Raw genomic sequence first — 112563 nt, 5'->3', positions numbered from 1 at the left:
CGGTGGACTTCTACGGCAAGCAGAAGATCTTCGACGTCTTCGCCCGGGCGTCCGCCCACGTGGACACCGGCTTCACCTGGGGCCCCACGATGACGGACACCTACCGCTACATCAGCGACGGCACCGCGGGCGCGGTCGGAGGCAAGGGAACGCTCGCCGATGTGCTGAAGCAGACCCAGTCGCAGAGCGTGGAGTCCCTGCGCAAGCAGTCCCTCGACGTCACCGGCTGAGCTCCGCACCCCGCCCCCGACACCCTCGCCGCCCCGGCGGCGGGGGCACTTCCCCTGCCGAAGGCACCCACGTGACCATCACCTCCGCCCCGGCCCGACCACGCCGCCGACCGGCGCGCCCGGGCCTCACCCCCTACGCCTTCCTCGCCCCGTTCCTGATCCCGTTCGTCCTCTTCACGCTCGTCCCCGTCGGTTACGCCTTCTGGCAGAGCCTGCACAAGACCGAGCGCACGGGCGGCACCTTCGGACACACCCACTCCGTGTTCGCGGGCTTCGAGCAGTACGCGGCCGTCGTCCGGGAGCCGTTCTTCGCCGACAGCGTCGTACGGGTCGCGGTCTTCGCCGTCGTGCAGATCCCCGTGATGCTGCTCCTGGCCCTCCTGCTGGCCCTGCTGCTGGACTCCACCGTGGCACGGCTCAAGCGGTTCTTCCGCCTCGTCTACTTCGTCCCCTACGGCATTCCGGGCGTGGTGGCCGCACTGATGTGGGCCTTCCTCTACGACCCCCGCCTGTCACCCGTCGTCGACCTGATGAAGTCGGCCGGCACGCACGTCGACCTCCTGGGCCACGACATGGTCCTCTTCTCCATCGGCAACGTCGTCACCTGGACGTACACCGGCTACAACATGCTCATCCTCTACTCGGCCCTGCAGGCCCTGCCCGCCGACGTCGAAGAGGCCGCGAGCGTGGACGGTGCCGCCGGGTGGGTCATCGCCACCCGGATCAAGGTCCCGATGATCCGCCCCGCGCTCGTCCTGACCGGAGTCTTCTCCCTCATCGGCACCTTCCAGCTCTTCACCGAGCCGCAGGTCTTCCGGTCCGTGGCCACCAGCGTCACCAGCACCTACACGCCCAACCTGGCCGCCTACTCGCTGGCCTCCGGCGACAACTACAGCGAGGCGGCCGCGCTCGCGGTCCTGCTCGCCGTCGTCACGTTCCTCCTGTCGTTCGCCTTTCTGCGCTTCACCTCCAGGAGGAACGGATGAGCCTTCTCACCCGCACCGAAGGAGCACACGCCCCCCTCCGGCGGCGCTCCGCCCCGGGCAGACACCTGCCCGTGGCCGGCGCCGTCGCCTTCATGACCCTGGCCGCCTGCTACATGCTGCTGCCGGTCTACTGGCTCCTCGTCGCCTCCACCAAGAGCCAGGGGGATCTGGTGTCCACTCCCGGCCTGCTGCCGTCCCACTGGCACCTCGGCGCCAATCTGCGCGCGCTGTTCACCCAACAGGACGGTGTCTACGCGCGCTGGCTGCTCAACAGCCTGTGGTACGCCGGAGCGGGCGCCGCCGTCGCCACGGCGCTGGCGGCCGCGGCCGGTTACGCCCTGGCCAAGTACCGCTTCAAGGGGCGGGAGGCGATCTTCTCCGTGATCCTCGGCGGCGTACTCGTCCCGGCCACCGCACTCGCCCTGCCGCTGTTCCTGCTCTTCGCCCAGGCCGACGCGACCAACACCTTCTGGTCGGTGTTCCTGCCGAGCATCGTCAGCCCCTTCGGCGTCTATCTCGCCCGGATCTTCGCCACCGCCGCCGTGCCCGACGAGGTCGTGGAGGCGGCCCGGATGGACGGATCCGGTGAGCTGAGGATCTTCTGCACCCTGGCGATGCGCATGATGTCGCCGGCCCTGGTGACGGTCTTCCTCTTCCAGTTCGTCGTCATCTGGAACAACTTCCTGCTGCCCCTGATCATGCTCCAGGACGAAGACCTCTACCCGGTCACGCTGGGCCTGTTCACCTGGCAGTCACAGACCAGCCGCCTGCCCGAGCTGCAGACCCTGACCATCGTCGGGGCCGCGGTCTCCGTCGTTCCCATCGTGCTCACCTTCCTCCTGCTCCAGCGCTACTGGCGTGCCGGACTGGCCGCGGGGGCGGTGAAGGCATGACACCGCGACACCTCTCCGCCCGGCCCGTCGACCCCCTGTCGGAGCTCCGCAGGAGGCTCGGCGGCATCGCGTACGGCGGCGACTACAACCCGGAGCAGTGGCCACCCCACGTCTGGCGGGAGGACGCCCGGCTCATGCGCGAAGCGGGCGTCAACCTCGTCACGGTGGGGGTGTTCGCGTGGTCCCGCATCCAACCCCGCCCCGGTGCGCACGACTTCACGTTGCTCGACGAGGTGCTCGACCTGCTGTACGCGCACGGCATCGCCGTCGACCTCGCCACGCCCACCGCCGCCCCGCCCCCCTGGTTCACCCGGCTGCACCCGGACGCCCGGCCGGTGACCGCCTCCGGCACCCGCCTGGCACATGGCAGCCGGCAGGTCTTCTGCCCGAGCCACCCCGCGTACGCCGAGGCCGCCGACGGGGTCGTCGCGGCCCTGGCCGAACGCTACGCGGGGCACCCGGCGCTCGCCCTGTGGCACGTGCACAACGAGTTCGGCAACCACAACGCGCTGTGCTACTGCGAGGTCAGCGCCACCGCGTTCCGCGACTGGCTCCGCGACCGCTACACCACCCTGGACGCCCTCAACGACGCCTGGGGCACCGACTTCTGGAGCCAGCGCTACGGGGACTGGGAGGAGATCGACCCGCCCCGGGAGACCACCGCCTTCAGGAACCCCGGCCAGGACCTCGACTACCGGCGGTTCTCCAGCGACGCTCTGGTCAGCCGGTACCACGCCGAGGCCGCCATCCTCCGTGCCGCCGCACCGGGCATCCCCGTCACCACGAACCTCCTGGGCACCCTGGAGAAGAAGGCCGACGCCCATGCGCTCGCCGCCGCGTGCGACATCGTCTCCCTGGACCACTACCTCCCCGCCCACGACGTGAACGGGCACATCGACCTGGCGCTCAACGCCGACCTGGCCCGGGGAGCGGCCGGCGGACGCCCTTGGCTGCTCATGGAGCACTCGACCTCGGCCGTCAACTGGCAGCCGGTCAACATCGCCAAGCAGCCCCGGGAGATGCGGCGCAACAGCCTCGGCCACCTGGCCCGGGGCGCCGACGCCATCATGTTCTTCCAGTGGCGGCAGTCCCGCGCCGGTGCCGAGAAGTGGCACTCCGCGATGCTTCCGCATGGCGGCACCGACACCCGCGTCTGGCGCGAGGCCGTCGACCTCGGCACCGAACTGCACGCACTCCGCGAGGTCGCCGGCAGCCGCGTCGAAGCGGACGTCGCCCTCCTCCTGGACTGGCACAACTGGTGGGCGCTGGAGGCGGAGGCCCGCCCGTCCGCCCGTATGCGCTATCTCGACCTGGTCCGTGACTGGTACGAAGCGCTGTGGCGCCTCAACATCACCTGCGACGTCGTGCCCCCGGGCACGCAACTCGCCCCCTACAAGGCCGTGCTCGCCCCCAACCTCTACCTCCTGGGCGACGAGGACGCCGAGGCGCTCACCCGGTACGTCCACGCCGGAGGGCACCTCGCGGTGGGCTGTTTCAGCGGGGTCGTGGACGGACAGGACCGGGTGCACCCGGGCCACTACCCCGGTGCGCTGCGTACGGTGCTCGGCCTGCGCGTCGACGAATACCTCCCGCTGCGCGACGGCGTGACGGCCGGACTCAGCGACGCCACCACCGCCACGCACTGGGCCGAACGCGTGGAGCCGAACGGCTGCGAGACCGTCGTCCGGTTCGCGGAGGGCCCCGAAGGCGGACCCGTGCCGGGCGGGCCCGCCGTCACCCGGCACCGCCACGGCTCCGGGACCAGCCACTATGTCGCGACCCGCGCGTCGGCCGCGACGCTGCGGGAGCTGCTGCGCGGGCTCGCCCGGGACGCGGGACTGCGCCCCGTGGCGGAGACTCCCGAGGACGTCGAAGCCGTACGCCGCGCGGGCCCGGACGGCTCCTGGCTCTTCCTGCTGAACCACGGCACCGCACCGGTCGAGTTCCCCACCGGCAGCGGCGGCGTCGTGGCGATCCCGGCGGGCGGGGCCGTCACCCTGCGCGAGACGGACCGGGGCGGCGGCCCCGGCCCGGTGACCCTTACACGCTCTCCAGGAGAAGCTGCGAGCCCGCGGTGATCAGGCCCGGCACCATGAAGCGCAGGGTGACGCGCCGGCTCCCGCCGCCCGGTACGGTCAGCGTCGCCAGTTCGTCCCGGGGCACGGTGGGGCGTACGTACACCGTGCGGATCTCCTCGGCGCCGCCGTCCACCGACAGGGCCATCGCGCCGTTCCAGGTGTTGCCCGGGACGTCGGTCGCGGCCGTGACGTTGGATCCGAAGGTGAGGCGGACCGTCCGGGCCGCCGGAGCGGGGTTGCGGAGCTCCAGGTCCACGGCGTAGCGGAGCCCGTAGTTGCCCCAGCTGCGGGCCGAGGAGTCGCTCAGCGCGGCGGTGGCCGGAGACGTCTGGTCCAGCGCCGCGACCTGGCGGACCGTGGTGTTGACCGCGATGCCGAGGTGGTGCCCGGCACCGGCCACGTCCACCGCGGCTCGCCCGGTGTCCCACCTCGACGCACCGTACACACCCGCTTCGCGCCCGTAGGTGGTGTCCGTCTGCGACACGATGTTGCCGGGCGCCGCCGCACTGTCCGTCTGGGAGAGGTTGACGGCGGTGGTGGTGCTGCCGTCCGTGGTGACGACCGTGTACGTGTACACCCCGGCGCTCGCCGTGATCTCCAGCAGGCCGTCGAGGATGGACCCGGTCATGGGCAGGCGCGCCGCCTCGACCACGCGCCCCGGTGCCACCTGGGCGGGGGAGAGGTACTGCTTCACGTTCCCGGACAGCCAGTCGGCCGAGGTGGCGTAGCAGGGGCCGGTCCCGGCACGGGCCGCCGGGTCCTGGACCAGGGGTTTGTCCGCGTTGGTCCACGCGGCGCCGCGCGCGGAGACGGTGACCGGAGCCGTGCCCGGGTTGGAGACCAGCACGTGCAGCCAGGCCGTCTTGCCGGTGCTGTTCTGGTGGTACAGGTACAGCGGAAAGGTGCCCGACAGGGCGTGTGCCGAGCCGCCGCGGGTGCTCGTCGTCCGGGCGTGCTGCATGAGCCAGCCGGGGCCGGTCACCGTCTCGGGGTTGTTGGAGACGACGAGCTCGGATCCGCCTGCGGAGCCCGGGAGTTGGTGCAGCAGCTCACGGGCGACCGTGGGCCCGGGAGCGGTCGGCGTACCGGCCGTCCAGGCGCTTTCACCGAAGCTCGCGGCCTGGGTGCCGGCGGCGCGGTGCCTCTTCAAGTGGTCCGTATGTCTGCCGTGTCCGGACGGGTGGGCCGCCGCTTCCGTGAGCGGAACGCTCAGTGCCGCAGCGGTCAGCGGCAGCGCCGCGAGGAAGGTGCGCCGGGTGGGGAGGGAGGGCATCGCTGGTCCTCTCTTGAGATGTTGGCGCATATCAACGCACGTAAAACCGTGAGCCGCAAGGGGTTGGCCGCTCCCCGTGAAGGGTGGGCGGGCGCCGGGGAGGTCCGGTCAGAAAGTTGCGGGCCGCCCCTTGACGCCACGGGCGCGGCTGAGCACACTCAACCCTGCAAGTGGTACGGACCACTTGGTCTTCGGCTCCGCGTCGATCCTCTTCTCCCTCCGGCCGTGCCCCCGGAATGCCCCAAGGAGCGTCATGTCCTCGTCCAGAGGTCTCCGCCTCGTCTGCGCCGTCGCCGTGATCGGCGCCCTCACCTCCGCCTGCGGTCTCGGCGGCTCGTCCGACGACGGCAACGAGCCCGCCGGTGCCGCCAAGGGGCCGCTCAAGGGCACGGTCACCTTCGAGACGCTTCAGCTGAAGCCCACCTTCACGAAGTACGTGAACGGTGTGATCGACGCCTTCGAGAAGAAGAACCCCGGCGTGAACGTGAAGTGGGTCGACATCCCCTTCCAGGGCGCCCAGGAGAAGCTGACCGCCGACGCGGCCGCCGGGACGCTGCCCGACGTCGTCAACCTCAACCCCCAGTTCGCGCAGGCGCTGGAGGCCAAGGGCCAGTTCATCGACATGGACACCGCCGCGTCCGACGTCAAGGCCGACTACATCCCCGGCGCCTGGCAGGCGTTCACGGTGCCCGGGCGCAGCGGCTCGTACGGCATCCCCTGGTACCTCACCTCAGAGGTGACCATGTACAACAAGAGCCTCTTCAAGAAGGCCGGCCTCGACCCCGCGAAGCCCCCGGCCTCCTTCGACGAGCTCTTCGCCGACGGAGGGGCCCTCTCCAAGGCGGGCAAGGGCTCCTTCTACGGCGCCCACCCCGCCCTGGAGAACCGGTTCATCACCGACCTCGCCAAGCAGGGGGTCCCCCTGCTGGACAAGGACGGCAGGAAGTGGACCTTCAACACGCCCGAGGCCGCCGCCTACCTCGCCAAGCTGGTCGACGCCTACAAGAAGGGCGTCTACCCCAAGGACTCCCTGACCCAGGACCACAGCAAGGAGACCGAGGCCTACCAGGCGGGCCGGGTCGGACTCTTCCCCTCCGGGCCCAACTTCCTGACCATCATCAAGCAGAACGCGCCGAAGATCGCCGAGCAGACGGCCGTCGGTCCGCAGATCACCGGTGAGTCGGGCGCCACCAACATGTCGGTCATGGGGCTGCTCGTCCCCAAGACGAGCAAGAACCGCAACGCGGCAGTCGCCTTCGCCTCGTACATGGCCGACAGCGAGAACCAGCTGGCCTTCAGCAAGATCGTGACCGTTCTGCCCAGCGTCACCAAGGCCCTCAAGGACCCCTACTTCACGGACGCCGGGGACGGCTCCGTCGAGGCGCAGGCACGCAGGATCTCCGCCCAGCAGATCGCCAAGGGGCAGAACCTGGTCCCCGTCCAGTACGACGCACGCGTCACCCAGGCCGTCGTCGGCAAGGTCCAGCTCGCGCTTCAGGGCAAGCTCACCCCGCAGAAGGCCCTGGACCAGGCCGTCGACGCCGCCAACGCCATCACCGCCGGCTGATCACCCCGCACATCCGCGGCGGGCAGGACGCGCCCCGGCCCGCCCGCCGCTCCCTTCCGCACGGAGGTTCCCGTGACCGGCCGACGCTGGTACGTACCCTGGCTGTTCCTCGCCCCCGCGCTCGCCGTCGCGCTCACCTTCTTCATCGTCCCGTTCGGCAACACCACGATCCTGTCGTTCACCGACGCCAGCACCCTGGGCGGCGGCCACTTCACCGGCGCGGCCAACTACCGACGGCTCATCCACGACGAGCAGTTCTGGCTCAGCCTGCGCAACACCGCGCTCTACGTGGTGATCGTGGTGCCGCTGATGGTGGTCCTGCCGCTCCTGGTCGCCGTCCTCGTCCAGCGGCGCATCGCCGGCATCGGCTTCTTCCGGGCCGTGTTCTACTCCCCGGTCGTCGCCTCCATGGTCGTCGCCGGTCTGATCTGGTCGTGGCTGCTCTCCAGCGACGGACTCGTCAACTCGGCACTGCGCGGCCTGCACGTCGTCACCGAGCCGGTCCCGTTCCTGACCGACTCCCACTGGCTGCTGATCAGCGCGATGGCCATGACCGTGTGGAAGGGCCTCGGCTACTACATGGTCGTGTACCTCGCGGCCCTCGCCAATGTGCCGCGGTCCCTGCTGGAGGCCGCCGAAGTCGACGGCGCCGGTGCGGTACGCCGCTTCTTCAGCGTCACCGTGCCGCTGCTCCGGCCCACCATGATCCTGGTCGCCACCCTCGCCTCGATCGCGTCGGCGAAGGTCTTCGCGGAGGTCTACACCCTCAGCAACGGCAGCGCGGGCCCGGGCGGCGAAGCCCGCACGCTCGTGTACACGATCCGCGAAACCGGCCTCGGGCTCGGCGGCGAGGCCGGGTACGCCTCGGCGATGAGCCTCGCCCTCTTCGTCGCCACCCTCGGCCTCTCGGTCTTCGTCACGAGGCTCAACTCCAAGGAGGAGCAGGCGTGAAGACCGCCCTCACCACCGCACCCGCCCCGGCCGGCCACCAGGCGCCCGCCGCCGCGCCCCGCGAGCGGACGTCCTCCCGACGGCCCGCTTCACGCCGGGCCGTCCTGGGCCTGGTCGTGCGCTACGTACTGCTCGCCGCCGTCCTCGTCCTCACCGTGGGCCCCTTCCTGTGGCAGCTGTCCACCTCCCTCAAGGGCGTCGGCGAGCAGGTCTTCGGCTATCCGCCGCAACTGCTGCCGCACCACCCCACGCTCAGCCACTACGCCGACGCCGCACGCACCGTGCCGGTGTTCCACTACGGCCTCAACTCGCTGCTGGTCTCGGCCGGCAGCGCGGTCACCAACTGCCTCTTCGGCTCACTCGCCGGTTACGCGCTCTCGCGGATGCGGTTCAGGGGGCGCGGGCTGGCCATGGGCATCTTCCTGGCCACGATGATCATTCCGTTCGAGTCCATCATGGTCTCCGAATTCCTCATGATGCGCTCCCTGCGGCTGAACAACACCCTGCTGGGCGTCATGCTCCCGACCGCCGTCACCGGCCTGTCCGTCCTGCTGTTCCGCAACGCCTTCCGGCACCTGCCGCGGGAGGTCGAGGAGGCCGCACTGCTCGACGGAGCGGGCGAATGGCAGCGCTTCGCGCACATCGCCCTGCCCGCCGTGCGCGGCACCATCGCCGTGGTCGCCATCTTCAGCTTCGTCTTCGCCTGGGACGACTTCCTGTGGCCGCTGATCGTCCTGTCCGACCCGGCCCACTACACCCTCACCGTGGGCATCCAGTACCTGTCCGGCACCTTCACCAATGATCAGCGAGTCGTGGCCGCAGGCACGATGATGGCCGTGGTCCCGCTGCTCGTTCTCTTCTTCAGCCTGCAGCGGTACTTCTTCCGTGGAGTGGGCGAGGGGGCGGTCAAGGGATGACACAGCAAGCGCACAAGCCGCAGCGTACGGCGGCGGGCAAGGGAACGACAGGACGGCAGGGCGACCCGGCCGGAGCCGAGGAGCGCGCACCGAAGCACGAGACGCTGCGCACCGAACTGCTCGCCCTCATCGACGACGGCCTCGCCCCGCACGCGCCGCTGCCCAGCGAACGCGAGCTGATGCAGCGCTACGGCGTCAGCCGCATGACCGTGCGCCGTGCCATGGAGCGCCTGACCCAGGAGAACCGGGTCTACCGTGTGCAGGGGGCGGGCACCTTCGTCGCCGACCCCTCCACCATCAGCAAGACGCTGTACCTCACCTCGTTCTCGGAGGACATCCGGAGCCGGCGCATGAAGCCCGCCAGCAGGCTCCTCGTCCTGGAGCGCGCGGAGGCCGATCTCGCTTGCGCCCGCGATCTGTTCCTCGCCCCCGGCAGCCCCGTGGTGCACCTGGAACGCCTGCGCCTGGCCGACGGCGAGCCGATGTGCCTGGAGAACGTGTGGCTGCCCGAGGCGCTCGTCCCCGGCCTGGTCGAGGAGGGCGATCCGCAGTCGCTGTACGGCCGGCTGGAGCGGGCCGGGGCCGCCCCCGAACAGGCCGACCAGATGATCCGGGCCACGGTCCTCGGCCCCCGCGAGGCCGAACTCCTCTCCGTGCCGGCGCAGTTCCCGGCCCTCCACGTCGAGCGCGTCACCCGCGACATCCGGGGCCGCGCCGTGGAGCGCGCGGTGAGCCTCTACCGCGCCGACCGCTACGACTACCGGCTGACCATCACCAGAGAGCCACACCCATGAGACACCCTGCCGACGGGGAACCCAGCCCCCGGCCCGACGACGGCACCGCTCTCCTGGGCATCGACATCGGTGGCACCAAGACGGTCGCGGTGCTCTTCGACGGGGACCGCCACGTGCTGTCCCGGGCGCAGACCGCGACCCCGGCCGCCGAGGGCCCCGACGCCGTGATCGCGGCCGCCGCGCGGGTGGCGGACATCGTGCGCGCGGCGGGCCGGGCCCACGGGCTGCGCGTGGCCGAGGCCGGTGTCGGCACGGCCGGGGTGGTCGCCCCCGACGGGCGCACCATCGCCGCCGCCACCGACGCCCTGCCCGGCTGGGCGGGCACACCGCTCGCGGCCCGGCTGGAAGGCGTGCTCGGCCTGCCCGTCGCCGTGCTGGGCGACGTCCAGGCGTTCCTGGCGGGCGAGCTGTCCGCCGGGGCGGCGGCCGGTGCGCACACGGCCGTGGGCGTCATGGCGGGCACCGGCATAGGCGGCGCCCTCGCCGTCGCAGGCCGGGTCCTCACCGGGGCGCACGGCGCCGCCGGACACCTGGGCCACGTTCCGGTCCCCGGCGCAGCCGGGCTGCCCTGCCCCTGCGGGCGTACCGGACACGTCGAAGCCGTCGCCTCGGGGCCCGCGATGACCCGGCTCCTGGGGGTCGCGACCCCGGAAGGTCAGCGGGCTCCGGACGACCTCCGCGCCGTCGCCGCCGCCGCCGGAGCGGGCGACGAGGAGGCCCGCGCGGTCCTGACGCGCGGCGGCACCGCGCTCGGCACCGCCCTCGCGGGCATCGTCAGCGCCCTCGACCCGGACGTCGTGGTGCTCGCCGGCGGCGTCATCGCATCCGGCCACTGGTACGGGGACGCCCTGCGCCGGGCGGTCGAGGAGCACACCCTGCCCCTCCTGCGCGGTGTGCCCGTCACCACGGCGGCCCTGGGCGCCGACGCCGTCGCCCTCGGCGCCGCCGAGCACGCCCGGGAAACGCTCCGGCCCCGGGACTGAAGCCGCCGCCCCGCCCCCACCACCCGTTGAGGAAAACCCTGTCGTGAGTGACGAACCCCGCCGGCCCGAGGCCGTCGTGGCCCTCCTGCCGCTGGACGAGCGTCCGGCCTGCGCCGGGCTGCCCGCCCAGATCGCCGCCGTCGCCGGCGTCCGGCTCGCCCTGCCCCCGTCGGACCTGCTGCCCGCACTGCGTACCCCCGGAGACCCGCGCGGGCTCAGTGCCTGGCTCGCGGAACGGGCGGGCGACTGCGACGCGGCCGTCGTGAGCCTGGAGATGCTCGGGCACGGCGGCCTGATCGCCTCCCGCACCGGGACCGCGTCCGCGCACGACGTCCTGCGCGACTGGGACGGGCTGGCCGCCTGGGCCGGATCCGGCCGCCCGGTGCACGGCGTCACCCTGGTGACCCGCACCCCGGACTCCGCCGACGCCATGGAGGAGCCGGACTACTGGAACCCGTACGGCCCCGCCCTGCACCGCTATTCCGCGGCGCTGCACCGGGCCGAGGAGCAGGTTGCCGGCCCCGCCGAGCCCAGCGGCGTCCCGGAGGCCGTCCGCGCCGACTTCCTCGGCCGCCGCCTCCGCAACCACACCCTGAACCTCGGCGCCCTGGACCTCGTCGCCCGGGGACGCCTGAACACCCTGGTCGTGGGCGCGGACGACACCGCCCCCTGGGGCCTGGCCACCGCCGAGCTCGCCCAACTGCGGCTCTGGCGCGACCGCCTCGGCCTGGTCAGCCGGGTCGCCGTGCGCCCCGGAGCCGACGAGGCCGTGACCGCGCTGATCGCCCGTACCCTCCGCGACCTCTTCGGCGGGCCGCCCGTGACCGTCGCCGTGGAGGCCGTCGACCCGGCCGGACTGCGTACCGTCGCCCCGTACGAGAACATGCCGGTCGCCGACACCGCAGCGGGGCAGATCGCCGCCTGCGGAGCCGTGCTCACCGGCGACCGGGAAGCCGGTCTGCACCTCCTCGTCCACACCCCGGACGGGTCCGGCGACTGGGCCGTCGCCCCGCCCGGCCACCGCCCCGGGTCCGCCGTCACGACCGCCCGCGCCCTCGCGGCCCGGGCCCGTGAACTCCTCGACGAAGGCCACGAGGTGGCCGTTGCGGACTGCGCCCAGCCCAACGGGGCCGACCCGCTCCTCGTGGAAGCCCTGCACCGGGCGGGCACCGCGGACCGGCTCACCGCATACGCGGGATGGAACACCGCCGGCAACACCCTGGGGACCGCCGTCGCCCACGGTGTGACCGTCGTCCTCGCCCGGCGGGCCGGCACCTTCGACGAGCGGGCCCACCGCCTGCTGCTCGCCCACCGGTTCATCGAGGACTGGGGCTACATGACCCGGGTGCGCGCGGCCGCGCGCACCACGCTGGGCAGTGTGCTCGGCGCCCACGACCACGTACCGCCGGACCACCCCGTCCTCGCCGGGATTGCCGACGGCTTGGCGCGGTGCGCGGCCGAACTGCCGGAACTCGGGCACGCGTTGGTGCCCGCGAGCGTCCGCCTGCCCTGGCACCGCACCTTCGAGGCCGACTTCGCCCTCACCCCCACCCACCCCGAGGAGTCCCGGTGACCCGTACCGCATCCGACCGGACGGCCGACGTGGTGGTCGTCGGCTCCGGACTCGGCGCCGTCGCCGCCGCCCTGGCCGCCGCACGAGCCGGCCGCACCGTCCTGCTGGCCGCCGCCCGCACCCGACTGGGCGGCCAGGCAACCACCCAGCTCGTCCCCGCACTCGACGAGCACCCCCACATCGAGACCGGCGGCGCCTCGTCCTCTTACGCCGCCTTCCGCGCCGCGATCCGCGCCCAGTACGACGGCGTGGACAACCCGGGCGGAGGCTGGGTCAGCCGCCTGTGCTGCGAACCGGCCGCCGCCGAGAAGGCCCTGGAGACGCTGCTGGCCCCGCACATCGCGGCGGGCAGGCTCACCGTCCTGCGCCGGCTCACGCCCGTTGCCGTGCGCAAGGACGGCGACCGGGTGACCGGGATCGACTTCCGGGTCCCCGGGGATGAGCGCGTCACCACGCTGACCGGTGCGGTCTTCTGCGACGCCACCGAGGCCGGCGACCTGCTGCCGATGGCCGGGGCTCCCTGGGTCTGCGGATCCGAAGGCCGGGACGCGTACGGCGAATCCCTGGCCCTGCCGGGTGCGGAGCAGCCCGGCGCGGTGCAGTCCTGCACGGTCGGCTTCGTGGTCGAGACGGCACCCCCGGGTGAGGCCGGGCCGGTGGGAGACGCACCCCCCGGTTACGCCCGATGGCGTGAGGCGCAGCCCTTCACCCTGGAGATCGCGGGCTGGGACGGCAGGACGCACCGCTACCGCATGTTCGAGGACGGCCCCGACGGACACCCGCCGTTCTGGACCTACCGCCGGCTGCGCGAGGGCGCGGTCCTCGGCGGCCGGGACGCCGCCCTCATCAACTGGGCGGGCAACGACTACGCGGACACCTCGGCCCTGGAGGACCCCGCACGCGCGTACGCCGAGGCCAAGAGGCTGTCCGAGGCGTTCCTGCACTGGCTTCGCACCGAGTGCCCCCGCGACGACGGCGGCCTCGGCAACCCCGGACTCCGGCTCGTCCCGGAGATCAGCGGCACCCCGGACGGATATGCGGAGGAGCCCTATCTGCGCGAGTCGCGACGGCTGCGCACGGCCCGCCCCGTCCGGCAGCAGGACCTGGAACCCGTCCCGGGCCGGGCCCGGGCGGCCGCCTTCGCCGACTCCGGGGGCCTGGCGATGTACCACATGGACCTGCACAGCAGGGTGGGCCATCCGCAGAGCGCGTACGCGCCGACCGCGCCCTTCCAGATCCCCCTGTCGGCCCTCGTGGCACCGGCCCCGGTCAATCTCCTCGCCGCCGCGAAGAACCTCGGGGCGACCCAGGTCGCGGCCTCCGCCTACCGGGTGCACCAGGGCGAGTGGGCGGTCGGTGAGGCCGCCGGAGCCCTCGCCGCCCAGGCGTGCCTGCGCTCGCTCCCGCCCGCCCAGGTGGTCGCCGACCGACGCGAACTGACCCTGTTGCAGGCCGCGTTGGCCGACGGCGGAGTCCCCCTGGCCTGGACGCTGGACGTCGGCCCCGGACACCCCCACTTCGTGGCCGTCCAACTCCTCGGCGCGGCAGGCGCCCTCACCGGGCCACGGGCCGCACAGCTCACCGCGGACCCCGACGCACCGCTCACCGCACCCGCGCTCGCGTCGCTCCGGGAAGCCGCCGCCCGCCTGCTCGGCGGCCCGGACCCCGCCCCCGTACCGACGCCGGACCTCACCGGGACGACCTGGTCGGAGGCCGCCGCGGCCCTCTGGTCCGCCGTCGCCCGGGCGCTGCCCACCCGGGCGGAGAACGCATGAACAACGAAAGGCCCCCCGTGCACAGCGCGCAAGACCACCCCACGCCCCGCGAGGAAGCCCTCGGCCTCATCGCCGGCTCCCTCGTCGTCTCCTGCCAGGCGCTGCCCGGAGAACCGCTGTTCGGCGCCGGCATCATGGCCCGGATGGCCGTGGCCGCCCTCCAGGGAGGCGCGAGCGGGGTGCGCGTCAACGGGCCCGAGGACATCGCGGCGGTACGAGCCGCCGTACCCGTGCCCGTGATCGGACTGTGGAAGCAGGGCGACACCGGCGTCTACATCACCCCCACACTCGCCGCCGCGCGCACCGTCGCCGCCGCCGGCGCGGACATCGTCGCGCTCGACGCCACCGCCCGGCCCCGCCCCGACGGCCTCACCCTGATCGAGACGATCACCGCGCTCCACGCCGACGGGGTGCCCGTCATCGCGGACGTCTCCACCGTCGAGGAGGGCTTCGCCGCACGCGCGGCGGGCGCGGACGCCGTCGCCACCACCCTCTCCGGCTACACCACCGACGCCCCCGTGCCTCCCGGGCCCGACTTCGAACTCCTCGCCGCGCTCGCCGCCGGGCTCGACGTCCCCGTCATCGCCGAGGGACGCATCTCGACCCCGCAGGAGGCCGCCCGGGCCCTCGGCCTCGGCGCCCACGCCGTGGTCGTCGGCGGCGCGATCACCCGCCCCGCCTCCATCACCGAACGCTTCGCCACCGCCCTGCGCGGCACCGGCAACCCCCTCGCCGAGGAGACCCCCGCATGACCACGACGCCCAACGCCCCGACAGCCGAGGCACACCAGGCGGACTGCCACGTCGTCACCCACGTCCACTGGGACCGCGAGTGGTACCGCCCCTTCGAAGCCTTCCGCGCCCGCCTCGTCGAGCTCGCCGAACGCGTCTGCACACAGCTGGACGAGGGCCGGATGAGCGCCTTCCACCTCGACGGGCAGACGATCGTCCTCTCCGACGTCGCCGCGCTGCGCCCCGACCTCGCCGACCGGCTGCGCGCCCACGCCGAAGGCGGACGGCTCACCCTCGGCCCCTGGCACGTACTGGCCGACAACCAGCTCGTCTCCGGCGAGAACCTGATCCGCAACCTGCTGACCGCACGCCGCTGGGCCCCCGGCGAGGGCGCCCTCGCCGCGGTCGGCTACTCACCGGACGCGTTCGGCCACCCCGCCGACCTCCCCCGGCTGCTCAACGGCTTCGGGATGGACACCGCACTGGTGTGGCGCGGCGCCCCGGACGGGGTCGCACGCTTCCGCTGGCGCTCGCCGGACGGTTCCGAGGTCTTCGCCGTCAACCAGGGTTACCACGGGGCCGAAGTCCTCTGGGGCGCGGGCGACGGCGACGACGCGGCGGACTCCGCCCGTCTCACCGCCTTCCTCGACGGCGAACGCAAGCGACTCGCCCAGGGGCCCTGGCTGTTGATGAACGGCGGGGACCACCTCGCGCCCTCCGACCCCGGGCGGCGGATCGCGTCCCTGGGTGCCGTGGCCGACGCAGAGGGGGCGCGGCTGCGCCAGAGCACCCTGGAGGAGTTCTTCGCCGCGGCCCGCGACGAGTCCGTCGTCGGCGCACTTCCGCTGGTGGACGGCGAGTTGCGCCACCCGGCCGGGTATCTGACCTTCATCCTGCCCGGCACCCTGTCCGCCAGGACGTACCTCAAGCAGGCCAACACCGCCGCGCAGAACCTGCTGGAGCGCTGGGCGGAGCCCCTGGTCGCCCTGCACGCGCCGCACGACGCCACCCTCGCCGCCGACCTCCGGCACGCCTGGGAACTCCTCCTGCGCAACGCCCCGCACGACTCCCTGTGCGGATGCAGCGTCGACGAGGTGCACCGCGAGAACGCCGTCCGCTACGAACGCGTCACGCAGCTCGGCGAGTTGGTGGTCGAGCGCGCACTGCTGAGCGCCGGCTACGACGTACGGCTCTACGGTGACCGTCCGCACGACGAGGCGCGGCTCGTCGTGGTCAACCCGCACGCCGACACCGCCGGAGGCGTGATCGAGGCCGATGTGCTGACCGCGCCCGGCCGTTACCCCGTCGCACTCCTCGACGCGGACGGGAACGGCATCCCCTTCGAGGCCGAACCGCTGGGCGAGGAGACCGCGTTCGCGGCGGACCTCGACCTCCTGCCGGACTCCCGCCCCTCCTTCCGCCACCGCCTCCGCTTCCGCGCCCCCGAGCTCACCGGCTTCGGCTGCGACGTCGTACGGGTGGTGCTGGGCGACAACCCGCCGGCCGAGGCCGAGTCGGCCCTGGCGGACACGGCCGCTCTGGAGGCCCCGGACGGGGGCACCCTCAGCCCCGCCGCCGACGCCTCGCTCACCTGGCTCCGGCCGGACGGCACCCGCCGGGCGGGCTACGGGCTGCTCACGGACGGCGGCGACCGCGGCGACACGTACAACTACGACCCCCCGGCCGACGACCGCGTCGTCCGCCCGAGGCTGACCGCCTCCCGGGTGCGGACCTCGCCGGTGCGCCAGGTCATGGAGATCGACGCGGTGCTCGACCTCCCGGTGGGCCTGACCGCTACACGCGAGGGACGGGCCGCCCGCACCCGGGAGGTGCCCGTACGCATCGAGGTGTCGCGGTGGCACGGGGATCCGCTGCTGCGCTGGCGCATCGAGCTCGACAACACGGTGACCGACCACCGGCTGCGGCTGCACGTTCCCGGCGGGGGCGGCGACGGCACCTGGACCGGGGACGGCCACTGGAGCCTCGTCGATCGCCCCGTCGCCGTGGACCTGGGCCCCCTGCCCCAGGAGAAGGGGCACGAGGCGGTCTGCGGCTCCGCCCCCGTGCAGAGCCTCGGCGCCATCGGCCGGGGTGAGGACCGCACGGCGCTCATCGCCCCCGGACTGCCCGAGATGCGGGGCCTCGGCGCCGGTGAGACGCCCACCGGCGCCGACGAGGAGATCGTCGTCACCCTGCTCCGCTCGGTGGGCTGGCTCTCCCGCTTCGACCTGCGCAGCCGGACCACCGGCGCCGGACCGGCGCTGCCCACCCCGGAGGCCCAGTGCCAGGGACGGCAGACCTTCGAGGTGGCGGTCGTGACGGGCGCCCCGGTCGCTCGCGACCACGACCTGGTACGGACGGCCGCCCGGTTCCGTACCCCGCCGAGGGCCTGGCAGCTCCGCCCGGGCACCGCCCCGGACGCCTACCGCAGCGCCCTCACCGCGCAGGGGGCACTGCTCGGCGCCCTGAAGACGGCCGAGGACGGCAACGGACTGATCCTCCGCCTCGCCAACCCCGGTGCCGAGCAGCGCGTCGCGCACGTCTCGGCCGCTCCCGGTTCCCTGCTCGCCCCGTCGCGGCTGGACGAGCGGACGGACGGCGAGGCCCCCGTACATGCCGGGGAGGAGGCCGTCGCGTGGCCGCTGGACCCGCACGCGACGCTGACCGTGCGCGTGCTGCCGCCGGGCAGCCCCGAGTGATCCGGTGACGAGGGCCGGGGGTGAGCGCCTTGCTCACCCCCGTGCCGGGGCCTCGTTCAGCCAGAGGGCCGCGGTGACACCGCGCGGGTAGTAGCGGCTGGCCATGACGTCACCGGCGAGCATCTGATCGCTCCGGGCCCAGGCCGCGTTCCCGGGCCGCAGCAGCCAGGGCCTTTCGTTTGGATCATGCTGGGCTCGCGGGGCGTGGCACGCGCGTCTGCCGCGTTGTCGCCCTCCTCCGCCTCGCAGCCACACGCACCACGACCCGCTCATCGTGGCCGACCGGGAGAACAACCGCCTGGTCGCGCTGGACCCGGACGGCGCGCTGACCGGCACGGTCGCGGAGCGGCTGCGCAAACCGAGCAGCGTCGCCCTGCACGAGGGCTGCCTGCTGGTGGGGGAGTTGGAGGCGTCGCTCCTGGGAGGCCGGCACGTGCTGCTGAGGTCGAGGCGGTTGTCCAGCCGGGACAGGTCACGGCCGGTGAGGAGTTCGATGCGCCGGACGCGGTAGTGGACCGTGTTGACGTGGATGTGCAGGGCGTCCGCCGTGCGGGTCCAGGAGCAGTCGTGGGCCAGGAACGCCTGCAAGGTGTCCAGGAGCATGGGGCCCGACTTCGGGCCGGCCGCGAGGAGGGGGCCGAGGACCGTCTCGCGGTAGACCTCCCGTACGTCCGAAGGGACTCCCGCCAACAGCATGGCCAGAGCCGCAGCCGCACCTGCGCCGACTGGTCGACCTGAGCCGGATGGGCTGGGAACCCCTGACGCGCCACCCCGACGGCTCGCTGGAAATCTCCGCCACGTCCACGATCGCCCAGCTCTCCCGCTACGGGCGGCGCTCGCTGCACGCGCCCGCCGCCCCGCTCTTCGAGCAGTGCTGCCGCGCCTTCCTCGCCTCGTTCAAGATCTGGAACATGGCGACCGTCGGCGGGAACCTGTGCAACGGACTGCCGGCCGGGCCGATGATCTCGCTGACGGCCGCGCTCGACGGCAGCTGCCTGCTCCGGGCGCAGGACGGCTCCGTACGCGAGGTGAAGGTGGCCGACTTCATCCGGGGCGCGGGCCTCAAGGACCTCGCGGAGGGCGAACTGCTGCGCTCGGTGACGCTGCCCGCGCGGGCGCTGCGCTGCCGTACCGCCTTCCGGCAGGCATCGCTGTACGGTCTCGGCCGGTCCGGCGCCCTGGTGACCGGCACGCTCGATCCGGTGGACGGCTCGCTCGCCGTGACGGTCACCGCCGCCACGGTCCGGCCCTTCCGGTTCTGGTTCCCGCTGCCGCCGACGGCCGGGCGGCTGCGGTCCGCCATCGACGCGGCGGTGTCCGGCACCGAGTGGTTCGACGACATCCACGGACTGCCCGAGTGGCGCCGCCACATGGCGCTGCGCCTCGCCGAAGAGGTCCGCCGCGAGCTGACCGATCCATCCGGAAGGGACGACCGATGAGCTACGAACTCCACGTCAACGGACGCACGTCCGAGGAGGAGCCGCGTGCCGGCCAGTGCCTGCGGACCTATCTGCGCGAACGCGGCTGGTTCGGCGTGAAGAAGGGCTGCGACGCCGGCGACTGCGGCGCCTGCACCGTCCACGTCGACGGCGAGCCGGTGCACAGCTGCCTCTACCCGGCGGTGCGCGCCGCCGGCCGTACGGTGACGACCGTCGAGGGCCTGGCCGCGTCGGACGGCGAACTCCACCCCGTACAGCGCAAGTTCCTTGACGCGCAGGGCTACCAGTGCGGGTTCTGCACCGTCGGGTTCCTGATGACCACGGCGGCCCTGGACGGCCGGGACGGTCGTCGCGGGCAAGGCGGTGCTCCTCGCCGAGACCTCCCTGGAACAGCGCCTGCGCACCCTGGCCGCCCGCCACACCGGAGTCGCCCGGCACCTGTGCGTGCTCGGCGCGGAGTCCGTCGACTGCGCCGGGCGGCTCGTCACGCTCAAGGAGCTGTACGAGGCGGGGCACACCCTCGGCGCGGCGGACGAACTCGCGGCCGAAGGGCACTGGGGCGGCTCGCCGCGCTCCGTCGCCTTCAACGCCCAGTGGTTCCGGATCGCCGTCGACCCCGGCACCGGCGAGATCCGCATCCTGCGCAGCGTCTACGCAGCCGACGCCGGGAAGGTCATGAACCCGATGCAGTGCCGGGGCCAGGTCGAGGGCGGCGTGGCCCAGGCGCTCGGCGCGACGCTCTTCGAGACCGTCCGGGTCGACGACCGGGGCAGGGTCACCACGGCCGCGTTCCGCCGCTACCGGCTGCCCCAGTACGCCGACGTCCCCCGGACCGAGGTGTACTTCACGGAGACCTCCGACTCGACCGGCCCGCTCGGCGCCAAGTCCATGAGCGAGAGCCCCTTCAACCCCGTCGCGCCCGCGTTCGCCAACGCCCTGCGGGACGCCACGGGCATCCGCTTCACCGAGCTGCCGGTGACCCGTGACCGGGTCTGGCTCGCGCTGCACCGGCGGGCGGAGGGGGTCGGCCGATAGACCAGGGCCGTGCCAGGCCCGTACTCGTACATAGGCTGTCCTGGGCGGAGATCGACGCGGACTTCGGCAACGCGCCGGTCCTGCTCGCCACCCGCATGGACGACCACGACCTGGACGAGGCCGGCACCCAGCTCGTCGTCCCGTCCGACCGGTGCGGCGCGCGCTACGTCAGTGCCGTCACCGGCATCTGGCTCGGCCGCCACCACCGCGAGGAGGGTGTCCCGGAGGCGGTGTGACCGTGCCTCAGGCGCCCCACCTCAGGGCGATCGTGTCGCCCACGCCGATGGACCGGTTGCGGGTGGCCGAACGCGTCGTCCAGTACGCCGACCGCGTACTCCACCTCTCCGGCGACGGCCAGGTCCGCATCGGCGCCCCCGTCGACATCCTGCGCACCTCCGCCATCGCACCCCCATCGTGGAGCTCCGCCGCGCCGCCGGATGGGACCCCCTCCCGCTGTCCATCCGCGACGCCAGGCGCACCGCCCGCGAGCTGCGCACCCGACTGACCGGCCACACCCCGGCACCCGTCCGCCAGGGCCCCGGACCCGACCGGCCCGACCTGCTCACCGCCCGCAAGGTGACCCTCGCCCACAAGGGCGTCCCCGCCGTCCGCGAGGTCGACCTCACCCGCGCTGCGCCCCCTCGGCGCGGGCACGGCGGGCATCGAGACCGTCTTCTTCGTCCTCGTCCTCGCGGGGCGGGTCTTCGGCCCGGGCTTCGGCTTCACCCTCGGCTGCACGTCGCTGTTCGCCTCCGCGCTCATCACGGGGGCGTCGGCCCCTGGATGCCGTACCAGATGTTCGGCTGCGCCTTCGTCGGCATGCTCGCCGGGTTCCTCCCGCGCGCCACCGGCCGTCGCGAAGTCCTTCTGCTCGCCGTCTACGGCTCCCTGTCCGGCTACCTCTTCGGATTCCTCCTCAACCTCTCCTTCCGGCCGTTCTCCCTCGACCCGAACAGCTCCATCGCCTACCTGCCCATCCTGCTCGCCGGCCCCGCCGTGCTCACCACGTTCCGCCGTGCCGCCCGCCGCGCCCGCTGCCGCGCCCCGGCCCGCTTCACCGCGCCTCAGCCGGTGGACCGTCCTGAGGGTCATGAGACGATGGCCGCCGAATCGGGCGACGGGAGCTGAGGAAGCCGGTGTGAATCCGGCGCGGTCCCGCCACTGTGACCGGGCACGACCCGGGAGCCAGACACTCACACCGTCGCCACCTCCACGACGTCCGGGGCGGACCTCCCCGGTGAGAGGCGGACGGCGCCATGCCGGAATCAGCGACCCCTTCGGCCACGGCCTCCGCACCCAGCAGAGTGACGGTGTGCCGGGACTGCTGCTGCGGCACGGTCAAGGTGCCGGGCGACCACAGGGCCCAGACCGCGCGGCTGCGCTCGGCCGTCCCACTGCGCGTCTCCGAGTGCCTGGACGTGTGCGAACAGGCCAACGTCATCGTCGTACAGCCGTCGGCCGAGGCCCGTCGCGCCGGGGCCCGGCCGGTGTGGCTCGGCCTGGTCAACGACCCCGACGCGACCGAGGACGTCATAGCCTGGGTGAACGCCGGAGGCCCGGGCACGGCCCCGATGCCGGAGATCCTCGACCTGTACGCGTTCGACCCGGGCGCGCCCGGCCGGGGGCCGGGACGCGAGTGACGTCCCGGCCCCCGGCAACCCCGTTCAGGAGGAGGGCAGTTCCGCCCGGACGGTACGGGCGGCGGCGACCAGGTTCTCCAGGGAGGCCCGGGTCTCGGCCCAGCCGCGGGTCTTGAGGCCGCAGTCGGGGTTCACCCAGAGCCGTTCGGCGGGGATCGCCTTCAGCCCCGTACGCAGCAGCTCGGCGGCCTCCTCGGCGCTCGGGACACGGGGCGAGTGGATGTCGTAGACCCCCGGTCCCGCCTCACGCGGATAGCCGTGGGCCGCCAGCTCGTGGGCCACCTGCATGTGGGAGCGGGCGGCCTCCAGGCTGATGACGTCGGCGTCCAGGTCGTCGATGGCCTGGACGATGTCACCGAACTCCGCGTAGCACATGTGGGTGTGGATCTGGGTGGCCGGCCGCACCCCGCTGGTCGTGAGCCGGAACGCCTCCGTGGCCCAGGCCAGGTAGTCCGCCCGGTCGGCCGCCCGCAGCGGCAGCGTCTCGCGCAGGGCGGGCTCATCCACCTGGATCACCGAAGTCCCGCTCGCCTCCAAGTCATTGACCTCGTCGCGCAGGGCGAGGGCGACCTGCCGGGCGGTGTCCCCGAGCGGCAGGTCGTCGCGGACGAACGACCAGGCGAGCATGGTGACCGGACCCGTGAGCATGCCCTTGACCGGGCGGTCGCTCAGCGACTGGGCGTAGGAGGTCCAGCGCACGGTCATCGGCTCGGGGCGCGAGATGTCCCCGGCGAGGACCGGCGGACGCACGTACCGGGTGCCGTACGACTGCACCCAGCCGTGCTGGGTGGCGAGGTAGCCCGTCAGCTGCTCGGCGAAGTACTGCACCATGTCGTTGCGTTCGGGTTCGCCGTGCACCAGGACGTCGATGCCCGTCTTCTCCTGGAAGGAGACGACCTCCCGGATCTCCGTCCGGATGCGCTCCTCGTAACCCGCCGTGTCGATGCGCCCGGCGCGCAGGTCGGCGCGGGCCGTCCGCAGCTCGCCGGTCTGCGGGAACGAACCGATGGTTGTCGTCGGCAGCAACGGCAGCCCCAGGTGCGCCCGCTGGGCCGCGGCCCGCTCGGTGTACGGCTGGGAGCGGCGGCCGTCCGCGTCCGTCACGGCCTCGGCCCGGGCGCGCACGGCCGGGTCGCGGGTGAGGGGGGAGCGGGCGCGGGAGGCCAGGGCTGCCCTGTTGGCGGAGAGTTCGCCGGCGATGGTGTCGGTGCCCTGCGCGAGGGCCTTCGCCAGGGTGACGATCTCCGTGGTCTTCTGCCGGGCGAAGGCCAGCCAGTGCACGATCTGCGGGTCGATGTCCCGCTCCGCGGCGGCGTCCAGCGGCACGTGCAGCAGCGAGCAGGAGGCGGCCACGTCGACGCGGTCGGCCAGCCCGAGGAGGGTGCCGAGCGTGGACAGCGACTTCTGGAGGTCGTTGATCCAGATGTTGCGGCCGTTGACGACACCGGCGACCAGGCGCTTGCCCGGCAGTCCGCCCACAGCCGCGAGGGCGTCGAGGTTGGCGGCGGCGGCCTCGGTGAAGTCCAGCGCCAGGCCCTCAACAGGAGCCTTCGCCAGGACCGGAAGCGCCTCGCCCAGCCGGTCGAAGTAGGAGGCGACGAGCAGCTTCGGGCGGTCGGTGAGCGAACCGAGGCCGCGGTAGGTGCGCTCGGCCGCGTTGAGCTCGGCCGGGGTGCGGTCCTGGACGAGCGCGGGCTCGTCCAGCTGCACCCACTCGGCCCCCGCCGCACGCAGATCAGCGAGCACCTCCGCGTACACCGGCAGCAGCCGGTCCAGGAGGGTCAGCGGCTCGAAGTCGGCGGGCACACCGGGGGCCGGCTTGGCCAGCAGGAGATAGGTGACGGGCCCGACCAGCACCGGCCGCGCGGTGAGGCCCTGGGCCAGGGCCTCCTTGAACTCCGCGACCTGCTTGGTGGAGTCCGCGGTGAAGACGGTGCCGGGGCCGAGCTCGGGGACCAGGTAGTGGTAGTTCGTGTCGAACCACTTGGTCATCTCCAGCGGCGCCACGTCCTGGGTGCCGCGCGCCATGGCGAAGTAGCCGTCCACCGCGTCGGCCGCGACGGCCTCGCGGTGGCGTTCGGGGATGGCGCCGACCATGACGGTGGTGTCCAGGACATGGTCGTAGAGCGAGAAGTCGCCGGTGGGCACTTCCCGGATGCCTGCGTCGGCGAGCTGCTGCCGGTTGTCGTGCCGGAGCTGTGCGGCGGTCTGCCGGAGGGCGTCCGCGCTGACGCGGCCCTTCCAGTAGCCCTCGACGGCCTTCTTGAGCTCCCGGTCGGGGCCCTGGCGGGGGTAGCCGTACACGGTGGCGCGTGCTGCCGCTGCTGCGGGCTCGGATGTCACGGAGATCTCCTTCGCGAGATGAATCCCTGAGATCCCGGAGACGGGACGAGAGCGCGAAGGTGACGACGACCCGACGGGTACGACCCCGGCGCAACGCGGCGCGGCACGGTCGTTCCGTCTGGTGTGTACGCCGACCCGCCCTCGAGGTCACCGGAATGTCCGCGTACGGGTGGTCCGTACACGGGCAGTTGGCAGGTCTTCGGACTCGCGGGCACACCCTCCGTACCGGAGGACACCTACTGGCCGTCGCTTCCCAGACCCGTCCCGGGCCCAGTGCGTATGACGGCGGTCGTTCCCGCTCACCGCTGCGGGGCAGTCCCGGATTCCCACCGGGTTCCCTCTTGCGACACCCCGCCTGGCGGACGGGGCGAACCAGCTGCTGCGGTCACCTTACGCGGTGCCACCGGGGGGAGGGACACCCGTCTCACGCCGACCTCGGCCGGTCCTGGGCCGCCCGCCGGTGGGGGAGGAGTCCCTGGAAGACTCGCCGCATGAGCACGGAACAGCGCGCGATCCTCGTCATCGGCATCGGGGCGGGCGACCCCGACCAGCTGACTCTCCAGGCCGTGAAGGCGATCCGGCGCGCCGATGTGTTCTTCGTCGTCGGCAAGGGCCCCCACAAGGCGTCGCTCACCGACCTGCGCCACCGGATGATCGAGGACCACGCGCGGGGCCCGTACCGGGTGGTCGAGGTCGAGGACCCCAGCCGCGACCGGCGCCCGATGGACCGCTCCGGTTATACGGCGGCCGTCCAGGACTGGCGCGAACGGCGCGGCGAGGTCTTCGAGAGGGCGATGTGCGAGGAGATGGCGGCCGGTGAGACGGGCGCCTTCCTCGTCTGGGGCGACCCGTCCCTGTACGACAGCACGCTGGGCATCCTCGGGGACATCGAGGACCGAGGTGCGCTCTCCGTGAGCGTCGAGGTGATCCCCGGCATCACGAGCATCGCCTCCCTGACCGCGCGTCACCGCATCCCGCTCAACCAGGTGGGCCGCCCGGTGCACATCACCCCGGCCCGCCGCCTCGCCGACCTCGGCCGGAACGGCGACGGCGACATCGTCGTCATGCTCGACGCCCACGAGTCGTTCACCCGTCTCGCGGGCGACGACGTGTGGATCTACTGGGGCGCCTACCTCGGCACGCCGGACGAACTCCTCGTCGCCGGACCGCTCCACGAGGTCTCCGACCGGATCCGGCGGCTGCGTGCCGAGGCCCGCGAGCGGCATGGCTGGATCATGGACACCTATCTGCTGCGCTTCACCGCGCCGACGGACGACCGATGAACCAGGGCGGGCCCCCGGTGCCCGCAGACCTCCGCGCACGGATCCTGAACGACTCGAGGAGGGCTGCCCGGAGCACACGACTCGCTGTAGTCTGGGCAGCCAGCCCTTGACCTGTAAGACCACAGGCAGGGAGCCGTCCTCCAGGAGCCCCGCATGCTGCGCACCATGTTCAAGTCGAAGATCCACCGTGCCACCGTGACCCAGGCCGACCTGCACTACGTGGGTTCCGTCACCGTCGACGCCGAGCTCATGGAGGCGGCGGACCTGCTGCCCGGTGAGCTCGTGCACATCGTGGACATCGACAACGGGGCCCGGCTGGAGACGTACGTCATCGAGGGCGAGCGCGGTTCCGGGGTGATCGGGATCAACGGCGCCGCCGCCCATCTGGTGCACCCGGGTGATCTGGTCATCCTCATCAGCTACGCCCAGGTCGAGGATGCCGAGGCCCGTGCCCTCGTCCCGCGTATCGTGCACGTCGACGCGGACAACCGCATCGTCGCACTCGGTGCCGACGCCTCCGCGCCCGTGCCGGGCAGTGACACCGAGCGCAGCCCGCACGCGGTGCCCGCGGCGCGCTGAGGCGGCTCGTCGAACGAGGGGCACACCGCCATGGCAGAGCAGACCGGGCCCGAGATCCATGACGACCGGGTGGCCGGCAAGCTGTCCGCGTACGAGGACGGCGAGGCCGTCGGCGTCATCGCGTACTTCGTGCTGGACGGGGAGCCCGCCGGGCTCGTCGCCGTCCACACGGTCGTCGGGTCCGGGCACGAGGGCAAGGGCATCGGCTCCGCCCTGGTCAGGGAGTTCTATGCCATGGCGGGGCGTGAGGGCGTGCCCGTCGTGCCGCTGTGCCCGTACGCCGCCAAGTGGGCCTCGCGCCACCCCGACGAGGCTCCCGAGGTGCCCGAGGGGCTGGTGGAGCGCGCGAAGACGCAACTCGCCTCGCACCCCGAGCTGTACTGAACCGGAAGGAGCAGGCCGGCCATGACGCTCGCGCTGCTGCACACCTCACCCGTCCACGTCCCGGCCTTCGACGCCCTGCGCGACGCCGACCACCCGGGGACCCCCCTGCGCCACGTCGTCCGGGAGGAGCTGCTGACCACGGCGGCGGCGCTCGGGCCCGAAGCGGTGGCCGACGAGGTGGAGGCGGTGGTCGCGGACCTGGTGGCCGAAGGGGCGGACGCCGTGCTCTGCACCTGCTCGACCATCGGGGCCGTGGCGGAGGCCGCGGGCGTCGCGGCCGGCGTCCCGGTCCTGCGCGTCGACCGGCCCATGGCGGCGGCGGCCGTCCGGGCGGGCCGGATCACCGTCCTCGCCGCCCTCGCCTCCACCCTGGAGCCGACCCGCGCGCTGCTCACCGAGGAGGCGGCCGGCGCCGGGCTGCCGGGGGCGGACGTGCGCACCGTGCTGGTGGACGGTGCCTGGGACCGTTTCACGGCGGGGGACAACGACGGCTTCCTCGACCTGGTCGCGGCCTCGGCCGACGAGGTACGCGACGCGGACGTCATCGTGCTCGCCCAGGGCTCCATGGCCGGCGCGGCCGAGCGTACGACCACCGGGATCCCGGTCCTGTCCAGCCCCCGCCCCGGGCTGGCCGCCGCCGTGGCGGCCGCCGGGCACTGACCCGTCGGGGCCGCCCGCGTCATCCGTACGCAGCACTCTTCCGCGTTCGCACGTATGGCCTCGCCGGGCGCGGGCAGCCGCTCCGGGAGACGGTGGAAGAGGTCCACCCCCGATCGCTCGGAGGCCCGAGATGACTCATCCGTTCCCCGACCCCGTCCCTCCGGCGCCGACCCCGGGTCCGCTGCCGGAGCCGACGCCGCCCGCGCCGACCCCGCCCGCGCCCACACCCCCGGCGCCGACACCCACTCCGCCGGGACCGGCGCCCGACCCGATCCCGCAGCCGCCCTCGCCGAACCCCGACCCGGTGCCGCCGCCCGAGCCCGAGCCGTCACCGGTCTGACCCGGCGAGTCCGGGGCGGCCCACGGGTCAGCCGGCGGCCAGCATCGCGTCGGCCCGGGCGGTGACCTCGGTCAGCACCCGGCCCGCCGCGGCCAGGTCCTCGGCCGGCAGGTCCCCGTAGAGCTCGGCCGCGATGCCGGCGACGCCCGCCTTGTACGACTGGATCAGCGCGTCGCCCGCAGGGGTGAGCGCGAGCAGGTCACCGGGCCGCTCCTCCAGCAGACCGTCGTGCGTCAGCTCGGTGACGGTGGCCTCCGCCGCCGGAACGCCGAGCTTCACCGCCCCGGTCAGGCGCTCGACCAGTGCGCGGCGCCCGACGGCGCCGCCGGCGGCCTCGACGGCGTTGAGCGCCAGGGCCTGGTGGAAGGTGGCGCCCTGGGGCAGCAGCCGTTCGGCGAGCGCGCGCGTGGCGTAGTGGGCCATGCCGATGACCTGGCCGTTCACAGGGGGTGCGGTGCTCATGATGACTCCTCGCGGGAAGGGGTGACGGGAGGGACCGGCACGTCGAGCAGGGCCGTCAGTGCCTCGGTGAACGCCCCGGTGTCCTTGCCGCCGAGACCGCCGAGAGGTGCGAGCAGCCCGTCGACGAGCTCCCGCACCACCGCGACCGCGCGCTCCGTCGTCACACGGCCCTCCTCGGTCAGCGAGAGCCGGACGGCCCTGCTGTCCGAGGGGTCGGTGGTCCGTTCGACCAGACCCGCCGACTCCAGGGCGCGGGCCAGTTTCGAGACGTAGAGCGCTTCGAGTCCGGTGTGATCCGCCAGCGCGCGCTGACTCGGCCGCAGCCCCGCGTGCTCCATGCCCTGCAGGGAGGCGACCAGCGAATACTGCGCGTGCGTCAGGCCGAGCGGGGTCAGCGCCCGGTCGATGGCCACCCGCCACTTCATGGACAGGCGCCAGACCAGAAAACCAGGGGTCGCGCCCTCGATCGCGTTGCTCATGACAGATACCGTACATGGCTAATATGTCCATGGCTGCTAAATTCTGCGAGGCCACGGCAGCGCGTACACCCGTCGGCTCAGTCCCGCAGATTCAGCAGCGCGTCGGCGTGCGCGAGGCCGCTCTCCGCGGAGACCGAGTCCAGCGACTGGGCGTCGCGTACCGGCGCGAACCGCACCACCGGCTCCTCGCGGCCGCTCGCAGCGGCGAGCTCGTACCCGTACACCGCCGGGCGCGGCAGGCTGTTGTACGACCACGGCGTGGAGAAGTAGTACGCGCCCGTGTCGTACAGCACCACGAAGTCGCCCTCCCGCAGCTCGGGCAGCTCGCGGGCGTGCGCGACGACGTCCCCGGCGAAGCAGCACGGGCCCGCGATGTCCTGGACCACCATGGGCCCGCCCTTGGGCCGCCCGTCGGAGTCGAAGGCGCCGACCCGCAGGGGCCAGGCGTCCGGCATGAAGACGGTACGGGTGGCGGTCTGCGCCCCCGCGTGGGTCAGCGCGATACGGCGGCCGCCCGCGTCCTTCGTGTACTCGACCAGCGCACCGATGAAGCCGTTCTTCGCGAGCAGGGACCGCCCGAACTCGGTGACCAGCTCGTATCGCCCGTCGAAGAGCCCCGGCACGGCCGCCCGCAGCGCCGCCGCGTACGCCGCGAAGGTGGGGCGCACCTCGTCGTCGGCGAAGTTGACCGGCAGCCCGCCGCCGATGTCGAGCCCGGTGACCTGCCGGCGGCCCAGGGTCTCGTTGATCTCCTCGGCCAGCCGGTACGTCTCGGCGATCCCGGCCGCGATCAGCTCCAGGGAGCAGCCCTGCGAGCCGACATGGGCGTGCAGCCGGGTCAGCCACGGGTGCGCGGCGAACGCCTTCACGACCTGCTCGCGCGCGCCGGGGTCGCGCAGCGCCACGCCGAACTTCGAGGTGGCCGTGGCCGTGCTCATCGCGCCGATCGAGCCGCCGCCGACCTGCGGGTTGACCCGGAGGCCGATGTCGGACACCGCGTCCGCCGGGCGCAGCGAGGCGATCCGGTCCACCTCGTCCAGGTTGTCCGCGTTGATCGCCACGCCCACGGCCAGGGCCCGGCGGATCTCGTCCCGGGTCTTGGCGGGGGAGTCCAGCACGATCTTCGACGGCGCGAACCCCGCGTCCAGCGCGAGCCGCAGCTCACCCGGGCTGGCGACCTCGCAGCCCATCCCGCACCGCGCGAGCAGCCGCAACACGGGGACCAGTGAGGACGCCTTCGCGGCGAAGGTGTGCAGCACGGCGGGCACCCCGGGGAACGCCTCGTGCAAGGCGTCGACCGAGGCGCGCACGCCGTCCGTGTCGATGAAGCCGGCGACCGGGCTCGCCTCGCCGAGCAGACCGGCTGCCACGGCGTGGCGGACGACGGCCGCGACACGCGCGGACCCCGCCGGGGTCGAGGGGGACGGGACGGAGGAGGGCGAAGGAAGGCTCATGGAGCCAGAGTCGGCGATGAATGCCCCCAGGTCTCTGGACGGGCGGCCAAGAACGGTGCGCTTCCTTGTCCGGTCGGCCAAAAGTGAAGGCCGTGAGGAGCCGCGGCCGTACGAACAGACCGCAACCTACCCGCTGAGCCGGACGGCGAGCGTGACCAGGAGCCGGGTGTCGGGGTCCTCCAGATCCACCCCGAACCGCTCCCGGGCGCGCCGCAGCCGGTAGCGCAGCGTGTTCGGGTGGACGACCAGGTGCTCAGCGGCCCGCGCCACGTCGCCCGAGGCGTTGAGGTAGGCCGCCAGCGACCGGACCAGCTCCCCGCCCGTCGCCAGATCCGCCCGTACGAGGTCGTGCACCGGCCCCCGCCCCGCCTCCCAGACCGGACGGGCGGCGTCCAGGATCCGGGCGACGTCCAGCGAGGGGCCCACGCCCGCCGCGTCGGTCGACCGCTGGGAGCCTCCGGACGCCGCCCGCTCGCGCAGTACCCGCACGACGAGCAGGGCCTCCTCGTACGATTCCCGCACACCGGCCGCCCCGGCCGCCACCGGCCCGGCCCCCGCCAGCACCCCGGCGTCCTGCGCCTGGCCCGCCAGCTCCCGGGCCAGCGCCGCCGCGCCCCGGTCCGGCCCGGCGTCCACGGGCAGCAGCACCAGCAGCCGGTCGCCGTCGCGCAGCACGCGTACGGACGGGCGGTACGTCGCCGCCTGGAGCGCCGCCACATCGAGCGTGCGGTCGCCCGGGGCGGGCGCGGCGGCGAGGGGTTCGGCGACCACGACCGCGCAGGCGGCGTCGGGGGAGAGGCCGAGCGACCAGGCGTGCGTACGGGCGTCCCCGTCCCCGTACAGCAGTCCGCGCAGGGCGAGTTCGCTGCGGCGGGCAGCGCCGCTCTCGCGCAGCCGGTGGCGCACCAGCAGGGGAGCGGCGACCTCGGCGGCCCGGCGCAGCGCGTCCGGCGCGTCCGGGCGCAGCGGGCGTCCGTCGCCGGCCACCCAGATCGAGCCCAGGACCTCCGGGCCGCTGCGGACCGCGATGATCAGGCGCTCCGGCCCCTCGGCGTCGGCCGCCCGGTGGATCACGTCCCGGGACGTCCACAGCGTCCGGAGCATCCCGCTGCGCCGCAGCTCAGCGACGCGCCACTCCGGAACCCGGCCGCCCAGGATGGTGGACCGGCGCAGCACATCGGCTTCGGGCCCGGTGGCGGAGTGCGCCAGGACCCGCAGGCGGGTGTCCTCGATGGTGATCGATCCGCCGGTGTACTCCGCGACGGCCGCCGCGAGCGCGCTCAGGCTCTCCGGGCCACCGGGCCCCATCCGCCCGGTGGCCCCGTCGTCCGCGCCGGCCCGGGCACAGGCCAGTGCGGAGCGCAGCAACGCGGCGGCGTCCGTCCAGTCGGCCCACTCCGCGCGGGTGAGCAGGGCGACCCCCGCCTCCTCGGCGGCGGCGAGCACCTGCGGCGCGGCGGCCACCCCTTCCACGGCGCGCAGCACCACACCGGAGGCGCCCCGGCGCGCGGCCTCGCGGACCGGGGCGGCCGCCTCGGGGGACGAGGCGGCCGCCCCGGTGACCAGGACCAGGCAGCCGTCCAGCGACCGGGCCGGGCCCTCGTCGCCCACGGCCACCCCGCGCACCCCGACGTCACGGCCGGCGGGTGCGAGCAGCAGCCGCAGGCTCCCCCCGTCGTCGAAGGCGAGGACCTCGCGCAGCGCGACGGAGGGCTCCGGGGGGAGGGCGGCACGGCTCGTCATGGCAGCCGAGCATACGAGCACCCCGGCGAGCGGGGCCGGGGCTCACTCGTCGTTGAGATCGCTCCGGTTGCACGCCAGGACCCCGGCAGTGCCCGCGAGGCGTGCCGTCAGTGCGTCGGGGTCGCCCCGCCCCTGCACGCTGAGCGCGATCTCCACGGTCCCCTCGGCGTCCGGCTGCGCGCGCCGCCGCCGGTATCGGCCCGAGCCGGAGAGCGTGGTCAGCTCGGACACCGCGAACCCGATCTCCGTACAGTGGTTGACCAGCTCGCGGAGCGCGCCGACGCCCTCGGTGTACGTGATGCGGTAGCCGATCGACGCGTTGCGCAGGGCGGGGAGCCGGTGGGCGAGGGGGCGTACCCCGTACGACACCAGGAAGTACGCGAGCGTGGCCAGCGTCGCGAGCACGGGCAGCCCGGCACCGGCGGCGCAGCCCACGGCGGCGGTGAGCCAGATGGAGGCCGCCGTGGTCAGGCCCCGTACCGAGCCCCGGTGGACGAAGATGACGCCGCCGCCGATGAAGCCGAGCCCGGAGACGATCTGGGCCGCCACGCGCGAGGGGTCCAGCTCCACCTGGCCGGTCACCACGACGTCCGAGAAGCCGAACTTGCTGACCAGCGTGAAGAGCGCGGCCCCGAGCCCGACGATCGTGTAGGTGCGCAGGCCAGCCGCCTTCTGGCGGACCTCACGCTCGATCCCGATCGCACACGACAGGACGAACGCGATGCCGAACTGCGCCGCGTGCGTCCAGTTCTGACCGAACGGTTCGTTGATGTCGAGTGCCACGCAGCCTCCGTGCCCGTCCGGCGGAACATGATCGGACAGAGTCCACCGTACCCGGCCGATCGGGGCCCGGTGGCAAGCGGCGGGTCGGTCGCGGGTCGGTGCCGCGACAAGAAGGCGGCGGCTCCCGTGTCGCCCGGGAACCGCCGCCGTCCGCGTCAGGGGTTACGGGCTGACGCAGCCGATCGAGCCGACGGGGAAGTCATTGCCCGTCGAAGTCGCCGTGAAGCCGAACGTGACGCTGCCGTCCGCCGGGATCGACCGGTTGTAGTCGGCGTTCCTCACCGTCAGCGTGCCGTCCGACGCGGTGCTCAGCACCCCGCTCCACACGCTGCTGACCTTGGTGCCGGCGCCCGGCATCCACTGCACGGCCCAGCCGTCGAGCGCCGCGGTGTTGTGGTTCATGACCTCGACGGAGCCCTGGAAGCCGCCGCTCCAGGAGTTGGTCACCTCGTAGACGGCCATGCATCCGGTGTGCGGGTCGGTGGGGTCCGTCGGGTCGGGCGTCGGGTCCGGCGTCGGGTCGGGCGTGCCGCCCGAGCCGCGGATACCGGTGACCTCGCCGTGTCCGCCGTCGAAGACGATGTCGGAGCAGGAGAAGAAGTTCTCCTGACTGTCCGAACGCACCCACTGGATGAACATCACCGCGTCACCCGAGCGGCCCGAGGGCAGCGTCAGGTCCCAGTAGTAGTGACCGCCGTCGGTACCGGGCGAGCCCACCTGGGGCGGGTTGGTCACGGTCTGGATCAACTCCAGGTCGTCCCAGCCCAGTTCGGTGGTGGGGGAGTATCCCGGCTTGGAGACGTACACCCGGAACGAACCCGGGTGCGCGGCCCAGTTGCTGTGGTCGACCTCGATCTTGGCGCCCGAGGTGAGGTGCGTACGGGGCCAGTCGCCGCGCGGCGCGTTGTAGCCGGTGAAGTTGTACGGGGAGCGGTCGCCGGCACTGCACAGGGTGCCGTCCGGGACGTATCCCTGACCCCGCCCGCCCGCGTTGGAGTCGAGTACGGCGAACCAGTTGTACAGCGAGCTCGCCCCGCTCTCGGCGAGCGCCGCCTTGCACGCGGGGTTGGTCGGGTCCAGCGAGCCGGTGCTCGTCTTGGCGTCCAGCCAGCAGAGGTAGGTGCGCGAGCCCGGCGACATGGTGACGCCGTGGGCCTGCGCACTGCCCTGGCCCAGCAGCGTGAAGGCGATACCGCCGAGCAGTGTCGCCAGCACCGCCGCCAGGGAGGCGAGTTGTGTTCTGCGTCGTGCCATGGTGTCTCCTTCTGCGGGTGCGGGTGCGGGTGCGGGTGCGGGTGCGGGTGCCGGGTGCGGGTGCGGGTGCGGGTGCGGGTGCGGGGCTGTGGGGGCGGCAGGCCGCGGAGGGGTGTGGGGGCCGCGTACGGGTGGGAGCGCTCCCATGCATTCGTTGGTAGGGGACTGTAGGCGAGCGGTCGTGTCCCTGACAAGGTTGTGGACGGCATCGGCCGAAACGCGCCGCGATGCGCGCACGCGCCTGTCCGTACAACTCAACCGCGCTGTAGATCAACCAGACTGACGTACCATCAGTCGTGTACGCAGAATCACGTGGTGCCAGGCGACCTTCGGCCGGCTCATCTCCTCCAGCAGCAGCCGCACCATCGCTCTGCCGATCTCCTCCATCGGCTGCTGGACCGTGGTCAGCGGTGGATCGGTCTGCTCGGCCAGCTCGAAGTCGTCGAAGCCGACCACCGCCACGTCCTCGGGCACCCGCCGCCCCGCCGCGTGCAGCGCGGCCAGCGCCCCGGCCGCCATGCTGTCCGACGCGGCGAACACCGCGTCCACCTCCGGGTGCCGCTCGATCAGCCGCGCCATCGCGCGCCGCCCGCTGGCCTCGGTGAAGTCGCCCTGGGCGACCAGGGACGGCGGCTCGGCGCAGCCCGCCTCGCGCAGGGCCTCCCGATAACCGCGCAGCCGGCACTGGGCGACGTACATCTCGGGCGGACCGGCGATCGCGGCGATGTTCCGGCGCCCGCCGCGCACCAGGTGGCCGACCGCGTCCCGGGCGCCGCCAACGTTGTCGGCGTCCACATAGGTGACCCGCTCGTCGCCCGAGCGCCGGCCGAGCAGCACGGTGGGCACCCCGGCGTCGGCGAGCATGTCCGGCAGCCGGTCCTCGGCGCTCACCGACATCAGCAGCACCCCGTCGACCCGGCCGCCGCGCACGTACTCCAGGAGTCGCTGTCGTTCGCTGTCCGTGCGGACGAGGGTGAGCAGCAGTTGCACGCCGCGCTCGTCCAGGGCATCCCCGACCGCGCGCACGATCTCCGAGAAGAACGGCTCCCCGAACAGCCGCCAGTCCGTCTTCGTCATCACCAGGGCGACGGCGCCCGCCCGCTGTCCGGCCAGGGAGCGGGCGGCCAGGTTGGGTACGTAACCCAGTTCGTCGATGGCGCGTTGCACGGCGCGGCGGGTGGACTCCCGGACGCCCGCGGCGTTGTTGATCACTCGGGAGACCGTGCCCCGCCCCACCCCGGCGAGCGCCGCCACTTCTTCCAGCGTCGGCGTGCCGGAACCCCTGTTCAGCATGGACCACCCCCAAGAGCCACCGATCCTACGGCCCGGAGGGTGGGCGGCCGAGGGGGTCGGATCAATTGGAGGCCCCTTCATGGTGATTCTCTGGGAGCGCTCCCAGAGTTTATTTGTGCATGACAGCGTCGGATGGGTATCCGTGAGCTTCCGCAACGTGTACGGTCTCGGGCCGATGGGTTCTGGGAGCGCTCCCATCCAGTGGTTCCTCAGTTGTTCCCCTTCGATCGAGGAGAAATGCTGTGAAACGCTTCTTGGCTCTGCTGGCGTCCGGCGCCACGGTCATGGGCCTGACGGTCCTGGCCAGCCCACCGGCGGCGGCCGCCACCGGCTGCAAGGTGGAGTACACGGTCACCAGCCAGTGGGAGGGCGGCTTCCAGGGCGGGGTGAAGGTCACCAACCTGGGTGACGCCGTGAACGGCTGGCAGCTCAAGTTCACCCTGCCGGGCTCCGGGCAGAAGGTCGTCCAGGGCTGGAACGCCACCTGGTCGCAGTCCGGCTCCACGGTCAGTGCCGCCGGCATCGACTGGAACAAGAACCTGGCCACCGGAGGCACGGCGGACCTGGGCTTCGTCGGCTCCTTCTCCGGCGCCAACCCGGCGCCCACGGGCTTCACGCTGAACGGCGTCGCCTGCACGGGGACCGTCGGCGGCGGGGGCGACGACGATGATCCGCCGCCGGCCACGGGGGGCGGCACCCCGGTGGAGACCAACGGCCAGCTCCGTGTGTGCGGCACGAACCTGTGCAACCAGTACAACCGCCCGATCCAGCTGCGCGGCATGAGCACGCACGGCCTCCAGTGGTTCAGCCAGTGCTACACCAACGCGTCGCTGGACGCGCTGGCGAACGACTGGAAGGCGGACCTGCTGCGCACCGCGATGTATGTGCAGGAGGACGGCTACGAGACCGACCCGGCGGGCTTCACCAGCAAGGTCAACAGCCTCGTCGACATGGCCGAGGCCCGTGGCATGTACGCCCTGATCGACTTCCACACCCTCACGCCGGGCGACCCGAACTACAACCTGGAGCGCGCCAAGACCTTCTTCGCGTCCGTCGCCGCCCGTAACGCCTCGAAGAAGAACGTCATCTACGAGATCGCCAACGAGCCCAACGGCGTGAGCTGGGCCGGCATCAAGAACTACGCCGAGCAGGTCATCCCGGTGATCCGGGCCGCCGACCCGGACGCGGTCGTCATCGTCGGAACGCGTGGCTGGTCGTCCCTCGGCGTCTCGGACGGCTCGAACGAGAGCGAGGTCGTCAACAGCCCGGTCAACGCCACCAACATCATGTACGCGTTCCACTTCTACGCCGCCAGTCACAAGGACAACTACCGCGCGACAGTGAGCCGTGCCGCTTCGCAGCTCCCGCTCTTCGTGACGGAGTTCGGCACGGTGAGCGCCACCGGCGGCGGTGCGCTGGACCGGGCGAGCACCACCGCCTGGCTGGACCTGCTCGACCAGTTGAAGATCAGCTACGCCAACTGGACCTACTCGGACGCCAACGAGAGCAGTGCCGCCTTCAAGCCCGGCACCTGCAACGGCGGCGACTACAGCAGCAGCGGTGTGCTCACCGAGTCGGGCGCGCTGCTCAAGTCCCGGATCAGCACCCCGGACAACTTCCCCACCGGCTGATCCGTGAGATGCGGGGCCCCGGCGCGGCCGGGGCCCCCGCATCCGTGTGTCCACCGGCCGAACCTTGACACCTTGTCGACAGCGGCGAGACACTGTGAACGCTGCGGGAGAGCGCTCTCCCGGCGATCCCGGCCACCGTGTCGACCCACTCCCCGCTGTCGGCGCGGTACGGAAGCCCTCGGTGGTCACGGCCAACCGTGACCACCGAGGGCTTCTGTGTATATTCGGCGGAGCGTAAAGCTAAGGGGTCTAGGAAACACGTCGGCAGGGGTGGACATGGTGCGCGCGGGGCTCACGACCGAACGGGTCGTGGCGGCTGCGGCCGATCTGGCGGACTCGGCCGGCTTCGACAAGGTCACCATCTCCGCACTGGCCCGGGGCTTCGGCGTCAAGGACGCGAGCCTGTACTCCCACGTCAAGAACCTGGGCGACCTGCGGACCCGTGTCGCGCTGCTGGCCGCGGAGGAGTTCATCGACCGCATCGAGGCGGCGGTGGCCGGCCGGGCCGGAAAGGACGCGCTGACCGCGTTCGCCGACGCGTACCGCACCTTCGCACTGGAACACCCCGGCCGCTACGCCGCCACCCGCTGCCACGTGGACCCCGCGATCGTCGCCGAGGCCCCCGCGTACCACCGCACCCTGCGCACCACCTCCGCGATGCTCCGCGCCTACGGCCTGACCGACCCGGACCTCACGGACGCGGTACGCCTGCTCCGCAGCACGTTCCACGGCTTCACGGACCTGGAGGCTGAGGGCGGCTTCGAGGCGGCGCGACCCGTGCAGACGTCGTGGGAACGGGCGGTGGAGGGGCTGCATTTCCTGCTGACGAACTGGGCGTCGGCGACGGGCGCGAAGGCGTGACCCGCGGCTGACGCGTCCGCGACTCGCCGGCCGGGACGCCGACTCAGGGCATCCGGCGCAGGCGGGCGAAGGTGGCTGCGGCCTGGACGACGAGGACCACAGGCAGAGCCAGCAGAACGGCCCAGGGCATCGCACCGGCGGCGGCCAGGACGCAGAGGACGGGGAGGGCGAGAAGGGTCGGGACGGCTGAGGCCAGAGCGATACGGATTCGGGTTGGTGGATTCATCACCGGGCTCCTTCGGACGGATGCGGGTCACTCACGGCGGGCGTGCGTCGGCCGGAAATCCGGCGCGCCCGGTCCAGGTACGCGGCCAGCTCCCGCCAGTCCTCGGCGGGCGCCTCGGGTTCCCCCGACATGGCGACCGGGTCGTCGTGCCAGGCGGCCTTCACGCCGGCGGAGATGCCGGCGTCGCCGCCGGTGAACAACGCGCTGAGCTCGTCCATCCGGACCACGATCCGGCGGACCTGTTGGTCGGTGGGGGGAGTTCCGGCCGTGCGGAGCCGGTCCGCCCTGCGGTACAACTCGGGCCACTCGACTTCGAGCAGGTAGTGCCGCGCCGGCCCCAGTGCCGCGGCACGGGTCCACAGAACCCGCATCTGCTCGGAGTCCAGGTGGCGATCGAGGGCGTGCCCGCGCTCCGGGCCGGCGCGGCCGATCGCCCGCAGCGCATCGACCAGAGCCGTGGCCGGCGGAGCGTGCCCCACCGACAGCTCCTCGTCCAGTCGTACGAGCCGGTCGCGCAGGACGCCGAGCGCCTCGATGGACGTCTCTACACCGGCCAGGTGATCGCGGACCAGCCGCGTGGGGTCGACGCCCGCGTCGAGGCAGACGGCGATGGTGTCCAGCGCCAGCCCCAGACTGCGGAGCGCCAGCACCTGATACAGACGTGCGAGGTCGGCCTCGGTGTACTCCCTGTGCCCTCCGGCGGTGCGCTGCGAGGGGCTGAGCAGGCCGATGGTGTCCCAGTGGTGCAGCGTGCGCACGGTCAGTCCGCTGGCCTCCGCGAGGCGGCCCACCCGCCAGGATTCGCTCGTCATGGTTCCACGATGCATCCTCACACCGCGTGAGGTTCAAGTCCGCAGAACTCCTGGGTTCAGGGCGGGCCGTCCGGCCGTGGCACCAGGGTTCTCGCGCAGCCCGAAACCCCCGGCGGCGGCGGTGGTCCGTCGCGGCCGGGGGCTGTCGGTGTGCCCGAACGTCAGGCGGCCTTGCGGGAGCGGGGAGTCGTCGCTTCTCGGACCAGTTCCGCGTAGCGGCGGCCGCTGGTTTTGATCGTGCGGCGTTGCGTCGCGTAGTCCACGTGGACCAGGCCGAACCGCTTGTCGTAGCCGTAGGCCCACTCGAAGTTGTCCAGGAGCGACCAGGCGAAGTAGCCGGCCAGCGGGGCACCCTTGCGGACGGCGCGGGCGCAGGCCGCGAGGTGTTCCTCCAGGTACTGCGTCCGCTCGGGGTCGTGCACGGAGCCGTCGGGGAGTACGACGTCCTGGTAGGCGGAGCCGTTCTCCGTGACGTAGATGCGCTCGACGCCGTACTCCTCCGTCAGGCGCAGGAGCAGCTGCTCCAGGCCCTGGGCGTGGACCTCCCAGTCCATGTGGGTGTGGCGCGAGCCGGGCAGGTAGACCTGCTTGGCGTGCGGGACCGGGCCGGACGGGTCGGCGGTGACGACCTGGCGGAAGTAGTAGTTGACGCCCAGCCAGTCCAGCGGCGCGGAGATCAGCTCCATGTCGCCCTCCTGGACGGGGAGTTCGACTCCGTACAGATCGACCATGTCCTGCGGGTAGCCGCGCCCGAGGATCGGGTCGAGCCACCAGCGGTTGACATGGCCGTCACCGCGCACCGCCGCCGCCCGGTCCGCCTCGCGGTCGGTGGCCGCCTCGACGGGGCTGAGGTTGTTGACGATGCCGACCCGGGCGTCGGGGGAGATGCTCCGGATCGCCCGCACCGCGAGTCCATGGCCCAGGTGCAGGTGGTACGAGGCCCGGACGGCGGCGGTCAGGTCGGTGAGACCCGGTGCCATCGTGCCCTCCAGGTGGCCGATCCACGCGGAGCACAGCGGCTCGTTGAGGGTCGCCCAGTCCTTGACGCGGTCGCCGAGGCGTTCCACGACGACCGAGGTGTACGCGGCGAAGTGCTCCGCGGTCTCCCGTACGGTCCAGCCGCCCCGGTCCTGGAGGGCCTGCGGCAGGTCCCAGTGGTAGAGCGTGGCGAACGGGGTGATCCCGGCCTCCAGGAGCCCGTCCACCAGGCGGTCGTAGAAGTCGAGGCCGGCCGCGTTGACCGTCCCGTCGCCGCCGGGCACGATGCGCGGCCAGGCGAGCGAGAAGCGGTACGCGTTCGCGCCCACCTCCTTGATCAGGCCGATGTCCTCCGGGACCCGGTGGTAGTGGTCGCAGGCCACGTCACCGGTGTCGCCGCCGGCCACCTTGCCCGGGGTGTGCGAGAAGGTGTCCCAGATGGAGGGGGCGCGGCCGTCCTCGGCCACGGCTCCCTCGATCTGGTACGCGGCGGTGGCGACGCCCCACGTGAAGCCGGCCGGCAGGGCGCTGAGGTCGTTCACGGACTTCCTTTCCGGGGCGGTCACTTGACGGCTCCCGCGGTCAGGCCGGCCACCAGGTAGCGCTGGAGGAGCAGGAAGCCGGCGACGATCGGCACGCTGACGACGAGCGAGGCGGCCATGACCTGGTTCCAGTACACGTCGTTCTGGGTGGCGTAGCCCTGGAGGCCGACGGCCAGGGTGCGGGTGGTGTCGTTGGTCATGACGGAGGCGAAGAGGACCTCGCCCCAGGCCGTCATGAACGCGTACACGGCGACGGCCACGATGCCCGGCACGGCGGCCGGCACCACGACCCGGAACAGCGCGCGGATCGGCCCGCAGCCGTCGACGAGCGCTGCCTCGTCCAGATCCCGGGGGATCGAGTCGAAGTAGCCGATGAGCATCCAGATGGAGAACGGCAGCGAGAAGGTCAGATACGTGAGGATCAGACCGCCGCGCGAGCCGTACAGGGCGACGCCCGTGCTGTTGCCGATGTTCACGAAGATCAGGAACAGCGGCAGCAGGAAGAGGATGCCCGGGAACATCTGCGTGGAGAGCACCGTCACGGTGAAGACCCGCTTGCCGCGGAACTTGTAGCGGCTCACCGCGTACGCCGAGAACACCGCGATGATCACCGAGAGGACCGTCGCCGCGCCCGCCACGATCAGCGAGTTCACGAAGTAGCGGGCCAGCGGGACGGTGTCCCAGATGTCGATGTAGGGCTTCACGGTCAGCCCCGACGGGATCCAGTGGAACTTCCCCGACACGTCCTGGAGCGGCTTCAGCGAGCTGCTGATCATCACGTAGACGGGCAGCAGGACGAAGCCGGTCAGGAAGGTCAGGATGGCCCGGCGGATCCACAGGAAGGACTGCGGCGCGGCCATCGGGGAACGGTGGCGCGAGCGCCCCGTCGTCTTGGCGGGCAGCACGGACGGCTGGGCAGGGCTAGGCATCGGCACCCTTCCTTCCGCGTGAGGTGATCAACAGGTAGACGGCCGTCACGACCAGCAGGAACAGCAGCAGCAGCACGGACATCGCGGAGCCGGTGCCGAAGTTCCAGGTGACGAACGAGGACTGGTAGATGTGGATCGAGATCAGGTCCGCGTTCTCCGGTGCGGCCTTCCCGAACAGCACGTACGGGGTGTTGAAGTCGTTGAACGTCCACAGGAAGAGGACGAGTACCAGGACCTGGTTGACCGGGCGCAGCGAGGGCAGCGTGATCTTGCGGATCTGCTGCCAGATGCCGGCGCCGTCGATCGAGGCGGCCTCGTACAGCTCGCGCGGGATGTTCTGGAGCCCGGCCATCACGATCAGGAAGGCGAAGGGCCAGCCCTTCCAGACCGAGACGATGATCAGCGCGTAGATGCTGTTGTCGCCGATCAGCCAGAACGACGGCTGGTCGGTGATCCCGAGCTGGTCGTGGAGCACGTGGTTGACCAGGCCGTTGTCGCGCTGGAACATGAAGGCCCAGGTGATCACGGCCGCGTAGACCGGCAGGGCGTACGGGACGAGGAAGACCGCCCGCAGGAAGCCCCTGCCGCGGAAGTTCTCCTGCAGCATGATCGCCGCCGCGACCCCGAACAGCCACGCCAGGCCGACGGCGAAGAACGTGAAGACGCAGGTGACGAAGAACGAGTGGAGCAGTGCCTCGCCGATCGGGGCGTTGACGTCGACGGCGATCTTGTAGTTGTCGAAGCCACTCCAGGGCGCCCCGCCCCAGTTGTTGATGTAGAACTGCGTGAACTGGCGGAAGCTCATCACGATTCCGATGATCATCGGAATCACATGGACGAGGAGTTCGAGCAGGACGGCCGGCAGGAGCAGGAGATAGGGCAGTCCGCCCTGGCGGATCCGGTCGGGGATGCGCGGCAGTCTCCTGCGCGCACCCCCGCTGCCCCGGCTCGTCACCCTGTCCGACTTTTCCGTCAGGCTGTCGGTGGTCACGGTGGCGGTCATGAAGGGAGCCTTACTGCTGCATCGTCTGCTGGGCCTTTTCCAGGCGCGCCTTGACGGATTCGGTGGTCACGGGGCGGCCGGCCGCTGCGTCGGCCCACAGCTCCTTGACCGCGGTGCCGACGGCGGTCTCGAACTGCGACTCGTTGGGGACCTGCGGCAGCGGGGCCGCGCTCTTGGCCAGCGTGTCGCGCAGGACCGCGAGGTCGGGCGCCGAGAACGCCTCGTCCGCCTGGGCGGTCTTGACCGGCGGGATCGACCCGTAGGTCTTGTTGAGCAGCTTCTGCTCGTCGTCGCTCGTCATGAACTTCACGAACTTCTTGGCGCCGTCGAGGTTCTTGGTGTTCTTGAACACCGCCATGTTGATGCCGGCGACCATGGAGTTGGTGTTCTTGCCCTGGCCGGGGGTGCCCGAGGCGACCGGCACGGGGGCCGCGCCCCAGTCCTCGGGCTTCATGCCCTGCGAGGCGAAGGTGGAGGCGGCGGCCTGCCACAGCACCATCGCGGTCCTGCCCTTGGCGAAGTCCGTCAGGGACTGGTTCTGGGCGTACTCCGCGTTGCCCGGGGCGATGATCTTGTCCTTGGCCATGAAGTCGATGTACTGCTTCACGGCCGCGACCGCGCCGTCCGAGGTGAAGGTCGGCTTGCCGTCGGCGTCGAAGAAGTCGGCGCCGTGCTGCTGGCCCAGGACGAACGTCTGGTGGATGTTGTTGGAGAGGTTGGAGCCTTCGGCGCCCAGCCCCCACTTGCCGTTCTTGGAGAGCTTCTTGCCGTCCGCGACCAGCTCGTCCCAGGTGGCCGGGGGCTTCTCGATGCCGGCGTCGGCGAAGCTCTTCTTGTTGTAGTAGAGGGCGTACGCGAGTGAGTACAGCGGCACCGCGGCGGGGTCCTGACCCTCCGCACCGGCCGAGGCGACCGCCGAGTCGACGAACCGGTCACGGCCGCCGATCGCGTCGAAGTTCTCCTTGCTCCAGGGGAGCAGCGCACCGGTGGCCTGGAGCGAGGCCGACCAGGTGTTGCCGATGTTCAGCACGTCCGGGCCCTGACCGGACGTGGTGGCGGCGAGGATGCGGTTGAGCAGGTCGGCCCACGGCACGACCTCCAGCTTGACCTTGATGCCGGTCTGCTTCTCGAACTTCTTCAGCTCGGGGGTCAGGATCTTCTTGTCGGCCTCGATGCTGGGTCCCTGGTTGGAGGCCCAGTACGTGAGGGTCTTCGGCGCATCGTTGCTGCCGCCGCCCGAGGACGTACCGCCTCCGCAGCCGGTGACACCGGCGGCTATGGAGATCGCGAGGGTGACGGCTGCCGCGGCTCTGATGGTGCGCATACGGGATGGCCCCTTTCCGGGGAGGAAGGCTGTGTTCGAGAACCGAACGACCTTCAGGACTTAATTTATGACGTGATTTAAGAGGTGAGAGAAGGTCGCGTCAAGTCCCGGGGTCGCGGTATGTTTCCGCCAGGGAAGGAGCCACATGGCTGAGCGCAACAGACGGACCGTGCGTGACCTGCGACGCGGCAACCGGTCGCGGGTATTGCAACGGTTGTATTTCGACGGCCCGCTGAGCCGCCAGGAGCTCGGTCCGGCGACCGGGCTGAGTTCGGGTTCCATCAGCAACGTCGTCGCGGAGCTCTCCGCGGAGAACCTCCTGGAGGAGGCCGGGGTCGTGGACTCCGACGGCGGCCGCCCCCGCACCCTGCTGCGCGTCGCCCCCGGCGGCGGCCTCCTCATCGGCATCGACATCGGTGAGACCCGGATCAGGGTGGAGCTCTTCGACCTCTCCCTGACCGAACTCGCCCGCACCGAACGGCTGCTCGCCCAGCACGGCTACGACGTGGACCGCATCGTCGGCCATGTCCGCAGCGGCGTCGCCGACGTGCTGCGGGACGCCGGCGCCGACCCGCACCGGCTGCTCGGCATCGGGATCGGCGTCCCCGGCATCATCGAGCGCCACGCGCCGGACGGCTCCGTCGGCGATGTGGGCTCCGTCGTCCACGGCCAGACGATCGACTGGAGCGCCGTCCCCTTCGAGCGGCTGCTCCGGGACGCCGTGCGGGTGCCGCCCGAGGTGCCGTTCTTCATCGACAACGGCGCCAAGACGCTGGGCCAGGCCGAGATGTGGTTCGGCGGCGGGCGGGGCGCGGGAGCCTCCGCCATCGCCCTCATCGGCTCCGGCGTCGGCGCCTGCGTGAACCACGGCGACCTGCTGGACGAGGACCGCAGCAGCCAGGCCCTGGAGTGGGGCCACAGCACCGTGCAACTGCGCGGCCGGCGGTGCCGCTGCGGCTCGATCGGCTGCCTGGAGGCGTACGCGGGGGCCGAGGCGATGCGCGAGCGCTGGCACGAGGCGGGCGGCCCGCTGCCCGTCGACGCCGACGACGAGACCGCGCTCGCCGCGCTCCTCGGCGCCGCCTACCCGCCCCCCGGCGTCGAACCGGACCCGGTGGCGGTCGCGCTGCTCGACGAGACGGCCGAGTGCCTGGGCGCCGCGCTGGGCGACCTGATCAACCTCTTCCTGCCCGAGCGCATCCTGCTCGGCGGCTGGGCGGGCCTCCTCATCGGCCCGCATCTGCTGCCCGACATCCGGCGGTACGCCCAGGAGTACGCGCTCAAGCACGCCGCGGCCCGGACCACCATCGAGATGGGCCGCCTCGGCCCGGACGCGGTCACGGTCGGCGCGGCGACCCTGCCCCTGGCGGACTTCCTGGCGCGCGGCGGCAGCCGCCCCTCACCGGCGACCCGCCCCGGCCCCACGGCACCGGCAGCGCTCCGGACCGCGGCTGACGCGGTACGCGGCAGGGAGCGGCCCCGGACGGGATGAGCGGGTTCTCCGGCGGACCACCGGGCCCTACGCCGAGTCCCGCACCACCAGGGACGGCTCGAAGATCACGGACGTCGCGGCGCCCTCCGGCTTGCCCAGCCGCTCGATCAGCAGCCGGGCCATCTCGGCGGCCATCGCCTCCACCGGCTGTCGGACGGTGGTCAGCGGCGGGCGGCAGGCCAGGGCCGCGCTGCTGTCGTCGAAGCCGATCACCGCGACGTCCTCCGGGACCCGCTTGCCGCGCTCCCGCAGGACGTGGCAGGCGCCCGTGGCCATCAGGTCGTTCGCCGCGAACACCCCGTCCAGGTCCGGGTGCTCGGCGAGCAGCCGCTCCATCGCGGTCTCGCCGCTCTCCTGCGTGAACCGCCCCTCGGCGATCGCGATGTAGGGGTGGCCGTTCTGCGCCATCGTGTCCCGGAAGCCGGCCAGCCGCTCCTGCACCGCGGGCACGTCGAGCGGGCCGGTGATGGTCGCGATCCGCCGGCAGCCCCGGGCCAGCAGATGCTCGGCGGCCAGCCGCGCGCCGTCCTGGTGGGCGACGTCGACGTAGCTGATCCGGGCGGCCCGTGCCGGTCGCGCGTACAGCACGGCGGGCAGCCCCGCGTCCGTCAGCATGCCCGGCAGCGGGTCCTCCGCGTGCGTCGAGACGACCAGCGCGCCGTCCGCGCTGCCCTGGCGCAGGAACGCCACCACGTCCTCCCGCGCCCGTGACGTCTCGGCGAACATCAGGACCGGGTGCATCCCGCGCGGCCGCAGATAGTTGACCACTCCGGTCACCACCCGGCCGAAGAACGGGTCGGCGAAGACCTGCCCGGTGAACGAGGCCCCCTCGCCCCCGTCCGCCTCGTCCGCCGGCGCGTCCGCGTCCGCCTCCGTCTCCGGCTCGACGCCCGCACCGGACACCACCAGCGCGATGGCGTCGGTGCGCCGGGTCACCAGCGAGCGCGCCGCGCGGTTGGGCGCGTAGCCGGTGGAGGCGACCGCGCGGCGCACCGCCTCCTGGATCACCGGGTCGACATTCCGTACGCCGTTGATCACCCGGGAGACGGTGGCGCGGGAGACACCGGCCGCCCTCGCCACGTCCTCAAGGGTGGGTGTTCCGGCCGGTCGCAGATCATCCGTCATGAGCGCATTTATAGCATCAGCGGAGAGCGCTCTCCATCGTGCTCCGAACCGTTACCGGATCCTTTCCCGGCCGAGTCCGCGCCCGGCTCCGCCACGATCCGCGCGGTGAGCGGCAGATCGCCCGCCGAACGGCCTCCGAGCAGCGTGAACGCGCCCGCCTCCGTCTCCCAGCCGCGCCCCTCCGGCGACCAGTGGGCCAGCGCCCGCCCGTCCACCCGGACCACCGCGACCGCGCTCTCCCCGGGCTCCGCCCCGACCGCCGCGTAGCCGATCAGCTTGCGCACCGGGCGCTCGACGGCGGACCCGCTCCGCGCCAGATAGACCTGCGCCACCTCCCGCCCTCGCCGCCGTCCGGTGTTCCGCACCCGCACCCGTACGTCGAAGGGCTCCCCGGCCCGCACCGCCGCCGGGGCCGTCAGCTCCTCGTACGTCCAGCCGGTGTATCCGAGCCCGTGGCCGAACCAGTACGCCGGAGCGGCCGCCGACCGCAGCCAGGCCCGGTAACCGATGTGCGGGCCCTCCGTGTAGCGCAGCCGCCCCGCCGCGTCGGGTGAGGTCCCGAGCACCGGCACGTCGTCCTGGACGGCGGCCCAGGTGGTCGGCAGCCGGCCGCCCGGCTCGGCCCGCCCGAACAGCACGTCGGCCAGTCCGTCCCCGGCCTCCTGGCCCGGGAACCAGGCGAGCAGCAGCGCCGGCACCCGCTCGTGCCAGGGCAGGGCGACCGGGCCGCCCGCGTTGACCACGACGACGGTGCGCGGGTTGGCCCGCACGACCGCCCGCACCAGCGCGTCCTGGCCCTCCGGCAGCTCCAGGCTCTCCCGGTCGTGGCCCTCGGACTCGCTCTGCTCCGTCGTGCCCACGACGACCACCGCCACGTCGGCGGCGCGTGCGGAGGCGACCGCTCGGGCGAGCGCGGCGTCCGCGTCACCGGCGGGCGGAGCGGCGGCGAGGATCGTCGCGACCCCGGTGTGCGGCGCGAGCGAGCGGACCGCGACCACCTCCACCTCGCGGCCCGCCGTCAGTTCCGCGCGGGCCGTGTGCAGGGGCGGGGCCACGTGCACCCGGGTCGGGTCGTCGCTGTCCAGCGGGAAGGTGCCGGACAGCACCTCCTGGCCGTCGACGGTGAGCGAGATGTCGCCCCAGCCGCCGACCGCCCAGGTCCACGTACCGCTCTCGTGCGGCCGGAACAGGGCCCGGACCTCCACCGCGGCCGCGTCCCCGGCCGGGACGGACGGCTCCACGATCCGCCCGGACAGCCGGTGCTCCGCGTGGAGTTCGGCGCCCCGCGCGTCGAGCAGCCGCACCAGCACCCCGGGTCCGCCGTCGCGCGGATCGCGTGCCCGGTCGAGGCCGAGCGGTTCGGGCCGGCCGGACGGGGGCAGCCCCGGCCGGTACGTCACCGCCGCCACGCCGTCGAGCGCCCGCTCGATCCCGGCCAGCGGGGTCACCACGTGCTCCGGGAACACCTCCGCGCTGCCGCCGCCCTGGATGCGCACGGCGGTGGCGTGCGGCCCGATGACCGCGACGGACCGCAGCGCCGCAGGGTCCAGCGGCAGCAGCGCGCCCTCGTTGCGCAGGAGCACCGCACCGGCCGACACGGCACGGCGCAGCAGGGCGCGCCCGGCCTCCGGGGCCGTCGCGGGGCGGCGCGCCGGCCGATCGGCCCCGAGCGCGCCCACCCGGCGGGCCAGCCGCAGGAGCCTGCGTACCTTCTCGTCCACGGCTCCGGCGGGGACCAGACCCTGTTCGAGTGCCGCGAGCAGACCGGCCGCCCAGGGGCCGTCCGGGCCCGGCATCGCCAGGTCCTGTCCGGAGCGGGCGGAGTCGAGAAGGGTGCGCACGCCGCCCCAGTCGGAGACGACGAGGCCGTCGAAGTCCCAGTCGTCCTTGAGGGGGCGCTCCAGGAGCGGTGACGCGGACATGGTGACGCCGTCGACCTTGTTGTACGCGGACATGACGGCCCAGACCCCGGCCGCGACGGCTTCCTCGAACGGGGCGAGATACACCTCGTGCAGCGTGCGTTCATCCATACGGATGTCGACGGTCAGCCGGTCCGTCTCGGCGTCGTTGCCGACGAAGTGCTTCGCGGTGGCGGCCACGCCGCCCGACTGGATGCCCCGGATGAGCGCCGCGCCGGTGCGGCCGGTGAGCAACGGGTCCTCGGAGAAGCACTCGAAGTGCCGCCCGCCCAGCGGGGAACGGTGCAGGTTGAGGGTGGGGGCCAGGAGCACGTTGACGCCCTTGCGTCTCGCTTCCGAGGCGAGCAGCGCGCCGATGTCCGTCAGCAGCTGTGCGTCCCAGCAGGCGGCGAGCGCGGTGGGGGAGGGGAGGACGAGCGAGGTCTCGCGTTCGTCCCAGGTCTCGCCGCGGACGCCGGACGGGCCGTCGGAGAGAGTGAGCGCGCGCAGCCCGGCGGCCGGCTCGGCGCAGGTGCGCCAGGTGCTGGCGCCGGTGAGCAGACGAACCTTCTGTGCCGCGTCCAGCTTGTCGAGCAGCGGTTCGGTCTCTTCGTCCCTCATAGCGGCCATGCTCCTTCGTGCACCGCGCTCCCACGGATATCGGAGAGCGCTCTCCCAGCTGTCGCGCCCAGAGTCCCCGCTCGCCGCCGACCGTGTCAATGGGGGCCGGGGGCGGTCCGGTTGGAGCGGTCCGGTCCAGGGGCGGGGCCTACGATGCCCCCGGTCCTCGTTCTGGGGGAAACATGAGAGCCATACGCGTCACGGGCGTACTCGCCCTCGTCGTACTCCTGGCCGCGTGCGGCGGCAGCGGTCCCGGCCCGGAGCCGAGCGCGTCCGCCCCGCCACCCGTCTCGGTCGGGCTGGAAACCATCGGCAAGCCGGGGGACACCCGCCTCGGGCTGGCGATGCACCTCTCCAACCAGGGGCGCGCCCGCCCCGGAGTCGTCGTACGGGTGCACATCGGGGCCGCCCGGCCGGGCGAGCCCCTGCCGGACCTGGAGGAGCGGTCGGACGCGGGCTGGAAGGACATCGCGCTCACCGCCGACCGGGACGGACGCGGCTCGGCCGGCGCGTTCCGGACGAACCTGCCGAAGGGCGGCCTCCTCGGCTTCCTCGATGTGACCCCGCACGTCGGGCCCCGGCTCGAGGGCGGCGAACTCCCGGTGGACGTCACCCTGTCCGACGGTTCCCGGACGCTCGCGCGGGCGCACGGGGCCGTGCGCCCGGCCGCTCTGTCGCTCGACCGCGCCACCGCGGACGAGCCCGCCGCGCTGGGTCACGGGCGCTGGACCGAGGTGACGTACACGGCCGTCCACCACTCGCGCAGCGGTTATCCGCAGGCCCGGGTCCAGGCCGAGTTCGGCGCCTGCGAGGCGGGGCCGGACGATCCGCTCGAAGGGACCGGCTGCTCCGGCTCGCGGCGCCACGCCGTGACCACCCGGCTGCACACCCAGTGGTACGACGACGGCCGCTGGAAGGACGTGTCCGCGCCGGACGACGGCACCCTGCCGGCCGAGACGTTCACCCTGCCGCTGGGCGAACTGCCCGCGGACTCCGGGCGGAAGGTCCGGTTCAGGTTCGCCGGGACCGCGGACCTCGACGGCGAGTACCGCCTGCTCACGATCACGGCCCGGGTCGACGGCAAGGCCGTCGGCGCGTCCGCACGCTCCCTGGGCACCGGGCGGCCGCTGACCTTCGCCCTGCGCTGACGGGCCGCGCGCCCGTGGCCGAAACGCACCGTGGTCTTGTCATCACCCGTTGTTTGCACATAAGTTGACCGCTTGCGACGTGTCCTACAGCCAGTGGGGGAGCCAAGTCATGGCCGCGAACGGACGGCACCGCAGATACCAGCCGAGCCGCATCAACCGGGCTTCGCTCACGGTCACGGCAGGAGGCGCCGGCCTCGCCCTCCCGCTCCTCACCGCCGCCTCGGCGGGCGCCGCGTCCACGGACGTCTGGGAGAAGGTGGCCGCCTGCGAGTCCACCGGCAACTGGCACATCAACAGCGGCAACGGCTACTTCGGCGGCCTCCAGTTCACCCGCTCGACCTGGGCGGCCTACGGCGGCACGGTCTACGCGGCGCGCGCCGACCTCGCCACCAAGGACCAGCAGATCGCCATCGCGGAGAAGGTCCTGGACGGCCAGGGCCCCGGAGCCTGGCCGGTCTGCTCCGGAAAGGCGGGCCTGACCCGGGGCGGAGCCGCGCCCGACATCAGCACGCAGAGCGAGCGCACGGCGAGCGTCCGGACGCCCAGGAAGCCGGACAACGCGTCATTGTCGTCCCGCCCCGCGCAGACCAGGAAGGCCGCACCCCCGGCCACGCCGACCGCGGTGCCGGGCAAGCGCGAGTCGTACACCGTGACCCCCGGCGACTCGCTCTCCGGCATCGCGGACGACCAGCACCTCCAAGGCGGCTGGCAGCGGCTCTACGCGGCGAACCGCACGGTCGTCGGCGACGACCCGGACCTCATCTTCCCCGGCCAGCGCCTGACCCTGACCGGAAAGCCCAGGACGGCCACGAAGGCGACGCCGAGGACGGCGACCGAGGCCCAACCGAAGACCGCCTCCAGGGCCACACCGAAGACGGCTCCGAAGACGGCGCCCGAGGCGGCTCCGAAACCCGCCCGGAAGCCCGAACCGCAGCCGAAGCAGCAGACCAGGCCGCAGCCCAGGAAAACCCAGACGCACAAGCCCGAGCACACGCAGAAGCACAGCGGGCTCACCGCCCCCGTCGCGGCCCGCACCGGCACCCCGTACCACCAGTCCGGTTCCTGGTCCAGCGGCTACCACACGGGCGTCGACTTCCCCGTTCCCACCGGCACCTCCGTCAAGGCGATGGCGCCCGGGACCGTCGTATCGGCGGGCTGGGCGGGGCCGTACGGCTACCAGATCGTCATCCGGCACAGCGACGGCAAGTACAGCCAGTACGCACACCTGTCCTCGCTGCTCGTGCGCGGCGGACAGCACGTCGGCGGCGGCCAGCGGATCGCCCGCTCCGGCGCCACCGGCAACGTCACGGGGCCGCACCTGCACTTCGAGGTCCGTACCGGCCCCGAATACGGCTCCGACATCGATCCGCTGGCCTACCTCAGAGCGGGCGGCGTCAAGGTCTGAAGGCCCCCGTCAGCGGCCTCCCCGGCCGCCCCGCGCGCGGCGCCCGGGGGAGGGCCGAACTCCACCGGGCCGGCCAGGTCCTCCAGCGGCGTCCCCACGGGCAGCGCCGGGCGAGGCGTCGGGGCCCCCGCCGCCCCGGGTGCGCCCGCGGCGGCCGGAACCGGCTCCACCGTGCGGGGCGGGACGCCCGCCGGGACCGGTGGTCCGGCGGGCCCGGCGAAATCCCCGGCCCCCTCACCCACCGCCGAAGGCCCGTCGGGGGCGGATTCGGTGACCGGTCCGGGATCCACGGCACGCGTCCGCGCCTCCGACGCCAGGCGCTCCGAGGTCATCCGCTCCGAGGTCAGCATGATCAGCCCGCCGGCCGCGACCGTCCCGCACACCAGAGCCAGCACCGTGCCCGTGACCCCGTGCCGGAACTGCTCGCCGAACAGCGCGATCCCCACCGCCGCGGCCACCACCGGATTGACCACGGTCACCGTGGCCAGCGGGGCCGTCAGTCCCGCGCCCCGGTAGGCGGCCTGGGACAGCAGCAGGCCGGAGCCCGCCAGCGCCGCGATCACCAGCAGCGGCAGCAGCCCGGACTTCACGGCGCCCGCCGTCCACTCCATGGCCACGGTCTTCGTGTACACCGACGCGATGCCGAAGGCGACGCCCGCCGCCCCGGCCAGCACGACACTCCGCATCACCGGCCGGCGCATCGCGCGGGAGAGGAGGACCAGCGCGGCCACCGCGCCGAAGGTCACCATCGCCAGCATCAGCTGCTGCGGGGCCCCCAGGCTGTGCGCGTCGGAGCTGCCGGTCAGCGCGAGCAGCCCGGCCAGGCCCACCGTCGCCATGACCGCGCCGCGCCAAGCCGTGGCCCCGGCCCTGCGGCGTACGAACAGCGCGGCCATCGGCAGCGCGAAGACGATCGTGAGCGCCCCCAGCGGCTGTACGAGGCTCAGCGGGCCGTAGGCCAGTGCCACGACGTGCAGCACGGCACCCAGCCCGTTGAGCGTCACGGCCGCCCACCAGATCCGGTTGCGCAGCGGTGCGAGTGAGCGGCCGTCGGAGGCCGTGGCCACGCGCTCCTGGACGATCGCCCCGGCCGCGTAGGCGACCGCGGAGACCAGTGACAGGAGCACGGACAGCGCAAGGGAACTCATGTACACCACGATCCCCTTTTCCAGCCGCCGCGTCGTCGTCCCTGAGGCGGCGATCCGGCGTACTGCTTTGGTAGTACGGCAGTGGTCCGGGTGTCCTCCTCCTGACGGTAGTCCTCCCCGCGGCGGACGTCAGAAGGATCTTGCCGGGCGGCCGCCTTCACGGGACCGACACGCGCCGGGTCCGTCCGACCCCTTGACGCGGTCACGGCGGAATTCAAGAATGATCGCGCTCTGACAACGTTGTCCTAAGGAGTCTCCCCATGCATCGGACCCCACGGCCGGGACTGCGCGGCCCGGCGGCCGTACTCGCCGCCGCCGCGCTCCTGGGCGGTGTCCTCCTCCCCGGGGCCACGGCCGAGGCCGCCCCCAGGAGCGACGGCCGGCTGACCGATCTGGTCAATCCGTTCATCGGCACCCAGAACGAGGGCAACACCTACCCCGGCGCCTCCGTGCCCTTCGGCATGGTGCAGCTGTCGCCGGACACCGGCCACAACACCGGTTACGACTACGGCGAGAACCACATCCGGGGCTTCTCCTCCGTCCATCTCTCCGGCGTCGGCTGCGGACTCGGCGGCGACCTGCCGACGCTGCCCACCACCGGAGACGTCACCGAGACCGACTACGCCAAGTACGCGGCGGAGTTCAGCCACGACGACGAGAAGGCGAGCCCCGGCTACTACCAGGTCGGGCTCAAGACCGGCATCGAGGCCGAACTGACCGCCACCGAGCGCACCGGCGTCCAGCGCTACACCTTCCCGGCCACCGACAAGGCCAACGTCCTGCTCAACGCGGGCCAGTCGCTGCACCGGACGCTCTCCTCCGACGTGGAGATCCTGGACAACCGCACCGTGCGGACCGCCATCACCGGCAGCGGCTTCTGCCAGGACACCAAGCCGTACACGGTCTACACGGTCACCCGCTTCGACCGCCCCTTCACCACCTCCGGCACCTGGAACGGCGACGCCGTCAGTGACGCGAAGACGTCGAAGGCCACCGACGCCCGCAACGGAGCCTGGCTGCGGTTCGACACCACCAAGGACCGCACCGTCGAGGCCACCACGGCCCTGAGCTACGTCGACGCCAAGGGCGCCGCGCTCAACCTCCGCGCCGAGGGCGGCCACACCTTCGACCACGTCCTGCGCGCCGCCGAACGCACCTGGGAGGACCGCCTCGAAGGCGTGAAGGCCCAGGGCGGAAGCGACGAGCTGCGCCGCACCTTCTACTCCTCCCTCTACCGGTCCTTCCTCGCACCCAACGTGGGCAGCGACGTGGACGGCCGCTACACCGGCTGGGACCAGAAGAAGCACACCGCGAAGGGCTTCACGTATTACCAGAACTGGTCGCTCTGGGACACCTACCGCACCCAGGCCCAGCTGCTCTCGCTGCTCGCGCCGCGCGAATCCCGCGACATGGCGATATCCGTCCTGCGCATCGACGCGGAGAGCGGCTGGCTGCCCAAGTGGGGCTACGGCACGGTCGAGACCAACATCATGACCGGCGACCCCGTCACCCCCTTCCTCACCAACGCCTACCAGCAGGGCCTGCTGAAGGGGTACGAGGAGGAGGCGTACCGCGCTCTGAAGAAGAACGCGGACGGGGTGCCGCCCACCGACTCGGCGCCCGTGGGCCGCGAGGCCAACGTCCAGTATCTGAAGGACGGCTTCGCCCCGTACATCAAGGACCGGCCGCACGCGAAGCCCGGGGACTCCGACTTCGACCACGGCGCCTCCGCGACCCTGGAGTACGCCCTCGCCGACGGCATGCTCGCCGAGATGGCCCGCGACCTCGGCCACAAGGCCGACGCCGCACGCTACGGGGCCCGCGCCCAGAACTACCGGAAGATCTTCGACCCCTCGACCGGCTTCTTCCGCGCCCGCGACGCCGCCGGCGCGTTCACCGGCCCCGCCGACCCGGCCGAGAGCGAGGGCTTCCACGAGGGCACGTCCTGGCAGTACCAGTGGATGGTCCCGCAGGACATCCCCGGCATGGTCGACCTCATCGGAGGGAAGGACGCCGCCAACCAGCGGCTCGACTCGTTCTTCGCGTACGACAAGCTCCTCGCCGACCCGGCGAAGACCGCCCGCGAGGTGTGGGTGAACGGCCCGTACGCGTACTACAACGCCGACAAGTACAACCCGCAGAACGAGCCCGACCTCATCGCCCCGTACACCTATCTCTCCACCGGCCAGCCGTGGAAGACCACCGATGTGGTCCACGCGGCCCTGACGCTCTTCACCAATGGCCCGACCGGCATGACCGGCAACGACGACCTCGGCACGATGTCCGCCTGGATGGTGCTCTCGTCCATCGGCGTCTTCCCGGTCCAGCCGGGCACCGACACCTGGGGCCTGTCCACGCCCGCGTTCGAGCGCGTCGACATCAAGCTCGACCGGCGCTACTACCCGCACGGCGCGCTGACCGTCAGCGCCCCCGGCACCTCGGACGCCGACCGCTACATCCAGTCCGCCCGGCTCGACCGTGCGACGCAGTCGCGCACGTACCTGACCACGGACGACATCCGCTCGGCCCGCTCGCTCTCCTTCACGGTGGGCGACGAGCCGTCGGCATGGGGCACCTCGCCCGAGGACGCCCCGCCCGCCCTGGACTGACCGGGCGGCCGCACGACCGAGCGCCCTTCTCCCCACCGGTGGGGAGAAGGGCGCTCGGCGTTTGCCTCTTCGCTAGGCGGGAAGCGGCGGGTCGATCGCCTCGGCGACGCTCGGGAAGACCGGGACCGCGCTGTCCAGGCCCAGAACGGAGATAAGCCGTTCCATGAAGACCGAGGGTGCGGCGAGCCGCAGCCGGGGACCGAGAGCCGTCTGTCCCTGCAGCAGCACGTTCACCGTCGTGGAGTCCGCGAAACTCACGTCCGAGAGGTCGACGACGACCGGCCCGGCACCCTCCCGCGACGCGTTCTCCAGCGCGGTGCCCAGCGGCGCCACGTTGTCGATGTCGAGGTCACCGGTTACAGCGAGCACCAACGCCCCACGTTCCTGCCGTGGGACGATCTGCATGGCTCTGCCGGCGCTGGGCGGTGGAAGCACGTTCACCTCATGTTGCACTGGGCGGCGGGGGTAACGCCGCGATCGGACGGGCAGTCCGATTCTGCTCCGTCCCTGCTCGCGGCGGGAATGCTCAACGATAAAAGTAACAGTTGCCATTTGACAACATTCTTCGTGGGGCAACAATCTGTACCGAACGATCAACGTGAGCGCCCGTCCGAGCGGCGCCTTCGGAACGCGGAAGCAGGGGCGTGCATGAAGCTAGGCGCTGTCCGCGACATCGTCGCGAATCCGGCCGGCGGTACTCCGCTCACCGGTGAGCCGCTGCGATGCCGCCGAGCGGAAGGCGGCGAGCCCCACGGCCAGGGCCGCCACATCGGAAGGCTGCATCCGTTCCAGCACGGCGGTCAGTTCCCGCGTGCGGATCGCGCGGTACTCCTCCAGCAGTTCGCGCCCCTGAAGGGTCAGCCGGAGCTCGACCTCCCGGCGGCTCGTCGGGCTCGGGTCGCGCTGGACCAGACCCATGGCCTCCATCCGGTCGCACAGCCGGCTCACCGACGGCGCCCGCGAGCCGAGCGCCTCGCCGAGGGAGCGCAGATTGCTCCCCTCCTGCTGCTCGATGACGAGGAGCGCGCGAAGCTGGGAGGGGGAGACAACTCCCCGGGCGGCGGCCTCCTGGCCTCGCCCCCACAACACCTCCAGAAGTTCGGACGCGGCACAGACGTCCTCGGACACCTGTTCAGGGCGGTGAGGGAGTCCGGTGCGGTGGGGCATTTCTCCACTCTGTCACCCGTAGCGTGCTCCTGTCAGCCTGGCTCCGCGCCCGCCATCCACCGAAGAATGGGCGAAACAGCGTGAATGCCCCCACGGATATCGAACGAGCGCTCCGCGCGGCGCCGCCGTATGCCCTGGTGAAGACGGTGCGCGAGATCCTCGCGAAAACGTACGGGGCCCTCTCGGTGCAGCTTTTCCTGGCGGATTATGGAATGACCGTGCTCAACCCGGTCGACGCCGGCGACGGCCCCGGACAGCCGCTCTCCCTGAACAACAGCGCGCAGGGCCGCGCCTTCGGCAGCCAGCGCCCCCACCAAGGCCGCACCGGCCCCGACGACGCGGCCGACCACCACTTCCCGGTCACCGTCCGCGGCGAACGCCTCGGCATCCTCACTGTCCGGCTTCCCTCCGCGCGCGCCACCCCGCAGGTCACGGACGACCTCACCCATGTGGCGGACCTCCTCGGCCACGAGATCGTCGTCGCAGAACGGGACACCGACCACTACCAGCGCGCCCGGCGCGCCACGCGCCTCACTCTCGCGGCCGAGATGCAGTGGCAGCTGCTCCCCGCGAGGTCGTTCACCGCCGCCGAATACGCCATAGGCGCCCAGCTCGAACCCGCCTACGCCATCCACGGCGACAACTTCGACTGGGCGGCGGAGGGCGACCAGCTCAGCGTCGCCGTGACCAACGGCATGGGGGAGGGCATCCGCGCCTCCCTCCTCACCAACCTCGCCGTCAACGCCCTGCGCAACGCCAGGCGGGCCGGGATCGGCATCGCGGACCAAGCGGCCCTGGCCGACCAGGCCATCTACGAGCAGCACCGCGGCGCCGCCCACGTCTCCACCCTGCTGCTCCGCTTCGATCTGCCCACGGGGTCCGTCGAGGCGGTGGACGCGGGCTCCCCGCAGCTGTGGCGGCTGCGCGGCCGCACGGTCACCCGGGTCGCGCTGGACGCCCAGCTCCCGCTGGGGATGTTCGAGGAGTCGCAGTACGCCGTCCAGCACCTCCAGGCCCGCCCCGGCGACCGGCTGCTGCTCGTCAGCGACGGGGTCTACGACGCGATCACACCGGCCGGCGAGACGTTCGCGGAACGCGGTCTGCCCAGGGCCGTCCTCGCCACCCGGCTGCTGCCGGCGGCCGCCGTGCCCGGCGCGGTCCTGCGTGAACTGGCGGAACACCGGGCGTCCGACACGCTGGACGACGCCCTCGTCATGTGCATCGACTGGTTCGGCCGCCCCGAGGCCAGGAGCTGAGCCCGGCACCCTCGCTCGAGCCCGGGCCGGGACACCGCCCGCCCGGCGCTCCCCGGCCGGCTCAGCCGCTCAGCGTGAACTCGGCCCTGATGCGCTTGCCGACCGGCACCCGCTCGGCCGTGACGCGGTCGCACAGGGCCACCACGATCTCCATGCCGTGGCCGCCCAGGCGGCTCGGGTCGGGGGCGTAGAAAACGGGCAGCGCGCTGCTGCTGTCGTACACCGTGATGCTGATCCGCTCCGCCGTGCCCTCCAGCTCCAGCAGATACGGGCCGTGGCTGTAGCGCTCCGCGTTGGTGACGAGCTCGCTCACGGCCAGCATCAGGTCGTTACGGGTGTGCGTGCCGAGCACGGCCATCCACTCCGACACCAGCCTGCCGAGAAAGCGGTCTGCCAGTGCCCGCGCCTGGGAGATGCAGCCCGGCTCACCGTCGAACACTTCGGCGCTGTGCAATGCCTCCGTGGGCGGACAACTCCGGGGGGAGTCGTCCGGCCGGGAGATCGCCTGCTCGTTCATGTGCTCCAGCCAGGGCGCAGCGGGGGAGGTCGCAGACCTCTATCTTGTGATCGTGTACCCGCGTCGGGAGATCCCATTCCCGTGCGTCGTCAGCGAATATTACGCGCGGCCGGGAAGCCGCACCACGGTGACGAAGAAGTCGTCGATCTGCCGGACCGCCGCGATGAACTGGTCCAGGTCGACCGGCTTGGTGACGTAGGCGTTGGCGTGCAGTTTGTAGCTGCGCAGGATGTCCTCCTCGGCGGAGGACGTGGTGAGCACGACGACGGGGATCAGGGCCAGTTCCTGGTCCTGCTTGATCTGCTCCAGCACTTGGCGTCCGTCGTACTTCGGCAGGTTCAGGTCGAGCAGGATCAGATCGGGCCGGGGCGCCCCGGTGTGGGCTCCGCGGCGGTAGAGGAAGTCGAGTGCCTCCTCGCCGTCGCGGACCACGTGGAGCGTGTTGCGGATCTTGTTGTCCTCGAACGCCTCACGCGTCATCAGCTCGTCGCCCGGGTCGTCCTCGACGAGCAGGACCTCGATGGGCTCTACGGGAGTGTTCACTGGGTGTCTCCGGAGATCTCCGCAGGGGATGCGGTGTCGTTGGTTTCCGCGGGAGCGGCATCGGCGGGCAGCGAGAAGTGGACCCGCGCCCCCTGACGGGAATCGGGATCCAGCCAGATCCTGCCCCCGTGGAACTCAATGATCTTGCGGCACAGGGCGAGGCCGATGCCCGTCCCGTCGTACTCGTCACGGGCGTGCAGGCGCTGGAAGATGACGAAGACCTTCTCCGCGAACTCGGGCGCGATGCCGATTCCGTTGTCGGCCACCGTGAAGTGCCAGTTGTCGTCCTCCCGCTCGCATCCGACCGTGATCACGCAGGGCTCGTCGGCACGGCGGAATTTCACCGCGTTCCCGATCAGGTTCTGCCAGATCATCGCGAGCGTCGTGGGGTCGCCGGTCACCGAGGGGAGCGGGTTCTCGCGGACGACCGTGGTCCCCGATTCCTCGATGACCATCCCCAGGTTGGCCAGCGCCCGGTCGAGCGACTTGTCGAGCTCGACGGGGGTCCAGCTGTCGTGGACGCGCCCGACCCGGGAGAACGTCAGCAGGTCGTTGATGAGGACCTGCATGCGCTTGGCGCCGTCCACCGCGAAGTCGATGTACTGCTTGCCGCGGCCGTCCAGCTCGGTGCCGTACCGCTTGTCCAGCAGCTGGCAGAACGAGGCGACCTTCCGCAGCGGTTCCTGGAGGTCGTGCGAGGCGACGTACGCGAACTGCTCAAGCTCCGAATTGGACCGGCGCAGCTCCACGGTCTGCTGCGCCAAGATGTTCTCGCGTTCCTGTGTGGCGTCCAGCTCGGCCACCAGTCGGCCCCGCATGTCCTCGACCGCGGCGGCGACCGCACGTACGTCGGACGGGCCGTCCACCTCGATCCGCTGGGCCCGGAAGTTCCCGGCGCGTACCCGCCGGGACGCCTCGGCCAGCGCGTTCAGCGGCCGTCCCACGGTGCGCTGGAGCAGGACGCTGAGGGCGACGACGCAGAGCGCGAAGACGACCAGCAGGGCCGCGAGCACCCGGTCACGGGTGTGCCGGGCGTCTTCCAGCTCGGCGCGCACCCGGTCCCGAGCGGAGTCGAGATGAGCCTGTTGGGTGGCGTAGAGCTGCCGCAGCTTGTCGAAGGCCGCCTTGCTCTCGGCGGTCCTGGCGGACGAGCGCGTCCCGGGACCGTCGCGCCGGACATCGGCGACGAGCGGGTCGGCGTGCACCCGGCGCCAGTCCGCGGCGGCGGCGGCGATCCGGTCCAGGTCGCGGTCGTACGGCTGCCCGTCGCCCATCGTGGAGCGCACCCGGGCCAGCCGGTCCCGCTCCTCCTTCTTGCCGTCGGCGAACGGCTCCAGGAACGAGTCGTCACCGGTCAGCGCGTAGCCCCGGACCCCCGTCTCCTGGTTGAGCAGCGCGTTCTGGAGCTGGAAGGAGGCGGAGCGGGCCGGCTGGATGTGGTCCACCAGTTCGGTCGTCTGGTCCGAGATCCGGGCCAGGACGAGACCACCCGCCACCACGCAGCCACAGACCACGACGACGAAGGCGGCCAGGATGAGGTGGACCCAGTTCTGTACGGACAGGCGGGCCAAGCGGCCCGCCGACCGTGCCGGAGCTTCCGGTATTTCACTGTTCATGAGCGGTGTTTCTCCAGCCGAGGTGCAGGACGGCGACGTCGTCGGCAAGGCCACCGTGCGGAGCCGCGGCCTCCGAGGCACCCGCGACCAGCGCGTCGACGAATGGGCGGGCGGCGAGCGGGGCCATGTCCCGGGCCATGTCGAGCAGCCCCTCCTCACCCAGCCGGCTGTGCGGTCCGGTGCGTCCCTCGAAGAGGCCGTCGGTGAACAGGACGAGGGCGGCGCCGGGGGCGAGTTCGACATCGGTGACCGACCACTGGCCGTGCCCGGGCAGCAGCCCGAGCGCCATTCCGCCCTCGGGTTCCACCCAGTCGACCTCCGAGCCGTGCCGGAGGAGCAGCCCGGGGTGCCCGGCCCGCATGACACGGACGCGGTCGCGGCCGGGGGGGAAGGCCAGCGAGGTGACGGTCGCGAAGACATGGGGATCGGAGCGCTCGGCGATCAGGATCGATTCCAGGAGCCCGAGCTGTTCCAGCGGGTCGGTGCCGCACAGGACGGCGGTGCGCCAGGCGACCCGCAGGCACACCCCGAGCGCCGCCTCCGCCGCGCCGTGCCCCGACACGTCGCCGATGACCGCCCACACCGTGCCGTCCGGTGTCTGGACCACGTCGTAGAAGTCACCGCTGAGCAGCCCGTGGGCCCGGCCCGGTTCGTAGCGTGCGACGGCCTGGAAGCTGTCGTCGTTCAGCAGGGGGACGGGCAGCAGGCCGCGTTCCAGGCGCGCGTTCTCCTGCGCCATCAGCTGGTTGGCGCGCAGCGCCGACGCCGCCCGCTCGACCTGCTTGCGCTGGAGTGCGTAACGGATCGCGCGCGCGAGGGCCTGCGGGTCGAGCAGCCCCTTCATCAGATAGTCCTGCGCACCCGTCGCCACCGCGGCGAGCCCCGCGTCGGCCTCGGCGAGTCCGGTGAGCACCACGATGGCCGCGTCGGGGGACGTCTCGACGATCTGGGTGACGGCCCGCAGGCCGTGCACGTCGGGCAGATGCAGGTCGAGCAGGACACAGACGGGAGCCTGGTGCGACCGCAGGAAGGTCAGCGCCTCGGACAGCGTCTTGCACCACGTCAGGGTCGGGTCCAGCTCGCCGTCGGCGAGCATCTCCTCGACGAGCAGGGCATCACCGGCGTCGTCCTCGACCAGCAGAATCGTGCCGGTGACGTCCCACACGGAGTCGCGGTCGTCCGCCTCGGACGCCGCCTGGACCGGGAAGGGCCCTGGGACGGGAGGTCGGGCCGGGGCGCCCATGCGCATCTCAGCCACGTTTCACTCTCTCCTTGTACCGAGCGGGCCGCCCGCCGGTGTTGCGCAGCATATGTGAACGACGCCCGGCGATTCGCCGCCGGGCGTCGTTCACATATGGCTTCGGCCACACTCCGTCGGTGTGTGACCGATTCGAGAGGGTGGCCGGCCCCGGTCCGATGGCGCTCGCGCGCCCGGTCCGGTGGTGAATCAGGCTTCCACGGACATTCCCGCCCGCAGCCGCTTCACGATACGCGCCAGCAGCCGGGACACGTGCATCTGGGAGACCCCGAGCTCCGCGCCGATCTGGGCCTGCGTCATCTCCTCGCCGAACCGCATCTGGACGATCCGGCGCTCGCGCTCGTCCAGCTGCTCCAGCAGGGGCGCCAGGGTGTGCAGGTTCTCGACGGTCTCCATACCCGGGTCGGCCTCGCCGATCACATCGGCGAGCGACCGCTGCTCGTTGCCGGAGTCCGTCTCCGCGGTGGGGGTGTCGATCGAACCGGCCGAGTACCCGTTGGCCGCGACCAGGCCCTCGATGATCTCCTCCTCGGAGAGGTCGAGGTGGGCGGCCAGCTCGGCGACCGTGGGATCGCGGTCCAGCCGCGCCGACAGCGCCTCCTTCGCCTTCGCGAGATCGACGCGCAGCTCCTGGAGCCGGCGCGGCACGTGCACCGCCCAGGTGGTGTCCCGGAAGAACCGCTTGATCTCGCCGACGATGTAGGGGACGGCGAATGTGGCGAACTCCACCTCGCGCGAGAGGTCGAAGCGGTCGATGGCCTTGATCAGGCCGATGGTGCCGACCTGGATGATGTCCTCGGTGTCGTCACCGCCGCGGTTGCGGAACCGCGAGGCGGCGTACCGCACCAGCGAGAGATTCATCTCGATGAGGGTGTTGCGCGCGTACTGGTACTCGCGCGTGCCCTCCTCCAGCGTCTGCAGCTGGTCCAGGAACATCTTCGAGAGGGCCCGGGCGTCCTTGGGGGCGACCTTTCCGGTGTCCTCGATCCACGGCAGCTCCGCAGTGCCCGCACCGAGGGGTGCGCCGTCCTGCCGCGTGAGCGTGCACACGTCGCCGAGAACTCCGTCGGTCTGCTCCGTCGTGGTCGCCATGATGTGTGGCCCCTCCTGCTGGTCGCCAAGTGCTTCGCACACCGCCTGCCCCGGAATCGCGATGCCATGCACAACCGGTGCGAATCTTTTTTGCGCTCCTCGCGCCGGGCCCGTACTCACCCGATCGGAGCAGCTCACGGATCATGGCAAACTTGACCGAGCCCCACGCCCCCGGTGAGGCCGGCGGCACGAGCACAGAGGAACGGCGATGACGGTGACAGAGGACGGCCCCGAGATCGTGGCCGGGACCGAGACATTCGGCCCCGGTATCGACCCCGAGCGGCTGGCCGTCTGCCTGAGCGTGCTGGACGAACTCGACACCATCGAGGTCGACCACCCGGACGCCATCGCGGTGCGCCGGGCCACCGCCGGAATCTACCGGACCGTGAAGCAGCGCCGGCGCCAGGAGCGCCGGGCCGCCAAGACCGCGCACGACAAGGCGGTGACCGAGGCCACCGCCACCGGCTCGGCCGAGCGCATCGACGACGAGACCCAGGGAGTCCTGCCGTCCTCGTCCGCCAGGAGCGAGATCGCCGGCATCCTCCAGCGGCCCCGGTCCTGCTACGTGTGCAAGACGCGGTACGTCGAGGTCGACGCGTTCTACCACCAGCTCTGCCAGGACTGCGCCCGGGAGAACCGCGCCCGCCGCGACGCGCGCACCGACCTGACGGGCCGCCGGGCGCTGCTCACCGGCGGCCGTGCCAAGATCGGCATGTACATCGCGCTGCGGCTGCTCCGTGACGGGGCGCACACCACGATCACCACGCGCTTCCCCAACGACGCGATCCGCCGCTTCAAGGCGATGGAGGACAGCGACGAGTGGATCCACCGCCTGAAGATCGTCGGCATCGACCTGCGCGACCCGGCCCAGGTCGTCGCGCTCGCCGACTCGGTGGCGGCCGAGGGCCCGCTCGACATCCTGATCAACAACGCGGCGCAGACGGTCCGCCGCTCCGAGCAGGCGTACAGCGAGCTGCTGGCCGCCGAGTCGGCCCCGCTGCCCGCCGGTGAGCTGCCGCCCGCCGAGGTCATCGGCACCTTCGGCAGCGGCAGCGTCGACCGGGTCGCCGCGCTGCCCGCCGCCCGCACGGAGCTGCTCAGCGCGCAGGAGGTCACGGACCTCGCCCTGGTGAGCGGTTCGGCGTCGCCGGCCCGGATCGCCGCCGGGACCGCGATCGACGCGGGCGGCCTCGTCCCGGATCTGCACGACACCAACAGCTGGATCCAGACAGTCGACGAGGTCGAGCCGATCGAGCTGCTGGAAGTCCAGCTCTGCAACTCCACCGCGCCGTTCATCCTGATCAGCCGGCTCCGCCCGGCCATGGCGGCGACCGCGGCCAAGCACGCGTACGTGGTCAACGTCTCCGCCATGGAGGGCGTGTTCGGGCGCGGCTACAAGGGCGCGGGCCACCCGCACACCAACATGGCCAAGGCCGCGCTGAACATGCTGACCCGCACCAGCGCCCAGGAGATGTTCGAGAAGGACGGCATCCTGATGACCGCCGTCGACACCGGCTGGATCACCGACGAGCGTCCGCACCCGGACAAGATGCGGCTGGCCGAGGAGGGCTTTCACGCCCCGCTCGACCTGGTCGACGGTGCCGCCCGGGTCTACGACCCCATCGTCCGCGGCGAGGCCGGCGAGGCGCTGTACGGCTGCTTCCTCAAGGACTACGCCCCCGCCAACTGGTAAGAGGAGCGGGGGCGGTCGCCCCGGAGTGCGGAGACCCGGCGGGAATGATTTCCTGGCCGGGTCTTTTCCGTACGCGGTGGCTGAAAGTGACTCATGGCACACGTTCCATCGAGCGCGGGCGCGCTCATTTGGTTACTCTGATGTGAACGGACGTCATCGAGGAGTCCACGAACCCTCCTCGACCGTCCTGGGACAGGCTTGTCAACCAAGTCGCCGTCCCGCCCCGTACCCGGCGCCACCGCGACCGAACTGTTCCTGCCCCTGCCCCGCACGGGCGGCTGATTCCCGGCAATGGAGAACCGGAGCGTCGGCGACGCCCGGGGCTACGCGACACGAAGGAGTGCGCGGTGACGACACCGGAATTGACGAAGCAAGAGGAACGCCCGGCCGAACGGCACGCAAAGCCGAGGCGCGGCAGCGACAAGCTCCAGAACATCGAGGTCTGGGCCAGGTCCGCGCCGATCCGCCTGGCCGGCTACGAGGAGGACCTCGCCGAGCCGCACATCCTGCCCGGCATCGACTGAGCTCCCCGGCATCTGCTGTGGCCCGCCCCCTGCCCGGGGGCGGGCCACAGTGCGTTCGCCCCCGGCGAGGGTCCCGGTGTCCGGCGTGCCCCGGGTGTACCCGATTGGGCTACCGGGAACGCCCCCGGCGCGAGAGGCGCACCTCACTCACCGACCGGGGCAGGGCAGCGGGAAGCAGCCGCTCAGGCCCTGGTCGGACGCAGGAAATCGCGGACGAACGTGCGGTGCCACCAGCAGCCGGTGGCCCGCAGTTCGGGCCAGGTGGTGAAGCGGTAGCGGAAGACCCTCGCCCGCACCTGGGCGGGCGGGGCGTCCGGAAACGGGTTGTGGCGCAGCAGCCGCAGCGTGTCCCGGTCGTTCTCCAGCAGCCGCTCCACGAACGGCCCGAACCAGGACCAGGCGTACGCGGGGGAGAGCGCCGCGAACCACATCATCCAGTCGAGCCGCAGATGGTACGGGGCGAACTGACGCGGCATCCGGCGCGGATCACCCGGCTTGCCCCGGAAGCCGTACTCCTTCCACACCGTGCCCGGGTGCACCACCGCGTCGTCCGTGCCCTCGATCACCACTTCGAGGCGGACCCGGCTGATGCTGCCGAACGCGCCGTACGTGTTGACCAGGTGCAGCGGGTCGAAGGACCGGTTCATCACCTGGCGGCGGGAGACCAGATTGCGGGCCGGGCGACAGCTGAGGACCAGGACCAGTGCGGTGACCGCGACGACCACCACCGCGTACCAGACGGGCGCGCCCCGCTGGGCGGGCGGCTCCGTCACCGGCGACCAGTCGACGGCCGGCAGCGCCAGCGTGATGGTCAGCCAGTTCAGCCAGGCGAAGTTCCCCGAGAGCACCAGCCACAACTGCGTGACGATCATCAGCCCGGCCGCCGCGCTCGCCACCGGCTGCGGGGTGAACAGCAGCACCGGAACGAGCAACTGGGTCACATGGTTGGCCGCCACCTCGACCCGGTGCACGCGCCGGGGGAGACGGTGGAAGAACCAGCTCAGCGGGCCCGGCATCGGCTGCGTCTCGTGGTGGAAGTCCAGACACGTGAGGTTCCGCCAGCAGGCGTCGCCGCGCCACTTGATGAGTCCGGCGCCGAACTCCACCCGGAACAGCACCCACCGCAGCAGCCAGAGCACCAGCACCGGTGGCGCCGTGCCCCCGTTCCCCAGGAAGACGGCGAGGAATCCCGTCTCGAGGAGCAGCGACTCCCAGCCGAAGCCGTACCAGACACCGCCCACCTGCACGATCGACAGATACAGCAGCCAGGGCACCGCCCAGAGCGCCATCGCGGCCCCCAGCGGCACCTGGTTGTCCGCCCCGGCGATCAGCGCGACGGACACGGCGCACCCGGTCCAGGCCACCGCGGCGAAGAAGCGGTCGGAGTAGTGGAGCCGGAAGAGCCCCGGGGCGGTGCGCCAGGACGTACGCCGCAGCTCCCCGGTCGCGGGCAGCATGCCGCGCTCCCCGATCAGCGCCCGGAACTGGAGCGCGGCGGTGAGGAAGGCGGCCAGGTAGACGACGGCGAGGGCCTTCTGGAAGACCAGCCGGCCGAGCCAGTACCCGTCAGCGGTGAACCACTCCATCGCCTACCAGTATGGCCCGGCCCCGTCCCCCGGCTCATCGGCCCGGGTCCCCGTGCCGCTCGCGCTCCTCCGTGACGATCCGGCGCAGCGTACGGCCGAGCCGACGGGCGTACCACCGCTGGAGCGGCGGCACCAGCGGACCGCCGAGCCTGGAGTACCAGCGGGCGGGCCGGCTGAACGCCATCACGGTGAACGAGACCGTGCCGTCGTCGGCGAGTTCGGCCACGAAGCACTCCTCGCCGCGCTCCGGGTGACCGGTCAACGTCCCGTATCCGAACCCGATGCGCCCCGGACCGTATTCGGCCCAGATCACCCGGCAGGGGGCGGCGAGCCGCAGCGGCCCGGCCTGCACCGCCACCCGAACGGCCGTCCCCGTGTCGGCGCGTGGCGCGGACGCCTCCACGCGCACCCCCGACCCGCGGTGCATCCGGAACTCCGTGATCGCCGCACCGGCGGCCTCGAAGTCGGCGCGGCCGCGCCCGACCGGGGTGCGGTAGTGCAGGTGGTTGTAGCCGTCGGGGAGCGGGCCGAGACGGGTGGCTCCCGTCTCCGGGTAGGTGAGGCTGCTCATCGGACGCTTCCCTCGTCGTCGTGGAGCTGCAGGCGCTGCCACCGGCATACCCCCGGTTGAACGTGTTCAAATCGTTGTCGGCGCAGAATCTACGGCCTTGGCCGAACGGCTTCAAGGCGGCAGTGGTGCACGCGTCCAGGGCGGCGGTTGGCTTGCGGGGGCGGGGGAAGTGCGGCAGACATGAGGGAGCGACCGGGAGACCGGTGACCAGGCAGGAGACCGCCCGTGCCCTCACGCATACGACTGCGCCGCACCGTCCCCGCCCTGCTCTGCGCCGGTCTCCTCCTCGGCGCGGGCTGCGCGGGGGGCACCCACGCCCGCGGTCCCGCCACGCGAACGGCCGACGACGCCGGCCTCGTCCTCCAGCCCGCGACCGACCCCGGCACCGCACCCTTCACCGCCTCCACCGCGGGCGGCCCGGCGCTGCCCCCGGGGCCCGCACGGACCCGGGCACCCCGCTCGCCGTCGGCGCCCGGACAGGCGCTCAAGCGCACCGGATCGACGCCCGGTCTGTACGCCGGAACACGCGCCGTCCCCTCCTGCGACGTGGAGGCGGAGATCCGGATGCTTGCCGTGGACCCGGCGCGGGAAGAGGCGTTCGCGCAGACCGTGTCCGTCGCACGCGAGGAGATCGCCGGTTTCCTGCGCGGCCTGACGCCCGTCCTGCTGCGCGCCGACACCCTGGTCACCGGGCACGGATTCAGGGACGGTTCCGTCACCACCTACCAGGCCGTGCTGCAGGCCGGCACCGCGGTCATGGTCGACGTACGGGGGCTGCCCCGGGTCCGCTGCGTCTGCGGCAACCCGCTGGACCCGCCGGACGGCTCGGGTGACGCGACGGCCGGGACGGGGGAGCGCTGGGAGGGGTTCGACCCGGCGCGGACCGTCGTGGTCGAGCCCGCCGCGCGGCCCGTGGCGGAGCTGGTGATCGCCGACCTGGCCCGCCACAGCTGGATCGCGCGTCCGGCCGGCGACGAGGCCACCGGCGACCGCGTTCCCGAGAAGCCGCCGCCCTACACCCCCGACACCGACATCACCGGCCCCCTCCCCGACGTACCGCCCCCCGCCACGAAGCGGCCGGAGAAGTCGTCCGAACCCACGCCGTCCCGGTCCCCGGAGGACTGCCCGACGCCCGGCGTACCCACGCCGGAGACGCCCACACCGCCTGGTGAGCCCGCGAAGGCCGGCCGCGTACCCGCCCGGGCACCCGGGGAAACGCGCTGTCCGACGCCGACCGGTGAGCCCACCGACGAGCCCTCCGATGTGCCGCCGGTGCCGGACGAGCCGCCCGGGTCCGACGAGCCGCCGACGTCCATCCGGCTGCCCCGGGGCGCCGACGAGGGTCCGGCCGCGCGGTGGTGAGGGGCTGCGGGCCCCACACGCCGGCGGGCCTCACTCCTCGGTGGGCAGCCAGTTGCCGTGGAGGCCCAGGGGGACGCGGACCGGGATGCGCACCCGGGCCACCGGGCCCGACGCCGGGTCCTCGGACGGGATGACGAGCAGCCAGCTGGTCATGTCCGTGCGGTCGGTGGCGTACGTCATCCAGTAACCGCCCTCGCCCGGCCCGGTGCCGGGCACGGGAGCGAAGACCGGCTCGCCCACCGACAGGTCCCCGGCCCGCCACACCACATGCGGGCCGGAGGGGTCGTTGCCGTTGTACCAGCGCAGCGTGTCGTACTCGCCGGGCAGCAGGTCCAGGCTGCCGGACTCCGAGGCCACGGCCAGTTGGTGGTGGCGCCTGCCGATCAGCCGGTCGTCGGTGCGGGGCAGCTCCATCCGCACGTCGTCCAGCACGGTCCGGCGCATCGTGCCCGCGACGGGATCGATGACCGCGCGCACCAGACCCGCCCGGTTGGGCCCCGCTCCCTCGGCGGGCGCGCCCATGGACAGGCGGGTCCACTGCACGTAGTCCAGGACCACTTCGCCGCCGCCGGGCTCGGTGTCGAACGCGTTGACCGTGTGCCACAGCCAGAACGCGTCGTCCGAGGCCCAGCGCACCGGGCCGCCGTCGCGCGGGATCAGGGCGAGGCGGGTGCCGCGCTCGGGGCGCCAGTCGATCATCGAGCCGCCGGTCATGGCCGCCGCGATGTCGAAGAACACCGGTGCCAGCACGATCACCAGGAAGCGCGGGGTGATCGCCATGTCGTGGATCATCATCGGCTCGTCGACCCCGTCCACCGGGGTGGGGCCCCGGAGCACATCGCCCAGGGGGCCGATCGCGGACCACGTGAGGTAGGGCGGCTCCAGGCCGTAGCAGAAGACCAGCATCTCGCCCGTGACCGGGTCCGTCTTCGGATGCGCGGTGATGCCCGCGGGCAGCGCCCCGCCGAACGTCTCCTTGCCGACGGTCGCCAGATCGGGCGTCATGAGGAACGGGCAGTCGGACTCGGCGAGCGCCAGGAGCCGTCCCGCGTGGCGCACCACGTTGATGTCCGGCATGTCGCGGAAGGTGCCGGCCAGCTCGGGACCGACGTCCGGTTCCTGCGGCAGGATCATCGACTCGATGCCGCCCCACAGCGCGCGCCCGGCCCGCTCCTCGGCGACCACGGCGGGTGTCCGGACGAACCGGTTGCGGTAGCGGGCCCGGCCGCCGGAGATCCACACGCCGTGCAGCATGCCGTCGCCGTCGATCGGGTAGAGGTACGAACCGATCGGTGTGAAGCGGGGATTGGGCCCGTTGCGCAGGAACACCCCGTCGAGTTCACCGGGCAGTGCGCCCGTCACCTCCAGGTCCGCCTCGTCGACCTCTTCGGTCACGGGGGCGAAGCGCCCCGAGAGGTGGACGACCCGGCTCGGGTCGAAGTCGTGTGCGGCATGTGCGGCCATGGCGGCCTCCCTTGCCGGGATGTGGGGGCGCGCCCGGATGCGGGCCGGGCTGACTCCTCATTCAATCCCCGGCCCGGGACCCCCGCAACGCGGTCGCGGAGTGCGCGGGGCCGTTCCCGGGCCCACCATGGAAGTCGCGGCAGATCGCCGCGCCGGGCCACGCCTTCGGAGGTGTCCGGTGTCCGAAACCCGCTCGGGGCGGCGGACGGGGAACCTGTTCTTCGCGTTCGCGCCCTGGATCATCTTCGTCGTCGTCGCCTCACCCAGCACCTGGGAGTACGCCGCTCTGGCCGGTCTGGTGGCCGCCGTGGTGCTCAACCTGCCGGACATGCGCCGGGGTTCCTTCAAGATCCTGGAGGTCACCGGCATCGTCTTCTTCGCGCTGCTGAGCGTCCTCGCACTGTTCCTGGACCGCCAGGATCTGGACTGGGTCGAGAGGTATGCCCAGGTGCTGTCCAGCGCGGTCATCGCCGTGGTGGCGCTCGGTTCGCTGGCGTTCGTCCCGTTCACCGAGCAGTACGCACGTGAGTCCACGCCCCGGGAGGTGTGGGGCACGCCGGTGTTCCGGCACGTCAACCGGGTGCTGACGCTGCTGTGGGGCACGGTCTTCGCGGCCACCGCCCTGCTGGGACTCCTCGCGCTGCACACCTCGTCGGGGCGCGACTGGTTCAACTGGATCATCCCGGTGGCCCTGCTGGTGCTGGCCGTCCGCTTCACCGAGAAGTATCCGGACCGGGTGCGCGAGCGGTCCCGTCACGCGCACGCCTCCCCATGAAGCACAGCGGTCCCACTTTGGTCCAGACCTATTGACGGAAGGTCTGGACCACTTTACGTTGGGCGGCGTTCGCGATTCCGCTTGCGTGTTGTCAGGGGCGTGCCATTCCAGGAAGAGGTCCCGCCATGTTCGGTCGCACATCACGTCTGCTGGGGGTCGGCCTGGCGGCGGCGTGCATCGTGCAGATGCTCGTCGGCGCGACGCCGAGCTCCGCGCAGGAGGACACCTGCGCGGTCAAGTCGAAGCCCACGGGCAAGGTGCTCCAGGGCTACTGGGAGAACTGGGACGGCGCGTCCAACGGAGTGCACCCGCCGCTGGGCTGGATCCCCGTCACCGACAGCCGCATTCCGCAGCACGGCTACAACGTGATCAACGCGGCCTTCCCGGTCATCCTCTCGGACGGCACCGTCCTCTGGGAGGACGGAATGGACTCGACCGTCAAAGTGCCGACCCCGGCCGAGATGTGCCGGGCGAAGGCGTCCGGGCTCACCACCCTGCTGTCGATCGGCGGCGCCACCGCCGGCATCGACCTCAGCTCCACCGCCGTCGCCGACCGTTTCGTGGACACGGTCGTGCCGATCCTGAAGAAGTACAACTTCGACGGCATCGACATCGACATCGAGACCGGTCTGACCGGCACGGGCACCATCAGCCAGCTGTCCGCCTCGCAGTCCAACCTGATCCGCATCATCGACGGCGTGCTCGCGAAGATGCCGTCCAACTTCGGCCTGACGATGGCCCCCGAGACGGCCTATGTCACCGGCGGCAGCATCGTGTACGGCTCGATCTGGGGCGCGTACCTCCCGGTCATCAAGAAGTACGCGGACAACGGCCGGCTCTGGTGGCTGAACATGCAGTACTACAACGGCAGCATGTACGGCTGCTCCGGCGACTCGTACTCCGCCGGCACCGTGCAGGGCTTCACCGCGCAGACCGACTGCCTCGACAAGGGCCTCACCATCCAGGGCACCACGGTCCGGGTGCCCTACGACAAGCAGGTCCCCGGTCTGCCCGCCCAGCCCGGCGCGGGCGGCGGCCACATGGCGACCGGCCTCGTCTCCCAGGCGTGGAACCACTACGGCAACAGCCTCAAGGGCCTCATGACCTGGTCGCTGAACTGGGACGGCTCGAAGAACTGGACCTTCGGTGACAACGTGAAGGCGCTCCAGGGCCGCTGACCCCTTCGGCCCCCCTCAGGGCGACGGCCCCGCACACCCCTTCCGGGAGGTGCGGGGCCGTCGCCGTGGGCGTCAGTGGCCGGCCTCCGAGGCGTCCAGCATCGCCTCGCGCTCCACGACCTTGACTCGCTCGCGGTCCTGCTCGGCCCCGAGGGCGCGCTCGTGGGCGTCGAGCCGGTACCAGCCCTCGCGGGTGGTGTAGCGGATGCCGCGCTCCTCCAGGAAGGCGGTGACGGCCTCCGGCTCGGGCCGCGCCGGGGCGGGCAGCCGGCCGGCCGCGTGGTCCTCCAGGAGGCAGGCGACCGTCTCGTTGGCGTCGCCCTTGGTGTGGCCGATCAGGCCGACCGGGCCCCGCTTGATCCAGCCGGTGACGTACACCGACTCCATCGGCTCGCCGCCTTCGAGGACCCGGCCCGCGGCGTGCGGGACCGTGCCGGACGCGACGTCGAACGGCAGCTTCGGCAGCTCGCGCGAGTAGTAGCCGACCGCCCGGTAGACGCTCTGGACGTCCCAGTCGTGGAAGGTGCCGGTGCCGCGCACGTTGCCGGTGCCGTCCAGCTCGGTGCGCTCGGTGCGCAGACCGGTGACGCGGCCGTCCTCGCCGGTGATCTCGACGGGGGACTCGAAGAAGTGCAGGAAGAGCTTGTGCGGCCGGTCGCCGACGTCGCGGATCGCCCAGTTCTCCAGCGTGGAGGCGACCATGTTGGCCTGCTTGTTCCCGCGCCGGGTCTCGATCGAACCCTCGTCGTAGTCGATGTCCTCGGGGTTGACGATGACCTCGATGTTGGGCGAGTGGTCCAGCTCGCGCAGCTCCATCGGGCTGAACTTCGCCTGGGCCGGGCCGCGCCGCCCGAAGACGTGCACCTCCAGCGCCTTGTTCGCCTTCAGGCCCTCGTAGACGTTGGCCGGGATCTCCGTCGGCAGCAGCTCGTCGGCGGTCTTCGCGAGAATGCGGGCCACGTCGAGGGCCACGTTTCCGACGCCCAGCACGGCGACCTTCTCGGCCTCCAGCGGCCAGGTGCGCGGGACGTCCGGGTGGCCGTCGTACCAGGAGACGAAGTCGGCGGCCCCGTAGGAGCCGTCCAGGTCGTGGCCCGGGATGTCGAGCGCGCGGTCCGCGTCGGCGCCGGTGGAGAAGATCACCGCGTCGTAGAACGCGCGCAGCTCGTCGAGGTCCAGGTCGTTCGGGTAGTCGACGTTGCCGAACAGGCGCAGCTGCGGCTTGTCCAGGACCTGGTGCAGCGCCTGCACAATGCCCTTGATGCGCGGGTGGTCGGGCGCCACGCCGTAGCGGATCAGCCCGAAGGGGGCGGGCATCCGCTCGAAGAGGTCGATGGAGACGCCCGGATCGGCGGCCGCGTCGGATTTGAGCAGCGCGTCCGCCGCGTAGATGCCGGCGGGACCGGCTCCGACGATGGCGACGCGGACGGGGCGTGTCATGGCGAGCTGTTCCTTCGAACGGGCGAGCAGAAGCGGGGCCGCTTGGTAAGGCAAGGCTTAGTCGACCCCTCGCACACGTTAGCTCCTGCTCGGACCCGCTTTCGGGGCGGGGCGGCGCTACCGGGCGGTATTCGGGGCTCCCGCCCGCACCCGTGTGCCGGGAATCCTTGTGGCACGGCCCTCGGGCGCGCTCCGTAGATGTGTCCTATCGCACGTTCACCAAATGGACGGTTCAGTCGAAGAATCGGACAAATGATGGCAGAGTGACGCACATGGATGATCGGGTAGCGGGTGCCCTGTCACTCCCGGACGACTGGCCCGCCCACCCGGATCTCAGCCTCGCCCTGAACCGAATGGGCAGCTTCGACTGGGATCTCGACAGCGGCCTCATGCATTTGGACCGGCCCGCCCTCGACGTGTTCGATCTGAGGGCCGACGAATACGACAGCCGGCCCGAGACGCTCGGGCTGCGCGTGCCGCCCGACGAGGGCGTCCGGCTGGACGCCATGGTCTCGGAGGCGCTGAAGAGCGGCCGCAGCAACTACGGGGCGTACTTCCGCCTCCAGTCGCGCGACGGCACCCTGCGCTGGGCGCACACCCAGGGCTTCGTACGCCGCGACGACAGCGGCCGCCCCCGCCGGATCATCGGCATCGTCAGGGACGCCGGCCCGGAGCTCGCCGAGTCCGCCGCCCGCCGCGAGCTGGACGAGGAGCTGCGGCGCCGCACCAGCCTGGTCGACGCCACCACGGCGGCCCTGGCCCACGCCCGTACCGTCAAGGACGTCATCGAGGTCCTGAAGAACTCCGAGGGGCTGGCCCTGCTCGGCGCGACCAGCCTCGTCATGGGGCTCATCGAGGCCGGGCGCATCCATCTGGTCGCCGACGGGCCCGAGGGGTCGTTCGTGCCCGGCACCCGCTACACCCGGACGGACGAGCAGTACCCGATGAGCGAGGTCGTCCGCACGCTCGGCCCCCGCTTCATCGAGTCGGCCGAGGACTTCGCCACCTCCTACCCCGTCCTGTGGCCGCACATCAGCCACCTCGGGATCACCTCCGCCGCCTACCTCCCGCTGATCGCCCAGGCCCGCCCCATCGGCGCGCTCGGGCTCCTCTACAGCGGCAAGGACGGCTTCACCGCCGACGAGCGGAACCTGCTCCTCGCCCTCGGCAGCTCCATCGCCCAGAGCCTCCAGCGCGCGATGCTCTACGAACAGGAGCACGACCTCGCCGAAGGGCTCCAGCAGGCGATGCTGCCGCGCCGGATCCCCGACGTCCCCGGCGCCCAGATCGCCGTGCGCTACCGCTCGGCCCGGCTCGGCCGGGACATCGGCGGCGACTGGTACGACGTCATCCCGCTGCCCGGCGGCCGGGTCGGCGCCGTCATCGGGGACGTACAGGGCCACGACACCCACGCGGCCGCCGTGATGGGCCAGCTCCGCATCGTGCTGCGCGCCTACGCCGCCGAGGGGCACAGCCCCGCCACGGTCATGGCGCGGGCCTCCGTCTTCCTGCACGAACTCGACACCGACCGCTTCGCGACCTGCACCTATGCCGAGGGAGACCTGACCACCGGCGTGGTCCAGCTGGTCCGTGCCGGACACGTCGACCCGCTCGTCCGCGACGCCGACGGCGGCTGCCGCAGGGTGCCGTCCGACGGCGGGCTGCCGCTCGGGCTCTCCGCCGAATTCGGCCGCCTCGAATACCCGGTCAGCACGGTCGAGCTGGACCCCGGCCAGACCATGGTGCTGTTCACCGACGGGCTGGTCGAGCTCCCGGGCTCCGATCTGGACGAGGGCACCCAGCGGCTCACCGCCCTCGTCACCAACGGCCCGCAGGACCTCGACCAGCTCGCCGACCGCCTCTGCGCCTCCGTGGACGAGCGCGGCGGCGAGGACGACGTGGCCCTGCTCCTCCTGCGCCGCAAGGCCGCCCAAGCGCCGCAGCCGGGCGGCCGGCTCCAGCAGCACGTCGCCCAGAACGACCCGGAGGCGCTCAGCTCGGCCCGCCACATGATCCGCGCGGCGGTCCGTGCCTGGGGTGCCGGGGACCGGGCCGACGAGGTCGAGCTGGCCGCGGACGAGCTGGTCACCAACGCACTGATGCACACCGACGGCGGCGCCATCGTCACGATCCGGGTCCTCGCCGGTCCCGAGCGGCGGCTCCGGGTCGACGTCGAGGACCGGTCGAGCGCCCTGCCGCGCCGCCGGGAAGCCGGCGAGGCCGGGGTCTCCGGACGCGGCCTGCTGCTGGTCGACCAGCTCGCGGACGCCTGGGGCGTCGAGTCCCGGGGCACCGGCAAATGCGTCTGGAGCGAGTTCGTCGTTCCGCCACGCGACTGACCCGCCGCCCGCCCTTCGTCCGGACGGCCGAGAACGGCACGGCCGAGAAGTTGCGCGCAACGGAGGCGTAACTGAACGTAACGTGTCTGTACTTGACCGTGATGGACCGCCGGAGATTGACTGCGACCTGGTCGGTCTCCCGTCTTCGACGACATGAGGACCCGTTGGGCACTGAGCTACTGGCACCCCTCGATCTCGCCTTCTGGCACCTCGAGTCCGCTGCCCACCCCATGCACCTCGGCGCGCTCGCCGTCTTGGCGCCGCACCCGGGCGCGGACCCCGGCCCGGACGCGCTCCTCGGCCTCCTCGGCGCCCGCGCCGCCGCGATTCCCCGGCTGCGCATGCGGGTACGCGACGTGCTGCTGCCCGTCGGCGGCGCGGCCTGGTCCACCGACCCGGAGTTCGACGTGCACCGGCACGTCCGGCGCGTACGGCTGCCCGCCGAGGCGACGGCGCACGGCGGCGCGGGCTTCATGCCGGCCGCCACGCGGCTCGCCGGCGAGCTGATGGAGCGGCCGCTCCGCAGGGGCCTGCCGCCCTGGGAGATGTACCTCATCGACGGGCCGGACGGCGGCCCGTTCGCCGTGCTCGTCAAGCTCCACCACGCGCTCGCCGACGGCATGCGGGCGGTCGCCATCGGGGCCGGGATCTTCGACGAGATCGCCTCCGCGACCGCCCGCCCCCGTCCCTCGGCCCGGCCGCGTCCGGTCCCGCCCCGGTCCTGGATGCCGGGCCCGCGCCAGGTCGCCGGGCTGGCCCTCGGCCGGATCGAGGACCTGGGCCGCGCCCTCGGGGTCGGCGCCTCGCTGGTGCGGGCCGGCCGTCTCGACCCGCGCGGCGCGCCGGTGCTCCGGGCGGGCTCCAGCGGGACCCGGCGGCTCGCCACGGCCGACCTCGACCTGGACGCCGTGCGGCGCGTCCGCCGCGTGACCGGGGGCACCGGGAACGACGTGCTGCTCGCCGTCGTGGCGGGCGCGCTGCGGCGCTGGATGCTGGAGCGCGGCGAGACCCCGCCGCGCGACGACCCGCGCGCCCTGGTCCCCGTCTCCCGGCGCCGGCCGGGCGGCGCCGCCGTGGCCACCGGCAACCGGCTCTCCGCCTACCTCCTGGACCTCCCCGTCTCGGAGCCGGACCCCCGGGAGCGGCTGCGCGCGGTACGCGAGGCGATGGACCGGAACAAGTCGGCGGGCCCGCTGCGGGGCGCCGGGGCGGTCGCCGTGCTGGCCGATCAGCTGCCGTCGCTGGCCCACCGTTTCGGCGCCCCGCTCGCCGGGAACGCGGCCCGGATGCTCTTCGACGTCCTGGTCACGAGCGTGCCCCTGCCGCGCTCGCGCCTCTCGCTGGCCGGTTGCCCGCTGAGCGCCCTGTACCCGATGGCGCCGCTGGCCCGGGGTCAGTCGATGGCCGTCGCGCTGACCACGTACGGCTCGCGCGTGCACATCGGCATCGTGGGCGACGGCAAGGCGCTGCCCGGCCTGGACGGCCTCGCACGCTGCGCCGGCGAGGAGCTCGAAGCGCTCCTCGCCGAGGTGATCACGGAATAGATCGGACAGGTCGATTCCTGATCGCCGCAATTGGTGGCCGCAGGAGTGTTGACGCGCCCAAGTGATCCGATGAATATTCGCTGTGTGGCAGCGATCATCGGGGAGGGCGACGACAGGATGCGGCGCGGCAGGCTGGGCGGCAGCGCGGTCGAGATCACCGAACTCTCCTTCGGCGCGGCCGCCATCGGCAATCTCTTCGGCGAAGTGGAACCGGAGCGGGCGGCGGCCACCGTCGACGCCGCCTGGGACGCGGGCATCCGCTACTTCGACACCGCGCCGCACTACGGACTCGGCCTCTCCGAACGCCGTCTCGGAGAAGCCCTGCGCACCCGCCCCCGCGACGCGTACACGCTCTCCACCAAGGTCGGCCGCGTCCTTGATCCGCTGCCCACCGAGGAGACCCCCGCGTCCGACGGGCTCTCCGAGGGTTTCGCCGTACGCGCCACGCACCGCCGCCGCTGGGACTTCAGCGCGGCCGGCGTCCGCCGCAGCATCGAGGACAGCCTCGACCGCCTCGGCCTCGACCGCATCGACATCGCCTACCTCCACGACCCCGACGACCACGCCGGACCCGCCTTCCGCGAGGCGTACCCGGAACTGGAGAAGCTGCGCGCCGAAGGGGTCGTCGGGGCGATCGGCGCCGGCATGAACCGGACCGCGATGCTCACCCGCTTCGTCCGGGACACCGACGTCGACGTCGTCCTGTGCGCCGGCCGCTTCACCCTGCTCGACCAGTCGGCCCTCACCGACCTGCTGCCGGCCGCCGCCGCGCGCGGCCGGAGCGTCGTCGTCGGCGGGGTCTTCAACTCCGGCCTCCTCGCCGACCCGCGCCCCGGCGCCACCTACGACTACGCCACGGCCCCGCTGAACCTCCTGGACCGGGCCCTGCACCTGAAGGGCGTCACCGAGGCCCACGGAGTCCCGCTGCGCGCCGCCGCCCTGCACTACCCGCTCACCCACCCGGCCGTCGCCGGGGTGCTCGTCGGCACCCGCTCACCGGACGAGGTGCGCGACGCCGTCGTACAGCTGAACCGGGAGATCCCCGACGCCCTCTGGGACGACCTGCGCGACCAGGGCCTGCTGCCCGGGAACGGACACTGACATGCGCATCGCCCTGCACACCAAGGTCCGCGCCGACCGCATCGCCGCGTACGAGAGCGCGCACCGCGAGGTCCCGCCGGAGCTGACCCGGGCGATCCGGGCGGCCGGCGCCGACTCCTGGACGATCTGGCGCAGCGGCACCGACCTCTTCCACCTCATCGAGTGCGACGACTACGCGCGCCTCCTCGCCGAGCTGGAGCAACTGCCCGTCAACGTCGCCTGGCAGGCCCGGATGGACGGCCTCCTCGATGTCGCCCACGACTACTCCGCCGAGGGCGCCGAAGCCGGGCTGCCCGTCGTCTGGGAGCTGTGAGATGACCGCCCCACCCCGCGTCGTGGACGCCCACCACCACGTGTGGGACCTCGCGGTACGCGACCAGGACTGGATCACCGGCGACGCGCTGGCCCCCCTGCGCCGCGACTTCACCCTCGACGACCTGGAGCCCGAGGCCCGCGCGGCCGGAGTCGCCGCCACCGTGCTCGTGCAGACCGTGACCGCGGCCGAGGAGACGCCGGAGTTCCTGGCGCTCGCCGACCGCGGCGGGCTGGTCGCCGGGGTCGTCGGCTGGACCGACCTCACGGCCCCGGACATCGCCGACACCCTGGCCGCCCTGCGCGAACTCCCCGGGGGCGACCGGCTCGTCGGGCTGCGCCACCAGGTCCAGGGCGAACCGGATCCCGAGTGGCTGCTGCGGCCAGATGTGCTGCGCGGCCTGGCGGCCGTGGCCGACGCCGGGCTCGTCTACGACCTGGTGATCCTTCCGCACCAGCTGCCCGCCGCGGCCCGGGCCGCCGCCGCGCTCCCGGGGCTCGTCCTCGTACTCGACCACGCGGGGAAGCCGCCCGTCGCCGCCCGGCGGACCCGGCCCTGGGCCGACGACCTGCGGGCCTTCGCCGCCCTCCCCAACACCGTCTGCAAGCTCTCCGGACTCGTCACCGAAGCGGACTGGCGCGCCTGGACCCCGGACGACCTGCGCCCGTACGCGGAGACCGTCATCGACGCCTTCGGGCCCGGACGGCTCATGTTCGGCTCCGACTGGCCGGTGTGCCGCCTCGCCGCCACGTACGCCGAGGTCCTGGACACCGCCCGCACCCTGATCCAGGACCTGAGCGACGACGAGCGGGCCGCCGTGCTCGCCACCACCGCCGAACGCGTGTACGGCCTCCGGTAGGCGTCCCCGGCGCCGCTGCGGCAGGCTGGGACCATGCCCGAACTGCCGGAAGTCGAAGCCCTGCGGCTCTTTCTCGACGACCATCTCGTCGGCAAGGAGATCGACCGCGTCCTGCCGCTCGCGATCAGCGTCCTCAAGACGTACGACCCGCCGCTCACAGCCCTGCACGGTGGCACGGTCACCGACGTACGGCGGCACGGCAAGTTCCTCGACATCGGCGTCGGCCCCCTCCACCTCGTCACCCACCTCGCCCGGGCCGGCTGGCTCCGCTGGAACGACGCCTTCCCGGCGGCCCCGCCGCGCCCCGGCAAGGGCCCGCTGGCGCTGCGTACCGTCCTCACCGGCGGCGACGGCTTCGACCTCACCGAGGCCGGCACCACCAAACGCCTCGCCGTCCACCTCGTGCACGATCCGGCCGAGGTCCCCGGGATCGCCCGCCTCGGACCCGACCCGCTCGGCCCGGAATTCGACCGGGACGCGTTCGCCGCGCTGCTCGACGGGGAACGCCGCCAGATCAAGGGCGCCCTGCGCGACCAGTCGCTCATCGCCGGCATCGGCAACGCGTACAGCGACGAGATCCTGCACGTCGCCAAGATGTCGCCGTTCAAGCTCACCGCGAACCTCACCGACGAGGAGATCACCCGCCTCCACCACGCCATGCGCACCACCCTGGAGGACGCCGTCGCCCGGTCCGGCGGCGTGGAGGCGGGGCGTCTCAAGGCCGAGAAGAAGAGCGCGATGCGCGTCCACGGGCGGACCGGACAGGCGTGCCCGGTCTGCGGGGACACCATCCGCGAGGTCTCCTTCAGCGACTCCGCGCTCCAGTACTGCCCGACCTGCCAGACCGGCGGCAAACCGCTCGCGGACCGCCGCCTGTCCCGGCTGCTCAAGTAGGGGCGCGATCCGCGGGGCACGCCCTACACTCCGGCCTCATGCTCCGCGTACTCGCCGTCGACGACGAAGAACCCGCCCTGGAGGAACTGCTCTACCTCCTGCGCGCCGACCCCCGCATCCGCAGCGCGGAGGGCGCCACCGGGGCCACCGAGGCGCTGCGCCGCATCGGGAGCGCCGTCGACGCGGGACCCGACGACCCGTCCGCCATCGACGTGGTCTTCCTCGACATCCACATGGCGGGGCTCACCGGGCTCGACGTCGCCCAGCTCCTCGCCGGGTTCGCCGCGCCGCCGCTCATCGTCTTCGTCACCGCCCACGAGGGCTTCGCCGTGCACGCCTTCGACCTCAAGGCCGTCGACTACGTCCTGAAACCCGTCCGCCGCGAACGCCTCGCCGAGGCCGTACGGCGCGTCGCCGAACAGGCCCAGGACCGTTCGGCGCCCGTCGTCCACGACACCGCCCAGGACCAGATAGCCGTCGAACTGGGCGGCGTCATCCGCTTCGTCCCGGTCGACGACATCGCGTACGCCGAGGCCCAGGGCGACTACGCCCGGCTGCACACCGCCACCGGCAGCCACCTCGTCCGCGTCCCCCTCACCACCCTGGAGGAGCGCTGGCGCACCCGCGGCTTCGTCCGCATCCACCGCCGCCATCTCGTGGCCCTCGGCCGCATCGACGAACTGCGCCTGGACGCCGGCAGCATGAGTGTCCGCATCGGCACGGCGGAACTCGCCGTCAGCCGCCGCCACAGCCGCGCGCTGCGCGATCTGCTGATGCGGCGGACCGGCCGCTGACCAGCGGCTACCGCCCTGCGAATCCCCTTCCCAGCGGGGCCGGGTGCCGCATAAACTCCGGCCCCATGTCCGCAGAGCCCACACCCCGGCGCGAAGTGGTGACGGGGGAGCCCCGGCGGGTGCGCCCGCTGCCGCGCTACCGCACCCAGTCGGAGATCGACGAGCAGACCGCGCTCGGCGGCGCCTACGTCCGCTCGCTGATGCGGGGGCAACTGCGGGCCGGACTCACCGCCTTCGCGGTCCTCGCCGTCGTCGTGGGCACCCTGCCCCTCGTCTTCGAGGCACTGCACAGCTCCGCCGTCGTCTGGGCGGTCCTCGGCTTCGCCGCCTACCCGCCGCTCACCGTACTCGCCTGGTGGTACGTGCGCCGCGCCGAGCGCAACGAGAGCGACTTCGCCCGGCTCGTGGAAGGCCGCTCCGCCCCGTGAGCCGCACGTACGCGGTGGCGGCCGTCGCCGTCGTCGTCCTGGCCACCGTCCTCGTCGGCGGCTTCGGACTGCGGATCTCGCGCACCACCTCCGACTTCTACGTGGCCTCGCGCACCGTGCGCCCCCGGCTCAACGCGGCCGCCATCAGCGGCGAATACCTCTCCGCCGCCTCCTTTCTCGGCATCGCGGGCCTGGTCCTCGTGCACGGGCCCGACATGCTCTGGTACCCGGTCGGCTACACCGCCGGCTATCTGGTCCTGCTGGTCTTCGTCGCCGCCCCGCTGCGCCGCTCGGGGGCGTACACCCTGCCGGACTTCGCCGAAGGGCGCCTGGAATCCAGGCAGGTACGCAGACTCGTCAGCGTCCTCGTCGTCGGCGCCGGCTGGCTGTACCTGGTGCCCCAGCTCCAGGGCGCCGGACTCACCCTCAAGATCCTCACCGGCGCGCCCGGCTGGCTCGGCGACGTGCTCGTCGCCTCCGTCGTCGTGCTCGCCGTCGCGGCCGGCGGAATGCGCTCGATCACCTTCGTCCAGGTCTTCCAGTACTGGCTGAAGCTGACCGCGCTCCTCGTCCCCGCGATCTTCCTGGTGCTGGCCTGGCAGGGCGACGGACAGCCCCGCATCACCTTCGACGAACAGCTCTCCCCGTTCCGCGCCGACCACCCGCTGTACGCGACCTACGGCCTCATCGTCGCCACCTTCCTCGGCACCATGGGCCTGCCGCACGTCGTCGTCCGCTTCTACACCAGCCCCAACGGTCGCGACGCCCGCCGCACCACCGTCGCCGTCCTCGCCCTCATCGGCGTCTTCTACCTCCTGCCGCCCGTCTACGGCGCGCTGGGACGGCTGTACGCCCCCGAGCTGATCCACGGCGGCGACGCGGACGCCGCCGTGCTCCTGCTGCCCGGCCGGGTCATCGGCGGACTCGGCGGCGATCTGCTCGGGGCGCTCGTCGCGGGCGGCGCGTTCGCGGCGTTCCTCTCCACCGCGTCCGGGCTCACCATGGCCGTCGCCGGGGTCATCACCCAGGACGTGCTCCCCTCGCGCGGGGTACGGCACTTCCGGCTGGCCACCGTCCTCGCCATCTCCGTGCCCCTGGCCGGCTCACTGATGGTCAGCCGGGTCCCCGTCGCCGACTCCGTGGGCATGGCCTTCGCCGTCTCCGCGTCCTCCTTCTGCCCGCTGCTCGTCCTCGGTATCTGGTGGCGCCGGCTCACCCCGCCAGGGGCGGTCGCCGGTCTCCTGCTCGGCGGCGGCTCGGCGCTGCTCTCCGTCGCCATCACCGTCAGCGGCGCGGTGCGCCCGCCCGGCTGGCCGCACGCCCTGCTCGCCTGGCCCGCCGTCTGGTCCGTGCCCGTCGGCTTCCTCGCCATGATCCTGGTCTCCCTCGCCACGCCGAGCCGGATACCGCCCGGCACCAATGCCGCCATGACCCGCTTCCACCTGCCCGAAGCGCTCACCACCGGGAGGCACCGGTGACCGGGGCCGGCTACGCCGCCATCGTCGTGCTCGCCCTCCTGCTCTTTGGCGGGGGCCTCCTCCTCGGCCGCCGCACCGCCCGGCCCGTGCGGACCAGCGACGTCGGCACGCCCGTCGAGCACGCCACCTTCGAGACCCTGCACACCGCGTCCCTGGCGGCGCCCCCGCTCCGCGCCGGGCTCACCGAGGACAGCGCCCGCCGGTCGGCGCGGAGGCTGCGCTCACTCCTCGGCACCGACGCGCTGTGCCTCACCGACCGGGACGGGGTCCTCGTCTGGGACGGCGAGGGCGACCACCACGGCCGCGACGTCATGGAGCAGGTCGCGGGCGTCCTGGAGACCGGCCGCGACACCGCCTTCCGCAGCGGCTGCGACGACCTGGACTGCCCGCTGAAGTGGGCCGTCGCCGTGCCGCTGACCGTCGACCACCGCGTCCTCGGCACCCTCGTCGCCTACGCCCCGCGCGAATCGGCCGTCCTGGCCCGGGCCGCCGGCGAGGTCGCCCGCTGGGTCTGCGTCCAGTTGGAACTGGCCGAACTCGACCGCTCCCGCACCCAGCTCATCGAGGCCGAGATCAGGGCCCTGCGCGCCCAGATCTCCCCGCACTTCATCTTCAACTCGCTGGCCGCCATCGCGTCCTTCGTCCGCACCGACCCGGAGCAGGCCCGCGAACTGCTCCTGGAGTTCGCGGACTTCACCCGCTACTCCTTCCGCCGCCACGGCGACTTCACGACCCTCGCGGACGAACTGCACTCCATCGACCAGTACCTCGCCCTGGTCCGGGCACGCTTCGGCGAACGGCTCTCCGTCACCCTCCAGGTCGCCCCCGAGGTCCTGCCCGTCGCCCTGCCCTTCCTCTGCCTCCAGCCGCTCGTCGAGAACGCCGTCAAACACGGACTCGAAGGCGCCGTCACCTCCAGCCGCATCACCATCAGCGCCCTGGACGCCGGCTCCGAGGCCGAGGTCGTCATCGAGGACGACGGCACCGGCATGGACCCCCAGCGCCTGCGCCACATCCTGCGCGGCGAGGGCGGCCGCTCGACCGGCATCGGCCTGCTCAACGTGGACGAACGACTCCGCCAGGTGTACGGGGACGAGTACGGGCTCGTCATCGAGACGGGCATCGGGGCGGGGATGCGGATCACCGTACGGCTGCCGAAGTACCGCGCGGGGGTGCACGGGTCCTGACGGGCGGGCCCAGCCTGATCCAAACGACAAGGCACCCCCTAGTACAGGTGCACTGCGAGATGCCCCAGCGGCAGGCCCAGCTGCCAGGCCGGGGTCCACACCCGTGCCTCCTCCTCCGGGCCCTCCACGGCGCCTTCGTCCGGCTCCCAGGGCGGCAGCTGCCCGATCGCCTCCAGATCTGCGGCCAGCAGCTCGGTCTCCTCCAGCCACCGCCACGCCGACCGGGCCAGCGCCAGATCGGCTCCGGTGCCGCCCGCCACCGGGGCGGCCAGCCGGGCGCGCACCCAGTGGCGCCACGGAGTGCCGGACGCGGTGAGCAGCCGCAGCTCGTCCACCCGGGCGGCCGGCAGCGCCCCGGCCACCGCACCGTCCAGCAGGAAGATGGTCAGCGCCAGCGCGTCCCGCCCCGCCCGGAACTCCAGCGTCGCCGGCTCCATCAGGTCGCCGGTGCGCAGCAGTTCGTCGGCCAGGTACTCCGCGTACATCCAGGCCATCGGGACCGGCAGCTCGCCCGCGCCGGACCTCTCATGACGTTCCGGAGGCATCCCGTTTCGCCCCATTCCCTCGGTCTCGGGCCCGTACGGCCGGCGGGCCGCCCGGCCGGTCGCCCACGCAGCATTGAACCGGGGGAGCGCGCCCCGCGTGGCCGGAAATGCGGGATCCGCCGCACCGGATCCGTCACAGGCACGAGCTGCCGACGACCGTCCGCCCCTGCGACGGCCGTCGTGTGTAGCCGGGGAGATTGCGGGAGAGCAGCCGCAGCGCGTAGTGCGAACGCGACTTGACCGTGCCCGCCGGTATCCCCAGCACCTCGGCCGTCTCGCCCACGCTCAGCCCCCGGAAGTAGATCTGCACCAGCACCGACCGGTGCTCGGGGCTCAGGGCGCGCACCGCCTCGCGCACATCGAGCGCGGCGACCGCGGACTCCGCCGTGTCGGACCCCGCAGGGGCGCACTCCAGACCGGCGTCACTGACCTCGGCCGGGCGGGCCAGCCGGGAACGCCTGGCATCGATCGCCAGCCGGCGGGCCACGGTGAACAGCCAGGGCCGCATCGACTCGTACGGGCCGTCGAACGCCTCGGGGTGCTGCCAGGCGCGCACCAGCGTCTCCTGGAGCAGGTCCTCGGCCCGTTGCCGGTCGCCGAAGGTGAGACCGAGCAGGAAGTGGAACAGGGCGGGTCCGTGTTCACGCTGGAGTTCCGCGAGCGCCCGCTCATCGGTCTTCGTCGTGGTCATGGTGAACGCCCTTCCCGCCAGGTCCGGCCTCGCTGCCGACCTGGCGTATCCGAGCGCATTCAGGCCACGAGGAACAGGACAAAAGCCGCCCCGTGCGACGAGCGGTCGCTCAGAGCGGCGAATGGTGCGGTGAACGGTCGGACGACACCCCGGACCGGGGCGCTACGGCACCACGGTGACCGGCCAGCGGCCGGCCTTCACCAGGCGGACGGCCACCGAGCCGATGAAGCGGTGCCCGGCCGACTCCGACGCGCCCACCACCACGGCGTCCGCCTTGAGTTCGTCGGCGGCGGTCACCAGACCGTTGTACGGGTCGCCCCGGAAGGTGTGGAACTCCCAGCGGACATCCCATATGTCCTTCATCCGGGCCGTCGACTGCCGGATCTCCTCCACCAGCCCCTCGGCCACCTCGGCGGTCGCGTCGGCGACCGGAGCCCCGAGCGCCGCGCCCGCGGCCAGCACCGGCTGGACGTACACCAGCGCCAGCATGGCCCGTTGCCGGCGCGCGAGGCCGGCCGCGTAGGCCGCCGCGCGCATGGACGACTCGGAACCGTCGAGGCCCGCGACGATCACTTTCGGTCCGTCTGTGCCACGTTCGAACTGGTGGGAGTGCTGATCTGTCACGGCAGTGAGGCTATCGGCTCTCCCCACGGCTTCCGGCCCGGCCTCCCGGGGAGCCGTGACCCGCTCACCGGGGGCGCAGGGCTTTCCCCGCCATCCGGGTGCAAAAACCCCGGCGGCCGGTGTCGCTGAGTCGGACGGCGGGACCTGCGTGCGAGCAGTGGGGGATGAAGAGTGAGCACAGGCTGCCCCCGCGGCGAACGGTCCTGCGGCTGGCCGCGGGACTGGGAGCCGCCACCGCCGTGGGGCTCGTCGCCGCCGACCCCGTCACCTCCCCGGCCCGTCCGGCGTCGCCCGCCGCAGGGGCGGCGGGACCCCCGGCCGCCGCCTTCCGCGGCCGGCCGCTCGCCTACCGGCTGCGGCCCATGACCGGACAGACCCCGCCCCGCTACCGGCCGGCGACCCCGCCGGTCCGTACCCGGCCGTTCGAGGAGCTGCCCGACATCGGACGCGCCATGGTGCTGTCCTTCGACGACGGCCCCGACCCGCTCTACACCCCGCACATCCTGGACACGCTGCGCGAGCACGACGTACGGGCGATGTTCTTCCTCTGCGGGGAGATGGCGAACGACAACCGCGACCTCGTCCGCCGGATCTCCGACGAGGGGCACACCGTGGGCAACCACTCGTGGACGCATCCCCTGGTCACCAAGCTCTCCCGGGCCGCGATCACCGACGAGCTGGGCCGTACCAGCGAGGTCATCGAGAGGATCACCGGCGCCGGGCCGCTCTGGTACCGGGCGCCCTACGGTGCCTGGAACCGCAACTCCTTCGAGATCGGCGCCTCCCTGGGCATGGAACCCATGGCCTGGACCGTGGACACCCTCGACTGGACCGTGCCCGGCACCGAGACCATCGTCCGCCGGGTCAGACAGGGCGCGGGCCCCGGGGTCGTGGTGCTCTCGCACGACGCCGGCGGCAACCGCGCGCAGAGCGTGGCGGCGCTGCGCCGGTATCTGCCGGAGCTGCTGGAGGACGGATACCGGCTCACGGTGCCGCGACGGCTCTGACGGGGGAGGGTCAGCGGGTGTCCACCAGCCGGGCGAAGACCACGACGTTGCCGTCGTAGCCGTCGGCCTTGGTGTATCCGCCGCCGCAGGTGATGACCCGCAGCTCCGGCTGCCCGGTGTCCCCGTACACCCGGGCGCCGGGGAAGTCGTTCTTGGCGAAGACCTCGACGCCGTACACCTCGAAGACCGCCACCCGGTCGTCGCTGCGGTCGACCTCGATGTGGTCCCCCTTCTTCAGCGAGCCGAGCCCGTAGAAGACGGCGGGACCCGCCTTGTTGTCGACATGGCCGACGATGACGGAGGTGCCGGTCTGTCCGGGGGCGATGCCGTTCTGGTACCAGCCGGCCAGATTGGGGTCCTCCGGCGGCGGGGTCTCGATCCAGCCGTCCTGGTCGAGATTCACATCGATGACCGGTGCGTCGACCTGGATGTCGGGGATCGCCACGCGGGCGACGGGCGCGTACGGGAGCGGCTTGACGACCGGGCCCGCGGCGGGGGCGGCAGGGGCGTTGTTCTGGTGGCCCACCGATGCGGCGGCGACCGGCTGCGGGGGACCGGGGGAGAGGTCGGCCCCGTTGCGCATGAGTGCCAGACCGGAGAGCATCGCCAGCGCGAGCGCGCCCCACGGCGAGTGTCGGATCCGTTCCGGTCGCCAGTTGTCCCGGCCCATGGTTCTCCCTTCGTCGCGACGAGCAGAACGCTAGGCGCGGTGCCACCGGGCGGCGATCAGAGAAGGGCGAACGGGTGGCGGCGCACCACCCGGATGCTTATCGGAGTAGCGCGCGTACAAAAATTCTGACGGCCCGTGACCTGGGCATCCGTCAGCTTCCGGGGTGTCCGCACGGCGTGTCGGATCACCGGTCCGGAGCAGCGCCGAAATGCGGGCGATCAAGGTTCTGGTGAGGGTTCGTCATGGGAGGCGTTCTCGTCGATCCATCCCGGCGCACAGAGCCCCGGGGCGCTTCCCGGTGGAGGTTGGAACGATGCGTGCTACACGCGGTCTGGTGGTCGCGGCGGCCGCCGTCGCCGCCCTCGGGGCCGGCGCCCCGATGGCGACCGCCGGCGGAGACGTCGGGAACAACCAGAACAACAATCAGAACAACAACCAGAACAACGGCAACAACCAGAACGACTGGAACGACCAGGGCGGCTGGAACAACGGCAACGGGAACGGCAACAACAACGGGAACGGCAACAACAACGGCAATGGGCGCAACAACGGCCCGAACAACGTGACCGTCGACCCCGAGCGCGTGCACCAGGGCGCGTCCATGCAGGTCAGCGCCGAGGGCTGCGGCCGGGGCGGCAGCGTCTCGTCCAACGCCTTCCGCACCACCCGGCTCTCGGCCGGCCGGGTCGGCCAGGCCCGGGTCCGCATCTTCAACGACGCGACGCCCGGCACGTACAACCTGACGGTCCGGTGCGACGGCACCGACCGGACGGCGAGCCACCGCTTCACCGTGCTCGACAGCCGGGGCGCCCAGGGCGGGCTCGGCGGCTCGATGGCGGCCACCCCGGCGGAGATGGGCGTCGGCGCCGGTCTGGTCGCCTCGGCGGCCCTCGGCGGAGGCGTGTACCTCGTGCGCCGCCGGAGGACGGGCGAGGGGACGGCCTGACCGTCAGGACGCCCCCGCCGGACCGATAACGAAGTCGCCCCGAGTCCTGTGACAGGACCCGGGGCGACTCTCGTTGCCCATCCGCTCGTACCGTCAGTGCGAGCGGCTCTCCCTGCGGCGGCGCACGAAGAACACGACACCGGCCCCGGCGGCCACGGCGAGCGCGGTGCCCGCCACGATCTCACCGGAGTTCACGCTGTCGATGCTGCCGCCCAGGCCGCCCTGCACGCCGGCCGGCGAGGCCGGGGCCGCCGCCGTGCTGGTCGAGCTCGTGGTGGGTGTGCTCGTGGCCGCGCTGACGGTGAGATTCACCTTGGCCGTGGAGCTGGGCGTGGTGTTGCAGATGAACGTCACCTCGTAGGCGGCGCCCGGCTTGGCATCCCAGTCGACCGTGGCCTGGGCGCTGCCGTTCACCGGGATGGTGACGGTGTCGAACACCCCCGAGGACGCCGTGGCCGTCGTGGAGCAACCCCGGGCCGCCAGAGTGACCTTGCCCCCGGGCGCGACCACCGACGGCGTCACGGTGTACCCGTTCCCGCCGCCCGACGGACCGCCCGCAGTCGCCGCGTACGCGGTCACGGCCGGGCCGGTCAGGGCGAGTGCGGCGGCGCCGAGCAGAGCGACGGGGGCGACACGTATTGCGCGCATGGTGAATCCTCCGGGTCCCCGAGGAGCAGCTGCGGAACGGATTTCCACAAAGTGTCAGAAATGCACCTCGAATGCCGTCCACGCTAGAAGTGGTGCATTTCGCTCGCGATCGGGGTCCGGCGAATGGGGCACCGCTGTCCCCCAGGCGGCGCACCGGTCCCGGCTAGCCGTCCGCCGCCCCCGGGAAGAGGTCGAGGAAGGGTGCGGCGGTGGCCGAGAAGCCCCGTCCGAACGGTGAGTCGAAGTCCCAGATCAGGAAGAGCAGGAAGGCGATCAGCACACTGAAGAGCCCCGCGAGCAGGAGCTCCCGGAAGGTGCGGCGGATCTGCAGTGTGAAAATCAGGCCCACGGTCACCAGGGCGCCGATGACCAGCCCGAACCACACCACCCCCGGCATGGTCGCGCCGGCGCTCTGCCCCCGTGCGCTCCGGGCGTCGTCCGCGGCGGCCACCTGGTCGACCAGCGGCTGATACGCCTGCCCCTCGTGGTCCGTCTTCGGCCGGTAGTCCGTGACGTCGTCGCGGACCCGGTCCAGCAGTTCGGCCCCGCGGTCGCCGAGCGTCCCGTGGCTGGTCATGGTCCGCCACTCGTCGTGCACCACATAGCTCACGTACGCGTCTACGTCGGCCCGGATACGGGTGCGCACCTCCTGCGGATAGACGGCGGAGCGTTCGCTCACCTCGTGCAGGGCCTGGGCCTCCTGGCGTACGTACTCCTGCGCGGCGCCCCGGCCCTCCCAGACGCCCGCGATGGCGAGGCCCAGCACGATCGCGTAGATCACTCCGATCATCATCGTCATGTACTCGATGACGTCAGGGGTTTCGGACGGGTCGTCGTCCTCCGGGAGTCTGCGGTTGCTGAGGACGGCGATGGTCAGGACGACGGCGGTGGCCGCGACCATGGCGAGCGTGAGGACGAGCCATTCCGACATGGGCGTCTCCGGGATTCATCGGGAACGGGGGCGCAGCACCGCGACGGCGAACACCCCGGGGGCCGTGATCATCAAGGTGAGCGTGACCAGGGAGGTGTGACGCTGCGGCGGCTTCCGCACCGGTTTGCGGTAGGCGGGGAGTGCGACGTGGACGGAGGGCGAGGGCCGTACCGAAGGTGAAGGACTCGGCTTGGGCTTGGGCTCGGGCTTCGGGGCCGGCGGCGGGGGAGGGGGTGGCGGGGGTGGTGCCGGTGCGGGTTCGGGTGCCGGGGGCGGCGGTGGAGGAGGGGGTGGCGGAGGCGGTGGTGGTGCCGGTCTCGGGGGCGGCGGTGGTGGCGGGGGCGGCTTCGGTTTCGGCGTGGGCGTCGGAGTGGGCTCCGGCACCGGGCCCGCGAAGCAGCTGCCGTCACCGCTGACGGCCAAGGCCGTACCGCCGTCGCCCTCCCCGATGGACGCGTACGCGCAGCTGTCGGCGGTAGCGGGGGTGGGGGCGGTCAGCAGCCAGGTGAGCGCGAGTGCCGCGGCCAGCCGCCAGAAGAGTGATCCGTACACGACCGGGAGCATGTTCCGGGCCGTACGGCGGCACGCCGGACCCCCTCCGGATTCGCCTGATGGAGGGGACCTGGGGTGCCCGGGGTTTGGCGAGGGTGAAATGGAACAGGGGCATGCCCGGCCCCGGTCTCCGGAAATGGCCGATTGTCGACCCTCCCCGCGGGAATGGCGCCAAAGGACGTGTCACCGGTCCCGCGCATTCCCGGCCCTCGGCCGACGACGGGGAGACGCGAGCCGGTCCGGCGGAGCCCGGACGCACCCGTCGCGCCCCGAGGGCTTCCGGCCCGCGAACGCCAACGTCCAAGGCCCTCACGGGACATGGTGCCCGGCCTTCGGTGACGCCGACTTCTCTGACGTGCCAAAGTAGTCCGGGAGTGAACTATTCGATCCCTCTCGTTCGGCGAATGTGACGGGCAGCGACGAGTCGGTTGCACATGCCATGGGAGTGTGACCAATAACGGACGGCTAATTTCCGTTTCCACTCGCTCTCTTGGCGGTGGATCAGTAGCCTCTGGTCCACACTGACCATGGACATGGCCGGATCGCCGTGGCGACTAGTTGGAGACATCGATGGAGCGTCCCGCCTGGGCACCGCAAGGCATAGACATTTCGGTGCCGAGCGTGTCCCGAATGTATGACTTCTATCTGGGCGGCTCGCACAATTTCGAGGTGGACCGGGAAGCGGCCCGGAAGGCCATGGAGTTCATGCCGGGACTTCCGAAGGTCATGCAGGCGAACCGGGCCTTTATGCGCCGCGCGGTACGCCACGCGCTGAGCGAGGGCGTCACCCAGTTCCTCGACATCGGTTCCGGGATACCCACCTTCGGCAATGTCCACGAGGTCGCCCAGGCGATCGACCCCGCCGCCAAGGTCGCCTACGTCGACCACGACCCGGTGGCCGTCGCGCACAGCCAGGCCGTCCTCGAAGGCAACGCGGGCGCCACGATCGCCTCGGCCGACCTGCGCCGTCCCCAGGAGATCCGGGACAGCCCCGAGGTGAGCAAACTCCTCGACTTCGACCGCCCCGTGGCGCTGCTCCTCGTGGCCGTACTCCACTTCATCGAGGACTCCGACGACCCGCAGGGCGCCGTCGCCGCGCTCCGCGACATGCTCGCCCCCGGCAGCCTCCTGGTCGTCACCCACGCCGCGTACGAGGGCATTCCGCTGCCCCGCGAGGAGGCCGGCGGCGCGGTCGGCGTGTACCAGAACATCCGCAACCCGCTCATCATGCGCACCCGCGAGGAGGTCGCCCGCTTCTTCGACGGCTTCGAGCTGGTCGAGCCCGGCCTCGTCGCGATGCCGGAATGGCGCCCCGAGAACGCCGCCGCCCCCGAGAACGAGGACCCATACGCCTTCTCGGGCATCGCGGGAGTGGGACGCAAGGCGTGAGCATTCCCGCCCAGCCGTCCGGAGGCCCGGAGGCGGCGCCCGACGGCCCCGAGGACAGGCTCCGGAGGTTCGCCACCATCTGGAGCCGGGCCATCTTCCCGTCGACGGCCACCTCCCTGACCCGGCCCGAGTTCGAGCAGCACCTGCTGCCGCTGGCCCGTACGCTCAGCGAGACCCTGCACGCCCGTCCGTTCGACGCGGCCGCGGCGACCGGGGTCGGCGGTGCGCTCGTCGCCGCCCACTGCACCGACCCGGACGCGCTCAGCTCCACGCTCGGCGTCGTCGACTCGTACCTGGTGCTCTACTGCGGCAGCAACGGACCGGTGCCCCTCACCACCGAGGACAGCCGCTCCCGCTGCGCCCGCATCCAGCACGCGGTGGCCGCCGGCTTCACCCAGGCCCTGCGTGAACGGACACTGGCCGAGCAGGAGGCCATCGCCCGCTCGGCGCTCACCGCCCGCTCCGACGCCGAACAGGCCCTGCACGCCACCGAGGCACGCTTCCGCGCCGTCTTCAAGGACGCGGCCATCGGCATCGGCATCGCGGACCTCGACGGCAATGTGCTGGAAGTCAACGACACCCTCACCCGGATGTTCGGCGGCCTGGAGAACCACGTCCTGAGCCACCGCGTCAACGAGTGGGTCCACCCCGAGGACTCCCCGCAGGTCTGGAAGTACTACAACGAGCTGGTACGCGGCGAACGCGAGCACTACCGCGTCGAGAAGCCGTACTACCGCAACGACGGCACCGTCCTGTGGACCAATCTGACGGTGTCGCTGCTGCGCGATGCCGAGGGACGGCCCGAATACCAGCTGGCGCTGCTGGAGGACACCACCGAGCGCCGCCTGCTCAACCTCCGGCTGCGCTACGAGGCGACCCACGACGCGCTCACCGGGCTGCCCAACCGGACGCTCTTCTTCGAACGCCTGGAGAAAGCGCTCTCAGCGGGCGACGGCAGCCGTTTCGGCCTCTGCTACCTGGACCTGGACGGCTTCAAGGCGATCAACGACAGCCTCGGCCACGCCGCGGGCGACCGGCTGCTCGTGGAGGTCGCGGACCGCCTGCAGAGCTGCGCCACCGCCTCCGGCGAGATGGTCGCCAGGCTCGGCGGCGACGAGTTCGTCGCGCTGACGACGAGCTTCGACAGCCCCGCCGAGGTGGACGAACTCGCCTGCCGCATTCTCAGCGTCCTCGGCACGCCCATCCGGCTGGACGGGCGCGAGCTGACGGTGCGCGGCTCGATCGGCGTCGTGGAGGGCCCCGCCGGGGAACGCAGCGCCGCCGAGGTGCTGCGCAGCGCCGACATCACCATGTACCGGGCCAAGTCCGCGGGCGGCAACCGCTTCGAGCTGGCCGACGCGGAGGCGGACGCCCGGGCCATCACCCGGCACGGTCTGACCACGGCCCTGCCGGCCGCCCTGGAACGCGGCGAGTTCTTCATCGAGTACCAGCCGCTCGTGCACCTCGACGACGGTACGGTGCACGGCGCCGAGGCCCTGGTGCGCTGGTGCCATCCGCAGCACGGGGTGCTGGGACCCGACCGGTTCATCACGCTGGCCGAGCACACCGGGCTCATCGTGCCGCTCGGCCGCTGGGTCCTTGAAGAATCGGTCCGCCAGGCCAACTTCTGGCAGGAGCGGCACACCGACGGCGGCCCGCTGCGGATCAACGTCAACCTCTCACCGGCCCAGCTGCACCACCCGCAGCTGGTCGCGGAGACCGTCGACGTCCTGGAGCGCTCCGGGCTCGAAGCCGGTGCGCTCTGCCTGGAGGTCACCGAGTCGGCGCTCATCGGGGCCGACGAGGACGTGCTGAAGCCGCTGCGCCAGCTCGCCGAGATGGGCGTCGACATCGCCCTGGACGACTTCGGTACCGGCTACTCCAACCTCGCGAACCTGCGCAGGCTGCCCGTGAGCGTCCTGAAGCTGGACCGGTCCTTCACCCAGGGCATGCAGCACCATCCGGCGGACCCGGTCGACCTGAAGATCGTCGAGGGGATCGTGTCGCTCGCGCACAGCCTCGACCTCGCGGTCACCGTGGAGGGCGTGGAGACCGGCGCCCAGGCCGAGCAGCTGCGGCAGCTGGGCTGCGACACGGCCCAGGGCTGGTACTACGCCCGCCCCGGTGCCCCGGACCGCATCCACTCGCTGCTGCTGGCCGACGCGGTGTGAGCCGGGCGGGCGCGGCGTCCCTCAGGGGGCCGCGCCCGCCCGCCCCGCCAGCAGGACCCGCTGGAGCTCGCGGGCCGCGCGCGGCGGGGCCACGTCGCTGCGGTGCGCCAGTGCGATGGTGCGGCGCAGTCCGGGCCGGGCCAGCGGTGTCGTACGCAGGTCGAGACCGCTCCGGGTGGCGACCATGTTCGGGACGACCGCGATGCCCAGGCCCGCGCGGACGAAGCCGAGCACCGCGTCCATCTCGCCGCCCTCCACCGTGAACGACGGCTCGAAGCCCTCCGCCCGGCAGGCGGCCACCGTCAGCTCCCGCAGGTCGTAGCCGTGCCGGAACATCACCAGCGGCTCGCCCTCCAGATCCTTGATCCGGACCCGCCCGCCCCGGCCCGGCCGGGGACGCTGCGCCGACGAGACGACCACCAGGTCCTCCTGAAGCAGCTCGACCGTGGTCAGCGCCGGTGAGGCCGCCGGAAGCGGCAGCACCACCAGGGCCAGATCGAGCGCCCCGCGCGCCAGCTCCCGTACGAGATCGTGCGAACCGCCCTCCTCCAGCAGCAGCTGGATACCCGGATGCAGGTCGTGGAAGGCGCGCAGCACCTCCGGCAGCAGGCCCGTGCACACGCTGGGCGTCGCCCCCAGCCTCACCCGGCCCCGGCGCAGCTGCGCCAGCTCCTGCACCTCGTGGCGCGCCGTATCGGCGTCGGCCAGGATGCGCCGGGCCAGCGGGAGCAGCGCCTCGCCCGCGTCGGTCAGGGTGATGTTCCCGCGCGCCCTGCTGAACAGCTCGGCGCCCAGCTCGTTCTCCAGGGCCCGGATCTGCTGGGAGAGCGAGGGCTGCGAGACGTGCACCTCCTCGGCGGCGCGGGTGAAGTGCCGGGCCTCCGCGACGGCCACGAAATAGGTGAGCTGCTGGAACTGCATGAACCCCACGCTAACCCCGCCTGATAGGCGGTGGCTATGGAGATCAGCTGCTCGATGTGTTGGACTGATCCCCTTTCCGGGCCTAGCGTCGTGCTCATGGCATTGGCAACCCGCACGGACCGACGGCCGTCCATGACGCGTACGCTCTGGGACTCGACCGTCGGCAAGAAGGCGATCATGGCCGTGAGCGGTCTGGTCATGCTCCTCTACCTGGTCGCCCACATGATCGGAAACCTGAAGATCTTCTTCGGGACCGACGAGTTCAACGGCTACGCGCACTGGCTGCGGGTGATGGGCGAGCCGGTCCTGCACTATGAGTGGGGGCTGTGGATCGTACGCGTCGTGCTCCTCGCCGCCGTGGTGCTGCACGCGGTCTCCGCGTACCAGCTCAGCAGGCGCGACCTGCGGGCGAGGCCCGTCACGTACGTCCACAAGAGGCCGCGCGCGAGCTACGCCACCCGCACCATGCGCTACGGCGGGATCATCCTCGGGCTGTTCATCGTCTGGCACATCCTGGACCTGACGACCGGCACCGTGCACTCCGGCGGCTTCCAGTCCGGCCACCCGTACCAGAACGTCATCGACACCTTCTCCACCTGGTACGGCAATGTCATCTACATCGTCGCGATGCTCGCGCTGGGGCTCCACATCCAGCACGGGTTCTGGAGCGCCGCGCAGACCCTCGGCGCCGGCCGCGCGAGCCGCGACCGCGTCCTGAAGACCCTCGCCAACGTCCTCGCGCTGGTGCTGACGGTGGGCTTCATCTCCGTACCCGTCGCCGTCATGACCGGAGTCGTGAGCTGACATGAACGACTACACGCACTACTCGACGGGCGAACCCGTCGTCGACACCAAGGCCCCCACCGGCCCCGTCGCCGAGCGCTGGGACACCCGCCGCTTCGAGGCGAAGCTGGTCAACCCCGCCAACCGGCGCAAGCACACCGTCATCGTCGTCGGCACCGGCCTGGCCGGCGGCTCGGCCGGCGCGACCCTGGCCGAACAGGGCTACCACGTCGTCCAGTTCTGCTTCCAGGACTCGCCCCGCCGGGCCCACTCCGTCGCCGCGCAGGGCGGCATCAACGCCGCGAAGAACTACCGCAACGACGGCGACTCGGTGCACCGCCTCTTCTACGACACCGTCAAGGGCGGCGACTTCCGGGCCCGCGAGTCCAACGTGCACCGGCTCGCCCAGATCTCCGTCGAGATCATCGACCAGTGCGTCGCGCAGGGCGTCCCCTTCGCCCGTGAGTACGGAGGGCTCCTCGACAACCGCTCATTCGGCGGTGTCCAGGTCTCCCGCACCTTCTACGCGCGCGGCCAGACCGGACAGCAACTGCTCCTCGGCGCCTACCAGGCGCTGTCCCGGCAGATCGCCGCGGGCAACGTCGAGATGCATCCCCGCACCGAAATGCTCGACCTGATCGTCGTGGACGGACGGGCCCGCGGCATCGTCGCCCGTGACCTCGTCACCGGCAGGATCGACACCTACTTTGCCGACGCGGTGGTCCTCGCCAGCGGTGGATACGGGAACGTCTTCTACCTCTCGACCAACGCGATGAACTCCAACGCCACCGCCATCTGGCGGGCCCACCGGCGCGGCGCCTACTTCGCGAACCCCTGCTTCACCCAGATCCACCCCACCTGCATCCCGCGCACCGGCGACCACCAGTCCAAGCTGACCCTGATGAGCGAGTCGCTGCGCAACGACGGCCGCATCTGGGTCCCCAAGGCCAAGGGCGACACCCGGCCGGCGAACGAGATCCCCGAGGACGAGCGCGACTACTACCTGGAGCGCCAGTACCCGTCCTTCGGCAACCTGGTGCCCCGCGACATCGCCTCGCGCGCCGCGAAGAACGTCTGCGACGAGGGGCGCGGCGTCGGACCCGGCGGCCAGGGTGTCTACCTGGACTTCGCCGAGGCCATCGGGCGGATGGGCCGGGCCAAGGTCGAGGAGAAGTACGGCAACCTCTTCGACATGTACGCCCGGATCACCGCCGAGGACCCGTATGCCACCCCGATGCGGATCTACCCGGCCGTGCACTACACGATGGGCGGGCTCTGGGTCGACTACGACCTCCAGACCACGATCCCGGGCCTCTTCGCGATCGGTGAGGCCAACTTCTCCGACCACGGGGCCAACCGCCTCGGCGCCTCCGCACTGATGCAGGGACTCGCCGACGGCTACTTCGTCCTGCCGTCCACCATCAACGACTACCTCGCCCGCAACCCGCACCACGACGACGTCGACGACTCGCACCCCGCGGTCGCGGAGGCCGTCGCCGAGACCGAGGACCGGCTCCATCTGCTGCTGGCCGTCGACGGCGACCGCACCCCCGACTCCTTCCACCGCGAGATCGGCGAACTCATGTGGGAGTACTGCGGGATGGCCCGCAACGAGGAGGGGCTGCGCACCGCGCTCGCCCGGATCCCCCTGATCCGCGAGGAGTTCTGGCGCCGCATCAAGGTCCCCGGCACCGGCGAGGAGCTCAACCAGTCGCTGGAGAAGGCCAATCGCGTCGTGGACTACCTGGAGCTCGCCGAGCTCATGTGCCTCGACGCCCTGCACCGCGCCGAGTCCTGCGGCGGCCACTTCCGCGAGGAGTCCCAGACCCCGGACGGCGAGGCCGCCCGGCGCGACGAGGAGTTCTCCTACGGCGCCGCCTGGGAGTTCACCGACACCGGTGCGGCCCCCGTGCTGCACAAGGAAGACCTCGTCTTCGAGTACGTCCACCCCACTCAGCGGAGCTACGCATGAAGCTCACCCTGCGCGTCTGGCGCCAGAAGAACGCAGACGCCCCCGGCGCCATGTCCACGTACGAGGTGGACGGCATCTCGCAGGACATGTCGTTCCTGGAAATGCTCGACACCCTCAACGAGGAGCTGATCCTCGCGGGTGACGACCCGGTCGCCTTCGATCACGACTGCCGCGAGGGCATCTGCGGCGCGTGCAGCCTCGTCATCAACGGCGATGCCCACGGCCCGGAGCGCACCACCACCTGCCAGCTCCACATGCGGTCCTTCGACGACGGCGACACCATCGACATCGAACCCTGGCGCGCCTCGGCCTTCCCGGTCGTCAAGGACCTGGTCGTGGACCGCTCGGCCTTCGACCGGATCATCCAGGCCGGCGGCTACATCTCCGCCCCGACCGGTACGGCGCCGGACGCGCATGCCACGCCGGTGCCCAAGCCGGACGCCGACTTCGCCTTCGAGCACGCCGAGTGCATCGGCTGCGGCGCCTGTGTGGCGGCCTGCCCCAACGGTTCGGCGATGCTCTTCACCTCGGCGAAGGTCAACCACCTCAACGTGCTCCCGCAGGGCGCCCCCGAGCGGGAGACCCGGGTGCTCGACATGGTGGAGCAGATGGACAGCGAGGGCTTCGGCGGCTGCACGCTCACCGGCGAGTGCGCCACCGCCTGCCCCAAGGGCATCCCGCTGCCGTCGATCTCGGCCATGAACAAGGAGTGGCTGCGGGCGACCCGCAAGGCCCGCCGCTGATCCACGGCACGCCGAGGGCCCCGGAGGCCGCCCGCCTCCGGGGCCCTCGGGGATCAGGACTTGGTGACGGAGAGGTCGTCCCCGTACACCGTGCCCTGGCCGTACCAGCCGTGCAGGTACACCGTGACCGAGCCGCTGGAACCGGTGGTGAAGGTCACCGACTGCTTGGTGTAGCCGTTGAAGAGACCCCAGGTGCTCGCCGTCGCGCCGCCCCGGACACCGAGGTAGGCGTAGTTCCCCTGGACGTAACCCTGCAAGGTGTACCTGGTGTTGGGGGAGAGGGTGAGCGTCTGCGCGCACTCGCCGGTCTGCGACGAGGTGGCCGCGACGGACAGCGCGTGCGTGCCGCCGTGCACCGGTGAGGAGACGACCGCGCCGCCCGGCTCACAGGTCCACGGACCCGGCGCACCGGTCTCGAAGTCACCGTTGACCAGGGCCCCCGTGCCGCCGCCTGCACCGGGCACCGTCAGGGTGAACGAGGCCGAGTGGCTCAGGGTGCCGGACGTGCCGGTCACGGTGACGGTGTACGTGCCGGGGGCGGCCGACGCCGAGGCGCTGAGCGTCAGCGTGGCGGAGCCGCCCGCCGTCACCGAGGTCGGGCTGAGCGCGGCGGTCACCCCGGCCGGGGCGCCGGTGGTGGTCAGCGCGACCGTCTTGGCTGCGCCGGAGGTCACCGCGGTCTTCACGGTGGCGGTCGTGGACTTGCCCGGCTCGACGGTCGCCGACGCGGGGGTCACGGCCACCGAGTAGTCGTCGGTCACCGGGCCGCTGCCGCCGCCGGTGAACGGCGCGAAGGTGTGCGTGAAGTACCAGGTGTCCTGCGCGATGCCGGAGCAGGTGTCGCTCCCGCCGGTGCCGGGGCAGCCGCCGTTGTCGCGCTGGAGCGCCCAGAACGACAGGGTGCCGACGCCCTTGGAGACCGCCCAGTCGTACACCACGGGCGCGTTGGCCGTGGTGAAGGTCTCGGCGGGTCCGTAGTCGTCGATGCCGGGCATCTCGATGATGCCGGTCATGCCCCAGAGCTGGGCGTCGGTCTTCGACGGGTAGAGCTTCGCCAGCTGGCCCTTCAGACCGGTGATCGAGGTCTGGGTGTCCTTGGCCATGTCGTGCGCGGCGCCGTCGTAGTAGTCGAACGTCATCAGGTTGACGACGTCGACCTGGGTGCCGTTGGACACCGCGTTCTTGAGCACCGCGAGACCGCTGCCCGCCAGACCGCTGGTCGTGGTGGGCAGGGTGTACGAGATCTGGAGCGGGCGGCCACTGGCGGCGGCCCAGTCCTGGACCTTCTTGAGCGCCTTGTTGCGGCGGTCGATGCCGGCGCTGTTCGTCAGCGAGTTGTCCTCGATGTCCATGTCGAGGCGGGTCACGTCGTAGGTCGTGATGACCTTCTCGTACGCGGCGGCGATCGAGTCGACGTTCGTACAGCTGTCGGCGATCTCGGTGCCGGTGTTGTCCGCGGTGAAGCCGCCGAACGACGGGATGACGTCGCCGCCGCGCGAACGCATCGTGGTGAAGTCGGCACCGAACTCGGACTGGGCGATCGGCATGCCCGAATCGCCGTTCCAGTACGGGGTGCAGGAACCCTTGGTCGCGGCCTGGATGAAGGCCATCGTCAGGTACTTGGCACCGGACGCCTGGGCGAGCGCGGCCGGGCTGTCGCCGTTCCACGCCTCGAAGTACGGGGCGAAGACATGGGCGGGCATGGGGGTGGCGGCGGTGGTGGCGGCCTGCGCTCCGGCGCCTGATCCGAGGACCAGGCCTGCGGACGCGACGGCGGTGGCCAAGGCGCTCAGGACGGCGCCGACTGTTCGTGGACGTCTCATGGGGCAGCTCCCAGCGGGGTGGGACAACGGGCGGATGCACGGCTCGGCCGCGCCCGGTGAGGGGCGCGGCCCGTTCCTGTGAGTCCCGGCCGGGGGTCACATGCCGCACGGCTGCGTACGACCGTGTGGCATGCCCATGATTGGTATGGACCAGATAACTGTCAACATTCTTTACTGTTTCATTTCTCTTCCCCGCGCCGCTCGCCAACCGGCATGCCGCTCGCCGGAGTTGAGGCCGGCCGACCGCTCAGGCAAGGCCCAGGGTAGTCCGCAGATACCCCGCCGTACGGCTCTGCGGCGCCCGCGCGACCTCCGCCGGCGGCCCCTCGGCCACGATCCGGCCGCCCCGGTCGCCGCCGCCCGGACCGAGGTCGATCACCCAGTCCGCACCCGCCACCACGGCCATGTCGTGCTCCACGACCACCACCGTGGACCCGGCGTCCACCAGCCCGTGCAACTGGCGCATCAGCACCTCCACATCGGCCGGATGCAGCCCCGTCGTCGGCTCGTCCAGGAGGTACAGCGTGCGGCCCCGGCGCGTCCGCTGGAGCTCCGCCGCCAGCTTGATCCGCTGCGCCTCGCCGCCGGACAGCTCCGTCGCGGGCTGCCCGAGCCGCAGATAGCCGAGTCCCACGTCCAGCAGCGTCCCCAGGCTGCGCGCGGCGGCCGGCGTCCCGGCGAAGAACCCGGCCGCCGACTCCACGGTCAGGTCCAGCACCTGGGCGATGTTCAGCCCGCGCAGCGTGACCTCCAGCGTCTCCGGGTTGTACCGCGCGCCGTGACAGTCCGGACAGGGCGCGTAGGTGCTCGGCAGGAACAGCAGCTCCACCGAGACGAACCCCTCGCCCTGGCACGTCTCGCACCGCCCGCCGGTCACGTTGAACGAGAACCGGCCCGCCCGGTACCCCCGCTCCCGGGCCAGGGGCGTGGCCGCGAAGAGCTTGCGCACCACGTCGAAGAGACCGGTGTACGTGGCCAGGTTGGAGCGGGGCGTACGCCCGATGGGCCGCTGGTCCACCTGCACCAGGCGGTCCACCGAATCCAGCCCCTCGGCGCGGGCGTATCCGGTCACGGGCCGTTCCTGGTCCTCCTCCGCCCCGCGCCGGTCCGCCAGCGCGCCCGCCAGCACCTGCCCCACCAGCGTCGACTTGCCGGAACCGGAGACCCCGGTCACCGCCGTGAACACTCCCAGCGGGAACGCCGCGTCCACCCCGCGCACATTGTGCCGCTCCACCCCGGACAGCCGCAGCCACCCGGACGGCGCGCGGACCTCGCGCGGCGCGGGCGGCGCGTCCGGGAACAGGAAGCGCCGGGTCGCCGACTCCGCGACCCCGGCGAGCTGGGCGGGCGGCCCGCTGTGCAGCACCCGGCCGCCGTGCTCACCGGCCAGCGGCCCCACATCCACCAGCCAGTCCGCCCGCCGCACCACATCCATCTGGTGCTCCACCACGAAGACGGTGTTGCCGGTCTCCTTCAGCCGTCCCAGCACCGCCAGCAGCGCCTCGGTGTCCGCCGGATGCAGACCGGCCGACGGCTCGTCCAGGACGTACACCACGCCGAAGAGCCCGGCGCGCAGCTGGGTCGCCAGCCGCAGCCGCTGGAGCTCGCCGGAGGAGAGCGTGGGCGCCGTGCGGTCCAGGCTCAGATAGCCGAGGCCCAGTTCGGTGACGGTCCCGATACGGGCGAGGAGGTCCGCCGTCAGCACCCGGGCCGTCGCGTCGCCGCCCGCCGCCGCCAGCACACCGGCGAGTTCGGTGAGCGCCAGGCCCGCGAGCTCCGCGATGGTGCGCCCCGCGAACGTGACGGCCATCGCCTCCGGCCGCAGCCTGCTGCCCCCGCACACCGGACAGGGTTCGCTGCTCAGGAAGCGCTCGGCCTTCGCCCGCAAAGTGGCGCTCTTCGAGTCGGCGAACGTGTGCATCACATAGCGCCGCGCGCTCATGTACGTGCCCTGGTAGGGACGTTGGATGCGCCCCGCCTCGCGCACCGGATGGACGGTCACCACCGGCTGCTCGTCGGTGAACAGGATCCACTCCCGGTCCGCCGGGTCCAGCTCCCGCCACGGCCGGTCCACGTCGTACCCGAGCGCGTCCAGCACATCGCGCAGGTTCTTGCCCTGCCAGGCCCCCGGCCAGGCGGCGATGGCGCCGTCCCTGATCGACAGGTCCGGGTCCGGGACCAGCAGTTCCTCGCTGGTGCGGTGGACCCGGCCGAGGCCGTGGCAGCGGGGGCACGCCCCGACGGCGGTGTTCGGCGAGAAGGCGTCCGAGTCCAGCCGCTCGGCCCCTTCCGGATAGTCCCCGGCGCGCGAGAACAGCATGCGCAGCGAGTTGGACAGCGTCGTCACCGTGCCCACGGACGAGCGGGCGCCCGGCGCCGACCTGCGCTGCTCCAGCGAGACGGCCGGCGGCAGCCCGGTGACCTCGCCGACGGCGGGCGCACCCACTTGGTGGATCAGCCGGCGCGCGTAGGGGGCGACGGACTCGAAGTAGCGGCGCTGGGCCTCCGCGTAGATCGTGCCGAAGGCCAGCGAGGACTTCCCCGAGCCGGAGACGCCGGTGAAGACGGTCAGGGTGTCGCGGGGGATGTCGACGTCGGCGTTCCGCAGATTGTGCTCGCGGGCGCCTCGGACCCGGACGTACGGATCGTGGGGCGAGGTCATGGGGGAGAGGTCTCCGTGCTCGGTGGTCGTGCCGGTCGGCCGGGCCGGTCCGCCGCTTGGTTTGCTGGCCGCATGAGAAACGACGAACGGCCGGTGGCCGTGTTCGATCTTGACGGTACGCTCGCCGACACCGCGCACCGCCAGCACTTCCTGGAGGGCCGCCGGGACTGGGCCGCCTTCTTCGCCGCCGCCGTGGACGACCCGCCGCTGGACGAGGGCGTACGGCTGGCGCTGAGCAGCGCCGAGGAGTGCGAGATCGTCTACCTCACCGGGCGGCCGGAGCGGTGCCGCAAGGACACCGAGGCCTGGCTGACCCGTACGGGGCTGCCCGAGGGGCGGCTGCACATGCGGCGCAACGACGACCGCAGGCCGGCGCGCAGGACCAAGCTGGAGGCCCTGGAGCGGCTCGGCCGCGACCGTACCGTGCGCATGCTCGTGGACGACGACGAACTGGTCTGCGACGCCGCCGAGCTGGCCGGGTTCACCGTGGTGCGGGCCCGCTGGACCCCGGCCTCGCCCGCGTTGAAGGACGCGCAGGAGGGCGAGGGGCGCACCTGAACCGGCCGCGTACGTGCGCGGCGACGGGCCGCCGCGTCACTTCGGGTCGTCGAGCCGGAAGCCCACTTTCAGGCCGACCTGATAGTGGGCGATCCGGCCATTCTCGATCTGGCCGCGCACCTGGGTGATCTCGAACCAGTCGAGATTGTGCAACGTTTCCGAGGCTCTTGCGACACCATTGCGAATCGCCTCGTCCACGCCCTCCTGGGAGGTTCCTACGATTTCGGTGACGCGATACGTGTGATTTGACACGGTCTGGCTCCTCTCGTCCTTACCAAGGTGCCCTACCTCGGCCCGGTTCGCGAGGGGTCGCGGACATCGCGCGGGTCCGTGCCGGAGCTTGACCAAAGTATTGGTCCATACCAAAATCCAGCCACGCCCGTGCGAGCGCAGCCCGCAGTCCCCCACACCGGGTCCGCAAATTTCGTCCTGCCGTTCCGCAGAAGGTGAATCGTGAAAAACCGCATGCTCGTCGGAGCTGTCGCCCTTGTTTCCACTGTTGCGCTGGGTGGCTGCGGCGTGATCCCCGGAACCGGCGGCTCCGGCGGCAAGAAGGTGACGATCTGGCTGATGAAGGACAGCGTGACCGCCGACTTCCTGGACCGTTTCAAGAAGTCGTACGAGGACGAGCACTCCTCCGTCGAACTGGAGTTCAAGATCCAGGAATGGGGCGGCATCGGCCCCAAGGTCCTGGAGGCGCTCTCCGGCACGGACACCCCCGACGTCATCGAGGTCGGCAACACCCAGGTCGCCCAGTACGCCGAGAGCGGCAACCTGCGCGACCTCACCCTCGAATCCATGCGTGACCTGGGCAGAGAGGACTGGCTGCCCGGTCTCGCCGAGCCGGGGAGCATCGGCGGCGTCCAGTACGGCATCCCGTGGTACGCGGCCAACCGCGTGGTGATCTACAACAAGGACATCTTCGAGGACGCGGGCATCAAGAACCCGCCGAAGACGCGCGCCCAGTGGATCGCCGACACCGAGAAACTGAACCGCGACGGAATCCAGGGCATGTATCTGCCGGGACAGAACTGGTACGTTCTGGCCGGCTTCATCTGGGACGAGGGCGGCCAACTCGCCGACGACGGGGAAGGCGACTGGGCAGGCACGCTCGACACGCCCGCCGCCCTCAAGGGCATGCGGTTCTATTCCGAGCTCCAGGCGCTGGGCAACGGCCCCAAGGACGCCGACGAGGAAAAGCCCCCGCAGGCCAATGTGTTCGCCGAGGGGAATGTCGCTCAGATCATCTCCACCCCCAGCACGGCGACCCTGATCGAGAAGAAGAACCCCGAACTCAAGGGCAAGCTCGGCTACTTCCCGATTCCCGGCAAGACCTCCAAGGCGCCCGGCTCGGTGTTCACCGGCGGCTCGGACCTGATCGTGCCCCAGAAGTCCGGCCGGCGCGCCGCCGCCTACGAGGTCATCAAGGCACTGGCCGGGGCCAAGTGGCAGGAGGACCTGGCCAAGACGATGAGCTACGTCCCCAACAAGCCCGCCCTGGCCCATGTCATCGAGGGCGAGGAGAGCACCGCCGCGATGGCCGAGGGCGCCACGCGCGGCCACGCGACCCCCAACTCCCCGCAGTGGGCGGCGGTCGAGGCCGACAACCCGATCAAGACGTACATGACGGCGGTCCTCCAGGGCGGTGACCCGGCGACCGAGGCGAAGACCGCCTCCGACAAGATCACCGCGGTGCTCGCCGGCAGCTGACCCCGGCGCGGGTACGGGACCGGACACCGCCGGCCCCGTACCCGTAGCGCGAACGGTCAGTCCACCGTGGAAAGGGACAGGGCGAACCTGTCCTCGGAGTCCGTCCACCAGTGGGCCAGCCGGAGCCCTGCCGCGGCCAGCTCGCCGCGCACCCCGTTCTCGCGGAACTTCGCGGAGACCTCGGTACGCAACTCCTCACCCGCCTCGAACGGCACGACCAGATCGAGTTCCGGAATCTTCACCGTCAGGGACCGGCGGGCCCTCAGCCGCATCTCGATCCACTCCTCGCGCGCGTTCCACCGCGCCACGTGTGCGAAGTCCTCCGGTACGAAGTCCGCTCCCAGCTCCCGGTCGACGACCGACAGCACGTTGCGGTTGAACGCCGCCGTCACCCCCGCCGCGTCGTCGTACGCCGCGACCAGCACCGCCTCGTCCTTCACGAGGTCCGTGCCGAGCAGCAGCGTGTCCCCGGGCGCCAGCAGATCGCGTACCGACTTCAGGAACACCGACCGCTCACCCGGCAGCAGATTGCCGAGGGTGCCGCCGAGGAACGCCACCAACCGGGGCCCGGGCGTCTCCGGCAGCGTGAGCCCGGCCGTGAAGTCGGCGATCAGCGCGTGCACGGACAGCCCCGGCCGCTCCGCCAGCAGGGCCTCCGCGGCTCCCCGCAACGCGCTCTCGCTCACGTCGACCGGCACGTAACTGTGCAGGTCCGCCAGCGCGTCGAGCAGATGGCGGGTCTTCTCCGACGAGCCGGAACCCAGCTCGACCAGGGTGCGGGCCCCGGACGCGGCGGCGATCTCGCCGGCCCGGTCGATCAGGATCTCCCGCTCGGCGCGCGTCGGGTAGTACTCGGGGAGCCGGGTGATCTCCTCGAACAGTTCGCTGCCCCGGGCGTCGTAGAACCACTTGGGCGGCAGCGTCTTCGGGCGCCGGGACAGACCGTGCAGCACATCGGCACGCAGCGCCGCGTCCGTCGCGTCCTCGGGCAGGGTGCGGGTCAGCAGGAAGGGCTTCACGTGCGGGGCTCCTTCAGCGGGGTCAGCAGGACGTCGCCGGCGGTCGCGGTCAGCAGGGTGCGGTCGGGCACCTCGGACCAGTGGGGATCCTCGTCGTACGGCTCCGAGGCGACGACCGTGCTCCGGCCGGGCTCGGTGAGATGCCACAGGGTGTCGCCCCAGGCGGTGGCCACGATGGTGCGGCCGTCGGTGAGCAGCAGGTTGAGCCGGGAGCCCGGCGCCGCCTCCGCCACCTCCGCAACGGTGTCCGCCACGGCCTGCGCGAGCGGGTCGCCCTCCGCCAGCCGGTGCCGCACCAGGGCCCACACCAGGGCGGAGTCGCTGCGCGCCGCGAGCCGCAGCAGCTCGGCCGGGGGCAGCGTCGCCGCCACGGAGGCCATCGAGCCGGGCCAGCCCTTCACCGCGCCGTTGTGGCTGAACAGCACCCGGTCCGCGGCGAACGGCGCCGCGGCCGCCTCGCCGTCCGGATCCGCGCCGGTCGCGTCCCGGACGGCGGCGAGCAGGGCATGGCTGCGGACCACCCGGACCAGGTCGGCGAAGGTCTGGTCGCCCCAGACCGGGCCCTGGCGGCGGTAGCGCCCCGGGACCGGGTCGCCCTCCGCGTACCAGCCGACCCCGAAGCCGTCCGCGTTGACCGTGCCGTGGCGCTGGCGGCGGGGCTCCCAGGACTGCCGCACCAGCGAGTGCGCGGGGCGCGACAGCGACTCGCCCAGGGCGACCGGGGGCCCCAGGTAGGCGATGTGCCGGCACATCAGAGGTCCCTCGCGGTCCGGAACCCGGCGAAGATCTGCCGCCGGACCGGCAGGTCCCAGTTGCGGAACGTGCCCCGGCAGGCCACCGCGTCCACCGCGAACGAGCCGCCCCGCAGCACCTTGTGGTCCGGGCCGAAGAACACCTCCGAGTACTCGCGGTAGGGGAACGGCGCGAACCCGGGATACGGCAGGAAGTCGCTCGCCGTCCACTCCCACACGTCACCGATCAGCTGGCCCGCCCCGCACGGCGCCCGCCCGGCCGGGTACGCCCCGGCGGGCGCGGGCCGCAGATGGCGCTGCCCCAGATTGGCCCGCTCCGGTGTCGGGTCCTCGTCGCCCCACGGATAGCGGCGCGAGCGCCCGGAGGCGGGATCGTGGCGCGCCGCCTTCTCCCACTCCGCCTCGGTCGGCAGCCTGCGGCCCGCCCAGCGCGCGTACGCGTCGGCCTCGTACCAGCTGACGTGCACCACCGGCTCGTCGTCCGGCACCGGCTCGGTCACCCCGAAGCGCCGCCGCAGCCACTGCCCGGCGTCCCGGCGCCAGAACAACGGGGCGCGCAGCCCGTGCTCACGGACCATCGCCCAGCCCTCGGGGGCCCACCACCGCTGCTCGCCGTAGCCGCCGTCCTCGATGAACGCCCGGTACGCGCCGCACGTCACCGGAGCCGTGTCGATGACGAACCCGGGCACGTCCCGCCGGTGCGCCGGGCGCTCGTTGTCCAGCGCCCACGGCTCGGCCGACGTCCCCATGGTGAACGGGCCGCCGGGCACCAGGACCTCGGCCGGCGGCGCCGGGACGTCGTCCGGCGCGCGCGGCGGCTCCGGGGCCGTCAGCGCGGCCGGACCCGAACGCAGCTGATGCGTGATCAGCATCGTCTCGTCGTGCTGCTGCTCGTGCTGCGCGATCATCCCGAAGGCGAAGCCGGACCTGACCAGCGCGGGCCCGTCACCGAGCGGGGCGGACTCCAGCACGTCCAGCGCCCTGCCGCGCACCTCGGAGGCGTACGAGCGGGCCTCCTCGGGCGCCAGCAGCGGCAACGAGGGCCTGGCGGCGCGCGGATGCTCGAAGGCGTCGTACAGGCCGTCGATCTCCGGACGCATCGCCTCCCGTCCCGCCACACCGCGCAGCAGCCACAGCTCCTCCTGGTTGCCGATGTGCGCCAGGTCCCAGACCAGCGGCGACATCAGCGGCGAGTGCTGGGCGGTCAGCTCGTGGTCGTCCACGCTGTCGGTGAGGAGCGCGGTCCGCGTGCGGGCGGTGAGCAGCGCGGCGAGCGCGTGCTCGCGCAGCGACTCGGCGTCCCCGGCGTGCGGGGGCGCGGGGGATTCGGTCATGACAGGGTCCCCTTCGGATGGGCGGGGCGGCGCGCCCCGCCCGTGGTGAGCAGGTCCCGCAGGTCGTCGGCCGGGCATCTGCCCCGGGCGACGTAGCGGTCGTGGAAGCCGGCGACCGCGTCCCGGACCGCGACGCTCGCGCCCAGCCGGGGCAGCGCCTCCAGGGCGAGCCGGAAGCAGAGGTCCGCCGCCTGGCGCAGCTCCGGGTCGGCCAGGCCGTCGCGGGCGGCGGCGGTCCACAGCGGATTGCGCGGAGCGGCGCCCGCCCCGGCCGTCTCGGCGAGCGGCTTCACGGTCCGGTACACCGTCTCCGCGGTCTCCGGGTCGTCGAACAGGGCGGTGGTGACGGCGAGGGGCACGATCCAGCCGTCCTCACCGGACTGCGCGTCGATCATGCGCAGCTCCAGGTGCCCGCGCGGCCGGGCCGGCGGGAACAACGTGGTGATGTGGTAGTCGAGATCGCTCCGGTCCGGGCGTCCGGGCACCCCGGACCGGATCCAGTCCCGGAACGTGAGCCCGTCCGGCACGTGCCAGGGCCCCTCGCCCCGTACGCACAGCACGGGGGTGTCCAGGACGTGTGCGGCCCAGGCGTCCCGGGGCGGCAGCAGCCCGTCGGGGGCCAGCGTCCGCTTCGGGTCCAGGTCGGCCCAGAGCGCCTGGCGGGTGGACCGCCAGGGCGTCGGCGCGCCCGCCCGGTACGGCGAGTTGGCGAATGCCGCCACCAGGACGGCGCCCAGCAGGTGGACCAGCTGCCAGCGCCGCGCGTACCCGAGCGGACCGGGCTCCTCCTCCCCGGCGTCCAGGCAGACCTGGACGGAGGCGGTGGTGCACATCATGGCCCGGCCGGCCGGGCCCCACCGGTCGAAGGCCTGCTCCATGGCCTCGTACCGGGGCTCGCCCAGAAGCCGGCGGGGGGTCTGCCAGGGGTCGACGCCCAGGCCGGCCGGAGCGAGGCCCAGCCCGGCGAGGGCCGTGCGTACGGCGGTGAGATCGGCGGCGGTGTCCTCGACACACGCCATCAGGGAAGCGGCGGGGCGCGAGCTGAGTTCCAGCTGGCCGCCGGGTTCGAAGGTGAGCGCCGCGCTCAGGGGCAGCGCCCGGACAGCCGTTGCGGCCGCCTCCAGCAGGTGGGGCGGGACGGTGCGGTGCGGTTGGTCACGGTCGTGCAGGAGCCATTCCAGCTCGACGCCCACCGTGCGCGGCGGCCCCGTCTTGAAGCAGATGCCGCGCAGTAAATCCTCCGCCTCGCCCTCACCGAGGGGAGGGGACTGACCGGGGGGCGGACCATGGCCGCCGGGTGTCTCGGATGACATGCCGGGCCTCCTTGTTCCGGTGCGTCCGTCCTACCCAAACCGCTGCTGAGGCATCGCACAAGAGCGCCTTCTTCGCCGCATATTCGCTTGCGCGGCCGGGAGAAGGGCGCCGATCATGCCCCGTATGCACCATAAGGGGGAGGGCGCATGAGCGCCCGGCTGCGCGGAATCGCGCGCGAAACGGAAGCGATCGTCCGGGCGGGTTCCTACCGCGCCGGAAACGGCCGCGAGATCAGCATCGAAAAGGGTGTGGCGGCCGCTCTGGCGGGTACGCGGCTGTACGGCCCCGAGCCGGTGGAGGCCGAACCCGGCCGGGACCGGACCCCGGTCATCGAGGTGACCGGCGAGAGCAGCCTCCAGGCGGCTGCCCGGCTGACCCGCGAACGCCCGGGCGAGGTCGCCGTCCTGAACTACGCCTCCGCCCGCAATCCCGGCGGCGGCTACCTCAACGGCGCCCAGGCCCAGGAGGAGGCCCTGTGCCGGGGCTCCGCGCTGTACGTCACGCTGCTGCGGGCGCCCGCCTTCTACGCGCACCACCGCGGTGAACGCGACGCGTTCTACACCGACCGGGTCATCCACTCGCCCGGCGTGCCGGTCTTCCGCGACGACCGGGGCCGGTTGCTCGACGCTCCGTACTCGGCCGGATTCCTCACCTCGCCCGCCCCCAACGCCGGGGTCGTCCGCGCCCGGACCCCGCAGGAGGCACACCGCATTCCGGCCACGCTGGCCGCCCGCGCCGAACGGGTGCTGGAGGTCGCGACGGTGTGCGGCTACCGGCGGCTGGTCCTGGGCGCCTGGGGCTGCGGAGTGTTCCGCAACGATCCGGCGGAGGTGGCGGGCGCCTTCCACGCGCTGCTCACCGGGGAGGGCCGCTTCGCCGGCCACTTCGAGGAGATCGTCTTCGGCATCCTCGGCCGCGACGGCGATTCGCCCACCCGGGTGGCATTCGACCAGGTGTTCGCCGACCGGGGGTGACCCTCACCCTCGACCTCAGGGTGAGGGAGCGGGCGTGCCACGCCCCGCGAGCCCGGTCTGATCCAACGGAAAGGCCCTTGGTCCGCCGGGCGTCCTCACACCCAGCCGTAACGCTCCCTCAGCCGCCCGACGACCAGGTCGAACCTGGCCCGGTCCAGGGCGCACGCCTCACGCCGCATCCCGTCCTCGTGGACCCGCAGGACGCGGTCCAGGTCCACCCAGGACGGACGCCCCGAGCTGTCCCAGGGGCCCGCGCCCAGCGCCACCCACTCCCGGTCCATGTCGTGCTGCTTGCTGGACAGCTGTACGGCCAGCAGGGTGCCCTTCGCCTCCCGCGCCACGACCAGGACCGGCCGGTCCTTGCCGCGCCCGTCGTTCTCCTCGAACGGCACCCAGGTCCAGACGATTTCCCCCGGGTCGGGCGCGCCGTCCCGGTCGGGGGCGTACGAGGTGCGGACCGGGCCCACCTCGCGCGGATCGGCCTGCGCGGTGGCCGTGGGCCCGGTCCGGCCCGGGAAAGCGGCCGGCTCGTCGTAACTGTCGCGGTGCTGGATCGTCATCTCAACACCCTAGGCGGTCCGCCCGCACAGCCTGCGCGCCGGTGTGTCGCGGCGGTCTGGAAGACTGCCCGGAGCCATGAGTCAGTTACCCGATCAGCCCGCCGAAGGCCCCGTCCCGACCAGCGCCGATGTGGCGCGGCTCGCCGGCGTCTCCCGGGCCACCGTGTCCTACGTCCTCAACAACAACGCGCAGGTGCGGATCAGCGATCAGACCCGCCGCCGGGTACGGGAGGCCGCCGACGAACTCGGCTACGTACCGCACGCCGCCGCCCGCACGCTGCGCGCCGGCCACTCCCGGATGGTGCTGCTGCCCACCGGCAACCTGCCGACCGGCCCCCTGCACCTGCGCTTCCTGCGCGACCTGGAGGCGGGGCTCCGGCGCCTCGACTACACGGTCGTCCAGTACGGTTCGCTCGGCCTCGGCGCCGACGACGCCGCCCGCGCCTGGGCGGAACTCCGCCCCGCCGCCGTCATCGTGCCCGGCTCCGTCCCCCTCGCCCCGCGCGGCACGGCCGTACTCCGGCGCTCCGGAGCCAAGGCCGTCATCACCCTGGGCCCGCACCCGGTGGAGGGCGCCCACGCCCTGATCATGGATCAGCGGGAGGTCGGCGGCTGCGCGGTGCGCCATCTGCTGGAACGCGGCAGGCGCCGCATCGGCGTGGTGATGCCCGAGGACCCCGCCACCGCGCTCTTCGCCGCCCCGCGCCTGGCCGGCGCCCGGGAAGCCGCGCTGAACGGCGGTGCCCACATCGAGGTGCTGCCGCTGCGCTACGAGGAGGAGTCGGCCGCGTCCCTGGCCGCCCGCTGGCCCGCACTCGGCCTGGACGCCGTCTTCGCGTACGACGACACCTACGCGATGCTCCTGATGCGGGCGCTCCAGGACGCCGGGATCGCGATACCCGCCGAGGCCGCCCTGGTGGGCGCCGACGACTCGATGCTCGGGCGGCTGCTGCGGCCGAGGCTCAGCAGCGTACGGATGGAGCTGGCGACCGCCCAGCCGCTGGCCGACCTGGTGGACCGGCTCGTCCGGCACCCGAGGACCCCGCCCGAACGGCACGACCTGCTGCGCGCCCGCGCCGTACGACGGGAATCCAGCTGAACCGGCCCGGCGACGTGCGCGGCGCGCCGCCCGTGCCTAGCGTCATGACCATGAGCGATCCGCAGAGCTACGAAATCCTCATCGTCCCCGAGCACACCGACGACAAGGCCCCCGCGGCCGGGGAAGGCGCGACGGGGGCCAGCGTCAGGGGCGCGGCGGCCAGGGGTTCCGACGGCGGGGGACCGGGCGCCGCCATCCGGTCGGCCGTGGTCGTCGCCACGGGTGAGACGGGCGAGACCGGCTACCCCCGGTACGCGGGCGACGGCATGGTGGCGGACATCGACCCCGGCACCAGAACCGTCGAGGGCCTGCTCGTCGACGGCTCGGAACTCGCGTACGGGCTCTCGGCCCGTGTCGCTGAGCGCGGCACGGACGCCTGAGGCCGCCAAGAAGGGAGGGGCTGCTCTACTGCTGCCCCTCCGCCTGATTCTTCTGCTGCTCGGCCTCGACGGCCTTGCGGACCTCGTCCATGTCCAGGTTCCTGGCCTGGCCGATGACGTCCTCCAGGGCCGCCTCCGGCAGCGCGCCGGGCTGCGCGAAGACCGCCACGTTGTCCCGGACGATCATCAACGTGGGGATCGACCGGATGTCGAAGGCCGCCGCCAGCTCCTGCTCCGCCTCCGTGTTGACCTTGGCGAAGACCAGGTCCGTGTGACGCTCGGACGCCGCGTCGTACACCGGGGCGAACTGCCGGCACGGGCCGCACCAGGAAGCCCAGAAGTCGATCAGGACGAACTCGTTGTCGCTGACGACCTGGTCGAAGTTTTCCTTGGTGAGCTCTACGGTGCTCATGCGTTGCTACCTCTTCCTGTG

Annotated in this window: 98 protein-coding genes, 6 pseudogenes and 2 riboswitches (1 of these 106 running past the window's edge); of the genes and pseudogenes, 58 read left to right on the top strand and 46 right to left on the bottom strand. The window is 72.3% G+C overall.

Annotation, left to right across the window (positions count from 1 at the left end):
- From ACFZAT_RS27275 to ACFZAT_RS27260, 4 genes are all read left to right on the top strand, one after another.
- Window positions 1-230, top strand: partial view of an extracellular solute-binding protein gene (locus ACFZAT_RS27275; protein WP_391268178.1) — the final stretch only. 1069 nt of this gene lie to the left of the window's left edge; 230 of the gene's 1299 nt are visible here — the last part of the coding sequence; the start codon falls outside the window, past its left edge; it ends in the stop codon at window positions 228-230.
- A 71-nt stretch (window positions 231-301) separates the two neighbouring features.
- Window positions 302-1216 (top strand): ABC transporter permease subunit, encoded by a 915-nt coding sequence (locus tag ACFZAT_RS27270; protein ID WP_391268137.1) that lies wholly within the window; start codon window positions 302-304, stop codon window positions 1214-1216.
- Window positions 1213-2109, top strand: a complete 897-nt coding sequence (locus tag ACFZAT_RS27265) for an ABC transporter permease subunit (RefSeq protein ID WP_391268135.1) — start codon at window positions 1213-1215, stop codon at window positions 2107-2109. Before ACFZAT_RS27270 ends, ACFZAT_RS27265 begins: the two co-directional genes overlap by 4 nt.
- Window positions 2106-4187, top strand: coding sequence for a beta-galactosidase (locus ACFZAT_RS27260; protein ID WP_391268132.1), 2082 nt, complete (start codon window positions 2106-2108; stop codon window positions 4185-4187). Before ACFZAT_RS27265 ends, ACFZAT_RS27260 begins: the two co-directional genes overlap by 4 nt.
- Here the strand turns inward: ACFZAT_RS27260 and ACFZAT_RS27255 are convergent.
- Window positions 4150-5460: a DUF3370 family protein gene (locus ACFZAT_RS27255; protein ID WP_391268130.1), complete on the bottom strand. Its 1311-nt coding sequence runs from the start codon at window positions 5458-5460 to the stop codon at window positions 4150-4152. The two genes, ACFZAT_RS27260 and ACFZAT_RS27255, sit on opposite strands and share 38 nt — an antisense overlap.
- A 253-nt stretch (window positions 5461-5713) precedes the next feature.
- Here ACFZAT_RS27255 and ACFZAT_RS27250 point away from each other — a divergent pair, with 253 nt between their 5' ends.
- The 9 genes from ACFZAT_RS27250 (at window position 5714) to ACFZAT_RS27210 (ending at window position 17450) form a co-directional block, all read left to right on the top strand.
- Window positions 5714-7027: an extracellular solute-binding protein gene (locus tag ACFZAT_RS27250; RefSeq protein ID WP_391268128.1), complete on the top strand. Its 1314-nt coding sequence runs from the start codon at window positions 5714-5716 to the stop codon at window positions 7025-7027.
- 72 nt (window positions 7028-7099) lie between these two features.
- Window positions 7100-7978 (top strand): ABC transporter permease subunit, encoded by an 879-nt coding sequence (locus tag ACFZAT_RS27245; RefSeq protein ID WP_391268124.1) that lies wholly within the window; start codon window positions 7100-7102, stop codon window positions 7976-7978.
- Entirely contained in the window at window positions 7975-8895 is a 921-nt protein-coding gene (locus ACFZAT_RS27240; protein WP_391268121.1) for an ABC transporter permease subunit, read from the top strand. The genes ACFZAT_RS27245 and ACFZAT_RS27240 overlap by 4 nt, the downstream gene beginning before the upstream one ends.
- On the top strand, window positions 8892-9689 hold the full coding sequence (locus ACFZAT_RS27235) for a UTRA domain-containing protein (RefSeq protein WP_391268118.1): 798 nt from the start codon (window positions 8892-8894) through the stop codon (window positions 9687-9689). The genes ACFZAT_RS27240 and ACFZAT_RS27235 overlap by 4 nt, the downstream gene beginning before the upstream one ends.
- Window positions 9686-10672 (top strand): ROK family protein, encoded by a 987-nt coding sequence (locus ACFZAT_RS27230; protein WP_391268115.1) that lies wholly within the window; start codon window positions 9686-9688, stop codon window positions 10670-10672. The genes ACFZAT_RS27235 and ACFZAT_RS27230 overlap by 4 nt, the downstream gene beginning before the upstream one ends.
- A gap of 43 nt (window positions 10673-10715) precedes the next feature.
- Window positions 10716-12245, top strand: a complete 1530-nt coding sequence (locus ACFZAT_RS27225; RefSeq protein WP_391268113.1) for a DUF4127 family protein — start codon at window positions 10716-10718, stop codon at window positions 12243-12245.
- On the top strand, window positions 12242-14020 hold the full coding sequence (locus tag ACFZAT_RS27220; protein ID WP_391268111.1) for an FAD-dependent oxidoreductase: 1779 nt from the start codon (window positions 12242-12244) through the stop codon (window positions 14018-14020). Before ACFZAT_RS27225 ends, ACFZAT_RS27220 begins: the two co-directional genes overlap by 4 nt.
- Complete coding sequence (locus tag ACFZAT_RS27215; RefSeq protein WP_391268108.1) at window positions 14017-14772, top strand: putative N-acetylmannosamine-6-phosphate 2-epimerase; 756 nt, start codon at window positions 14017-14019, stop codon at window positions 14770-14772. The genes ACFZAT_RS27220 and ACFZAT_RS27215 overlap by 4 nt, the downstream gene beginning before the upstream one ends.
- On the top strand, window positions 14769-17450 hold the full coding sequence (locus ACFZAT_RS27210; protein WP_391268107.1) for a hypothetical protein: 2682 nt from the start codon (window positions 14769-14771) through the stop codon (window positions 17448-17450). The genes ACFZAT_RS27215 and ACFZAT_RS27210 overlap by 4 nt, the downstream gene beginning before the upstream one ends.
- 33 nt (window positions 17451-17483) lie before the next feature.
- Here the strand turns inward: ACFZAT_RS27210 and ACFZAT_RS27205 are convergent, their stop codons facing one another.
- On the bottom strand, window positions 17484-18146 hold the full coding sequence (locus tag ACFZAT_RS27205; RefSeq protein WP_391268105.1) for a helix-turn-helix domain-containing protein: 663 nt from the start codon (window positions 18144-18146) through the stop codon (window positions 17484-17486).
- Between the two features lie 5 nt (window positions 18147-18151).
- Here ACFZAT_RS27205 and ACFZAT_RS27200 point away from each other — a divergent pair.
- From ACFZAT_RS27200 to ACFZAT_RS27170, 7 genes and pseudogenes are all read left to right on the top strand, one after another.
- A pseudogene (locus ACFZAT_RS27200) lies at window positions 18152-18889 on the top strand (FAD binding domain-containing protein); the annotation flags it as partial.
- A pseudogene (locus ACFZAT_RS27195) lies at window positions 18886-19164 on the top strand ((2Fe-2S)-binding protein); the annotation flags it as partial. The pseudogenes ACFZAT_RS27200 and ACFZAT_RS27195, both read left to right, overlap by 4 nt.
- Window positions 19165-19222: 58 nt before the next feature.
- Window positions 19223-19924: pseudogene (locus tag ACFZAT_RS27190) on the top strand (xanthine dehydrogenase family protein molybdopterin-binding subunit); the annotation flags it as partial.
- A 35-nt stretch (window positions 19925-19959) separates the two neighbouring features.
- Window positions 19960-20160 (top strand): annotated as a pseudogene (locus tag ACFZAT_RS27185) (molybdopterin-dependent oxidoreductase); the annotation flags it as partial.
- A 68-nt stretch (window positions 20161-20228) separates the two neighbouring features.
- Window positions 20229-20548 (top strand): annotated as a pseudogene (locus tag ACFZAT_RS27180) (cobalt ABC transporter ATP-binding protein); the annotation flags it as partial.
- Window positions 20541-20992 (top strand): annotated as a pseudogene (locus ACFZAT_RS27175) (ECF transporter S component); the annotation flags it as partial. The pseudogenes ACFZAT_RS27180 and ACFZAT_RS27175, both read left to right, overlap by 8 nt.
- A 13-nt stretch (window positions 20993-21005) precedes the next feature.
- A riboswitch (cobalamin riboswitch) is annotated at window positions 21006-21140 on the top strand.
- A gap of 40 nt (window positions 21141-21180) precedes the next feature.
- Window positions 21181-21564, top strand: a complete 384-nt coding sequence (locus ACFZAT_RS27170; RefSeq protein WP_391268102.1) for a hypothetical protein — start codon at window positions 21181-21183, stop codon at window positions 21562-21564.
- A 24-nt stretch (window positions 21565-21588) separates the two neighbouring features.
- Here ACFZAT_RS27170 and metE read toward each other — a convergent pair whose 3' ends face one another.
- Window positions 21589-23907, bottom strand: a complete 2319-nt coding sequence (gene metE, locus ACFZAT_RS27165) for a 5-methyltetrahydropteroyltriglutamate--homocysteine S-methyltransferase (RefSeq protein ID WP_391268100.1) — start codon at window positions 23905-23907, stop codon at window positions 21589-21591.
- Between the two features lie 172 nt (window positions 23908-24079).
- Window positions 24080-24299, bottom strand: a riboswitch (cobalamin riboswitch).
- A gap of 99 nt (window positions 24300-24398) precedes the next feature.
- Between metE and cobF the strand changes: the two genes are divergently transcribed.
- The 4 genes from cobF (at window position 24399) to ACFZAT_RS27145 (ending at window position 26813) form a co-directional block, all read left to right on the top strand.
- A complete protein-coding gene (gene cobF / locus ACFZAT_RS27160) occupies window positions 24399-25190 on the top strand; it encodes a precorrin-6A synthase (deacetylating) (RefSeq protein WP_391268098.1) in 792 nt (263 codons plus the stop codon).
- A gap of 153 nt (window positions 25191-25343) precedes the next feature.
- Window positions 25344-25769, top strand: a complete 426-nt coding sequence (gene panD / locus ACFZAT_RS27155) for an aspartate 1-decarboxylase (protein WP_018099995.1) — start codon at window positions 25344-25346, stop codon at window positions 25767-25769.
- A 30-nt stretch (window positions 25770-25799) separates the two neighbouring features.
- Complete coding sequence (locus ACFZAT_RS27150) at window positions 25800-26153, top strand: GNAT family N-acetyltransferase (protein ID WP_391268095.1); 354 nt, start codon at window positions 25800-25802, stop codon at window positions 26151-26153.
- A gap of 21 nt (window positions 26154-26174) precedes the next feature.
- The gene (locus tag ACFZAT_RS27145) at window positions 26175-26813 is read left to right on the top strand and encodes an aspartate/glutamate racemase family protein (RefSeq protein ID WP_391268093.1); all 639 of its coding nucleotides are present in this window, start codon (window positions 26175-26177) and stop codon (window positions 26811-26813) included.
- A gap of 367 nt (window positions 26814-27180) precedes the next feature.
- On the opposite strand, the gene ACFZAT_RS27140 is transcribed toward ACFZAT_RS27145, so the two are convergent.
- The 7 genes from ACFZAT_RS27140 to ACFZAT_RS27110 form a co-directional block, all read right to left on the bottom strand.
- On the bottom strand, window positions 27181-27615 hold the full coding sequence (locus ACFZAT_RS27140; RefSeq protein WP_391268091.1) for a hypothetical protein: 435 nt from the start codon (window positions 27613-27615) through the stop codon (window positions 27181-27183).
- Window positions 27612-28094 (bottom strand): MarR family transcriptional regulator, encoded by a 483-nt coding sequence (locus tag ACFZAT_RS27135; RefSeq protein WP_391268089.1) that lies wholly within the window; start codon window positions 28092-28094, stop codon window positions 27612-27614. Before ACFZAT_RS27135 ends, ACFZAT_RS27140 begins: the two co-directional genes overlap by 4 nt.
- A gap of 77 nt (window positions 28095-28171) precedes the next feature.
- The gene (locus ACFZAT_RS27130) at window positions 28172-29548 is read right to left on the bottom strand and encodes a diaminopimelate decarboxylase (RefSeq protein ID WP_391268086.1); all 1377 of its coding nucleotides are present in this window, start codon (window positions 29546-29548) and stop codon (window positions 28172-28174) included.
- Window positions 29549-29674: 126 nt separating this feature from the next.
- The gene (locus ACFZAT_RS27125) at window positions 29675-31291 is read right to left on the bottom strand and encodes a helix-turn-helix domain-containing protein (RefSeq protein WP_391268084.1); all 1617 of its coding nucleotides are present in this window, start codon (window positions 31289-31291) and stop codon (window positions 29675-29677) included.
- A gap of 42 nt (window positions 31292-31333) precedes the next feature.
- Window positions 31334-32074 (bottom strand): MgtC/SapB family protein, encoded by a 741-nt coding sequence (locus ACFZAT_RS27120; RefSeq protein WP_391268081.1) that lies wholly within the window; start codon window positions 32072-32074, stop codon window positions 31334-31336.
- 162 nt (window positions 32075-32236) lie between these two features.
- Complete coding sequence (locus tag ACFZAT_RS27115) at window positions 32237-33328, bottom strand: lytic polysaccharide monooxygenase (protein ID WP_391268078.1); 1092 nt, start codon at window positions 33326-33328, stop codon at window positions 32237-32239.
- Window positions 33329-33598: 270 nt separating this feature from the next.
- Entirely contained in the window at window positions 33599-34621 is a 1023-nt protein-coding gene (locus tag ACFZAT_RS27110) for a substrate-binding domain-containing protein (RefSeq protein WP_391268076.1), read from the bottom strand.
- Window positions 34622-34863: 242 nt separating this feature from the next.
- Here ACFZAT_RS27110 and ACFZAT_RS27105 point away from each other — a divergent pair, with 242 nt between their 5' ends.
- Window positions 34864-36252: a cellulase family glycosylhydrolase gene (locus tag ACFZAT_RS27105; RefSeq protein WP_391268073.1), complete on the top strand. Its 1389-nt coding sequence runs from the start codon at window positions 34864-34866 to the stop codon at window positions 36250-36252.
- A gap of 276 nt (window positions 36253-36528) precedes the next feature.
- Entirely contained in the window at window positions 36529-37113 is a 585-nt protein-coding gene (locus tag ACFZAT_RS27100) for a WHG domain-containing protein (protein WP_391268071.1), read from the top strand.
- 43 nt (window positions 37114-37156) lie between these two features.
- Here ACFZAT_RS27100 and ACFZAT_RS27095 read toward each other — a convergent pair whose 3' ends face one another.
- From ACFZAT_RS27095 to ACFZAT_RS27070, 6 genes are all read right to left on the bottom strand, one after another.
- Entirely contained in the window at window positions 37157-37339 is a 183-nt protein-coding gene (locus tag ACFZAT_RS27095) for a hypothetical protein (RefSeq protein WP_391268068.1), read from the bottom strand.
- Entirely contained in the window at window positions 37339-38151 is an 813-nt protein-coding gene (locus ACFZAT_RS27090) for a MerR family transcriptional regulator (protein ID WP_391268066.1), read from the bottom strand. The genes ACFZAT_RS27095 and ACFZAT_RS27090 overlap by 1 nt, the downstream gene beginning before the upstream one ends.
- 161 nt (window positions 38152-38312) lie before the next feature.
- Entirely contained in the window at window positions 38313-39671 is a 1359-nt protein-coding gene (locus ACFZAT_RS27085; RefSeq protein ID WP_391268064.1) for a GH1 family beta-glucosidase, read from the bottom strand.
- Window positions 39672-39691: 20 nt separating this feature from the next.
- A complete protein-coding gene (locus ACFZAT_RS27080; protein ID WP_391268061.1) occupies window positions 39692-40600 on the bottom strand; it encodes an ABC transporter permease subunit in 909 nt (302 codons plus the stop codon).
- Complete coding sequence (locus ACFZAT_RS27075; protein WP_391268058.1) at window positions 40593-41603, bottom strand: ABC transporter permease subunit; 1011 nt, start codon at window positions 41601-41603, stop codon at window positions 40593-40595. The genes ACFZAT_RS27080 and ACFZAT_RS27075 overlap by 8 nt, the downstream gene beginning before the upstream one ends.
- 10 nt (window positions 41604-41613) lie before the next feature.
- Window positions 41614-42927 carry an extracellular solute-binding protein gene (locus ACFZAT_RS27070; RefSeq protein ID WP_391268056.1) on the bottom strand — a complete coding sequence of 438 codons (1314 nt, stop codon included), beginning with the start codon at window positions 42925-42927 and terminating at the stop codon, window positions 41614-41616.
- A 145-nt stretch (window positions 42928-43072) separates the two neighbouring features.
- Between ACFZAT_RS27070 and ACFZAT_RS27065 the strand changes: the two genes are divergently transcribed.
- Window positions 43073-44419 (top strand): ROK family protein, encoded by a 1347-nt coding sequence (locus ACFZAT_RS27065; protein ID WP_391268053.1) that lies wholly within the window; start codon window positions 43073-43075, stop codon window positions 44417-44419.
- A 27-nt stretch (window positions 44420-44446) separates the two neighbouring features.
- Here ACFZAT_RS27065 and ACFZAT_RS27060 read toward each other — a convergent pair whose 3' ends face one another.
- On the bottom strand, window positions 44447-45544 hold the full coding sequence (locus ACFZAT_RS27060; protein WP_391268051.1) for a substrate-binding domain-containing protein: 1098 nt from the start codon (window positions 45542-45544) through the stop codon (window positions 44447-44449).
- An 8-nt stretch (window positions 45545-45552) separates the two neighbouring features.
- Window positions 45553-48063 carry a glycoside hydrolase family 3 C-terminal domain-containing protein gene (locus tag ACFZAT_RS27055; RefSeq protein WP_391268048.1) on the bottom strand — a complete coding sequence of 837 codons (2511 nt, stop codon included), beginning with the start codon at window positions 48061-48063 and terminating at the stop codon, window positions 45553-45555.
- A gap of 182 nt (window positions 48064-48245) precedes the next feature.
- Here ACFZAT_RS27055 and ACFZAT_RS27050 point away from each other — a divergent pair, with 182 nt between their 5' ends.
- Together ACFZAT_RS27050 and ACFZAT_RS27045 are read left to right on the top strand one after the other, a co-directional pair.
- Window positions 48246-49211, top strand: a complete 966-nt coding sequence (locus ACFZAT_RS27050) for a hypothetical protein (protein WP_391268046.1) — start codon at window positions 48246-48248, stop codon at window positions 49209-49211.
- A gap of 109 nt (window positions 49212-49320) precedes the next feature.
- Window positions 49321-50616 (top strand): transglycosylase family protein, encoded by a 1296-nt coding sequence (locus ACFZAT_RS27045; RefSeq protein ID WP_391268045.1) that lies wholly within the window; start codon window positions 49321-49323, stop codon window positions 50614-50616.
- Here the strand turns inward: ACFZAT_RS27045 and ACFZAT_RS27040 are convergent.
- Window positions 50586-51773, bottom strand: a complete 1188-nt coding sequence (locus ACFZAT_RS27040; protein WP_391268043.1) for a DMT family transporter — start codon at window positions 51771-51773, stop codon at window positions 50586-50588. The two genes, ACFZAT_RS27045 and ACFZAT_RS27040, sit on opposite strands and share 31 nt — an antisense overlap.
- A gap of 251 nt (window positions 51774-52024) precedes the next feature.
- On the opposite strand from ACFZAT_RS27040, the gene ACFZAT_RS27035 reads away from it, so the two are divergent.
- Entirely contained in the window at window positions 52025-54373 is a 2349-nt protein-coding gene (locus tag ACFZAT_RS27035; protein WP_391268041.1) for a GH92 family glycosyl hydrolase, read from the top strand.
- 72 nt (window positions 54374-54445) lie between these two features.
- Here ACFZAT_RS27035 and ACFZAT_RS27030 read toward each other — a convergent pair whose 3' ends face one another.
- Together ACFZAT_RS27030 and ACFZAT_RS27025 are read right to left on the bottom strand one after the other, a co-directional pair.
- Window positions 54446-54778 (bottom strand): STAS domain-containing protein, encoded by a 333-nt coding sequence (locus ACFZAT_RS27030; RefSeq protein WP_391268040.1) that lies wholly within the window; start codon window positions 54776-54778, stop codon window positions 54446-54448.
- Window positions 54779-55027: 249 nt separating this feature from the next.
- Window positions 55028-55540: a MarR family transcriptional regulator gene (locus ACFZAT_RS27025; RefSeq protein ID WP_391268038.1), complete on the bottom strand. Its 513-nt coding sequence runs from the start codon at window positions 55538-55540 to the stop codon at window positions 55028-55030.
- Between the two features lie 80 nt (window positions 55541-55620).
- Here ACFZAT_RS27025 and ACFZAT_RS27020 point away from each other — a divergent pair, with 80 nt between their 5' ends.
- The gene (locus ACFZAT_RS27020; RefSeq protein ID WP_391268036.1) at window positions 55621-56796 is read left to right on the top strand and encodes a SpoIIE family protein phosphatase; all 1176 of its coding nucleotides are present in this window, start codon (window positions 55621-55623) and stop codon (window positions 56794-56796) included.
- Window positions 56797-56857: 61 nt separating this feature from the next.
- Here the strand turns inward: ACFZAT_RS27020 and ACFZAT_RS27015 are convergent, their stop codons facing one another.
- The 5 genes from ACFZAT_RS27015 to ACFZAT_RS26995 form a co-directional block, all read right to left on the bottom strand.
- The gene (locus tag ACFZAT_RS27015; protein WP_391268034.1) at window positions 56858-57313 is read right to left on the bottom strand and encodes an ATP-binding protein; all 456 of its coding nucleotides are present in this window, start codon (window positions 57311-57313) and stop codon (window positions 56858-56860) included.
- 99 nt (window positions 57314-57412) lie between these two features.
- Window positions 57413-57856, bottom strand: a complete 444-nt coding sequence (locus ACFZAT_RS27010) for a response regulator (RefSeq protein WP_391268033.1) — start codon at window positions 57854-57856, stop codon at window positions 57413-57415.
- Entirely contained in the window at window positions 57853-59472 is a 1620-nt protein-coding gene (locus ACFZAT_RS27005) for a CHASE3 domain-containing protein (RefSeq protein ID WP_391268031.1), read from the bottom strand. The genes ACFZAT_RS27010 and ACFZAT_RS27005 overlap by 4 nt, the downstream gene beginning before the upstream one ends.
- Complete coding sequence (locus ACFZAT_RS27000; protein WP_391268177.1) at window positions 59462-60721, bottom strand: SpoIIE family protein phosphatase; 1260 nt, start codon at window positions 60719-60721, stop codon at window positions 59462-59464. Before ACFZAT_RS27000 ends, ACFZAT_RS27005 begins: the two co-directional genes overlap by 11 nt.
- Before the next feature lie 198 nt (window positions 60722-60919).
- Window positions 60920-61822 (bottom strand): SigB/SigF/SigG family RNA polymerase sigma factor, encoded by a 903-nt coding sequence (locus tag ACFZAT_RS26995; RefSeq protein WP_391268029.1) that lies wholly within the window; start codon window positions 61820-61822, stop codon window positions 60920-60922.
- 208 nt (window positions 61823-62030) lie between these two features.
- Here ACFZAT_RS26995 and ACFZAT_RS26990 point away from each other — a divergent pair, with 208 nt between their 5' ends.
- Both ACFZAT_RS26990 and ACFZAT_RS26985 read left to right on the top strand, forming a co-directional pair.
- Complete coding sequence (locus tag ACFZAT_RS26990; RefSeq protein ID WP_391268027.1) at window positions 62031-63515, top strand: SDR family NAD(P)-dependent oxidoreductase; 1485 nt, start codon at window positions 62031-62033, stop codon at window positions 63513-63515.
- Window positions 63516-63862: 347 nt separating this feature from the next.
- Window positions 63863-64039: a hypothetical protein gene (locus ACFZAT_RS26985; RefSeq protein ID WP_391268026.1), complete on the top strand. Its 177-nt coding sequence runs from the start codon at window positions 63863-63865 to the stop codon at window positions 64037-64039.
- Between the two features lie 182 nt (window positions 64040-64221).
- On the opposite strand, the gene ACFZAT_RS26980 is transcribed toward ACFZAT_RS26985, so the two are convergent.
- Together ACFZAT_RS26980 and ACFZAT_RS26975 are read right to left on the bottom strand one after the other, a co-directional pair.
- Complete coding sequence (locus ACFZAT_RS26980) at window positions 64222-65625, bottom strand: lipase maturation factor family protein (RefSeq protein WP_391268025.1); 1404 nt, start codon at window positions 65623-65625, stop codon at window positions 64222-64224.
- A 34-nt stretch (window positions 65626-65659) separates the two neighbouring features.
- Window positions 65660-66196 carry a DUF1990 family protein gene (locus ACFZAT_RS26975; protein WP_391268023.1) on the bottom strand — a complete coding sequence of 179 codons (537 nt, stop codon included), beginning with the start codon at window positions 66194-66196 and terminating at the stop codon, window positions 65660-65662.
- A 225-nt stretch (window positions 66197-66421) separates the two neighbouring features.
- Here ACFZAT_RS26975 and ACFZAT_RS26970 point away from each other — a divergent pair, with 225 nt between their 5' ends.
- Entirely contained in the window at window positions 66422-67558 is a 1137-nt protein-coding gene (locus ACFZAT_RS26970) for a DUF6777 domain-containing protein (RefSeq protein WP_391268022.1), read from the top strand.
- A 30-nt stretch (window positions 67559-67588) separates the two neighbouring features.
- Here the strand turns inward: ACFZAT_RS26970 and ACFZAT_RS26965 are convergent, their stop codons facing one another.
- Window positions 67589-69022 carry a carotenoid oxygenase family protein gene (locus ACFZAT_RS26965; RefSeq protein ID WP_391268020.1) on the bottom strand — a complete coding sequence of 478 codons (1434 nt, stop codon included), beginning with the start codon at window positions 69020-69022 and terminating at the stop codon, window positions 67589-67591.
- A gap of 178 nt (window positions 69023-69200) precedes the next feature.
- On the opposite strand from ACFZAT_RS26965, the gene ACFZAT_RS26960 reads away from it, so the two are divergent.
- Both ACFZAT_RS26960 and ACFZAT_RS26955 read left to right on the top strand, forming a co-directional pair.
- Entirely contained in the window at window positions 69201-69797 is a 597-nt protein-coding gene (locus ACFZAT_RS26960; protein ID WP_391268018.1) for a hypothetical protein, read from the top strand.
- 125 nt (window positions 69798-69922) lie between these two features.
- Entirely contained in the window at window positions 69923-70975 is a 1053-nt protein-coding gene (locus ACFZAT_RS26955) for a glycosyl hydrolase family 18 protein (RefSeq protein WP_391268016.1), read from the top strand.
- 72 nt (window positions 70976-71047) lie between these two features.
- On the opposite strand, the gene ACFZAT_RS26950 is transcribed toward ACFZAT_RS26955, so the two are convergent.
- Complete coding sequence (locus ACFZAT_RS26950; protein ID WP_391268015.1) at window positions 71048-72415, bottom strand: FAD-dependent oxidoreductase; 1368 nt, start codon at window positions 72413-72415, stop codon at window positions 71048-71050.
- A gap of 272 nt (window positions 72416-72687) precedes the next feature.
- Here ACFZAT_RS26950 and ACFZAT_RS26945 point away from each other — a divergent pair, with 272 nt between their 5' ends.
- The 10 genes from ACFZAT_RS26945 (at window position 72688) to ACFZAT_RS26900 (ending at window position 83352) form a co-directional block, all read left to right on the top strand.
- Window positions 72688-74754 (top strand): SpoIIE family protein phosphatase, encoded by a 2067-nt coding sequence (locus ACFZAT_RS26945; protein WP_391268014.1) that lies wholly within the window; start codon window positions 72688-72690, stop codon window positions 74752-74754.
- Between the two features lie 164 nt (window positions 74755-74918).
- On the top strand, window positions 74919-76298 hold the full coding sequence (locus ACFZAT_RS26940) for a wax ester/triacylglycerol synthase family O-acyltransferase (RefSeq protein WP_391268013.1): 1380 nt from the start codon (window positions 74919-74921) through the stop codon (window positions 76296-76298).
- 117 nt (window positions 76299-76415) lie between these two features.
- On the top strand, window positions 76416-77399 hold the full coding sequence (locus tag ACFZAT_RS26935; RefSeq protein ID WP_391268176.1) for an aldo/keto reductase: 984 nt from the start codon (window positions 76416-76418) through the stop codon (window positions 77397-77399).
- Between the two features lies 1 nt (window position 77400).
- Complete coding sequence (locus ACFZAT_RS26930; protein ID WP_391268012.1) at window positions 77401-77712, top strand: L-rhamnose mutarotase; 312 nt, start codon at window positions 77401-77403, stop codon at window positions 77710-77712.
- A gap of 1 nt (window position 77713) precedes the next feature.
- The gene (locus ACFZAT_RS26925; RefSeq protein ID WP_391268010.1) at window positions 77714-78571 is read left to right on the top strand and encodes an amidohydrolase family protein; all 858 of its coding nucleotides are present in this window, start codon (window positions 77714-77716) and stop codon (window positions 78569-78571) included.
- 33 nt (window positions 78572-78604) lie between these two features.
- Window positions 78605-79465, top strand: coding sequence for a DNA-formamidopyrimidine glycosylase family protein (locus ACFZAT_RS26920; RefSeq protein ID WP_391268007.1), 861 nt, complete (start codon window positions 78605-78607; stop codon window positions 79463-79465).
- A 38-nt stretch (window positions 79466-79503) separates the two neighbouring features.
- On the top strand, window positions 79504-80259 hold the full coding sequence (locus tag ACFZAT_RS26915; protein WP_391268005.1) for a LytTR family transcriptional regulator DNA-binding domain-containing protein: 756 nt from the start codon (window positions 79504-79506) through the stop codon (window positions 80257-80259).
- 65 nt (window positions 80260-80324) lie between these two features.
- Entirely contained in the window at window positions 80325-80687 is a 363-nt protein-coding gene (locus ACFZAT_RS26910; protein WP_391268003.1) for a hypothetical protein, read from the top strand.
- A complete protein-coding gene (locus ACFZAT_RS26905; protein ID WP_391268002.1) occupies window positions 80684-82165 on the top strand; it encodes a cation acetate symporter in 1482 nt (493 codons plus the stop codon). Before ACFZAT_RS26910 ends, ACFZAT_RS26905 begins: the two co-directional genes overlap by 4 nt.
- Window positions 82162-83352 (top strand): histidine kinase, encoded by a 1191-nt coding sequence (locus ACFZAT_RS26900; protein ID WP_391268000.1) that lies wholly within the window; start codon window positions 82162-82164, stop codon window positions 83350-83352. The genes ACFZAT_RS26905 and ACFZAT_RS26900 overlap by 4 nt, the downstream gene beginning before the upstream one ends.
- Window positions 83353-83390: 38 nt before the next feature.
- Here ACFZAT_RS26900 and ACFZAT_RS26895 read toward each other — a convergent pair whose 3' ends face one another.
- From ACFZAT_RS26895 to ACFZAT_RS26885, 3 genes are all read right to left on the bottom strand, one after another.
- Window positions 83391-83897, bottom strand: a complete 507-nt coding sequence (locus ACFZAT_RS26895) for a hypothetical protein (RefSeq protein ID WP_391267998.1) — start codon at window positions 83895-83897, stop codon at window positions 83391-83393.
- 133 nt (window positions 83898-84030) lie between these two features.
- Window positions 84031-84588 (bottom strand): sigma-70 family RNA polymerase sigma factor, encoded by a 558-nt coding sequence (locus tag ACFZAT_RS26890; protein ID WP_391267997.1) that lies wholly within the window; start codon window positions 84586-84588, stop codon window positions 84031-84033.
- A 162-nt stretch (window positions 84589-84750) separates the two neighbouring features.
- On the bottom strand, window positions 84751-85212 hold the full coding sequence (locus ACFZAT_RS26885) for a universal stress protein (protein ID WP_391267996.1): 462 nt from the start codon (window positions 85210-85212) through the stop codon (window positions 84751-84753).
- 164 nt (window positions 85213-85376) lie between these two features.
- Between ACFZAT_RS26885 and ACFZAT_RS26880 the strand changes: the two genes are divergently transcribed.
- The gene (locus ACFZAT_RS26880) at window positions 85377-86219 is read left to right on the top strand and encodes a polysaccharide deacetylase family protein (protein ID WP_391267995.1); all 843 of its coding nucleotides are present in this window, start codon (window positions 85377-85379) and stop codon (window positions 86217-86219) included.
- A 10-nt stretch (window positions 86220-86229) separates the two neighbouring features.
- Here ACFZAT_RS26880 and ACFZAT_RS26875 read toward each other — a convergent pair whose 3' ends face one another.
- Window positions 86230-86889, bottom strand: coding sequence for a class F sortase (locus ACFZAT_RS26875; protein WP_391267994.1), 660 nt, complete (start codon window positions 86887-86889; stop codon window positions 86230-86232).
- Between the two features lie 313 nt (window positions 86890-87202).
- On the opposite strand from ACFZAT_RS26875, the gene ACFZAT_RS26870 reads away from it, so the two are divergent.
- On the top strand, window positions 87203-87835 hold the full coding sequence (locus ACFZAT_RS26870; protein WP_391267992.1) for a hypothetical protein: 633 nt from the start codon (window positions 87203-87205) through the stop codon (window positions 87833-87835).
- Between the two features lie 93 nt (window positions 87836-87928).
- Here the strand turns inward: ACFZAT_RS26870 and ACFZAT_RS26865 are convergent, their stop codons facing one another.
- Window positions 87929-88483 carry a hypothetical protein gene (locus tag ACFZAT_RS26865; protein ID WP_391267991.1) on the bottom strand — a complete coding sequence of 185 codons (555 nt, stop codon included), beginning with the start codon at window positions 88481-88483 and terminating at the stop codon, window positions 87929-87931.
- 163 nt (window positions 88484-88646) lie between these two features.
- A complete protein-coding gene (locus ACFZAT_RS26860; RefSeq protein WP_391267990.1) occupies window positions 88647-89414 on the bottom strand; it encodes a hypothetical protein in 768 nt (255 codons plus the stop codon).
- A 1122-nt stretch (window positions 89415-90536) separates the two neighbouring features.
- Here ACFZAT_RS26860 and ACFZAT_RS26855 point away from each other — a divergent pair.
- A complete protein-coding gene (locus tag ACFZAT_RS26855) occupies window positions 90537-91355 on the top strand; it encodes an SAM-dependent methyltransferase (protein ID WP_391267988.1) in 819 nt (272 codons plus the stop codon).
- A complete protein-coding gene (locus ACFZAT_RS26850) occupies window positions 91352-93526 on the top strand; it encodes an EAL domain-containing protein (RefSeq protein ID WP_391267987.1) in 2175 nt (724 codons plus the stop codon). The genes ACFZAT_RS26855 and ACFZAT_RS26850 overlap by 4 nt, the downstream gene beginning before the upstream one ends.
- Window positions 93527-93547: 21 nt before the next feature.
- On the opposite strand, the gene ACFZAT_RS26845 is transcribed toward ACFZAT_RS26850, so the two are convergent.
- Window positions 93548-94447, bottom strand: a complete 900-nt coding sequence (locus ACFZAT_RS26845; RefSeq protein WP_391267985.1) for a LysR substrate-binding domain-containing protein — start codon at window positions 94445-94447, stop codon at window positions 93548-93550.
- A gap of 96 nt (window positions 94448-94543) precedes the next feature.
- Here ACFZAT_RS26845 and ACFZAT_RS26840 point away from each other — a divergent pair, with 96 nt between their 5' ends.
- Genes ACFZAT_RS26840 through ACFZAT_RS26830 form a run of 3 tightly spaced genes read left to right on the top strand, consistent with a single transcriptional unit; the run spans window position 94544 to window position 97945 of the window.
- On the top strand, window positions 94544-95251 hold the full coding sequence (locus tag ACFZAT_RS26840; RefSeq protein ID WP_391267982.1) for a succinate dehydrogenase: 708 nt from the start codon (window positions 94544-94546) through the stop codon (window positions 95249-95251).
- A 1-nt stretch (window position 95252) separates the two neighbouring features.
- On the top strand, window positions 95253-97202 hold the full coding sequence (locus ACFZAT_RS26835) for a fumarate reductase/succinate dehydrogenase flavoprotein subunit (protein ID WP_391267980.1): 1950 nt from the start codon (window positions 95253-95255) through the stop codon (window positions 97200-97202).
- Window positions 97199-97945: a succinate dehydrogenase/fumarate reductase iron-sulfur subunit gene (locus ACFZAT_RS26830; protein ID WP_361021012.1), complete on the top strand. Its 747-nt coding sequence runs from the start codon at window positions 97199-97201 to the stop codon at window positions 97943-97945. The genes ACFZAT_RS26835 and ACFZAT_RS26830 overlap by 4 nt, the downstream gene beginning before the upstream one ends.
- Window positions 97946-97998: 53 nt before the next feature.
- Here ACFZAT_RS26830 and ACFZAT_RS26825 read toward each other — a convergent pair whose 3' ends face one another.
- Both ACFZAT_RS26825 and uvrA read right to left on the bottom strand, forming a co-directional pair.
- Entirely contained in the window at window positions 97999-99768 is a 1770-nt protein-coding gene (locus tag ACFZAT_RS26825) for a glycosyl hydrolase family 18 protein (protein ID WP_391267979.1), read from the bottom strand.
- Window positions 99769-100015: 247 nt separating this feature from the next.
- Window positions 100016-102430: an excinuclease ABC subunit UvrA gene (gene uvrA, locus ACFZAT_RS26820; RefSeq protein WP_391267977.1), complete on the bottom strand. Its 2415-nt coding sequence runs from the start codon at window positions 102428-102430 to the stop codon at window positions 100016-100018.
- A 72-nt stretch (window positions 102431-102502) separates the two neighbouring features.
- Here uvrA and ACFZAT_RS26815 point away from each other — a divergent pair, with 72 nt between their 5' ends.
- Window positions 102503-102988, top strand: coding sequence for a hypothetical protein (locus ACFZAT_RS26815; protein ID WP_391267974.1), 486 nt, complete (start codon window positions 102503-102505; stop codon window positions 102986-102988).
- Between the two features lie 36 nt (window positions 102989-103024).
- On the opposite strand, the gene ACFZAT_RS26810 is transcribed toward ACFZAT_RS26815, so the two are convergent.
- The gene (locus ACFZAT_RS26810) at window positions 103025-103240 is read right to left on the bottom strand and encodes a dodecin (RefSeq protein ID WP_073967229.1); all 216 of its coding nucleotides are present in this window, start codon (window positions 103238-103240) and stop codon (window positions 103025-103027) included.
- 201 nt (window positions 103241-103441) lie between these two features.
- Here ACFZAT_RS26810 and ACFZAT_RS26805 point away from each other — a divergent pair, with 201 nt between their 5' ends.
- Window positions 103442-104698: an extracellular solute-binding protein gene (locus ACFZAT_RS26805; protein WP_391267971.1), complete on the top strand. Its 1257-nt coding sequence runs from the start codon at window positions 103442-103444 to the stop codon at window positions 104696-104698.
- Window positions 104699-104754: 56 nt separating this feature from the next.
- Here the strand turns inward: ACFZAT_RS26805 and egtD are convergent, their stop codons facing one another.
- From egtD to egtA, 4 genes are read right to left on the bottom strand one after another with little or no spacing between them, the layout of a single operon-like run.
- Window positions 104755-105717, bottom strand: coding sequence for an L-histidine N(alpha)-methyltransferase (gene egtD, locus ACFZAT_RS26800; RefSeq protein WP_391267969.1), 963 nt, complete (start codon window positions 105715-105717; stop codon window positions 104755-104757).
- Window positions 105714-106469 (bottom strand): ergothioneine biosynthesis protein EgtC, encoded by a 756-nt coding sequence (gene egtC, locus ACFZAT_RS26795; protein WP_391267967.1) that lies wholly within the window; start codon window positions 106467-106469, stop codon window positions 105714-105716. The genes egtD and egtC overlap by 4 nt, the downstream gene beginning before the upstream one ends.
- The gene (gene egtB / locus ACFZAT_RS26790) at window positions 106469-107803 is read right to left on the bottom strand and encodes an ergothioneine biosynthesis protein EgtB (RefSeq protein WP_391267966.1); all 1335 of its coding nucleotides are present in this window, start codon (window positions 107801-107803) and stop codon (window positions 106469-106471) included. The genes egtC and egtB overlap by 1 nt, the downstream gene beginning before the upstream one ends.
- Complete coding sequence (gene egtA / locus ACFZAT_RS26785) at window positions 107800-109116, bottom strand: ergothioneine biosynthesis glutamate--cysteine ligase EgtA (RefSeq protein WP_391267964.1); 1317 nt, start codon at window positions 109114-109116, stop codon at window positions 107800-107802. The genes egtB and egtA overlap by 4 nt, the downstream gene beginning before the upstream one ends.
- A gap of 147 nt (window positions 109117-109263) precedes the next feature.
- On the opposite strand from egtA, the gene ACFZAT_RS26780 reads away from it, so the two are divergent.
- On the top strand, window positions 109264-110091 hold the full coding sequence (locus ACFZAT_RS26780) for a TIGR02452 family protein (RefSeq protein WP_391267963.1): 828 nt from the start codon (window positions 109264-109266) through the stop codon (window positions 110089-110091).
- Between the two features lie 95 nt (window positions 110092-110186).
- On the opposite strand, the gene ACFZAT_RS26775 is transcribed toward ACFZAT_RS26780, so the two are convergent.
- Window positions 110187-110651 carry a type II toxin-antitoxin system PemK/MazF family toxin gene (locus ACFZAT_RS26775; protein WP_391267960.1) on the bottom strand — a complete coding sequence of 155 codons (465 nt, stop codon included), beginning with the start codon at window positions 110649-110651 and terminating at the stop codon, window positions 110187-110189.
- Window positions 110652-110727: 76 nt separating this feature from the next.
- On the opposite strand from ACFZAT_RS26775, the gene ACFZAT_RS26770 reads away from it, so the two are divergent.
- Window positions 110728-111750 carry a substrate-binding domain-containing protein gene (locus ACFZAT_RS26770; RefSeq protein ID WP_391267959.1) on the top strand — a complete coding sequence of 341 codons (1023 nt, stop codon included), beginning with the start codon at window positions 110728-110730 and terminating at the stop codon, window positions 111748-111750.
- A 44-nt stretch (window positions 111751-111794) separates the two neighbouring features.
- Entirely contained in the window at window positions 111795-112130 is a 336-nt protein-coding gene (locus ACFZAT_RS26765) for a hypothetical protein (protein ID WP_391267957.1), read from the top strand.
- Window positions 112131-112155: 25 nt separating this feature from the next.
- Here the strand turns inward: ACFZAT_RS26765 and trxA are convergent, their stop codons facing one another.
- The gene (gene trxA / locus ACFZAT_RS26760) at window positions 112156-112542 is read right to left on the bottom strand and encodes a thioredoxin (RefSeq protein WP_391267956.1); all 387 of its coding nucleotides are present in this window, start codon (window positions 112540-112542) and stop codon (window positions 112156-112158) included.
- Between the last annotated feature and the right edge of the window lie 21 nt (window positions 112543-112563).

This window comes from Streptomyces sp. NPDC008163 (assembly GCF_042956885.1).
Lineage (GTDB): Bacteria > Actinomycetota > Actinomycetes > Streptomycetales > Streptomycetaceae > Streptomyces > Streptomyces drozdowiczii_A.
The sequence above is the reverse complement of the archived record's forward strand: the minus strand, read 5'-3'. Positions and strand labels throughout refer to the sequence as shown.

Bases quoted from the DNA above. Each gene is read 5' to 3' on its own strand.
- ACFZAT_RS26865 (WP_391267991.1), bottom strand. From the start codon at position 88,483: ATGCGCGCAATACGTGTCGCCCCCGTCGCTCTGCTCGGCGCCGCCGCA.
- ACFZAT_RS26935 (WP_391268176.1), top strand. From the start codon at position 76,416: ATGCGGCGCGGCAGGCTGGGCGGCAGCGCGGTCGAGATCACCGAACTC.
- trxA (WP_391267956.1), bottom strand. From the start codon at position 112,542: ATGAGCACCGTAGAGCTCACCAAGGAAAACTTCGACCAGGTCGTCAGC.
- ACFZAT_RS27015 (WP_391268034.1), bottom strand. From the start codon at position 57,313: ATGAACGAGCAGGCGATCTCCCGGCCGGACGACTCCCCCCGGAGTTGT.
- ACFZAT_RS27250 (WP_391268128.1), top strand. From the start codon at position 5,714: ATGTCCTCGTCCAGAGGTCTCCGCCTCGTCTGCGCCGTCGCCGTGATC.
- ACFZAT_RS26980 (WP_391268025.1), bottom strand. From the start codon at position 65,625: ATGGAGTGGTTCACCGCTGACGGGTACTGGCTCGGCCGGCTGGTCTTC.
- uvrA (WP_391267977.1), bottom strand. From the start codon at position 102,430: ATGACCTCGCCCCACGATCCGTACGTCCGGGTCCGAGGCGCCCGCGAG.
- ACFZAT_RS27090 (WP_391268066.1), bottom strand. From the start codon at position 38,151: ATGACGAGCGAATCCTGGCGGGTGGGCCGCCTCGCGGAGGCCAGCGGA.
- ACFZAT_RS27030 (WP_391268040.1), bottom strand. From the start codon at position 54,778: ATGCAGATCGTCCCACGGCAGGAACGTGGGGCGTTGGTGCTCGCTGTA.
- ACFZAT_RS26840 (WP_391267982.1), top strand. From the start codon at position 94,544: ATGGCATTGGCAACCCGCACGGACCGACGGCCGTCCATGACGCGTACG.
- ACFZAT_RS26975 (WP_391268023.1), bottom strand. From the start codon at position 66,196: ATGAGCAGCCTCACCTACCCGGAGACGGGAGCCACCCGTCTCGGCCCG.
- ACFZAT_RS27210 (WP_391268107.1), top strand. From the start codon at position 14,769: ATGACCACGACGCCCAACGCCCCGACAGCCGAGGCACACCAGGCGGAC.
- ACFZAT_RS27055 (WP_391268048.1), bottom strand. From the start codon at position 48,063: ATGAGGGACGAAGAGACCGAACCGCTGCTCGACAAGCTGGACGCGGCA.
- ACFZAT_RS26995 (WP_391268029.1), bottom strand. From the start codon at position 61,822: ATGGCGACCACGACGGAGCAGACCGACGGAGTTCTCGGCGACGTGTGC.
- ACFZAT_RS26830 (WP_361021012.1), top strand. From the start codon at position 97,199: ATGAAGCTCACCCTGCGCGTCTGGCGCCAGAAGAACGCAGACGCCCCC.
- ACFZAT_RS27130 (WP_391268086.1), bottom strand. From the start codon at position 29,548: ATGAGCCTTCCTTCGCCCTCCTCCGTCCCGTCCCCCTCGACCCCGGCG.
- ACFZAT_RS27045 (WP_391268045.1), top strand. From the start codon at position 49,321: ATGGCCGCGAACGGACGGCACCGCAGATACCAGCCGAGCCGCATCAAC.
- ACFZAT_RS27235 (WP_391268118.1), top strand. From the start codon at position 8,892: ATGACACAGCAAGCGCACAAGCCGCAGCGTACGGCGGCGGGCAAGGGA.
- ACFZAT_RS27070 (WP_391268056.1), bottom strand. From the start codon at position 42,927: ATGCGCACCATCAGAGCCGCGGCAGCCGTCACCCTCGCGATCTCCATA.
- ACFZAT_RS26770 (WP_391267959.1), top strand. From the start codon at position 110,728: ATGAGTCAGTTACCCGATCAGCCCGCCGAAGGCCCCGTCCCGACCAGC.
- cobF (WP_391268098.1), top strand. From the start codon at position 24,399: ATGAGCACGGAACAGCGCGCGATCCTCGTCATCGGCATCGGGGCGGGC.
- ACFZAT_RS26835 (WP_391267980.1), top strand. From the start codon at position 95,253: ATGAACGACTACACGCACTACTCGACGGGCGAACCCGTCGTCGACACC.
- ACFZAT_RS26890 (WP_391267997.1), bottom strand. From the start codon at position 84,588: ATGACCACGACGAAGACCGATGAGCGGGCGCTCGCGGAACTCCAGCGT.
- ACFZAT_RS27095 (WP_391268068.1), bottom strand. From the start codon at position 37,339: ATGAATCCACCAACCCGAATCCGTATCGCTCTGGCCTCAGCCGTCCCG.
- ACFZAT_RS26920 (WP_391268007.1), top strand. From the start codon at position 78,605: ATGCCCGAACTGCCGGAAGTCGAAGCCCTGCGGCTCTTTCTCGACGAC.
- ACFZAT_RS26910 (WP_391268003.1), top strand. From the start codon at position 80,325: ATGTCCGCAGAGCCCACACCCCGGCGCGAAGTGGTGACGGGGGAGCCC.
- egtB (WP_391267966.1), bottom strand. From the start codon at position 107,803: ATGACCGAATCCCCCGCGCCCCCGCACGCCGGGGACGCCGAGTCGCTG.
- ACFZAT_RS27140 (WP_391268091.1), bottom strand. From the start codon at position 27,615: ATGAGCACCGCACCCCCTGTGAACGGCCAGGTCATCGGCATGGCCCAC.
- ACFZAT_RS27115 (WP_391268078.1), bottom strand. From the start codon at position 33,328: ATGGCACGACGCAGAACACAACTCGCCTCCCTGGCGGCGGTGCTGGCG.
- ACFZAT_RS27145 (WP_391268093.1), top strand. From the start codon at position 26,175: ATGACGCTCGCGCTGCTGCACACCTCACCCGTCCACGTCCCGGCCTTC.
- ACFZAT_RS27065 (WP_391268053.1), top strand. From the start codon at position 43,073: ATGGCTGAGCGCAACAGACGGACCGTGCGTGACCTGCGACGCGGCAAC.
- ACFZAT_RS27125 (WP_391268084.1), bottom strand. From the start codon at position 31,291: ATGACGAGCCGTGCCGCCCTCCCCCCGGAGCCCTCCGTCGCGCTGCGC.
- ACFZAT_RS27060 (WP_391268051.1), bottom strand. From the start codon at position 45,544: ATGACGGATGATCTGCGACCGGCCGGAACACCCACCCTTGAGGACGTG.
- ACFZAT_RS26765 (WP_391267957.1), top strand. From the start codon at position 111,795: ATGACCATGAGCGATCCGCAGAGCTACGAAATCCTCATCGTCCCCGAG.
- ACFZAT_RS26930 (WP_391268012.1), top strand. From the start codon at position 77,401: ATGCGCATCGCCCTGCACACCAAGGTCCGCGCCGACCGCATCGCCGCG.
- ACFZAT_RS26915 (WP_391268005.1), top strand. From the start codon at position 79,504: ATGCTCCGCGTACTCGCCGTCGACGACGAAGAACCCGCCCTGGAGGAA.
- ACFZAT_RS27035 (WP_391268041.1), top strand. From the start codon at position 52,025: ATGCATCGGACCCCACGGCCGGGACTGCGCGGCCCGGCGGCCGTACTC.
- ACFZAT_RS26945 (WP_391268014.1), top strand. From the start codon at position 72,688: ATGGATGATCGGGTAGCGGGTGCCCTGTCACTCCCGGACGACTGGCCC.
- panD (WP_018099995.1), top strand. From the start codon at position 25,344: ATGCTGCGCACCATGTTCAAGTCGAAGATCCACCGTGCCACCGTGACC.
- ACFZAT_RS26825 (WP_391267979.1), bottom strand. From the start codon at position 99,768: ATGAGACGTCCACGAACAGTCGGCGCCGTCCTGAGCGCCTTGGCCACC.
- ACFZAT_RS27265 (WP_391268135.1), top strand. From the start codon at position 1,213: ATGAGCCTTCTCACCCGCACCGAAGGAGCACACGCCCCCCTCCGGCGG.
- ACFZAT_RS26965 (WP_391268020.1), bottom strand. From the start codon at position 69,022: ATGGCCGCACATGCCGCACACGACTTCGACCCGAGCCGGGTCGTCCAC.
- ACFZAT_RS26870 (WP_391267992.1), top strand. From the start codon at position 87,203: ATGCGTGCTACACGCGGTCTGGTGGTCGCGGCGGCCGCCGTCGCCGCC.
- ACFZAT_RS26950 (WP_391268015.1), bottom strand. From the start codon at position 72,415: ATGACACGCCCCGTCCGCGTCGCCATCGTCGGAGCCGGTCCCGCCGGC.
- ACFZAT_RS27230 (WP_391268115.1), top strand. From the start codon at position 9,686: ATGAGACACCCTGCCGACGGGGAACCCAGCCCCCGGCCCGACGACGGC.
- ACFZAT_RS27000 (WP_391268177.1), bottom strand. From the start codon at position 60,721: ATGCGCATGGGCGCCCCGGCCCGACCTCCCGTCCCAGGGCCCTTCCCG.
- ACFZAT_RS27050 (WP_391268046.1), top strand. From the start codon at position 48,246: ATGAGAGCCATACGCGTCACGGGCGTACTCGCCCTCGTCGTACTCCTG.
- ACFZAT_RS26955 (WP_391268016.1), top strand. From the start codon at position 69,923: ATGTTCGGTCGCACATCACGTCTGCTGGGGGTCGGCCTGGCGGCGGCG.
- ACFZAT_RS26775 (WP_391267960.1), bottom strand. From the start codon at position 110,651: ATGACGATCCAGCACCGCGACAGTTACGACGAGCCGGCCGCTTTCCCG.
- ACFZAT_RS26855 (WP_391267988.1), top strand. From the start codon at position 90,537: ATGGAGCGTCCCGCCTGGGCACCGCAAGGCATAGACATTTCGGTGCCG.
- ACFZAT_RS27255 (WP_391268130.1), bottom strand. From the start codon at position 5,460: ATGCCCTCCCTCCCCACCCGGCGCACCTTCCTCGCGGCGCTGCCGCTG.
- ACFZAT_RS26845 (WP_391267985.1), bottom strand. From the start codon at position 94,447: ATGCAGTTCCAGCAGCTCACCTATTTCGTGGCCGTCGCGGAGGCCCGG.
- ACFZAT_RS27005 (WP_391268031.1), bottom strand. From the start codon at position 59,472: ATGAACAGTGAAATACCGGAAGCTCCGGCACGGTCGGCGGGCCGCTTG.
- ACFZAT_RS26895 (WP_391267998.1), bottom strand. From the start codon at position 83,897: ATGCCTCCGGAACGTCATGAGAGGTCCGGCGCGGGCGAGCTGCCGGTC.
- ACFZAT_RS27110 (WP_391268076.1), bottom strand. From the start codon at position 34,621: ATGCTGAACAGGGGTTCCGGCACGCCGACGCTGGAAGAAGTGGCGGCG.
- ACFZAT_RS26875 (WP_391267994.1), bottom strand. From the start codon at position 86,889: ATGGGCCGGGACAACTGGCGACCGGAACGGATCCGACACTCGCCGTGG.
- ACFZAT_RS26815 (WP_391267974.1), top strand. From the start codon at position 102,503: ATGAGAAACGACGAACGGCCGGTGGCCGTGTTCGATCTTGACGGTACG.
- ACFZAT_RS27080 (WP_391268061.1), bottom strand. From the start codon at position 40,600: ATGCCTAGCCCTGCCCAGCCGTCCGTGCTGCCCGCCAAGACGACGGGG.
- egtA (WP_391267964.1), bottom strand. From the start codon at position 109,116: ATGTCATCCGAGACACCCGGCGGCCATGGTCCGCCCCCCGGTCAGTCC.
- ACFZAT_RS27170 (WP_391268102.1), top strand. From the start codon at position 21,181: ATGCCGGAATCAGCGACCCCTTCGGCCACGGCCTCCGCACCCAGCAGA.
- ACFZAT_RS27100 (WP_391268071.1), top strand. From the start codon at position 36,529: ATGGTGCGCGCGGGGCTCACGACCGAACGGGTCGTGGCGGCTGCGGCC.
- ACFZAT_RS27205 (WP_391268105.1), bottom strand. From the start codon at position 18,146: ATGCTGTTGGCGGGAGTCCCTTCGGACGTACGGGAGGTCTACCGCGAG.
- ACFZAT_RS27215 (WP_391268108.1), top strand. From the start codon at position 14,017: ATGAACAACGAAAGGCCCCCCGTGCACAGCGCGCAAGACCACCCCACG.
- ACFZAT_RS27075 (WP_391268058.1), bottom strand. From the start codon at position 41,603: ATGACCGCCACCGTGACCACCGACAGCCTGACGGAAAAGTCGGACAGG.
- ACFZAT_RS26860 (WP_391267990.1), bottom strand. From the start codon at position 89,414: ATGTCGGAATGGCTCGTCCTCACGCTCGCCATGGTCGCGGCCACCGCC.
- ACFZAT_RS27135 (WP_391268089.1), bottom strand. From the start codon at position 28,094: ATGAGCAACGCGATCGAGGGCGCGACCCCTGGTTTTCTGGTCTGGCGC.
- ACFZAT_RS26990 (WP_391268027.1), top strand. From the start codon at position 62,031: ATGACGGTGACAGAGGACGGCCCCGAGATCGTGGCCGGGACCGAGACA.
- ACFZAT_RS27260 (WP_391268132.1), top strand. From the start codon at position 2,106: ATGACACCGCGACACCTCTCCGCCCGGCCCGTCGACCCCCTGTCGGAG.
- ACFZAT_RS26780 (WP_391267963.1), top strand. From the start codon at position 109,264: ATGAGCGCCCGGCTGCGCGGAATCGCGCGCGAAACGGAAGCGATCGTC.
- ACFZAT_RS27150 (WP_391268095.1), top strand. From the start codon at position 25,800: ATGGCAGAGCAGACCGGGCCCGAGATCCATGACGACCGGGTGGCCGGC.
- egtC (WP_391267967.1), bottom strand. From the start codon at position 106,469: ATGTGCCGGCACATCGCCTACCTGGGGCCCCCGGTCGCCCTGGGCGAG.
- ACFZAT_RS27025 (WP_391268038.1), bottom strand. From the start codon at position 55,540: ATGCCCCACCGCACCGGACTCCCTCACCGCCCTGAACAGGTGTCCGAG.
- ACFZAT_RS26880 (WP_391267995.1), top strand. From the start codon at position 85,377: ATGAAGAGTGAGCACAGGCTGCCCCCGCGGCGAACGGTCCTGCGGCTG.
- ACFZAT_RS26925 (WP_391268010.1), top strand. From the start codon at position 77,714: ATGACCGCCCCACCCCGCGTCGTGGACGCCCACCACCACGTGTGGGAC.